Below are 115,343 nucleotides of genomic sequence, written 5' to 3' on the forward strand. Positions count from 1 at the left end.
GCTGCTGGTCACCGAGCTGGAGCAGGCCCACGCCGCCCGGGCCGCCGGCACCCCGCAGGACCCCGGCGGGCTGCGCGCCCGCGCCGAACAGCGGCTGCGCGCCTGGTTCGACCACCTCACCGCCCTCGACACCGGCGACGCCCGGGCGGCCGCCCGCGCCGTGTGGGACGCGGAGCTCGCCGGCGCCGAACCGGTCCGGCTGCTCGACGCCCTCCCCGCCCCGCGGACCCGCCCGGACGGCGGGGACCGGCCGCACGCCCAGCGCGCACTGACCCTCGACGCCGGCGCGACCGCCGCCCTCGACCGCGCCGCCCGCGCCCGCGGCGTCACCCCGTCGACGGTGCTGCACACCGCCTGGGCCCTCACCGTCGGCGCGCTCACCGGCAGCCGGGACGTGCTCGTCGGCAGCACCGTGTCCGGCCGCGACGCCGCCGTCGACGGCATCGGCGAGGCCGTCGGGCTGTTCGTCAACACCGTCCCGGTGCGGATGCGCTGGGCACCCGGAGAGCCGCCGGCCGCGCCGCTGCGCCGGATGCAGGACGGCCGCACCGCCGTCCTCGACCACCCGCAGGTCCGGCTCGCGGAGCTGCAGCGCGGCCGCGGGGAGCTGTTCGACTCCATCGTGGTGATCGAGAACTACGCCGCGGAGCAGACCGCGAACGGCCTGGTCACCGGGGTGGAGGTGCGCGACGCGGTGCACTACCCGCTCGCGCTGGTCGTGCGGCCGGGCCGGGAGACCTCCGTCGTGCTCAAGCACGACACCGCCCGCGTCGACGACGCCACCGCGGGCCTGCTGCTCGAGATGTTCGAGCGCACCCTGACCGCGCTGGTCACCGGCCCGCAGCGCACGATCGCCGCGCTGCCGCTGCGCACCCGTCCCGAGCAGGGTGTGCACGGCCCCGAGCGGGCCGCCGACCCGCGGACCCTGGCCCGCCGGGTCGCCGACGGGCTGGCCGCCGACCCCGGCCGCACCGCCGTCGTCGCACCGGACGGGACGCTCACCGCCGCCGAGCTGGACCGCCGCTCGGCCGCGCTGGCCGGGGCGCTGCGCGAGCGCGGTGCCGGACCGGGCAGCGTCGTCGGGATCGCCGTGCCGCGCTCGACCGAGCTGATGGTCGCGCTGCTCGGCGTCGTCCGCGCCGGGGCGGCGTACCTGCCGCTGGACCCGGAGCATCCGGCGGAGCGGATCGCGTTCACCGCCGCCGACGCGGGCGTCGACACCGTGCTGGTGCCCGCGGGCACCGACCCGCTGCCCGACCTGCCCGGGGTGCGCCGCCTCGCCGTCGCCGAGCTCGCCGACGGCCCGGTGCCCGCCGCGCTGCCCGACCCGGACCCCGACGACGCCGCCTACCTGATCTACACCTCCGGCTCGACCGGGCGGCCCAAGGGCGTCGTGGTCAGCCACCGCGCCATCGGCAACCGGCTCGACTGGATGCAGGACGCGTACCCGCTCACCGCCGACGACCGGGTGCTGCAGAAGACCCCCGCCGGGTTCGACGTGTCGGTGTGGGAGTTCTTCTGGGCCCCCTCGACCGGCGCGACCGTGGTGCTCGCCGCCCCCGGCGGGCACCGCGACCCCGAGTACCTGGCGCGGCTGGTCTGCGACGAGCGGATCACCACGCTGCACTTCGTGCCCTCGATGCTGGAGGGCTTCCTCGCCGCCGAGCAGGTCGTCGCCGACCCGCGGTGGGCGGCCACGCTGCGGCGGGTGTTCTGCTCCGGCGAGGCGCTGTCCGCGGCCGCGGCCCGGCGCTGGCACGCGCTGACCGGGGTGGCGCTGCACAACCTCTACGGGCCCACCGAGGCCGCCGTCGACGTCACCGCGCACACCGTCGCCGCCGACCCGGGCGCCGTCGTCCCGATCGGCGTGCCGGTCGCGAACACCCGCACCCACGTCCTGGACGCCTGCCTGCGCCCGGTCCCCGACGGGGTCCCCGGCGAGCTGTACCTCGGCGGCGTGCAGCTGGCGCGGGGCTACCACGCCCGCCCCGGGCTGACCGCGGACCGCTTCGTCGCCGACCCGCTCGGCGCGCCGGGGGAGCGGCTCTACCGCACCGGCGACGTCGTGCGCCGCGTCGACGGCGAGCTGGTCTACCTCGGCCGCTCCGACGGCCAGGTGAAGATCCGTGGGCAGCGCATCGAGCCGGGTGAGGTCGAGGCGGTGCTCGCGGCGACCGACGGGGTCGGCCGCGCGGCGGTCGTCGTCCGCCGGGACGGGCCGTCCCCGTCGCTGGTCGGCTACGTCGTGCCCGCCGCCGGCGCCGCTCCCGACGGCGACGGGCTGTGCGCCGCGCTGGCCCGGGTGCTGCCCGAGGCCATGGTGCCCGCCGCGGTCGTCGTGCTGGAGGAGATGCCGCTGACCCCCAACGGCAAGCTCGACCAGGCCGCGCTGCCCGCCCCGGACGTCGCCGCGGGCGGGTCGGACCGCGAGCCCGCCACCGAGGTCGAGCGCGTGCTGTGCGCGGCGTTCGCCGAGGTCCTGGGCCGCGACCGGGTCGGCCCCGACGACGACTTCCTCGCCCTCGGCGGGGACTCCATCACCTCCATCGCGGTGTCCTCGCGGGCGCGACGGGCCGGGCTGGACGTCGGGCCCGGCGACGTGCTGGCCGGGCGCACCCCGGCCGCCGTCGCCGGTCGGGCCGGGACGGCCGCCGAGCCGGTACCGCCGCTGCCCGACCCCGACCCGGCCGTCCTCGCCCGGGTGCGGGAGATCGCCGGCGACGACGTCGAACGGGTCTGGCCGCTGTCCCCGCTGCAGGAGGGCCTCTACTTCCACGCCACCCTCGACGGCACCGCGGGCACCGTCACCGCCGCCGGTGACGCCTACACCGTGCAGGAGACCGTCGAGCTCGACCACGAGATCGACCTCGACCGGCTGCGCGACGCGGTGACCGCGATGCTGCGCCGCCACCCCACGCTGCGTGCCGGGTTCACCGCCGACGGCCTCGACGGGCCGGTGCAGTTCGTCGCCGCCGACCCGGCCCCGCCGGTCCGTCTGGTGCACACCGGCTCGCAGGCGGAACGGGACCGGCTCACCGCCGCCGACCGGACCGCGCCGTTCGACCTGAGCGCCCCGCCGCTGTTCCGGATCACCGTGCTGCGCGGCGACGGCCGCGACCGGCTGCTGATCCACCGCCACCTGCTGATCTGGGACGGCTGGTCGGCCTGGCTGTTCCTGGAGGGGCTGTTCGACACCTACGCCGGGTCGCCGCCCCCGCCACCCGGCGGCGGCTACGACGACCTGCTGGCCTGGATCGCCGCCCGCGACCCGGAGCCCGGCCGGGCCGCCTGGCGGGACGCACTCGCCGGGCTCGACGAGCCCACCCTCACCGCGCCGGCCCCCGCCGCGGGCCCGCGGGAGGTCGCCGAGACCCACCTCGACCTCGACGCGGACACCTCGGCGCGGCTGCGGGAGCTGGCCCGCGCCACCGCGGTCACCCCCAACACCGTGCTCTCCACGGTCTGGGCGCTGGCCCTGGCCGCCGGCACCGGCCGCGACGACGTCGTGTTCGGCACCTCGGTCGCCGGGCGGCCCGCGACCGTGCCCGACGTGGAGAACGTGATCGGGCTGTTCCTCAACACCGTGCCCGCCCGGGTCGCGTTGCGCCCCGGCGAGACCGGCGCGCAGCTGCTCGCCCGGGTGCAGGCCGAGCGGCTCGCGCTGCTGGGGCACGAGACCGTCGGGCTGGGGGAGATCCAGCAGGTCTCCGGGCACCGGACGCTGTTCGACACGCTGTTCGTCTACCGCCCCGAGGGCGGTGAGCAGCGGGTCGCCGACCTCGGCGCCCGGCACGGCATCACCGACCTGACCAGCACCGACACCACGCACTACGCCCTGACCCTCGCGGTCACCCCCGGCGAGCGGTTCCGGCTGACCCTGTCGCACACCGTCGGGGAGCGGTCCGCGGCCCGCTGGGTCGAGCGGGTGCGCCGCGTCCTGCACGGTCTGCTCGACGCCCCCGACTCCCCGGTCGCGCGGATCGACCCGCTCGGCGACGACGAGCGCACCGAGGTCGAGGCGCACCGCACCGGGCGCCGGGTCGACACCGGCACCGCGACGGTCGCCGACCTGCTCGCCGACCGGGCCGCGCTCGCCCGCGGCGACCTCGCCGTCGTCGCCGGGGACGTGCGGCTCACCTACGCCGAGCTGGACGCGGCGGTGAACCGCACCGCGCGGCTGCTGCGCGCCCGCGGCGCCGGGCCCGAGACCGTCGTCGCGCTGGGGCTGCCGCGCTCCGCCGAGACCGTCGTCGCGCTGTTCGCGGTGCTGCGCGCGGGCGCGGCGTACCTGCCGCTGGAGCTGGACCACCCGGCCGCGCGGCTGGTCGAGACCCTGCGCGACGCCCGCCCGGTCGCGGTGCTCACCACGACCGCGGTCGCCCCGGCCCTGGCCGACGCCGGTGTGCCCACGGTCGCGCTGGACGACCCGGCCATCGCGGCCGAGCGCGCCGCACTGGACCCCGGCCCGATCCCCGACGCCGAGCTGGGCAGCTTCGCCCGCGAGAACCCGGCACGGCTCGACCTGCCCGCCTACGTCATCTACACCTCCGGCTCCACCGGGCGGCCCAAGGGCGTCGTCACCCCGTACCGGGGGCTGACGAACATGCAGCTCAACCACCGCCGCGAGATCTTCGACCCGGTGGTCGCCGAGGTCCGCGCCCGCCGCGGGCCCGACGCCCGGCTGCGGGTCGCGCACACCGTGTCCTTCGCGTTCGACATGAGCTGGGAGGAGCTGCTCTGGCTGGTCGAGGGGCACGAGGTGCACGTGGCCGATGAGGAGCTGCGCCGCGACGCGCACCGGCTGGTGTCCTACTGCGACACCCACGAGGTCGACGTCGTCAACGTGACCCCGACCTACGCCGCGGCGCTGCTGGAGACCGGGCTGCTCGCCCGGCGCCCGATGCCGCTGGTGCTGCTCGGCGGCGAGGCCGTGTCCGACGCCGTCTGGTCGACCCTGCGCGATGCCGACGGCGTGCTCGGCTACAACCTCTACGGCCCCACCGAGTACACGATCAACACCCTCGGCACCGGGACCGCGGACTCGGCCACCCCGGCGGTCGGGAAGCCGATCAGCAACACCGTCGCGCACGTCCTGGACCCGTGGCTGCGCCCGGTGCCCGACGGCGTCGCCGGTGAGCTGTACATCGCCGGCGACGGCCTGGCCCGCGGCTACCTCGACCGGTTCGCGCTGACCGCCGAGCGGTTCGTCGCCGACCCGTGGAGCCCGGGCGGGCGGATGTACCGCACCGGTGACCTGGTCCGGCGCCGCCCCGGCACCGGCGGGCTGCTCGACTTCCTGGGCCGCACCGACGACCAGGTGAAGATCCGCGGGCACCGCGTCGAGCCCGGAGAGGTCACCGCCCGCCTCGACCGGCACCCGCTGGTGTCGCGCTCGGCGGTCGTCCCGGTCCCCGCCCCGGACGGCGGGTCGCTCCGGCTGGTCGGCTACGTCGTCCCCGCCGCCCCCGACGAGGCCGACCGCGCGGCCACCGCCGCCGGCGCCGTCGACGAGTGGCGCGCGATCTACTCCGAGGAGTACTCCCGGATCCCGGTCGCGGTGTCCACCGAGGACTACGCCGGCTGGGACTCCTCCTACACCGGCGATCCCATCCCGTTCGCGCAGATGTCGCAGTGGCGGGCCGCGACCGTCGACCTGATCCGGGCACTGAGTCCGCAGCGGGTGCTGGAGATCGGGGTGGGCACCGGGCTGCTGCTCGGCCCGCTCGCCCCCGAGGTCACCGAGTACCGCGGCACCGACCTCGCCGAGCCGGTGATCACCGCGCTGCGCACCGCGCTCGCCGACGACCCGGCCCGCTACGGCCACGTCGAGCTCGACACCCGGCCCGCCGACGACCTGTCCGGGCTGCCGCGGGGCCACTTCGACACCGTCGTGATCAACTCGGTGGTGCAGTACTTCCCCGACGCCGGCTACCTGGAGCGGGTCCTCACCGGCGCCGCGGAGCTGCTCGCCCCCGGTGGCCGGATCGTCGTCGGGGACGTGCGCCGCCCGGACACGCTGCACGCGTTCCACACCGCGATCGCCCGGACCCGGCTCGGCGACGGGGCCGACCCCGCCGCGGTCGACGCCGCGGCGGAGCGGTCGCTGGCCCTGGAGAAGGAGCTGCTGCTCGCCCCGGCGTTCTTCGACCGGGTCGCGGCCGGTCTCGGCGCGGAGGTCGCGGTGCGCGCCAAGCGCGGCGACGCCCACAACGAGCTGACCCGCCACCGCTACGACGTCGAGCTGCACCTGCCCGGCGCCGACGTGCGCCGCGCCGACCCGGCCCGCACCCTGCGCTGGGGCACCGACCTGTCCTCGCTCGACGACCTCGACCGGCTGCTCGCCGACGCCGGGACCACCGGCCTGCGCCTCACCGGCGTCCCGGACGTGCGGCTCGCGACCGAGCAGGGCCGCCCGGCCGACGGTCCGGAGCCCGACGCGCTGCGCGCCCTCGCCGCCCGGCACGGCCGCGACGCCGAGCCGACCTGGTCCCCGGACGGGCCCGGCGTGCTCGACGTCGTGCTCGTGGGGGCCGATCCGGCGGGCCGTCCGCTGGTCGGGCTGCACCGCGCCGGGGACCCGGCGGCGCCCGAGGCGACCGACCCGGCCGCGGCCCGGTTCGCCGCCGAGCTGGTCCCGGTGCTGCGCGAGGACCTGCGGGCAGCCCTGCCCGACCACCTCGTGCCGTCGGCGTTCGTGCTGCTCGACGAGCTGCCGCTGACCGCCAACGGCAAGCTCGACACCCGCGCGCTGCCCGTCCCCGACGCCCGCGCCGCCGCGGCGCCGTCGCGGGCCCCGGAGACCGCGACCGAGCAGGCCCTCTGCACGGTGTTCGCCGAGGTCCTCGGCCTCGACGAGGTCGGCGTGGACGACGACTTCTTCGACCTCGGCGGGCACTCGCTGCTCGCCACCCGGATCGTCGCCCGGCTGCGCACCGCGCTCGGGGCCGAGGTGTCGATCCGCGACCTGTTCACCGAGCCGACACCGGCCCGGCTCGCCGCCCACCTCGACGCCGGTGACGCGGCCGGCGCCGAGCGCGGTCCTGCCCGCCCCGTGCTGGCGCCGCGGCCCCGCCCGGAGCCGCTGCCCGCGTCGTCGGCGCAGCACCGGCTCTGGGTCCTCGACCGGCTCGACGCCGACGCGGGCCGCGACAGCGCCTACCACTTCCCGATCACCTTCCGGCTGGCCGGAGCCCTGGACGCCGACGCACTGGAGCAGGCGCTGCACGACGTCGTCGCCCGCCACGAGTCGCTGCGCACCCTGCTCGTCGACGGGGGCGACGGCGTCCCGGTCCAGGTGGTCGTCGACGCCGCGGCGGCCCGGGTGCCGTTCGTGCGCCGCACCGTCGACGCCGCCGCCACCCCGGCGGAGGTGGCGGCGGAGATCCGGCGCCCGTTCGACCTGGGATCGGACGTGCCGGTCCGGGCGCTGCTGCTCACCGAGTCCGACACCGGCGAGCACGTACTGGTCCTCGTGCTCCACCACGTCACCACCGACGAGTGGTCCGACCGGCCGTTCCTGGCCGACCTCGCGACCGCCTACGCGGCCCGGTCCGCGGGCCGCGCGCCCCGCCTCACCCCGCTGCCGGTGCAGTACGCCGACCACACCCTGTGGCTGCGGGAGCTGCTCGGCGACCCGGCCGACCCGTCGTCGGTCGCGGGCCGCCAGCTCGGGTTCTGGACCCGCACCCTGGCCGGGCTGCCCGAGCGCCTGGACCTGCCGACCGACCGGCCCGAGCCGGCGTCGCCGACGATGGCGGGCGACGCGGTCGACGTGCCGATCGACCCCGCGCTCGGCGCCGAGCTGCGCCGCACGGCGCGCGCCGCCGGTGCGAGCACCTTCATGCTCGCCCGGGCCGCGGTCGCGGTCCTGCTGCACCGCCTCGGCGCCGGCGACGACATCCCGCTGGGCGCCCCCGTCGCCGGCCGCGCCGACCAGGCACTGGAGGACGTCGTCGGGTTCTTCGTCAACACCCTGGTGCTGCGCACCGACCTGTCCGGCGACCCCGGATTCACCGAGGTCCTGGACCGGGTCCGGGCTGCCGACCTGGAGGCGTTCGCGCACGCCGACGTGCCCTTCGAGTCGGTGGTGCGCGCGGTCAACCCGGACCGCAGCGCCGACACCACCCCGCTGTTCCAGGTGATGGTGGTGCACCGCGCCGGTGGCACCGCCCGCGAGTCGGGCCTGGTCCTGCCCGGTGTCACCGTCGGCGAGCAGCCGCAGCCGCCCGCCCGCGCCCAGTTCGACCTGGTCGTCGAATTCCGCGACGGCGGGCCGGAGGAACCGCTGGGGGTGCGGCTGCTGTACCGCACCGAGCTGTTCGACGCCGCGACCGTGCACGCGCTGGGGGAGCGGCTGACCACGGTGCTGCGCGCCGTCGTGGCCGACCCGCGGCGCCCGGTCCGCCGGATCGACGTCGCCGCGGCCGGGGAGGCCGCCCGGGCCCGCCGCGCCCTCGACGGCGGCCCGGTCCCGGCCGCCCGCACGATGTGGGAGATGGTCGCCGGCTCCGTCGCCGACCGGCCCACCGCGGTCGCCGTCGCCGACGAGCACCGCGAGCTCGACTACGCCGGGCTCGACGTCGAGACCGCCGCTCTGGCCCGCGAGCTGCGCGCCCGCGGCGTCGGCCCGGAGACCGTCGTCGGGGTCGCGGTGCCGCGGTCGGTCGAGATGGTCGTCGCGGTGCTGGCGGTGCTGCGCGCCGGTGGCGCGTTCCTGCCGCTGGACCTCAACCTGCCCGCCGAGCGGCTGGAGTACCTGCTCACCGACTCCGGCACCCGGCTGGTCGTGACGACCGGCGACGCCGCGGCCCTGCTGCCCGCCGTCGACGGCGTCACCCACCTCGTCCCGGCGCCTCCGGAGCCGGGCCCGACCCCGGCGGACCCGCCCACCGACCCGGCGGGCGCCGCCTACGTCATCTACACCTCCGGCTCGACCGGACGCCCGAAGGGCGCGGTCCTGCCGCACGCCGGCATCGGCGAGCTGCTGGAGCTGGCCCGCGACCGGATGCGGCTCACCGAGGACTCCCGGGTCCTGCAGTTCTCCGCGCCCGGCTTCGACGTGCTCGTGTTCGAGCTGTGCATGGCGCTGTGCTCCGGGGCCCGGCTCGTCGTCGCCCCGGAGCGGCTGCGCGGCCGCGACGCCGACCCGTCCGAGCTGACCGGGTTCTTCGCCGAGCAGCGGCTCACGCACCTGATCCTGCCGCCGTCGCTGATCACCGCGCTGCCGCCGGAGGCGTCGCTCCCGGCCGGGTCGACGGTGCTCGCCGGGACCGAGGCCGTCCCGCCGGACCTGATCGACCGCTGGGGCGCGCACCTGGACCTGCACGTCGCCTACGGGCTCACCGAGGCCACCGTGAACTCCACGCTGTGGCGCTCGCGGCCGGGCACCGCGTTCCGGTCACCGATCGGGCGCCCCGACCCGGGCGTGCGTACCTACGTCCTCGACGACGCCCTCACCCCCGTCCCGCCCGGCGTCCCCGGCGAGCTGTACGTGGCCGGGGCCGGGCTGGCCCGCGGCTACCTGGGGCGCACCGCCCTCACCGCGGACCGCTTCGTGGCCTGCCCGTTCGGGGAGCCGGGCACCCGGATGTACCGCACCGGCGACCGCGTCCGGCTGCGCTTCGACGACGGCGCCGAGCACCCCGACCGCGAGCCGGTCCTGGAGTTCCTCGGCCGTTCCGACGACCAGGTCACGATCCGCGGCTACCGGATCGAGCCCGGCGAGATCGAGGCCGTCCTGGCCGCGCACCCGGACGTCGCGCAGGCCGCGGTCGTCGTACGTCGGCGGGGCCCGGTCACCCGGCTCGACGCCTACGTCGTCCCGGCGGGCGGCGGCACCGCGGTGCCCGCCGGCCTCGCCGAGCACCTGCGCGGGCGGCTGCCCGAGCACATGGTCCCGGCGCACCTCGTCGCGCTCGACGGGCCGCTGCCGCGCACCCCGAACGGGAAGGTCGACAAGCGGGCGCTGCCCGAGCCCGCCCCCGCGACCGGCAGCGGCCGGGAGCCCGCCGAAGGTCCGGAACGGGTGCTGGCCGGGCTGGTCGCCGAGCTGGTGGCCGTCGACCGGGTCGGCGCCGACGACGACTTCTTCGCCCTCGGCGGGGACTCGATCATCGCGATCCGGCTGGTGTCCGCGGCCCGCGCGGCCGGGCTGGCGCTCACCCCGCGCCAGGTGTTCCGGCAGCGCACGGTCGCCGGGCTGGCCACCGTCGCCGAGCCGGTCGCGCACGACCACACCCACGACGACGGCGTCGGGCCGGTCGGGTCCACCCCGATCCTGGACTGGCTCACCGAGGTCGACCCGCACGCGCCCGGCTACAACCAGTCGGTGCTGGTGCGCACGCCGGCCGGGCTGACCGGGCCGGTGCTGCGCCGCGCCCTGGGCGCGCTGCTCGCCACGCACGGCATGCTCCGCGCCCGGCGCACCGCCGACGGCCTGGAGATCCCGGCCGCGGTGCCCGGCCCGGTGCTGCGGGAGGTGCCGGTCAGCGCGGCGAACACCGCCGACCAGGTGCGCGAGCAGCTGGGGGAGGAGGCACTCGCCGCGCGCGACCGGCTCGACCCCGGCTCCGGCACGATGCTGTCGGCGGTCTGGTTCGACGCCGGACCGGACGCCCCCGGCCGCCTGTTGCTGGTGGTGGCCCACGTCGCCGTGGACTGGGTGTCGTGGCGGATCCTGCTCGACGATCTCGCCGGTGCCGTCGCCGCCCAGGACGCGGGGCGCGAGCCGTCGCCGCCGCCGGTCCCGGTGTCCTACCGCGCCTGGGCGTCGATGCTCGCCGCCGAGGCCGCCCGCCCGCAGCGGGTCGCCGAGACCGGCCGGTGGCGGTCGGTCCTGGCCGGACCGCGGGTGGCACTGCCGCTGGCGACGCCCTTCGACCCGGACCGCGACCGGCACGGCACCAACCGGGTGCACCCGGTGGAGCTGCCCGCGGACCTGTCGGCCGCCGTCCTCGCCGCCGGTGCGGACCGGGCACTGGCCGCCGGGCTCGGGATCGCCGTCGCCGGCCTCGCGCGCCACCACGGCGCCCCCGCCGAGGGGGTCGTGCCGCTCGCGATGGAGGGACACGGCCGGGAGGAGGAGGCCGTCGCGGCGCGACCGGACCTGTCCCGCACCGTCGGCTGGTTCACCGCGATCCGGCCGGTCGCGGTCGACCCGCGCGGACCCGCCGGGCAGGTGCGCGACCGGCTGGTCGCCGACCTCGACGGCGAGCCCGACCACGGCATCGGATTCGGCCTGCTGCGCCACCTGAACCCCGACACCGCCGCGGAGCTCGCGCCGCTTCCGCTGCCCGAGATCGAGTTCAACTACCTGGGCCGGTTCGACCGGCGCGCCCCGCGCGACTGGGGCTTCGCCGACGAGGACGACGTCCTCGACGTCGCCGTCGAGCCGGACATGCGTCAGCGGTTCCCGCTGACCGTGATCGCCCGCACCGTCGACGGCGTGGACGGACCCCGGGTGCACGCCGACCTGATCCACCCGGTGGCGGTGTTCGACGACGCCGTCGTCGCCGACCTCGGCCGGCGGTGGGGTGCGGCGCTGCGCGAGGTGACCGGGCAGGGCTGAGCACGACGGAGGGGGCCGGTCGCGGTGCGACCGGCCCCCTCTCGTGTGCGCGGGGTGCGCCCCGGGGTCAGCCCCGGGTGGCGGGGAGCGCCTCGAGCTCCGGCACCAGCTTGTCGATCGCGTACGGCAGGCTGAGCACGCTGCCGTAGCTCAGCGCGGCGGGCAGCGGCTCGGTGCGGTCGGAGCTGAGCATCCACAGCACCCGGCCCTGCTGGACGGCGTCGAGCCTGCTGAACTCCGGACGCGCCTGGATCTCGGCCTTCGCGGCCTCGGTCGGGGCGAGCACGAGCAGCTTGTCGACGTCGAACTCGCCGGCCTGCTCCGGGCTCAGCTGCGCCTCGCTCGTCCCGGCCGCGGCCCGGGTGATCGCCTCGGGGGCGCGGAAGCCGAGCTGGGCGAGCAGGTCGGCCTTGATGTCGCCACCGGCGAACGCGAAGTAGTTCGGGGTGTCGTAGGAGACCGCGACGGCGGTCTGCTGCGCCCAGTCGGGGTGCGCGGCCTTGGCGTCGGCGATCTTCTTCTCGGTCGCGGCGATCAGTTCGTCGCCCTGCTGCTCACGGCCGACGGCCCTGGTGATCTCCCGGGTCATGACCTGCCAGGACGCGGTGTAGTCCTCGAAGCCCTTCGGCTGCGCGACCGTCGGCGCGATCCGGGAGACCTGGTCGTACTGCTCCTGGGTCATGCCCGAGTACGACGCGATGATCAGGTCCGGCTGGAGCGCCGCGATCTTCTCCAGCTGGTACTCCTCGCGGACGCCGACGACCTCGGGGGTCTGCCCGGCGAAGCCCTGCTCCTGCCACAGCCACGTGTTACCGGCCGGGGGCTGGGTGAACCAGTCGACGATGCCGACCGGCGCGATCCCGACGGCGAGCAGCGCGTCCGGGTCGGTGTAGCCCAGGGTCACGACCCGCTCGGGCTCGGCGGTGATCTCGGTGGAGCCGTACTTGTGCTCGACGGTCACCGGGAAGGTGCCGGACGCGGCCGGGGCCGCGGGGGCCTCGGCGCCGCCGCCCGACGGCGCCGACGAGCACCCGGCGAGGACGAGGACACCGAGCAGGGCGACGAGCAGTGGACGGAACCGTCCCCTGGACGGTGAGGCGTGAGGCATGACGTTCCTGTTCTCTCGACCCGGGACGACGGGGCCGTCGTTGCCCGGTGATCCGATGTGGCAGTTGAGGCTTACCTAAGTCCCAGGCCAGGTCAAGAGATCCTTACCTCAGTCGCCGGTACGCCGGACGGACTCACCGCGCAGACCCGTCCAGGCCTGCCACAGCTGGGCGAAGCGGCCGCCGGAGGCGACCAGCTCGGCGTGCGTGCCGGTCTCCGCGGTCCGCCCGCCCTCGAGCACCAGCACGAGGTCGGCGTCGGCGACCTGGCTGAGCCGGTGCGCCACGACGACGGCCGTGCGGCCGGCCAGCGCGGCGTCGGCGGCGCGTTCCAGCTCCGCCGCGCCGGCGCTGCCGGCCTCGGCGGTCGCCTCGTCGAGGATCACCACCGGCGGGTCGGCCAGCACCAGCCGGGCCAGCGCGAGCTGCTGGGACTGCACCACGGTCAGCGCGTGCCCGGTGTCCCCGACGACGGTCTCCAGCCCGTCGGGCAGCCGGTCCACCCAGGGCGCCGCGCCGACCGTGGCCAGGGCGGCGCGCAGGTCGTCGTCGGTGGCGTCCGGGCGGGCCAGGCGCAGGTCCTCGGCGAGCGGCCCGGCGAACACGTGCACCTCCTGGGTCACCAGGACCACCGGCGGCCGCCCGCCGCGCTGGTCGATGCGTTCCAGCGGCACGCCGCCGATCTCGACCGATCCGGCGTCCGGGGTGTGCATCCCGGCGACGAGCTTGGCCAGCGTGGACTTGCCCGCCCCGCTGGTCCCGACCAGCGCGACCCGGGCGCCGGGCGCCAGGTCGAGGTCCACCCCGGACAGTGCCGGGTGGCCGTCGACGTAGGAGTGGGTCAGGCCGCGCACCCGCACCCGCGCGTCGGCGGGCACCGCCGGGTCCGCGGGCGGGGCGGGCGGGTCGATCTCGGCGACGCCGACGATGCGCCGCAACCCGGCGACCGCGGACTGGGCGGCGTCGAGCTGGAACAGCATGATGTTGATCGGCGTGAACAGGTTGATGAAGTACAGCGCCGCCGCGCTCGCCGTACCGATCGTCGTGCTGCCGCTGCCGACCAGCACGAACCCGGCGACCAGCACGCCGCTCAGACCGAGGACCTCACCGGCGTTGAGCCGGCCGAAGAAGCGGGTCTGCAGCACCACGAGCCGCTGCCCGATCCCGGCGACGGCCTCGGCGCGGGCACGGACCCGGTCCAGGTGGTCGTCGGTGAGGCGGAACGCGCGCACCGTGCTCACCCCGGCCGCGGTGTCGAGCAGTTGCTGCTGCTGGGCCCCGCCCGCGATGCGCTCGTCGTCGTAGAGCGGGCCGGAGTGACGCAGGAACCAGCGGGCGGTGACCACCTGGATCGGCACCGCCAGCAGCGCGCCGAGCAGGAACCGCCAGTCCAGCGCGGCGAGCGCGACCAGGGTCAGGCCGATGATCAGTGCGGCCCTGGCGAACTCGGGCAGCGCCTCGCGCACCGCCTCGCCGACGACCTTGACGTCGTCGGTGACGCGCGCGGTGAGGTCACCGGACCCGGCCTGCTCCAGGGTGTCCAGCGGCAGGTCCAGCGCGCGGGCGACGAAGCGCTCCCGCAGCCGGGCCAGCATCGTCTCCCCGACCCGGGCGATCAGCGCGATCCCGGCGAAGGCGAGCACACCCTGGACGACCGCGACCCCGGCCAGCGCGGCGACCGGCGCGGTCAGCGCCGACGGCGCCGCCCCGCGGGCGGCGAGGTCGACGATCCGGCCCAGCAGCGGTGCCGCCACCAGGCTCACCGCCGACCCGGCGACCAGCGCGACGAGGGCGGCGACGGCCGTCCCGCGGCGCGGCCGGAGCAGCTCGCCGAGGACGGCGCGGGTGCGGCGCCCGTCGGCGACGGGCAGCAGACGGGGTCCGGACGGCTCGGTCCCGGTGGTCATCCGGTCACCACCCTGCGGTAGTCGGTGTCGTCGGTCATCAGCTCGGTGTGCGTCGCGTCCGCGACGACCCGGCCGTCGCGCAGCACCACCACGCGGTCGGTGACCGCGAGCAGCGCCGGGCTGGTGGTGAGGAGCACGGTCGTGCGGCCGGTGCGGTGCTCGCGCAGCCGGGCCGCGATCTCGGTCTCGGTGACGGCGTCGACGGCGGTCGTGGGGTCGTGCAGCACCAGGACCGGGGGATCGGCGGCCAGCGCCCTGGCCAGTGCGACCCGCTGGCGCTGCCCGCCCGACAGTGAGCTGCCGCGCGAGGTCACCGGGGTGTCCGCGCCCTGCGGGAGGGCCTCGACGGCCTGGTCGGCGCGGGCCGCGGCCATCGCCGCGACCGTCGCGGACCCCGCGGCGCCGTCGCGGGTCGCGGCGGTGACGTTGTCCAGGACGGTGCCGGTGAACAGGTGCGCGTCGTGCGCCGCGACCAGCAGCGTGGACCGGGTGGCGGCCGGGGCGAGGTCGTCGACGCCGGTGCCGCCGAGCAGGATCCGCCCTTCCTCGGGTGCGATGTCGCGGGCCAGGCAGCGGGCGAGTGCGGTCGCCGCGGACGGGTCGCGGGCGACCACGCCGAGCAGCTGACCGGCGGGCACCTGCAGGTCGAGGCCGTCGAGCGGGCCGTGCCGCAGCCCGGTGACCGCCAGCGCGGCGGCGGGGTCGGTGGGGTCGGCGGTGGGGCCGGCATCGCGGCCGTCGTGGCCGGGGCCGACGGCGGGCGGCGCGGAGAGGATCTCGGCGATCCGCCCGGCCGAGGCCCGCGCCTGGGCGAAGCGCGCCCCGGCGATGCCGAGGGTCTGCAGCGGCCCGACGAGGAACTGGGCGAGCCCGACCGCGGAGACCAGGTTGCCGACGGTGATGGACCCGTCGAGGGCGAGCAGGCCGCCCACGAGCGCGATGACCGCGAGGAACAGGCCGTTCGCGAGCTGGACGGTGCCGAGGAAACCGGCCTCGGCGCGGGTCGCCCGCAGCGTGGCGCCCAGCGCGGTGCGGCTGCTGGCCGCGTACTGCTCGGCCGCGGCGGGCCCGGCGCCCAGTCCCTTGAGGACGCGGATCCCGGACACCAGGTCGGCTGCGGTGCCCGCCGCGCGTGCGGCCCGCTCCTGCTCGGCGCCGCTGCGCCGCTCCAGCGGCCGGCCGACCCGGCCGATCAGCCACAGCAGCGGCGGGGTGCCGAGCAGGATGAGCAGGCCCAGGGGGAGCGAGATCCGCAGCAGCGCGACGGCGGCGACGACGAGCGCCGCCGCCGCGGCCGCCGCCGTCGGGATCCAGAAGTTCATCACCGCGACCCGCTTGGCGTCGGCGACGGCGATCGAGGTGACCGAGCCGGGCAGCCTGCCGGTCTCGGCGCCGCCCCGGTGGTCCAGCAGCCGCGCCGCCACACGGGTGCGGAGCCCGGCGTCGGCACGCAGGTCGGCGTGCAGGGCCTGCCGCGCGCCGAACCGGTAGCTGTAGGACAGCATCGCGAAGTCCGCGGCCAGTACCAGCAGCCAGATCACCAGGCTGCCGACGTCGCCGGTCGCGACCGCGCGGTCGATCACCACGCCCACCAGGACCGGTACCAGCGCCTCACCCACCTGGTGCCCGCAGAGCAGGACGGTGGCCGCGGCGACCCGGCCGCGGAACGACCTGATCGTGCTGCGGACCACCTCGCGTGCGGTGACCCGTGCGTCACCGGTGCCCCTGTGCTCGGTCATGAAGAGAGGCTAACCTCACCAGCGCGTGGCGATCATGAGGGCGGGGTGTGTCTCGCCGCTCCCCGGTCGGCGCACCGGTCGCCGCCCGTCATCGGGTCCCGTCCCAGGAGGAGGTCGACACCTCGTGCGTGTCGTGTTGTTCGGATACCAGAAGTGGGGAGCCCGGCTGCTCGCCGACCTGCTGGACTCGCGGCACGAGGTGGTGCTCGTCGTCAGCCACCCGGAGGAGGGCGAGCCGTCCCCGGTGATCTTCCAGGAGTCGCTCGGTGACCTGGCCCGTGAGCACGGGATCCCGGTGCTCTACCGGGAGAAGGCCGTGGACGCCGAGCTGGTCACCGCGATCATCGGGTCCGGTGCCGAGATCGGGGTGGCCTGCAACTGGCGCACCTGGATCTCCCCGCAGGTGTTCTCCGCCCCGCCCCGCGGGACGGTCAACACCCACGACTCGCTGCTCCCGCGCTACGCCGGGTTCTCCCCGCTGAACTGGGCGCTGATCAACGGCGAGAGCCAGGTGGGCGTGACCGCGCACTGGATGGACGCCGAGCTCGACCGCGGCCCGATCATCTGCCAGCGCACGGTGCCGGTCACCCCGACCGACACCACCGAGGACCTGTTCGAGCGCACCGTGCTCCTGTTCGGACCGCTCGCGCTCGAGGCGTTCGACCGGGTCGAGCACGGTCCGCACGAGTGGCTCACCCAGGACCCGGCGCACGCGTCGTTCTTCCACAAGCGGGCCGACGAGGACAACCGCATCCCCTGGGACCGTCCGGCGGCCGACCTGGTCAACCTGGTGCGCGCGCAGACCGGGCCGTACCCGAACGCCTGGTGCCTGCACGACGGGGCGCGGCTGCGGGTGCTGGAGGCGACCGTGTCGCGGGAGCGCTGCGGCGGGACCAACGGGCGGATCTTCGCCCGCGAGGGGAGCGGGGTGGTCGTCGTCGCCGGGCCGGACGCCTGGCGTGGCGGCCAGTACGGCCTGGTCCTGCAGCGGGTCAAGGACGCCGACGGGGTCGAGCACGTCGCCGGCGACCACTTCCGCCGCATGGGGGGTTACCTGACCTAATGACTCCCGACGCCCGCCGGGAACGGATCCTGCGACACGCCCTCCTCGACATCGGCGCCGATCCGGCGCCGGGTCCGCTGGTCCTGCCGTTGCCCGCGGTGGGGATGGACGTCGTCGCCGAGGTCGAGCACGCCTCGCCGGTCGGCCTGCACCGGTTCTCCCGGATCGCCCTGGCCACGACCGACGGTGCCGTCGACCCCCACCCGGGTCCCGACGAGCTGGCCGCCGCGCTGCGTACCGAGCTCGCCGCCCGCGGCGGCCCCGGACCGCTGCCGCCGGGTCCGGTCCCGGCGGCCGCCGACGGTCCCGCCCCGGAACAGGGGCCGGCCGGCGGCCCGCCGGAGCCCGTCGGTGGCACCGACCCGGTGGCGGTCGCGCTGGCCCTGCTGCACCACGAGGCGGGTCGCGTCTCCGACGCCGACCTGACCGACCGGGTACTGGTGTCGGGCCTGCTGCCGCTGGTCGGGGCAACCGGCCCGGCGGCTCGGCCGGAGTGCTCGGAGCTCACCGCGCTGGCCGAGCGGCTCGCCGCGGCCCGTGACGCCGAGCGCCCCGGCCGGGTGCGGCGGCTGCTGCATCATTGGCTGACCGCGGCGCACCTGTGGCGTCGCCCGGTCCTGCACCCGGCCCGGTGGCACCGCACGCCGAACCCGCTGCTGCGGGCGGGTGCGCCGGCGGTGACCGACCCGCCGGTGCCCGGCCGCGCGGGGGAGTACCTGCTGCGTCCGGCCCGTCCGCACGGCGCCGACCTGCGCACCGTCGGGGACTGGATGCGCAGGCCCGAGGTGGTGCGCTTCTTCGGTCAGCCCTGGCCCGACGAGCGCTGGGCTCGTGAGCTGGACGGCCACGGCGCCGGGTCGGGTACCGCCGCCGTGCTCGTGGAGCCCGCCGGCGACCCGGCCGCCGGACCGATCGCGTACCTGGAGATCTACCGCCCGGTGCGGCACGCGCTGGCCCGCGCGTTCCCGGTCGGCCCGGGCGACGTCGGCGTGCACGTCTGCGTCGGTGCCGCGCACCGGCGTGGCACCGGTGGCGCGCTGCTCGCCGCGTTCGCCGACGCGCTGACCGCCGCGGGGTGCCCGCGGGTGCTCGCCGAGCCCGACGCCCGCAACACCGCCGCGCGGGGGGCGTTCGGCCGGGCCGGGTTCGACGAGGCCGAGCGGATCGCGCTGCCGCACAAGGACGCCGTCGTCATGGTGCGCACGGCGGCCTGAGCCTCAGCCGAGCGGCCCGCCGTCCCCGGAGGGGCGCCGGTCGGCGGGGAGCAGCGCGTGCAGGGCGTGGTAGCCGACGAGCACCACGATCGTGCCCAGCGCGATCCCGGACAGCTCGAACCCGCCCACCGACAGGCTCGCCCCGCCGATGCCGATGATCAGCCCGGCGGACAGCGGCACCAGGTTCGCGGCGTGGGCCAGGTCGACCCCGTTGCGGATCCAGATGGCCGCCCCGAGCAGCCCGACCATGCCGTAGAGGACCACGGTGAGCCCGCCGAGCACCCCGCCCGGCACCGCGACGATCAGCGCCCCGAACTTCGGGCAGAACCCCAGCAGCACCGCGACGGCCGCGGCCACCCAGTACGCGGCGGTGGAGTAGACCCGGGTCGCGGCCATCACGCCGATGTTCTCCGCGTAGGTCGTGGTGGGGGAGCCGCCGACCAGGCCGGCCAGCATGGTGCCCGCGCCGTCCGCGGCCAGCGCCCGGCCCAGGTACGGGTCGAGGCGCTCGCCGGTCATCCCCTCGACGGCCTTGACGTGCCCGGCGTTCTCCGCGACCAGCGCGATCACCGAGGGCAGCACGAGGAGCGCGAAGGCGAACGAGAACGTCGGCCAGTGCCAGCCGGCGATCTCCATGCCGTCCGGTCCGGTCTGGGTGGCGGGCGGCAGCCCCACCCAGTCCGCGGACCCGACCCCGGACAGGTCGACCCGCATCCGGGTGCCGACGTCCCCGCTCGCGTCGGGCGCGGTGATCGGACCGGTCGTGGCGTCGAGCAGCAGCGAGAAGGCGAACCCGGCGACCAGGCCGATCAGCACCCCGATCCGGCCCCAGAAACCCGGCAGCAGTACCGCGGCGGCGATCACCACGACCATCGTCACCAGCGCGGCCCACTGGTCCTGTGGCCAGTAGACGGTCGAGGCGACCCCGGCGAGGTTGAACCCGATCAGCATGACGACGGCGCCGGTCACCGCGGGTGGCAGCAGCCGGGACACGACGCGGGCGCCGACCAGGTGGACGACCACGCCGACCAGCAGCAGGACCACCCCGGCGACGACGATCGCGCCGGTCACGGCCGCGGAGTCCCCGCCCTGGGCGCGGATCGCCGCGACCCCGCCGACGAACGACGCCGAGGACCCCAGGTAGCTGGGGATCCGGCCGTGGGTCATCAGCAGGAACAGCGCGGTCGCGACGCCGGACATCAGGATCGCGATGTTCGGGTTCAGTCCCATGAGGACCGGGAAGACGAACGTCGCGCCGAACATCGCGATCACGTGCTGGCCGCCGAGGCCGACGGTGCGCGGCCAGGACAGCCGCTCCTGCGGGCCCACGACCTCGCCGGGCGGCGGGGCCTTGCCGCCGTGCACCACGGTCCAGCCGCGCCGTCGTTCCCGCGTCGAAATCACCGAGCCCCCTCACCGTGGCCCGCCGCCCTGACGGGGCCGCGATCACAGTCGTCGGCGCGGCGGGGCGGGACAAGGGGTTGCGCGCACCGGTGACGTGACGTTCACGGCACCGGTGCGCGGGCGCCGGCTCAGCTGCCGGGGGCCCGGCCCTGCAGCGCCGCGTCGAGCTGCGGCGCGACGGTGTCGATGGCGTAGGGCAGCGACAGCGGGCTGGAGTAGCCCAGCGCGGCGGCGAACTCGGTCTCGAACGGCCCGAGGTAGGCGACCCGGCCCTGCTGGACCGCCGGGATCGCGCGGAACACCGGGTCGGCCTCGGACTCGGCGCGCGAACGGCCCAGCACCACGAGCACGTCGCTGTCGAGGTCGCCCTGGCGCTCCAGCGAGAGGGTCTGCGAGTCCGGCCGGACGGTGAAGCCGAGGCCGGCGAAGATCTGGGCGCGCAGGTCGTCGGTGCCCATGTCGTAGGGGACGCCCTCGATGAAGAAGTCCATCTTCAGGTTCGTGCCCGCGAAGTCGGGGTGGGCCGCCTTGGCCTCGTCGAACTCGGCGCGGGTCGCGGCGATGACCTGCTCGGCCTGCTCGGTGCGCCCGGTGGCCTGCCCGGTGATGCGGGTCTGCTCCTCCCAGCCCGCGGCGTTCGTGCCGTCGGGGGTGCCCTGGGCGACGGTCGGCGCGATCTGCGACAGCGCGGTGTAGGTCGCCTGGTCCATGAAGGAGTAGACGCCGAGGATCAGGTCGGGCCGTAGTGCGGCGACCTGCTCGACCGGGATCTGGGACCCGGTCAGCAGCTGCGGCTGCGTCCCGCCGAGTGCCTCCTGCGCCCAGGGGCGCTTCGCGTAGTCGTAGTCGCCGATGTTCTCGCGGACCCCGACCGGCTTCACGCCGAGGGCGAGGGCGAAGTCGGCGTCGTTGAAGCCGACGGTCACGACCCGCTGCGGCGCGGCGGGGATCGTCGTCTGCCCGAAGGCGTGGGTGAGGGTGACCGGGAACGCCCCGGTGGGGGCGTCGTCGGCGGGGGCGGGCTGTGCCGCGTCGCCGGAGCCCCCGGAGGAGCAGCCGGCGAGTGCCAGCAACAGGACCACGCACGCGGCGAGCGCGCGGAGCAGGGGTCGGGGCATGGGGGCGGTCCTTTCGACGGGACCCGTGCGGGCGGGGTGCACCGGGCGCCGGGGGATCAGGTCAGTACACCCTTCCGGGTGGACAGGCGAACCTTACCCACGGCGATCACGATCGGGCAGACAGGACATCCCACACGACCTCGAGGTGCTCGCGGCCCGTGGTGACCCCGCCGAACGCCACCCGCACCACCGGGTGCCCGTCGACCTCGGTGCCGGTGAGCAGCACCCGTCCGTCGGCGTTGGCGCGCTCCAGCAGCGCGGTGGTCGCGGCGTCGCCGGAGCGCGAGCGGAGGCAGACCAGGGACAGCACCGGCGCGCACGCCAGCTCCAGGTCGTCGTGCCCGCGGACCCGCTCGGCCAGCTCGGCGGCGAGGTCCACGTGGCCGCGCAGGTGCGACCGCAGCCCGGACAGCCCCTGGCCGTGGAGCACCGCCCACAGCTTCAGTGCCCGGAACCGGCGCCCGAGCGGGACCTGCCAGTCCCGGAAGTCCACGACGGCGCCGGTGTCGGAGTGCGCGTCGCGCAGGTAGGCCGGGGTGATCGACAGCGCGGCCGGCAGCGCGCGGGCGTCGCGCACCCAGAGCAGCGAGGCGTCGAACGCGGTGAGCAGCCACTTGTGGGCGTCGGTGCAGAAGGAGTCGACGCCGGGCCCGGGGCCCGGGTTCACGCCGTCGAGCACCCAGCGGTGCTCCGGGCAGAGCGCGGCGACGCCCGCCCACGCGGCGTCGACATGCACCCAGGCCCGGTACGGTCGCGCCGCCGTGACCAGCGCCGCGACCGGGTCGCTCGACCCGGTCGAGGTCGTCCCGACCGTCGCGCACACCAGGACCGGGACCAGCCCTGCGGCGACGTCCGCGGCCAGGGTGTCGGCCAGCGCGGCCGGGTCCATCGCCCGGGAGCCCGGGGTGCACGGGACGGTCCGCAGCCCGTCCGCGCCGAGCCCGGCCACCCGCACCGCCTTGGCCAGCGACGAGTGCGTCTCGGCCGTGACGTAGACGCGTTCCCGGCCGGTCACCCCGCGCACGCGCCAGCCGGAGTCCGGGTCCGGGGCGGCCCGGTGCAGCGCGGCGGTCAGCGCGACCAGCGCCGCCGAGGACGCCGAGTCCTGGATCGAGCCGCCCCCGCCGCCGTCGTGGGTGAACGTCTCGTCCAGCCCGAGCGCCCGGGCCACCTGGTCGGTGACCGCCTGCTCCACCTCGGTGCACGCGGGCGAGGTCGACCAGAGCATCCCCTGCGCCCCGGCCCCGCCGGAGAGCAGCTCACCCAGCAGCGAGGTCAGCGACGCGTTCGCCGGGAAGAACGCGTGGAACCCGGGGTGCTGCCAGCGGGTGTCGGCGTCACCGGTGACGGCCTCGACCAGCGACGGGAACGCCGCGAGCGGCTCGGGGTCCTCGTTCGCCTCGCGGGGGAAGCGGGCCCGCACGGTGCCGGGCTCGACGACGTCGCGGACCGGGTGACGTTCGATCCCGGCGCGGGCGTCGGCGACGGCGTCGACGAACAGGTGGCCGAGGGCTCGGAACTCGTCCGGGGTGAGGTCGGGCACGTGCGCGGACGCTACCCGGCCACGGGCGTGTGCTCGTGGATCCCGTGGTCGTGCAGGTCGTCGAGGTCCCAGGTGGGCAGCGGGTCGTCCAGGTCGCGCCAGGAGCCGGGCCCGGCGAGCAGCTCGTCGTCGGTGAGCAGGGCCGGGTCGAGGCGCGCGGTGACGGCGTCGCGGGTCAGGCCGAGCCCGATGAACACGATCTCCTGCCCGCGCGGCCCGTCGAACGACGACCACGGCGCCGCCGGATCCAGGGCCATGTTCGGGCCGGCCTGCGACCACAGGCCGGCGACGTCGGGCCGGGTCGCCAGCCAGCAGAAGCCCTTGCTGCGCAGCAGTCCGGGCCACTCGGCGAGCGCGTCGAGCAGTCGGGCGGGGTGGAAGGGGCGTCCGGCCCGCCAGGTCACGCTCGCGATCCCGTACTCCTCGGTCTCGGGGGTGTGGCTGCCGTTGAGTTCCTGCGCCCAGCCGGGTGTCGCGGACGCCGCCGCCGGGTCGTAGCGGTGGGTGTCGAGCAGCTCGGCGACCGGCACGCCGCCACGCACCGCGCGGACCCGGCGTGCGCCCGGGTTCATCCGCGACAGCAGCGCCTCGATCCGGCCCAGCGCGTGCGGCGCGACGAGGTCGGTCTTGTTGAGCACCAGCAGGTCCGCGAACTCGACCTGGTCGGCGAGCAGGTCCGACAGGGTCCGCTCGTCGCCCTCGGCGGCCTGCAGCTCGCGGTCGGCGAGCGAGTCCTCGCTGGTCAGGAGCGTCTCGAAGGTCGAGGCGTCGACGAGGGTGACCATCGTGTCCAGCCGCGCGACGTCGGAGAGCGCGGTGCCGTCGTCGAAGGTCCACTCGAACGTCGCCGCGACCGGCATCGGCTCGGAGATCCCGGTCGACTCGACGACGACGTGGTCGTAGCGCCCCTCCGCGGCGAGCTCGCCGACCGTGGTCAGCAGGTCCTCGCGCAGCGTGCAGCAGATGCAGCCGTTGGTGAGTTCGACCAGCTTCTCCTGGCTGCGGTGCAGGTCGACCAGCGCGCCGTCGATGTTGACCTCGCTCATGTCGTTGACGACGACGGCGATCCGCCTGCCGTCGCCGTTCGCGAGCAGGTGCTCCAGCAGCGTCGTCTTCCCCGCGCCGAGGAAGCCGGACAGGATCGTGACGGGAACGCGACGGTCGGCCATACATTCACGATAACCATTGTCGATAGTGGCGGTGAAGGCTGCCCCCGTGCGCACCTCCCGTCCGGTCTGGTGGCGGCTGCTCCCCGCAGCCGCGTAGACGCACGTCACCGTCATCCCGGGCTGCCCGAGCAGCCCGGCGGCAACCGGTGTGTCTCGTGCAGCTCCCCGTTCCCAGGAGCTGATCATGGATTCCTCGCCGCCACCGTCGCCCGGATGCCCGCGCTGCGTGCCGCCGTCGCCGCCGACCCGTCGTCGCACCGGGTGCTGACCGGGGAGCGGCCGACCGGCCCTCTGCACCTCGGGCACCTGGTGGGCACGATCTCCGAACGCGTCCGGCTGCAACGGTCCGGAGTGGACGTGCTGGTGATCCTCGCCGACTACCAGGTGATCACCGACCGTGACGTCGCCGACCGGCTGTCGGACCACGTCCGCGGCGCGGGGCTCGACCAGCTCGCCGCCGGGCTCGACCCGGACCGCACGACGGTGTTCGCCCACTCCGCGGTGCCCGCACTGAACCAGCTCATGCTGCCGTTCCTGTCGCTGGTCACCGAGGCCGAGCTGCACCGCAACCCGACGGTGAAGGCCGAGCACGCCGCGTCCGGGCGGGCGTTGTCGGGGCTGCTGCTGACCTACCCGGTGCACCAGGCCGCGGACATCCTGTCCTGCCGCGCCGACCCCGTGCCGGTGGGCAAGGACCAGCTCCCGCACATCGAGCTCACCCGGGTGCTGGCCCGGCGCTTCGCCGAGCGCTGCGGCCCGGTGTCCACCCCGCCCGAGCCGATGCTGACCGACACCCCGGAGCTGCCCGGGCTCGACGGGCACACGATGTCCACGTCCCGCGGCAACGCCGTCCCGCTCGGCGCGACCGCGGACGAGACCGCGGCGCTCGTGCGCCGCGCCCGCACCGACCCCGAGCGGCGCATCACCGTCGACCCGGACGGCAGGCCCGGGGTGTACGGGCTGCTCACGACCGCGGTCCTGTGCCTGGGCCGCGACCCGCACGAGCTGGCCGCGACCCTGGACGGGGCCGCCGCGCTGAAACGGCTCACCACCGACGCGGTCAACGATCACCTCGCCGGACACCGCGCGCGGCGCGCCGAGCTGGCCCCCAACCCCTCTCGTCGACGACGTGCTGGCCCGCGGCAACGCCCGCGCGAACGACCTGGCCGACGAGACACTCGACGAGGTCCGCGCGGCCATGGGGTTGCGCTACGTGCGGGTCAGGACGCGGTGCGCCGGGTGACCGTCTCCCGGATCCGCGGCAGCAGGTGCTCGCCCGCGGCCAGCAGATCCGGGAGGCGGGCGGGCTCGGCGAGCAGTGCCCGGAACGCGTCGGCGACGGTGACGCCGTGCCCGGGCCGGTGCTCGACGGCCACGGCGTCGCCGGCGCGGATCTCGCCGGGGGACAGGACCCGCAGGTAGGCACCGGGGCGGGCGGCCGCGGTGAAGCGCTTCACCCAGCCCGTCCGCTCCAGGTGCGCGGCGAAGGTCCGGCACGGGATGCGCGGCGCGGTCACCTGCAGCAGCACTCCGCCGACCTGCCAGCGCTCGCCCAGCTCCGCGCCGCACACGTCGACGCCGCGGGTGGTGAGGTTCTCCCCGAACATCCCCGCCCGCAGCGGGCCCAGCTCGGGGGCGAAGAACTCCAGGTCCTCCCGGGCGTAGGCGTAGACGGCCTGGTCCGGGCCGCCGTGGTGGTCGGCGTCGCAGATCGTGTCGCCGGCCAGCCCGCTCGCCGCGGGCGCCGGGACATCCACCCGGACCGGACCGGGTACCGGCCGCTTGTCGATGCCCGAGGTCCCCGCCTTGGCGAGGATCGGACGGGACACCCCGGTGTTCACGGACTCCACGACGGACACCCCCGCGACGCTAGGCGTCCCACCGCCGTCGACGCGAGCGGGTTCGTCTCACACGGACCCGTGGAGGCGGCGCAGCTCGGTCTTGAGCACCTTGCCCGACGGGTTGCGCGGTAACGCCTCCACCAGCGCGAGCCGGCTCGGCTGCTTGTAGCGGGCCAGCCGGTCGGCGCACCACGCGGTGAGCGTGTCCAGGTCCGGCGGGGCGGCGGGGTCGGCGGGCACGACCACGGCGAGCGGGGTCTCGCCCCAGCGCGGGTCCGGCACCCCGACGACCGCGACGTCGGCGACGCCCGGGTGCGCGGCCAGCACCTCCTCGACCTCGGCGCTGTACACGTTCTCCCCACCGGAGATGATCATGTCCTTGGCGCGGTCGACGACGTAGTAGAAGCCGTCCGGGTCCTCGCGCACCAGGTCACCGGAGTGGAACCAGCCGCCGCGGAACGCCTCGGCCGTCGCCTCCGGGCGGCCCCAGTACTCCCGCATCACGGTCGGACCGCGGTAGACGATCTCGCCGACCTCGCCGCGCGGCACGTCGTTCATGTCCGCGTCGACGACCCGCACCTCGACGCCGACCATCGGCGTCCCCACGGAACCGATCTTGCGCACCGAGTCCTCGCCCCGCAGCGCGCAGGTGACCGGGCTGCACTCGGTCTGCCCGAACGCGGTGACCACCATGGCCTGCGGGAACGTGTCGATCATGGTGCGGATCAGCGTCGTCGACGCGGGGGCGGCCCCCCAGGTGATCCGGCGCAGCGCCGACAGGTCCCGCTGCGCGATGCCGGGCACGGCGCAGATCGCCTGCCACTGCGCCGGGACGAAGAAGCACGACGACACGCGCTCCCGCTCCAGGGTGTCGACCGTCGCGACCGGGTCGAAGCCGCCCGACGGCGGGATGATCACCCGGCCGCCCGCGATCAGGGTCGGGAGCATCCCGGACAGCCCGGCGATGTGGAACAGCGGCGCCCCGGACAGCGACACCCGGTCGTCGCCCGCGGTGCCCAGGTGCGTGATCGACAGGAACGCGTGCAGCATCAGGTTGCGGTGGGTCAGCACCGCGCCCTTCGGGCGGCCGGTCGTCCCCGAGGTGTACATGATGTAGGCGGGCTCGTCGTCGGCGACGTCGTCGCCCCAGTCGCCGGGGTCGGTCCCGGCGAGCAGCGCGCCGAACCCCTCGCCGAGGGTGAGCACCGTCCGCACCGACGGTGCCTGCTCCCGCGCGGTCCCCACGGTCGCGGCGAACCCGTCGTCGCAGAGCACGGCGGTGGGGGTGCAGTCGGTGAGCTGGAAGGCGACCTCGCCCGCGGTCAGCCGGAAGTTCAGCGGCACGCAGATCGCGCCGCGGCGCAGCACCGCCAGGTAGCTCTCGACGAGCTCGACGGAGTTGAGCCCGAGCACCGCGACCCGGTCCCCCCGGTCGACCCCCCGGTCGGCGAGCACGGTCGCCAGCCGGGACACCCGGTCGTCGAGCTGCGCCCAGGTCCGCGACGTCCGCGGGTCGGCCAGCGCCGGCCCGTCCGGTGTGGTCCGTGCGTGCCGCGCGACGATGTCCGCCGCGGTCATCCCGTGTCCCGTGATCGTGCCCACCGGTGGCCTCCCGAGCCTCGACTGCCCTGCCACTGTGGTCCCGCTCACCCCGGTGGGGCAAGATCACGGCCCGCCGTGCAGGGTGACGCCGGTGAGCACGACCCCCGACGGCAGCGGTCCCGACGGAGCCGACCCCGACGGAGCCGACCCCGACGGAGCCGACCCCGGCGGTGCCGTCCCCGACGGCACCCGGCGGCTCCGGCTGCTGCAGCTGGCGTCGCTGACCAGCACCGTCGACCGGTTCGCGATCGCGCCGCTGCTGGTCCCGATCGCCGCGTCGTTCTCGGCGCCGCTGGCCGCGGCTGCCGGCGCGGCCGGGGGCTACTTCCTCGCCTACGGCCTCATGCAGGTCGTGTGGGGGGTGCTGTCCGACCGGATCGGCCGGGTCCGGGTGATGCGCCTGGCCCTGGTCGGCGCGGTGCTGGGCGGGGTCGCCTCGGTGCTGGCCCCGACCCTCGCAGTGCTGGTCGTCGCCCGGGTCGTCACCGGCGCGTGCACGGCGGCGCTGATCCCGGCGGCGCTGGTGTACGTCGGTGACACCTGGCCCGCCGCGGTCCGGCAGCGGCCCCTGTCGGACCTGCTCGCCGCGACCGCGCTCGGCACCGCCGTCGCCACGGCCGGGGCGGGCCTGCTGGCCGACCTGGCCGGGTGGCGCGTCGTCCTCGGTGCGACGGCGGCCGGCTGCGCGGTGCTGTTCGTCGCGCTGCGGGCGCTGCCCGAACCCGACGGTGCCCGCACCACCTCGCGCGGGATCGTCGACGCGGTGCTCCGCCCGCTGGCCGCGGTCGCCGGGAACGGCTGGGCGCGGCTGGTCCTGGCGCTCGCCTTCGTCGAGGGCGCCGTCGTGCTCGGGGTGCTGACCTACCTGGCCCCGTCGCTGCAGGCCGGGGGCAGCTCCGCCGCGCTGGCCGGGCTCGCCGCCGGGGGCTACGGCGTCGGTGCGGTGCTGTTCTCCCGGGTCGTGCGACGCCTGGTCGGGCGCCTGCGCCCGGCCGCGCTGGCCGCCGTCGGCGGCGGGTTCCTCGTGATCGCCTGGGTGTTCCCGCTGGTCGTCGTGCACCCGGTGACGGTCGCCGTGGCCGGGCTCTGCCTGGGTGGGGCGTGGGCGTTCCTGCACTCGACCCTGCAGACCTGGGCGACCGAGGTCGTCCCGCAGGCCCGCGCGACCGCCGTCGCGCTGTTCGCGACGCTGCTGTTCCTGGGCAGCTCGGCCGGGACCGCGCTGGGAGCCCCGCTCGCCGACGCCGGGCGCTTCGCCCCGCTGTTCGCCGCCGCCCTGGTGGCCTCGGTGCCGCTGGCGCTGGTCGCCGCGTGGACCCGGGCCCGCTACGCCCGCCGGGCCGCCTGACCCGCGCCGTGTGTTCCCAGGGTCACTCTCGTGGCTTAGAGCGCCACGAAAGTGACCCTGGGAGCACGGTGGGGCGTCACACGTAGCGGTCGCGCAGCTCCCGCTTGACCAGCTTGCCGGTGGGGGTGCGCGGCAGGAAGTCGGTGAAGTCCACCGACGACGGCGCCTTGTAGTGCGCGATCCGCTCCCGCACGAAGTCGATCAGCTCGCGCTCCAGCTCCGGGCCGGCGTCGACGCCCTCCGGGGGCTGGACGACGGCCTTGACCTTCTCGCCCATCTCGTCGTCGGGCACCCCGATGACGGCGACGTCGAGCACCTTGGGATGCAGCGCGAGGGCGTCCTCGACCTCCTGCGGGTAGATGTTCACCCCGCCCGAGATGATCATGAAGGCCTTGCGGTCGGTGAGGAAGAGGTAGCCGTCCTCGTCGAGGTAGCCCAGGTCCCCGGTGGTGGTCCAGTTCTCGTGCTCGGGGTGGGTCGCGGCGAGGGTCTTGCCCGGGTCGTTGTGGTACTCGAACGGCCGGACGTCGCGCTCGAAGTAGACCGTCCCGATCTCGCCCGCGGCGAGGACGGCGCCGGTGTCGTCGGCGATCCGGATGGTGCCGAGCCCGGCGCGCCCGACCGAGCCGGGACGCTCGCTCCACTGCGCCGAGTCGATGAAGGTGATGCCGTTGGACTCGGTCGCGGCGTAGTACTCGTGCAGGACCGGACCCCACCAGTCGATCATCGCCTGCTTGACGTCCACCGGGCACGGCGCGGCCGCGTGGATCGCGACCCGCATCGAGGACACGTCGTAGGAGGCGCGGACGGACTCCGGCAGCTTGAGCATCCGCACGAACATCGTCGGCACCCACTGCGAGTGGGTGACCGAGTACCGCTGGATCAGCGCCAGGGCCTTCTCGGGGTCGAAGCGCTCCATCACCACGACGGTGCCGCCGAGCGCCTGCACCGTGGCGGTGAACCGCAGCGGCGCGGCGTGGTAGAGCGGGGCCGGGTTCAGGTAGACGGTGTCGGTGTCGAAGCCGTACATCGACCCGAACAGGGCCTGGTAGGTGTCGCCCGGCTCGTCGACCTGCCGGTCGGGCAGCGTCGGCTTGATGCCCTTGGGGCGACCGGTGGTGCCCGACGAGTAGAGCATGTCCGCCCCGCGCGGCTGGTCGGCCGGCGGCTCGGCCGGCACCCCGGCGAGGGTCTCGTCGTAGTCGGCGTAGCGCGACGCACCGGGGATCTCACCGCCGAAGGCCAGCCGTACCGGGGTGTCGACGTGGTCCTCGATCGCCGCGGCCAGACCGGCGACACCGGCCGAGACGACGAGCGCCTTCGCGCCGCAGTCCCGCACGATGTAGGCCGCCTCGGGCGCGGAGAGGTGGTGGTTCACCGCGGTGATGTAGAGCCCCGACCGCTGGGCGGCCCAGTAGACCTCGTAGACCCGCGCGGTGTTCTCCGCGACGAGCGCGACGACGTCGCCCCGCTGCAGACCGGCCGCCCGCAGGTGGTTCGCGAGCCGGGCGGACCCCTCCTCCAGCTCACGGAAGGTCAGGGTCGCGCCCGAGCCCCCCATGATCACGGCCGGCTTGTCGGGAGTCGTGGCGGCGTGCGTGCCTGGGTACATCGGGGCCTCTCCGTCGGGGCGCGCCGCGGATCGCCCGGCGCACGTCTCTCGTCGGCCCGATCCTGCCATCCGGGGCGACCCCGGCGGCGGCAGCGGTCAGGAGTGCGCGTTCTGATAGGCCTCGAGAACCGAGGACGGGATACGCCCGCGCTCGGAGATCTTCATGCCCTGGGCCACCGCCCATTCCCGCACGGCGCGGTTCGCGGCGCGTTCCGAGGAGCTGGAACCGTTCGACGACGAGGCGCCGGAAGCGGGACCGCGCCGACCGGACCCGCGACGGGCGGCCGCGACGTAGGGTGCCAACGATTCCCGCAGCTTCTCGGCATTCCCGGCGGACAGGTCGATCTCGTAGGCGCGGCCGTCGACGGAGAACTCCACCTGCTCGTCGGCCTCGGTGCCGTCGAGGTCGTCGACCAGTGTGATGGTCGTCTGCTGCGCCACGTCGTCATTCCTTCCACGGGGAATCACCGGATCGGCCGGAGACGGGAATCGCCCGGTCGGAGCCGGAACCGATTCTTCGGGCAGAACGATAAAGGATGCCGAACCGACCTGTCGAACCCCTGCCCGGAAATAGTCCGGCGCCGTCGTTTCGGGTCGGGGGATACGGCGTCCGGGCGACGGGAATGGGCGAAAAGGGTCAGCGGTGAACGTGACGTGAATCAGCGCGCGGTCGGCCACCACGGTTCGGTGGGAACCGCGGCGCGAGCGTCGTCGACGGTCGTGACGCCGGTCAGGTCGATCCGCTCGCCCGGACGCGGCAGGGCCAGGACCACGTCCTGGTCGGCGGCGGCCTTGCGGGCCCGCTCAGCGGGCTCGTCCCACGGGTGGAAGCCCAGGTTGAACGTCGCCCAGTGGATCGGCAGCAGCACCCGGCCGCCCAGCTCGCGGTGCGCGGCGACGGCCTGCTCCGGGTCGGCGTGGATGTCGGGCCACAGGTCGGCGTAGGCGCCGATCGGCAGCACCGTCAGGTCGAACGGGCCGTGCGCGGCCCCGGTGCGCGCGTGCGCCCGGGTGGCGCCGGTGTCCCCGCCCAGGTACGCGGTGTGCCGCGGCCCCGCGACCTTCCAGGCGGCCCACAGCGTCGTGTTGCGGCGCAGCCCGCGCCCGGAGAAGTGCCGGGTCTCCAGGCAGGTCAGCTCCAGCCCGGCGACGGTCACCACGCCCTCCCAGTCGCGCTCGACGACCCGGTGCCCGGGCACGCCCCAGGCCCGCAGGTGCGCGCCCACCCCGAGCGGGCCGACGAACACCGCGGAGGTGTCGCGGGCCAGCGCGGTGACCGTCGGACGGTCGAGGTGGTCGTAGTGGTCGTGGCTGATCACGACGACGTCCGGGGACCCCAGCGCGGACAGCGGTCCGACCGGCGGGTGCAGGCGGCGCGGCCCGAAGCGCGGCACGGGGGAGGCGTACTCCGACCAGACCGGGTCGGCCAGGACCCGTCGGCCGTCGATCTCCAGCAGCACCCCGGCGTGACCCAGCCAGGTCACCGCCAGCCCGGCGGGCTCGTCGGGGGTCCGCAGCGGCGCGAGCGGCACCGTGGCCGGCGCGACGCCCTCGGACCGGCGGCCCACCAGCATGTTCAGGATCATCCTGGCGGAGGCCTTGGCCCGCGGCAGACCCGGCTCGGTGTTGGCGAACACGCCGTCGACGGCGTTCGGCGACCCGGAGGCGATCCGGTGGAGGTCGCCCACGCGGGCCCCCATGTTGCGGCGCACGTGCACGCCGAGCGCGGCGAGGGCCCCGGTCAGGGCGATCGGGACGGACAGGACGGCCGCGGTCGGCACGCGCTTGCTGCGGGACACGATCACCACAGTACGAACGCCCGGGCCCGCTCCCCACCTACAGTCGCGATCGTGACGGACGGCATGACGGGGACACGGGTGACCACCGAGCGGCACGGGCACGTGCTCGTGATCCGGATGACGCGCCCGGACAAACGCAACGCCGTCGACGCCGCGATGACGGCGGGGCTCGACGAGGCGCTCAACACCCTCGACGACGACCCGGACCTGTGGTGCGGCGTGCTCGCCGGGGACGCGACGGCGTTCAGCGCGGGCACCGACCTGGCGGCGGGCTCCGGCGGGCCGACGCCGCGCGGCGGCAACTACGGCGTCGTCCGGCGCGACCGGCGGCGCCCGCTGATCGCCGCCGTCGAGGGCGTCGCCTACGGCGGTGGGTTCGAGATCGTGCTGGCCTGCGACATGGTCGTCGCGTCGACGACGGCGCGGTTCGGGCTGCCCGAGGTCGCCCGCGGCCTGGTCGCGAACTGCGGGGCGCTGTTCCGGGCGCCGCGGCCGCTGCCGCTCAACATCGCCAAGCAGCTGCTGGTCACCGGGCGACCGCTGGACGCCGAGCGCGCGTACACCCTGGGACTGGTCTCCGAGCTCGTCGAGCCGGGCGGGGCGGAGGCGGCGGCGCTGGCGCTCGCGGCCGCGGTGTGCGAGAACTCGCCGCTGGCGGTGTCGGTGTCGCTGCGCGCGCTGGAACGTGTGGTGTCCGAGCCGGACGAGCGCGGCTGGAACGCCACCGAGATCGCCTCGGCGGCGATCGACCGGTCCGCGGACAGGACCGAGGGGATCGCGGCCTTCCTAGAGAAGCGCCCGCCGCGCTGGACGGGGCGCTGACCCGCGCCCGGTATGTCTCGCCGCACGCGACTAGGCTCGTCGGCATGCCTGCCCGGACGCGACGTGAGGACCTGGTCGCGCTGCTGCAGGACTACGCGGGCGAGGCCGAGCTGCTCGGCCAGGAGTTCGCCGGGCGGCACCGGCTGCACCCCACCGACCTGCACGCACTGCTCGCGGTGATGCGCGCGGACTCCGCGGGCGAACCGCTGACCCCGGGCGTCCTCGGTGCCCGGCTCGGGCTGTCCACGGGTGCGACGACCGCGCTCGTCGACCGTCTGGAGCGCGCGGGCCACGTGCGCCGCAGCCGCGAGTCCACCGACCGGCGGCGGGTGACCCTGCGCCAGGCCGAGAACGCCGCCGAGGTCGGCGGGGCGTTCTTCGGCCCGCTCGGCGCCCGGATGGACGCCGTGCTCGCCGGCTTCGACGACGACGAGCTCGCCGCCGCGGCCCGCTTCCTCACCGCGATGAACGCGCTGGTCGCGGACTACCGCGCCGACCTCGCCGCCGGGCCGGCGCAGAAGTCCACGCCGGCCTGAGGATCAGGCGTTCGCCGCCGCGGTGTCCAGGTACTCCGCGAACTTCCGGCGCGCGGCCTCGGTGCGGGTCGGGACGTGCTCGGTGGGGACCTCCACCGGGGTGTAGCCGCGCAGGATGCGCCGCGCGACGGACTCCTTGTGCACCTCGTCGGGGCCGTCGTAGATGCGCGCGGCGCGGGCCGCCCGGTACATCTGCTCCAGCGGCAGGTCCCCGGAGAAGCCCAGCGAGCCGTGCACCTGGATCGCGCGGTCGATCACGTCGTGCAGCACCCTCGCGCCCCAGTACTTGATCATCCCGATCTCGATCCGGGCGTTCGAGGCGCCGACCTGGTCCATCGTCCACGCCGCATGCAGGGTCAGCAGCCGCGCCGCGGCCATGTCCGCAGCGGACTGCGCGATCATGTCCTGCACCATCTGCTTGTCGGCGAGCCGCGTGCCGCTCGCCGTCCGCGACACCGCGCGCTCGCACAGCATGTCGAACGCCCGCCGGGACTGGCCGAGCCAGCGCATCGCGTGGTGGATGCGCCCCGGGCCGAGCCGCTGCTGGGCGAGCTTGAAGCCGTCGCCGGGGTTGCCGACCAGGTTCGTCGCCGGAACCCGGACGTCGCGGTAGAACACCTCGGCGTGGCCGCCGTAGATCTCGCCGCCGACGTCGGGGTGGTCCATCACCGGGATGTCGCGCGCCACGTCGACCCCCGGGGTGTCGGTCGGGACGACGATCATCGAGGCCCGCTGGTACGGGGGCGCGTCCGGGTCGGTCACCACCATCGCGATCAGGAAGTCCGAGCCGGTGGCGTTCGAGGAGAACCACTTGTGGCCGTTGATGACGTAGTCGTCGCCGTCGCGCACGGCCCGGGTGGACAGCATCGTCGGGTCCGCACCGGCGCCGGGCTCGGTCATCGAGAAGCAGGACCGCAGCTCACCGCGCAGCAGCGGGTGCATCCAGCGTTCCTTCTGCTCCGGCGACCCGCCGATCGCCAGCAGCTCGGCGTTGCCCGAGTCGGGGGCCTGGTTGCCGAACACCCCCGGCGCGTAGCGGCACTGGCCGAGGATCTCGTGCATCAGCCCGAGGGAGACCTGGCCGAACCCGCCGCCACCGAGCTCGGGGGGCAGGTGCGCGGCCCACAGGCCCTGCTCCTTGACCTGCTCCTTGAGCGGGGCGGTGATCCGGGCGAAGGTCTCCCGGTCCAGGTCGAGGGTCTCGAGCGGGATGATCTCGTCGCGGACGAAGCCGCGCATCCACTTCAGCTTCTCCTCGAACTCCGGATCGGTGCTGAAGTCCCACGCCATCGCGTCCGCCTCCCGACGAGCCTCGTTGCCACTGCGAACGTAACCCAGCCCGCCACGACGTGGACAGGGCCGCCGCCGAGCCGGTGGTCGACGGGGCCGACAGCCGACGGTGCCCCCGGGCGGACGGTGGCCCTCGGGCGGGCGGGGCGATTGCGTGCCCGGGCGCTGCCGGGGAGGCTCGGGGGATGACCGACGAGGCTCCCGTCCCCGTCCACCCGGCGGGTGTCCCGGCCGACCTGGTGGACCTGTCCTACGAGCCGCTGACCCCCACGGCGTTCCTCGACCGGGCCGCGGCGGCGCACGGCGACCGGGTCGCGGTCGTCGACGGCGACCTGCGGTTCACCTACACCGAGTTCCGGGACCGCTGCCGGCGGCTGGCGGGCTCGCTCGCCGCGCTGCACGACGGGCGCCCGGTCGCGGTCCTCGTGCCGAACACCCACGTCGGGCTGGAGGCGGCGCACGCGGTCCCGTGGTCGGGGACGGCGCTGGTCGCGGTCAACACCCGGCTGTCGGCGGGCGAGGTCGCCTACATCCTGGAGCACTCCCACGCCTCGGTGCTGGTGGCCGACCCGGTGTTCGACGACCTCGTCGCCGAGGTCGTCGCCCGCCTCGACACCCCGCCGCACACGGTGCGGGTCGGCCCGGACTACGAGCGCCTCGTCGAGGAGGGGGAGCCCACCGCGGTGCGGCCCGCCGACGAGCGCGGCCTGCTGTCGATCAACTACACGTCCGGGACCACCGGGAACCCGAAGGGCGTGATGTACCACCACCGGGGCGCCTACCTGCAGGCGCTGGCGATGGTCGGCCACACCGGGCTGACCGCGTCGTCGGTGCACCTGTGGACGCTGCCGATGTTCCACTGCAACGGCTGGTGTTTCCCCTGGGCGGTCACCGCGGCCGCCGCCACCCACGTCTGCCTGCCGAAGGTGGAGCCGACCCGGATCTGGGAGCTCGTGCGCGAACAGGGCGTCACCCACCTCAACGGCGCCCCCACCGTGCTGTCGATGATCGCCTACGCGCCGGAGGCCGGGCCGGTGGGGACCCCGGTGGCCGTCGCGACCGGGGGAGCACCGCCGAGCCCGGCGATCCTGCGCCGGATGGCCGAGCTCGGGTTCGAGGTGACCCACCTCTACGGGCTCACCGAGACCTTCGGCCCGGCGATGATCTGCGACTGGCGTCCGGAGTGGAACGACCTCGACGCCGACGCCCGGGCCCGGATGAAGGCCCGCCAGGGCGTCGGGAACATGATCGCCTGCGCCGTCCGGGTGATCGACGACGACGGCGCCGACGTCCCCGCCGACGGGGAGACGACCGGCCAGATCGCGTTGCGCGGCAACAACGTGATGCTCGGCTACCTCGACGACGAGCAGGCCACCCGCGACGCCGCGCCGGACGGCTGGTTCCGGACCGGCGACATCGGCGTCATGCACCCCGACGGCTACGTCGAGCTCCGTGACCGCTCGAAGGACGTGATCATCTCCGGTGGGGAGAACATCGCCAGCGTCGAGGTGGAACAGGCCATCGCCGACCACCCGGCCGTGCTGGAGGTCGCGGTGATCGCCGTCCCCGACGAGCGGTGGGGCGAGGTCCCGGCCGCGTGGGTGACCCTGCGCGAGGGCGAGAGCGCCACCGAGGACGAGATCGTCGAGCACGTGCGCGGGCGGCTGGCGCGGTTCAAGGCGCCGAAGCGGGTCACCTTCGCCGAGCTGCCGAAGACCTCCACCGGGAAGATCCAGAAGTTCGTGCTGCGCGACGAGGCGTGGGCCGGGCAGGAGCGCCGGATCCGGTAGGGGCCGGGGCAGCGCGGTCAGGACAGTGCGCTCAGCGAGCGCCACTCGTCCCAGGGGATCGTCCAGTCGTAGAGGTCGCCGTCGCGGGCGGTCAGCGGCTGCGAGCTGCCGGTCACCTCGACCGGGTCGCCGAACACGGCGCCCGCGAAGAACTCCTTCGCGTCACGGGTGGAGAGGTTGATGCAGCCGTGACTGACGTTGCGGTTGCCCTGCGCCCACGACGACGCGGGGTTGGCGTGGATGAACTCGCCGTTGTTGGAGATCCGGACCGCCCAGAACTGGGGTTCGTCGACGTAGCCGTAGTCGGGGTTGCTCATCAGCACCTTCTCCGACCTGGCCATGACCACGTGGATGCCGGAGCGGGTCACCCGGCGCGGGTCGGACTCCAGGCCGTAGGAGGCGTCGTAGCGGGCGACCTCCGTGCCGTCGCGGACGACGACGATCGCGTGGCTGCGGGTGTCGGCCTTCACGATCTGGCTGCGTCCCACGGTGAAGGCCCGGTCCAGGTCCTCCGTCATGAAGGTGCCGTCGCCCAGGTCGAGCCCGCGCAGCGCGCCCCGCACGTGGACCTGCGTGTGCGCGGGCCAGTAGGCCTTCGGCCGGTAGTGCACCCGCGAGCCCTCGGCGGTGTCGGGCAGCCACGCCCAGGCGCCCTCGACCTTCCGCGACGCGGTGACGCTCAGCGCCCGCTCGACGGTGGCCTTCGCGGCGTCGGGGAGCTTCTCGCCGAAGGTGAGCACGACCGGCGCGCCGATGCCGACCTCGCCGCCGTCGCGGATGTTCATGGTGGCGTCGACGGTGTCGTCGGGGTCGACGGTGGTGAACGGGGCCGGGGGCACCGGGCGCCGGTCCTGCGGGCCCAGCACCCAGCTGCCCGACCAGTGGTAGGTGGTGGCGAGGTCCAGCGGCTCGGTGGCGGTCCAGCTGCGGCCGTCGGGGGACAGGGTGCCCGCGACGGTGACCGGCCCGTCGTCGCCGTCGGCGGTGAGTGCGACGCCGTCGAGGGTCCCGGTGCTGACCTCGGTGCGGACCGGGCTGCGCGGGGCGACCGGGGCACCGCCGGCCGGGACGCTGGTGAGGACCTCGGGGACGGGGGGTGCGGGCGGCACGGCCGGGGCCGGACGGAGGCGGTCGACGGCACCGGCGAGGTTGCGGGCCAGCGAGTCGACGCCGCCGCCGACGGTGTCACCGATCCGGCCGCCCGCCATCGCGGCGGTCCCGCCCGCGAGCAGGACCACCAGTGCGACCAGCGAGGTCGCGAGCACCGCCCAGGTGCGACGGTGCACCGAGCGTCGCCGCCGGCGTGGGGTGTGGCGCCCGCGCGAGTGCTCCCAGGACCTCGACATGCCGAGGATCATGGCCCGCGTGTCACCCACACGGGCGGTGCGACACCCCGACGACATGTGATCGTTGCCCGGGCGCGTCCGCGGCGACGGCGTGACAGGGTTCCGCCATGAGCTACGACGTCGCCGCCGTCCGCAGCCGTTTCCCCGCCCTGCGCGCCGGGATCGCCCACTTCGACGGGCCCGGCGGCTCCCAGGTCCCCGACGCCGTCGCCGGGGCGGTGGCCGCCGCCATGACCTCCCCGCTGGCCAACCGCGGGACGGTCACCAGCGGTGAGCGCGCCGCCGACGCGATCGTGCTCGGCGCCCGCGCCGCGACGGCCGACCTGCTCGGCGCGGACCCGCGCGGGATCGTGTTCGGGCGCAGCATGACCGCGCTGACCTTCGACCTCGCCCGGACACTGGCCGCGACCTGGTCGCCGGGCGACGAGATCGTCGTGACCCGCCTCGACCACGACGCGAACATCCGCCCCTGGGTGACCGCCGCGCAGGCGGCCGGGGTGACGGTCCGGTGGCTCGACTTCGACCCCGCCACCACCGAGCTCGACGACGTGACGCCGCTGCTGTCCGACCGCACCCGGCTCGTCGCGGTGACCGGGGCGTCGAACCTGGTCGGGACCCGCCCCGACCTGCCCGCGATCGCCGCAGCCGTGCACGCCGCCGGGGCGCTGTTCATGGTCGACGGCGTGCACCTGACCGCGCATGCTCCGATCGACCTCGCCGCGACCGGCGCCGACTTCTACGCCTGCTCGCCCTACAAGTTCCTCGGCCCGCACTGCGGGGTGCTCGCCGCCGACCCGGCGCTGCTGGAGACCCTGCGCCCGGCGAAGCTGGCGCCGTCGAGCGACGCGGTGCCCGAGCGCTTCGAGCTCGGCACCCTGCCCTACGAGCTGCTCGCCGGGACCACCGCCGCCGTCGAGTTCCTCGCCGCGCTGGACCCGTCGGCGACCGGGGACCGCCGGGCGCGGCTGCAGGCGTCGATGGCCGCGGTGGAGGAGCACGAGCGGCCGCTGCGCGAGCGCATCGAGACCCACCTCGCCGCCCTGCCCGGGGTCACGGTGCGCTCCCGGGCGGCCCGGCGGACCCCGACCCTGCTGGTGACCTTCGACGACCGCGACGCCGCCGACGCCTACCGGCACCTGGCGGAGCGACGGATCGCGGCGCCCGCCTCGTCGTTCTACGCGCTCGAGTGCTCGCGGCGGCTCGGCCTGGGGGACACCGGATCCCTGCGGATCGGGCTGGCCTGCTACACCGACGACGCCGACGTCGACCGCCTCCTGGACGGGCTCTCCGACTTCGTCGGGGCCTGATCCACATATGTGAGACTGTTCAGGTGGCGCGTTCTCGGTGGGTCCTCGCGGCCCTGCTCGCACTGTCCCTCGTCGCCGGGTGCTCGGCACCCGCCGCGGCACCGCGGGCCCCCGGTGGGACCGGCGCGGCGGCACAGGACTGCGTGCCCGGCGCCGCATCCGCCCCGGACGACACGGTCGCCTTCAGCCACGCCACCAACGTCACGATCACCGGCGGCGACGGCTACCGGGTCCTGACCGTCCGCACGCCCTTCCCGGGTGGGCAGCCGCAGTCGGTCGTGCTCGTCGGCTGCGGACAGGGCGACCCGGCGCTGCCCGCGGCGCTCGCCGGGGCCCCGGTGGTGCACACCCCGGTGAGCGGGATCTTCGCCGGTTCGACCACCCAGCTACCGATGATCACCGAGCTGGGTGGGCTCGACCGGATCACCGGCGTCGGCGGGGCCGCGCTGGTCACCGACCCGGCCGTGCGCGGTCGCGTCGAGTCCGGTGCCGCCGTCGATTTCGCGCCGAACGCCACGATCGACGCCGAGGCCGTCGTCGCCGCCGCGCCACCGGTCGTGCTGTCGGCGGGGACCGACGACCCGGCCTTCCCGGCGCTGGCCGCCGCCGGGATCCCGGTGGTCGGCTGGGCGGACTACCTGGAGACCGGTCCGCTCGGCCAGGCCGAGTGGATCAAGGTCGTCGGCGCGCTGACCGGGCAGGACGCCCGCGCCGCGGAGGTCTTCGACGGCATCGCGGGCCGCTACACCGACCTCGCCGGTCGCGTGCGCGGTCTGCCGCCGACCCCGATCGTCGCCGGGCAGCCCTACCAGGGCACCTGGAACGTCCCGGCCGCCGAGTCGACCGCGGGCATCCTGTTCCGCGACGCCGGCGCCACCTGGCTGGGCGCCGGGATGCCCGGCACCGGCACCCAGGCGCAGTCGCTGGAGCGGGTGCTGGCCGACGACGGCGACGCCCGCATCTGGCTCGCCGACGGCCCGTTCGCCTCGACGGCCGACGTCGCGACGCTCGACCCGCGGCTGTCCTCGCTCACCGCGGCCCGCCCCGGCGGGCAGCTGTGGACCCGCGACCGGGCCACCACCGCCGACGGCGGCAACGCCCTCTACGAGCGCGGCGCGCTCCACCAGGACGAGATCCTCGCCGACCTCGTCGCGATCCTGCACCCGCAGGCTCTGCCCGGGCACGCGTTCACCTACTACCGGCAGGTGCCCGCCGGATGAGGCAGGCCGCACCGGCGTCGCCCGCTCCGGCGCCCCGGGCCCCGGACCGGGCCGGACAGCGCTCGGGACGCCGGGCGCCGCTGGTCCTGGCGCTGCTCGCCGCCGGTGTCGTCGTGCTTTTCGCCCTCGCCGTCTCGACCGGGTCGGTGGTGATCGGGCTCGATCGGACGCTGTCGGCGCTGCTCGGCATCGGCGCCCCCGACGCCCGGCTCGACCTGCTCGTCACCGACCTGCGGGTGCCGCGGGCGGTGACCGCGACGGCCGTCGGCGTCGGGCTGGGCACCGCGGGGCTGCTCACCCAGACCCTGTTCCGCAACCCGTTGGCCGAGCCCTACGTGCTCGGGGTCAGCGCCGGGGCCGGGCTGGGCGTCGCGCTGGTGACCACGCTCGGCGCGGCCGCGGGGACCGCCGCGTTCGCCACCGGCGGGCTCGGCGCCGCGCCGGTCGTCGGGGGGCGGCTCACGACCGTCGCGGCCGCGGCGGTCGGTGCCGCCGCCGTGCTCGCGCTGGTGCTGGCACTGTCGCGGTTCGCCCGGTCGGTCACCGCGCTGCTCGTGATCGGCGTGATGCTGGGGTCGGCGGTCACCTCGGTGGTCAGCCTGCTGCTGGTCTGGACCGACCCGCGCACCGCGCAGCAGTACCTGATGTGGGGCCTCGGCTCGGTGTCCGGCGTCGGTCGCGGCGAGCTGCCGGTCCTCGGCGGGATCGTCGCGGCCGGGCTGCTGGCGGTGGTCGTGCTGGCCAAGCCGCTCGACGGGCTGTTGCTCGGCGACGACTACGCCCGCACCGCCGGCGTCGACGTCGCCCGGGTACGGCTGGCCGTGCTGGGTGTCGCCGCCGTGCTCGCCGGGGCGGTCACCGCGTTCTGCGGGCCGATCGGGTTCCTCGGCATCGCCGTGCCGCACCTGGCCCGGATGGCGGTCGGCACCGCGCGGCACCGGGTGCTCGTCCCGGCCACCGCCCTGACCGGGGCGCTGGTCGGGCTGGCCTGCGCGGTCGTCGCGAACCCGCCGGGGCTGGGCACGGTGATCCCGCTGAACGTGGTGACCTCGCTGGTCGGGGCGCCGGTCGTGATCGCGGTGCTCCTGCGCTCCCGACGCCTGGGCGCGGCCTGGTGAGCGCCGGGCTGGCGCTGTCCGGGCTCGACGTCGGGTACGCCGAGGGCGGGGCGCTGCGCCGCGGCCGGGTGCGCCCGGTGCTGTCCGGGGTGGACGCCGTCGCCGCACGGGGCGAGCTGACCGTGCTGCTCGGGGCGAACGGCGCGGGCAAGTCCACCCTGCTGCGGACCCTCGCCGGGCTGCTGCCCGCGCTGGGCGGCACGGTCACCCTCGACGGCACCGACCTGCTCGGGCTGCGCGCACCGGAGCGGTCCCGCCGGGTCGGGGTGGTGCTGACCGACCGGCCGGACCCGGGGCAGCTGACCGGCCGCGACGTCGTCGAGCTGGGGCGGCTGCCGCACACCGGCGCCACCGGCGTGCTCACCGCCGGCGACGAGGCCGCCGTCGACGCCGCGATCGACGCGGTCCGCGCCGGCCCGCTGGCCGGACGCCCGCTGGCCCGGATGTCCGACGGCGAGCGGCAGCGGATGATGGTCGCCCGCGCACTGGCCCAGCAGCCCTCGCTGCTGCTGCTCGACGAGCCGAGCGCGTTCCTCGACGTCTCCTCCCGGGTCGCGCTGCTCGGGACGCTGCGCCGGCTGGCGGGGGAGCAGGACCTCGCGGTGCTGTTGTCCACCCACGACCTGGAGCCGGCACTGCGTCTGGCGGACCGGGCCTGGCTGCTCGACGGCGCGGGCGCGCTGCACACGGGGACGCCCGGTGAGCTGGCAGCCTCCGGGGCGGTGGGGGCGGCGTTCGACACCGACGAGCTGGCCTTCGACGCGCCCACCGGCACCTTCCGCCTCCGCACCCCAGGGTGACCGCGTCCGCGCCCCCCCCCCGCACCCGGCCGCGCCGCCGGCGCCACCGCTCCCGGCCGCCCGGGAGGTACCCGGTCCGACGGCGGGCGGCCGCCGCCCCACCGGACCCGCGCCGCACGGGGTCCGACCGCACCGCACACCTCCGGACATGGGCGGCGGGACCGGAACCTGTGCGACGCCGCGCGTGTGCCGCGGGTGCGGGGCCGGAGCGCGGGATGAGTCGGAGCTGCGGAACGGACGCCGGACAGTGGTGCGGATCACTCGGATGGGGTCGTGACCGGCGGATGCGGGCCGGTCGTGCACGACCGGCCGCGCCGACGGCGCGGCGCCCGGTCCCGGTACCGCAGCCCGGCCGGGGTGTCCGTGGCGTCGTCGGGCACGACGCGACCCGGAGTCGCTAGGTTCGCGCCGGACGCGCCGCCCGTCCGGGTGCGCGCATCGGAACACGAGGAGATGCGATGACGCACGCCGCGAGCGCGGCCGAGCTCGAGTCGCTGCTGCTGACCCGGTCGCTCGACGACCCGGAGCTCGCCGCGGCCACCGAGCGGACCCCCGACATCCGGGTCCTGCCCGACGTGTCCGTGGTCAAGGTCGGCGGGCAGAGCTTCATGGACCGCGGCCGCGAGGCGGTGTTCCCGCTGGTCGAGGAGCTGTTGGAGGCCCGGTCCGCGCACCGGCTGCTGATCGGCACCGGCGGCGGCACCCGTGCCCGGCACGCGTACTCCCTGGCCGCCGGGCTCGGCCTGCCCACCGGTGTGCTCAGCTCGGTCGGCAGCGCCGTCGCCGGGCAGAACGCCACGATGCTCGGCTACCTGATGGCCCGGCACGGGGTGCCGGTCGTCGCCGGGGGCGGGTTCGACGCGCTGCCGCTGTCGCTGTCCGAGGTCCGCGCTGCGATCTTCGCCGGCATGCCGCCGTACGCCATGTGGCAGCCGCTGCCCGACGAGGGCGTCATCCCGCCCTACCGCACCGACGCCGGCTGCTACCTGGTCGCCGAGACCTACGGCTGCAAGAACATGATCTTCGTCAAGGACGAGGACGGTCTCTACACCGCGAACCCGAAGAACGACCCGTCGGCGACCCTGATCCCCGAGATCACCGTCAACGAGCTCGTCGAGCGGGACCTGCCCGACCTGATCGTCGAGCGCCCGGTGCTGGAGCTCATGCGGCACGCGACGCACGTCCGCTCGATCCAGATCGTCAACGGTCTCAAGCCCGGCAACCTCACCCGCGCGCTCGCCGGCGAGCACGTGGGCACGATCATCACCGCGGGAGACGCCCGATGAGCACCACCCACCCCAAGGACGTCGAGTCCCCGCTGGCCCGCCAGACCCTGCTCGACCGCGAGCAGGTCCGCCCCGTCGACCAGCAGCAGCCGGTCATCCGGATGCTGCCCCGCCTGCGCGTGGTCGTGCTCGGCGGCCGCTCGATCGTCGACCGCGGCCGCGACGTGCTGCTGCCGCTCGTCGAGGAGCTGCGCGCCGCGATCTCCGGCGACCCGCTGCTGATCGCCACCGGTGCCGGGGTCCGTGCCCGGCACGCGCTCGGCGTCGGCCTCGACCTGGGCCTGCCGACCGGTGCGCTCGCCGAGATCGCCGGCCGTGAGGCCGAGCAGAACGGGCACCTGGTCGCCGCGCTGCTCGCCGAGCAGGGCGTCGCCTACCTCGGGCACGACACCGTCGCCCACCAGCTGCCGGTGCACCTGGCCGCGTCGAACGCCGCCGTCACCAACGGCTATCCGCCCTACGGCGTGCACGAGCTGCCGACGGCCGCCGGGAAGATCCCGGCCCACCGCACCGACACCGGCGCGCTGCTGCTGGCCGACGCGTGGGGCGCGGCCTCGCTGACCTACGTCCGCGACGTCGGCGGCGTGCTCGACGGGGACACCGTGCTGCGCGAGGCGTCCGCGGCCGACCTGCTCGCCGACGCCGCCCGGACCCTGCCGATCGACCGGGAGGCGCTGCGCACGCTGCAGCGCGCCCGGCACGTCCGGTCGGTGCAGATCGTCGACGGGACCGTCGCCGGGAACCTGACGAAGGCCCTGGCCGGGGAGCACATCGGGACCGTCGTCTCGGCCTGACCTCCGAGGACGGGATCCGTCCGGGTCCGGTGCCACGGTCGTGTCGTGGCGCCGAACCCGTTCCCCGTCCCGCAGGCGGAGATCGACCGCCTGCACGCCCGACTCGACGACACCGCCGGCCCGACGTACCGTCCGGCGCCGGGTGGTCCTCCGGCGTCCCGCCCGACCATCTGCGCGCGCTCGCCGACCACTGGCGGCACCACGTCGACTGATGGGCGGTGGAGGAGCGGCCGGCCGCGGACTCCGTCGTCGTCGACACCCCCGACCACGCCGGGGTGCACGCGCTAGTCCGCCGCTCGACGCGGTCCGACGCCGTACCGCTGCTGCCGGTGCACGGCTGGCCGTCCACCCCGGCGGACTTCCTCGACCTCCTGGGCCCCGCTCACCGAGCCGCTCCTCGACGACCTCCGGGCGTTCGCCCACTCCCTCGGACCCGAGTCCGGCGATCGATCAGTACTTCAGGGCGGTCGCGTGACGGGGGGGACAGCGCTGAGGTACTGATCGAGGTCGGCGCGGCCGGGAGCCGGCGAGCGCAGCCCGGGCGGCGCCGGGGCGGGGTCGGGCAGCCGGGCCTCAGCCCACCGGGACCGGCGGGACCGGCGGAGCGGCACCGGGCTCCGTGCGTCGCCGCCGTCGCCGACCCGCGACGAGTGCGGCGCCCGTCAGCAGCACCAGCCCGGCGACGGCCGCCACGAACGGCACCGAGGCCGGGTCCCCGCCGTAGGCGCCGATCGTCACGAACGCCACCGCCGAGGGCGCCACCCCGAGCACCGACCCGGCCAGATAGTCGCGCAGCCGGATCGCGGTCAGCCCGCAGGCGTAGCTGAGCACCGGGAACGGGATCACCGGCAGCAGCCTGCCCCCGGCGACGGCCCACAGCCCGCCCCGGCGCAGCCGCGCGTCGAGACGGCGGATGCGGGCGCCGCCGATCCCGGCGACGACCTCGCGGCCCAGCGTCCGCGACAGCACGAAGCCGATCAGCGAGCCCACGGCGACGGCGGTCATCGTCGTCGCCAGGCCGACGGGCAGGCCGAACAGGACCCCGGCGGCGATGCCCATCACGGTCGCGGGCGCCGGGACCAGGGTGAACCCGACGAACAGCAGGGTGAACAGGACCGGTGCCGCCCAGCCCGCGGCCGCCGTCGTCGCACGGACGCTCTCGACCGTCGGCCAGCCGGTGACCAGCAGTACCGCGGAGCCCGCGGCCACCAGCGTCACCAGCAGCACGGGCCGCCACCATCGGGCCACCGTCGACCACCTCCACCCGGGTCTACGAGTGCGGGTACCCGCGGGGTTCGGGTGAGCACCGGCACGGACCGGTGAACGGCGACCGGTGTGCGGCGGACGACGGTGTCCGGTGTGACACAGTCTCGGCCTGATGAGACGTCCGGCGCGCACCCGCACCCTGCTGGGGTGGATCGCCGTCGCGTTCGTCGGGGCGTGGATCGTCGGGACCGTCACGCTGATCGCGGCGGCGGGGGAGCGCGGTGCCGACGACCGGGCCGCGCTCTACGAGCGGGGCGAGGCCGCGCTGCGGACCCCCGACGGTGGCGGTGCCCGGCTGCACGAGCTGCTGCTCGACGCCCCGGACCGCGGTTTCGTCGACGACTACGTCGAACGCCTCCAGGCGGCCGGGTCGCCCGCCGTGCTGCCCACCGGGCCGGACCGGGTCGAGGTGCGCTCGGGACCGGTGCTGGTGACGCTGTCGGTCACCGAGGAGGCGGGCCGCTGGTACTTCAGCCTCCTGCCGCCCGGGGAGCGGGAACCGGGCTGACCACCGGGCGCCACCACGGCGTCCGCGACCGGGGCGTCGGCCCGGGGCCGGCCGCGACGACGACACCGGGGAACCCGGTCAGCAACCGCGGCACCGCGCGGCGCAGCCGTCGCACGGCGGCGGCGCCGTCGACGTCGTCGAGGCGCGCCTGCAGGAACAGCCCGCCCCCGTGGCGCGCGGTCCGCACCCGGGACAGCTCGGGCAGCGTCCGCGCCAGCACGCGCAGCTCCTCGGCGGTGAGGGGACAGCCACCGACGACCACCGTCGCGGTGAAGGGGCGCGTCCCGTCGTGCTCCGAGTTCATGGAGTCCCCTACGAGCGGAGCCCCCGTCCGGATGCGGTCCCGGCCGGGAGATACCCACTTCTCATGACGCCGGGACCTGGGGTTACTCCGTCCGCAGCAGCTCCGTGACGTCCGTCCGGAACTGCATCGCCCGATAGGGCCAGTTGGTCGTGGTGTTCCACTGGCTGACGACCAGGTGCAGGTCGTCGAGCGTCGAGCCGGGGACGACGTAGCCGCCGTAGAGCTGTGCGACGCGGCCGGTGGCGTGGTCCTCGTCGTCCCAGCCGCAGCCGGTGAGCACCGTGGTCCGCGGGGCGCGGTGCAGGTCGGCGTTCGGGCGGTCGAGCAGCAGTGTGTCGATCCGGTAGTTCCCGGCGTCGAAGACGGTGAGCAGCAGGTGCTCGCGACCGTCCGGGCCGGGCACCCGGCGCAGGTTGAGCTCGCCGAACGCGCCGGGGAGGGTCAGCGTCGGCGGGTTGCCCCAGTCCCAGCGCTCCCCGGCGAAGCCCCACGGCTCCCACGCGTCGCGGTCGGTGATCCGGTCGGCGGGCACCCGGTGCAGCAGCAGGCCGTCGCGGCGCTGGAAGCCGGTGGTGTAGGCGTAGACGTAGCCGTCGCCGCCGTCGCACCAGGTCAGCTGCTGGAACAGGCCGTCGTGGTGGTCGCCGGGCCAGTCGCAGCCGGTCCGCTCCCAGGTGACGCCGTTGTCGCGGGAGGCGACGATCTCGCTCCACAGCACGTTGCCGAGGCCCTTGTTGGCCATGACGTGCAGGTACATCGTGTCGCCGACGGTGATGACGTCGGCCGGCAGGATCGTGGTGACGCGCCGGTGCAGCCGGAACCAGTTCGTCGCCGGCTTGCTGACCAGGCGGCAGGCGTAGTCGGCCGCGTCGCCGCCGGAGCCGGTCCAGCGCAGGCCGCCGCGGACGTCGTCGGGGTCGGCGAACAGCACGACCGGGGAGCGCCAGCCGGGCCCGCCGACACCGGCCCGGTCGAACGTGTCGCCGAAGACGGCGACCAGACGCCCGTCCGGGGCGGTGGCGAGGATGCCGAGGTCGGTGCCGCCGATTCCGAACCGGTCGGTGTACCCGGGCCCGGTCAGGTCGGCGATCTTGGTCGTGACGGCCATGGCGCGACCCTACGGGCGGTACCGCGCGATCGCGTCGCGGGTCGCGGGCAGTGCGAACACCTCCGCGAAGGTGTCGACGCTCGCCTCCACCGAGCCGGTGATGCCCTGCTCGCGCCAGGTCTCGAGCAGCTGCTTCTGGGCCGACAGGACCTCGCGGGTCGGGGCGAGCAGCGTCGCGACGAGGTCGTCGACGGCGGCGTCGAGCCCGGCGGGGGAGTCGACGAGCCGGTTCACCAGCGGCGCCGTCCCGGGCTCGTCGACCCGGTGCACGCTGCCGGTCAGGACCATCTCCTGGGCGAGCGCGGCACCGACGTAGCGGGGCAGCAGCGCCGCGTCGACCACCGACGGGATCCCGAGGCGCACCTCGGGCAGCCCCACCCGCACCCCGGCGTGGGCGACGCGCAGGTCGCAGGCCAGCGCGAGCTCGAACGCCGCACCGAGGCAGGCGCCGTTCAGCCGGGCGATCGTCGGCACCGGTGCGGTGCGCACCGCGCGCAGGCAGGTCGCGAGCCGGGTGATGATCGCGCGACCGTCGCCGGGGGCGGCGTCGCGGAACACGTCGAGGTGCATCCCGGCGCCGAACGCGCGGTCCCCGGCCCCGGTGACCACGACGACCCGCACCCGGTCCGGGAGGTCGGTGACGGCCGCGGTGATCGCGTCGACGTCGCCCGTGTGCAGTGCGTTGGCGGCCTCGGGACGGTCCAGGGTGACCGTCCGGACCGCGCCGTCGTCGTGCACCCGCGGAGTCCCCATCAGTGCACCGTCCACGGCGGCGGGACGGTGCGTGGGGGGCGTCGCCGCAGCACCAGGACCAGCACCGGCAGCACGATCGCGCCGACGCCGGCCGCGACCGGCGTCAGGATCGCCAGGATCAGCGGGGCGATCCCGGCCGCGGCGACGACCAGCGCGACCCCGATCCCGCGTGCCCCCGGCGCGGCCGACAGCGTGACGGTGCCCGGCTCGTCGACGGGACCGCCGGTGGTCGCGGGGACGGCGACGTCCGCGGGCAGCCCGGCCCAGCGCACCCAGGACAGCAGCGCCAGGAGCGCCGGCACCGCGACCGCCGCTCCGCCGATCCACCGCCATCCCCGGACCACGACGATCATCGGACCACAGCGGCGGCCGCGACGACAGGTCCTACCGGGCGGCCGCCGCGGCCACCGCGTCGGCGAACACCTGCGGCGCCTCGACCGGGACGAAGTGCCCGACGCCGTCGACGGGGGTGACGGTCACGTCGGTGAAGAACTCCCCGACCCGGTCGGACCAGTCGCGCGGGAACAGCGGGTCGTGCTCGGGCCACAGGAACGTCGTCGGGACGGTGACACGGTCGGCCGGGTCGGGCGCGGTCTCGGCGAGCGAGCGGGCCACCGCGCCGCCGCCGGAGCGGTACCAGTTGATCGACGCGACGAACGCGCCCGGCGCCCCGTACGCGACGGCGAGGTGGTCGAGGCGCCCGTCGTCGGGGGTGAACCCCGGGCCGGACCAGTGCGACCAGAAGTGGCGCAGGTACGCGCGGGCGGCACGGGCGTCGCCGTCGACGAGCTCGCGGGCCAGGTCGAGCTGGTGGAAGGACTGGTACCAGAACTCGCGCACCGGCTGCTCCGCGAGGATCCGCCGCCCGACCCCCGGCGCGGGCGGGGTGACCACGAGCGCGCGCAGCAGGTCGGGCCGGTCCTTCGCGACCTGCTGGCCGACGCGGCTGCCGACGTCGTAGCCGGCGACGACCACATCGGACAGGTCCAGCTCGCCCAGCAGCGCGGTCAGCGAGCGCGCCTGCGCGGCCGCCGAGTACTGCTCGGCCGGGTCGCGGTCGTGCGAGTCGGACCCGCCGAACCCGCGCAGGTCCGGGACGACGACGTCGTGCGCGGGGGCCAGCCGCTCGGCGACGGCGGTCATGTCCGTCCGGTCGCCCGGCCAGCCGTGCAGCAGCAGGACCGGCGGCGCGCCGGGCTCGCCGTGGCGGTCGTAGGCCAGTCGGAAGCCGTCGGTCGTGGCGGACAGTGGCATCGCGGGGATCCTCCGGGATCGTGGGACGGGCGGCTCGGTGTACCGAGAAATGATGATGGGGCGCCCGGGTCGCGACGGCGATACTCGCGCGTGTGAGTGAGCGCCGGAACCCCGACGTCGAGGTCGACTGGGACGACCCGGAGACCCCCACCCCGGGCTGGATGGGGTTCCTGCTGGCGCTATGGCTGCTGCTCGCGCTCGCGTGCGGGTGGTCCGCCGTCGACGACCTGCGCCTGGCCAGCGGCGCGGTCGGCGCGCCCGGGGTCCTGGAGGTCACGGACTGCACCGACCTGGGGGAGGGTCGCTACGACTGCAACGGCCTGTTCCGGCCGGACGCCGGCGGTGACCCGATCGCCGTCGACGCCTCGCCGGACTCGTCGGCCGGGGAGGTCGTCGCGGCGCAGCTGACCACTGCCGGTGACCGTGCGGTGCCCACCGGGACGACCGGGGTGCTCGCCGCACTGACCCTGCCGTTCCTCGGCGTCGCCCTGCTCGGCTACCTGCCCTGGACGACGGCGGTGGTGCTCGGCACCCGGCGCGGCCGCCGCGGGCTCGCCGTCCTCGGGCACGTGGTGACGCTCGTCTTCGGGACCGCGACGACTGTCGGCCTGGTCCTCTCCTGACCCGTCCGGTCGAATTGTCGGGCCGTAACGGTTACCGTTCGCCGACCGCTCGGCCGACACGTCAGGGGGAACCGTGTCCCAGGCACCCACCACCGGAACGACGGAACGTCACCGTCTCCCGGTCCGGACGCTCGTCGCGGCGTCCATCGGCAACGCGGTCGAGTGGTACGACTGGACGATCTACGCGACGTTCTCGATCTACTTCGCGACGCAGATCTTCCCGCCCGAGAACGCGGCGCTTGCCCTCATCTCGACGCTCGCAACCTATGCGCTCGCCTTCTTCTTCCGGCCGCTGGGCGGTCTGCTGCTGGGCCGGTTCGCCGACCTCAAGGGCCGCCGCACCGCGATGCTGGTGACCATCCTGCTGATGGCGGGCGGGTCGTTCGTCATCGGCCTGCTGCCGACGTTCGCGATGATCGGCTGGTTCGCCCCGGTCCTGCTGCTGCTCGCGCGCATCGCGCAGGGCATGTCGCTGGGCGGCGAGGTCTCCAACGCCTCGGCCTACCTCGCCGAGATCGCCCCGCGCGAGCGGCGCGGGCGCTACTCGTCGTTCTTCTACATCTCCACCGGCACCGCGGTGCTGTTCGCCTCCCTCACCGGCTTCGTGCTGGCCGCGACGCTGACCGAGGACCAGCTGGCCTCCTGGGGCTGGCGGATCCCGTTCCTGCTCGGCGGGGTGCTCGGGATCATCGGGCTCTGGATGCGGCGCCAGATGAGCGAGAGCGAGCAGTTCGAGGAGAACAAGGAGTCCGCGGCCCGGATCCGCAACCCGCTGATGCTGACCCTGCGTGAGCACCCGAAGGCGGTCGCGCAGCTCGTCGGCTTCACGATCCTGCACACGCTCTGCTACTACACCTTCTTCTCCGCGCTGACCCCGTACGCGACGAAGTCCCGCGGGGCCGACGCGTCCGAGGTCTTCCTCGCGCTGTCCATCGCGACAGCGATCTTCGTACTGCTGCAGTACCCGATGGGGGCCGCCGCCGACCGGTACGGCCGCAAGCCGCAGATGCTGGTCTGGTCCGCGGCCACCGCGGTGCTCGTCGTACCGCTGTCGTTCCTGATCGGGCCCGGCTTCTGGAACATGTTCGTCGTGTTCGTCGTCGGGTTGTCCCTCTACACGGCGATGACCTCGGTCGCGCCGGCGATCATGAGCGAGCTGTTCCCGACGAAGGTCCGGGCCCTGGGCATCGGTGCCTGGTACAACCTGACCGTTGCGGTGTTCGGCGGGACCGCGCCGCTGGTCATCGCCTCGCTGCAGGAGGCGGACCTGGCGATCCTGTTCTTCGTCTACGTCGCCGTCGGGGCCGTGATCTCCTTCGTCGCGGTGCTGACCCTGCCGGAGACGAAGGGCTCCGCGCTGCGCTGACCGGGTACGCTCCATCGAAACGACGCCGTTTCGATGGAGAGCTCGCGATGACCAGCACCGCACCGGCCGACACGCTGCGCCACCTCGCGCACGGCGCCACGCTCGAGGAGGGCCTCGGGTTCTTCGACGCGCTGCCCGCCGTCGGGGTCGCGGAGATGCTGGGCGACTGGTCGGGCGGCGAGATCCCCACCGGCAACCCGATGGACGGGCTGCTGGGGCGTTTCGGCTGGCACGGCAAGCGGTTCGACGGCGTCGACGACGTCCACCCGCTCGTCATGGACCACCCCCGCGGCGGCCTGTTCTCGCTCAACCCCGCCCTGGTCCCGCTGCCCGCGCTGCTGCGCCACCCGGCCGCGCTGCGCAACCCGACCCTGGCGCGGATCGCCCGCACCGCGGGCCCCGCGCTCGCCACCCGGGCCCCGAAGGCGCGGCTGCGCACCACCGAGTACCGCGGGGTCGCCAGCGCCACCATGTGCTACGACGACCTGCCGATCCACGACGTCTTCCGGCGCGTCGACGACGCCACCGTCCTCGGTGCCATGGACATGCGCGGCCTGACCCATCCGTTCCTGTTCTTCCTGCGTCGCGAGTGACCAGCCGCTTCCCGGACGAGCGCCGCCGGGAGGTGCTCGCCGCGACCCGTGACCTCGTCGCGGAACGCGGCTACTCCTCGACCACGGTCGAGGCCGTCGCCGCGGCGACCCGCACCAGCAAGGCCACGCTCTACCGGCAGTGGGGCGACAAGGCCGCACTCGTGGTGGAGGCCGTCTCGGCGGGCAGCCCGCTCGCGATCGACCGGATCAACACCGGGTCGCTGGCCGGGGACCTCGCCGCGGTCGTCGACCAGCTGGCCGCGCGGGCCGCGGTCGACGTGCCGATCGTGCTGGGGCTGGCCGGGGCCGGGCAGTGCGACCCCGCCCTGCCTGCCGCGTTGTCCTCACGGCTGCTGCCGCAGGTCGAGGCGCTGCGCGCGGTGGTGGCGCGGGCCGTCGCCCGCGGGGAGCTGCCGGCCGACCCGCCCGCCGCCCGGCACCTGCCCTACCTGCTGGCGGGCGCGGTGGTGGCGCCGACGCTGCTCGACGGGCCGGCCGCCGTCGCCGACGCCGGGTACCTGCGGTCGGTCTGCGACGACGTGCTGCTGCCGGCCCTCGGGGCCCGCGCGTGAGCTCCGGGCGCTCCTAGGCGGGCCCGTCGACGACCTGCACGACACCGTCGGCGGTGCCGGTGACGAACAGGCGTCCGGTGTCCGGGTCGACCGCGACCGTGTTCGGCTGGCGCACGGTGGGGATCCGGGCGACCTCCCGCGGCGTCGGGTCGGTCATGTCGTAGCCGACGAGCAGGTTCGCCCCGGTCGCGGTGACCCACACGCGGTCCCGGACCGGGTCGTAGGCGATCCCGTAGGGCTCGCCGGGCAGGTCCACCCGTCCGACCTCGGCCGGGGTGCCCGCCGGGTCGAAGACGATCAGGTGCCCGCCCCGGGTGTCGGTCGCGACCATGCGGCCGTGCCGGTCGGCGACCAGGTGGGTCGGGCCGTCGCCGGCCGGGAGCTCGCGGATGCCGTCGCCGGTGGCGGCGTCGTAGACGGTGAGGGTGTTCTCGCGGACGTCGATCAGTCCGACCCGGTCGCCGACGGGGGCGAGCCCGGCGGGCTGGGTGACGTCGGTCAGCTGGCGCACCACCCGGTCCCCGCGGACCACGGACACGCTGCCACCCGCCTCGTTGGCGACGAACACGGTCCCGGCCGCCGTCCCGGTCGCGTCGTGCGCCATCGGGCCGGTCATCACCTCCGACGACACCCGGCCACCGGGCAGCGAGACGCGCAGCAGGCCGTTCGCGCTCTCGCTCGGGACCAGCACCGGCCCGCCCGGCCCGGCGAGCTGCAGGTGGCGCAGCACGCCCGGCAGCGGCACCCGCCCGACGACGGCGGCGGTGTCGGCGTCGAGCAGCACGAGCCGGTCGGGCTGTCGCACCCCGACCGCGACGCGGCGCGTCGGCCCGTCGGCGACGATGCCCTCGGGGACCGCGCCGACCGCGACGCTCCGCCCGGGCGGGGTGGCGGTCACCGGTGGCGCGACGCCCGGCTCGGCGGGCGGCGGCAGCGGCTCGGCGAACCGGGCGGGGGTGCCCGCCCGCCCGGGTGCGGCCGGGCCGTCGGCCGGCGCGGCGCAGCCCACCGTGAACAGGGCCAGGGCCAGGACGGCCGCCCGCTGCATGCGTTTCCCTGTCGCCATGGGTTCAGCATCGTGCCTCGGCCGGACGCCCGCGCGGCGGCCGAGGAGCGCACCTGCCAGTTGCGCTGCAAAACGATAGATGGCTATCGTTTCGGTGTCCCGATCATGACGACGAGGGAGTTCCGCCGTGACGACGACCGAGGCCCCGCAGTTGCCCTTCGACCGTCCGAACGTCATCGACGTCGCGCCGCTGTACGCGGTACTCCGCCGCGAGGGGCCGATCGTGCCGGTGCGCACCCCCGTCGGTGACCCGGCGTGGCTGGTCACCCGGCACGCCGAGGCGCGCTCCCTGTTCGCCGACCCGCGGCTCGGCCGCTCGCACCCCGCGCCCGAGCAGGCGGCCCGGGTGTCCGAGGCGGCGGTCCTGGCCGGCCCCACCGGCACCGTGGAGACCGAGAAGGCCGAGCACGACCGGATGCGCAGGCTGCTGGTCCCCGCGTTCTCGGCCAAGCGGATGCGGCGCCTCGGCGACCACGTCGGCGAGCTCGTCGACGGCTGCCTCGACGACCTCGTCGCCGCGAAGGAGACGTCCCCCGACGGCGTCGCGGACCTGCACGCCCACCTCGCGTTCCCGCTCCCGGTGCTGGTCATCTGCGAGCTGCTCGGCGTGCCCTTCGCCGACCGCGGCTACTTCAGCGGGCTGTCCGAGCGGGTCGCGACCATCCGCTCCGGCGGCGACGCCGAGACCGCGATGACCGAGTTCCGCGGCTACATGGGACGGCTCGCGGCGGCGAAGCGGGAGACCCCGGGGGAGGACGTCGTCACCGACCTCGTACGGGCCCGGGCCGACGACCCCGGCTTCGGGGAGGCCGAGCTGACCCGGCTCGCCGCCGGGCTGCTGTTCGCCGGGCACGAGACCACCGTCGGGCGCATCGACCTCGGTGTGCTCCTGCTGCTCACCGACACCGCCCGCCGGGACACCTTCGTCGCCGACGTCGACGGCAGGCTGCACGGCACCGTCGAGGAGGTCCTGCGCATGTCGGCCCCCGGCGGGCTCGGGCTGCTGCGCTACGCGCACGCCGACATCGAGGTCGGGAGCGTCACGATCCGCCGCGGTGACGCGGTGATGATCTCGACGGCGTCGGCGAACCGGGACACCGAGGTGTTCGACGACGCCGACGCCTTCGACCCGACCCGCCGGCCCAACCCGCACGTGTCCTTCGGCGACGGCGGCCACTTCTGCATCGGTGCGAGCCTGGCCCGCACCGAGCTCGCGACGGTGTTCGCGCGGCTGTTCCGGCGGCTGCCCGGGCTGCGGCTCGCCGTCGCCCCGGAGGACCTGGACGTGCGCGCCGAGCAGGTCACCGGGGGAGTGCGGGCGCTGCCGGTCACCTGGTGAGCCGGTGCCGCGGCGTCCCATGACCTCGCGCGGCGACCCGCGCACGGGGTGCCGCGGACCGGACGGGGGCGCCGCGGGCCGGGCTCACAGCCCGTCGGCCAGGATCCCGTCCATCGCCCGCTCCACGATCGCCGCGATCGTCCACGACGGGTTCGTGCTCCCCGTCGTCCCCGGCACCAGTGCCCCGTCGACGACGTGCAGTCCCGGGTGCCCGGCCACGCGTCCCCGGTCGTCGGTGACCCGGCCCAGTACCGCGCCGCCCAGCGGGTGCCAGGTGACCGGGTCCGCTGCCCCCAGGTCGAGGACCCCGGAGGGTGCGTCCGCGGCGCGCGCGACCAGGCCGGAGAGCCCTGCGGGCAGCCGGGAGGCGACGTCGGAGACGACCCGTCCGAGGCCGGCGCCGACCGGGGCGTCCGGGGCGATCAACCGCTGGGTGAGGTCGCGGACGGTGCGCTGGGCGTCGGCGTCGCCGTCGGGCGGCCAGTGCAGCACGGCCTCGCCGGTGGCGCCGTCGAAGCGGAACTCGCCCACCGGGTCGCAGGCCCCGAAACCCGGCAGCGACATCGCGCGGACGTCGAACGGCAGCGGCGCGGGACCGAAGGTGAGCGTGACGGCCTCTGCGCGGTCGTCGGTGGGCGGGCGGATGCCGGCCGCCATCGGCCCGGCCTGCGGCCCGCCCGCCGGTTCGGGGACGCCGACGCGCAGCTGGATGCGGTCGCCGTTGTTGCCCCAGAACCGGCCGGCGTCGGCGGTGAGGTCGGGCAGCGTCCCGGTCTCGCGGGCCCGTACGAGCAGCCGCGACGTGCCGGTCGACCCGGCGGCGAGGAACAGCGCCCCGGTGGTGAGCGCGATCCGTTCCCGCACGACGCCGTCGGTGTCGATCCGCTCGACGTCGAGCCGGTAGCGTCCGCCGCCGACCGCGTGCAGGTCGACCACCCGGTGCAGCGGGGCGACGGTGACCAGTCCGGAGGCCTCGGCGTCGCGCAGGTAGTTCTTGTCCGCCGACAGCCGCGCCCCGGAGTTGACGCCGGTGAAGTACTCGCCGACCGACATCGACGGCGTCGCCCGCCCGGCGAACTCGGCGCGCACGACGTCCCAGTCGGTCGCGTTGGGCAGCAGCTGCGCGGTCAGCCCGGCACGGCGGGCCTGCTCCAGGAACAGCCGGGTCCCGACGTGCGCGGGGTGGGCCAGGACGTCGTCGGGGATCGGCGAGACCCCGACCCGGGCGGCGGCGCGCGGGTAGTGCACGGCGGCGAGCTCGTCGTGGTCGATGCCGGGGACCGCCGCGGAGAACACCGCCGCGTCCGGCCGGATCCACACCCCGGCGTACACCAGCGTCGACCCGCCGACGCCCGCCCCGCAGAGCACGCTCATCCCGCGCCCGGACACCTTCTCGAACAGGCCGGTGTAGGGCCGGTAGAGGGTCGGCGGCTGGCCGGGGAACACCGGCGTGGGAGTCAGCCACGACGAGCGGCGGTCCGGGCGCAGGAACGGCGGGAACGTGTCGGTGGCCGGTGTGGTCCAGCGGCGGCCGCGTTCGAGGACCAGGGTGCGCACGCCCGCCTCGGCGAGCCGGGCCGCGGCGATCGACCCGCCGAGCCCGCTCCCGACGACGACGGCCGGTGCGGACATCGCGGTGACCTCGCGGCGCAGCAGGGCCGGCGCGGCGGTCGCGGTCCCGGCGGCACCCAGCGCGGCGGCACCGAGCGCGGTCCCGGTCAGGAACCCCCGGCGGCTGGTCACCCGCATCCGGCTCAGCCCCCGATCCGGATGTCGGCGACGATCTCGCGGATCAGGCCGTCGTCGTAACGGAAGGTCTCGTGCACCCGCGCGGTCGTGAGGTCGACCGGACCCGCCCCGACGGACAGGGTGAACTCCGCGACGACGACGCCGTCCCCGCGCACGCGGTAGGTCTCGTCGGAGACGGCGCGGATGATCCGGTACTGGGGGCCGAACCGCAGGTCGGCGCGCAGCTGGTCGCCGGAGAACCCGGTCGGCAGCCCCGCCTCGACCCGGGTCGCGTGTGGGTGGAACGGCACCGCCGACGGGTCGTGGTCGGCGAGTGCGGCGACGTAGGCGCGGGCACCGTCGACCCGGCAGGCGTCGTCACAGGTCGAGGCGGACGCGACACCCGCCCCCGCTCCGGCGACGATCACTCCGACGAGCACGGACAGCAGCAGACTGCGCGACCGCATGGGAACCTCCGGGACCTGGGGGAGCGGACGGGGGACGACGTGACGGGAGCGACGCCCGGGGGCAGGCGCCGGGAGACACGGGACGACGGCGTGGCGCGCACGCGGGCGGCCCTGTTGGCCGCGGCAGCCGACGTGTTCGCCGAGCGGGGCTACGACGGCGCCTCGGTGGACGAGATCGCCCGCGCCGCCGGGGTGTCGGTGGGGTCGATCTACAGCCGCTTCGGCAGCAAGCAGGACCTGTTCCGGGCGCTGATGACCGGCCACCTGGAGGGCGACCTGCACCGGGTGCGGTCCGGTATGGACGCGGGCCCCGAACAGGCGCTGGCCGAGCTGGAGACGGTGCTGCTGGAGACCGCCCGCTCGCGCCCGGCGACCCTGCTCGACGCCGAGACCTGGGCGGTGGCGATGCGCACTCCGGCGATGCGCGCGGCCGTGGCCGACCACCACCGCAGGGTCCGGGACGAGGCCGCAGCCATGGTGGCGCGCGGCCGCGCGGCCGCCGGGGTGGACCTCGGCGTGCCGGACGACGAGGTGGCGACCGCGATGATCGCGCTGTTCCACGGCCTCGTCCGGGAGTACCGCCTCGGTGTGCCCGGCGAGGCGCCGCCCGACCTGTACAGCCGCATGGTGCACGCGCTCGCGACCGGGCTCGCCGCGCTGGCCGCGGACGGCGGGCCGCCCGGCGAGCCATGATCCACAGCGAGCCACGGGCGGCAGTCTGGCACGGGTGAGCGGACGCTCACCCACCGGGTTCTCCATCGGATGTCGGACACCCGTCGACGGTCACGGGGCCGCCGTCCGGACGGGCGCGGACGCGACCCCCCACCCGGCGGTGGCGCCCGCGACACCGTTCGCCACGATGGGGCGGTGACAGGCACGGCACCCCCGGACATCCAGCAGCACCGCTCGATCAACCAGCGCATCGCCGACGAGCTCGGCGCCCGGCCGGACCAGGTCGGGGCCGCGGTGGCCCTGCTGGACGAGGGCTCGACGGTCCCCTTCGTCGCCCGGTACCGCAAGGAGGCGACCGGCGGCCTCGACGACGCCCAGCTCCGCACCCTGGAGGAGCGGCTGCGCTACCTGCGGGAGCTGGAGGAGCGGCGCACCGTCGTCCTCGACTCCATCCGGTCGCAGGGCAAGCTCGACGAGTCCCTCGAGGCCACCATCCTCGCCGCCGAGTCCAAGGCCCGGCTCGAGGACATCTACCTGCCCTACAAGCCCAAGCGCCGCACCAAGGCGATGATCGCCCGAGAGCAGGGCCTGGAACCGCTGGCCGACGCGCTGCTCGCCGACCCGACGCTCGACCCGCACTCGTCGGCGGCCGCCTACGTGACCGACGAGGTCGCCGACGCCGGCGCCGCGCTGGAGGGTGCCCGTTCGATCCTGGTCGAGCGGATCGGGGAGAACGCCGACCTCGTCGGCGGCCTGCGCGAGCGCATGTGGGCGCACGGGCGGCTGGTCACCACGGTCCGCGAGGGCAAGGAGAACGACCAGGCCGCGGCCAAGTTCTCGGACTACTTCGACTTCGCCGAGAAGTTCACGACGTTGCCCTCGCACCGGATCCTCGCGGTCTTCCGCGGTGAGTCCGAGGAGGCGCTCGACGTCACCCTCGACGCCGGTGTCGCCGACGACGAGCCGAACCCCTACGAGGCCCTGATCGCCGCCGAGTACGGCGTCGCCGACCGCGGCCGCGCCGGCGACGCCTGGTTGCTCGGCGTCGTCCGGTGGGCGTGGCGGACCCGCCTGCTCACCGCGCTCGGCATCGACATCCGGGTCCGGCTGCGCACCGCCGCCGAGGAGGGCGCCATCGGCGTGTTCGCCGCGAACCTGCGCGACCTGCTGCTCGCCGCCCCCGCGGGCACCCGCGCGACCCTGGGCCTCGACCCGGGCCTGCGCACCGGGGTCAAGGTCGCCGTCGTCGACGCGACCGGCAAGGTCGTCGACACCGCGGTGATCTACCCGCACGAGCCCCGCAAGGACCGCGCCGGGTCGCTGAAGACCCTGGCGGCGCTGTGCACGAAGCACTCCGTCGAGCTGATCGCGATCGGCAACGGCACCGCCTCGCGGGAGACCGACGCGCTGGCCGGTGAGCTCATCGCGGCGAACCCGGGCCTGAAGCTGACCAAGGTGATGGTGTCCGAGGCCGGCGCGTCGGTGTACTCGGCGTCGGCCTACGCCTCGGCCGAGCTGCCCGACATGGACGTCTCGCTGCGCGGCGCGGTCTCCATCGCGCGGCGCCTGCAGGACCCGCTCGCCGAGCTGGTCAAGATCGACCCGAAGTCGATCGGGGTCGGGCAGTACCAGCACGACCTGCCGGAGTCGTCGCTGTCGCGCTCGCTCGACGCGGTCGTCGAGGACTGTGTGAACGCCGTCGGTGTCGACGTGAACTCGGCGTCCGCGCCGCTGCTGCGTCGGGTCTCGGGCATCTCCGAGTCCCTCGCCGGCGCGATCGTCGCCCACCGCGACGAGAACGGCCCGTTCCGGAACCGGACCGCGCTGACCGGCGTCGCGCGGCTGGGGCCCAAGGCGTTCGAGCAGTGCGCGGGCTTCCTGCGCATCCGCGGTGGGGACGAGCCGCTCGACGTCACCGGGGTGCACCCCGAGTCCTATCCGGTCGTCCGGCGGATGGTGGAGCGCACCACGCTCGACGTGTCCGCCCTGATGGGCAACGCCGCACGGCTGCACCAGATCAAGCCCAAGGACTACGTCGGGGACGGCGTCGGGCTCCCGACCGTCACCGACATCCTGGCCGAACTGGAGAAGCCCGGCCGGGACCCGCGGCCGGCGTTCCGGACCGCGACCTTCGCCGAGGGCGTCCACAAGATCTCCGACCTGCGGCCGGGGATGCTGCTGGAGGGCGTCGTCACCAACGTGGCCGCCTTCGGCGCGTTCGTCGACGTCGGGGTGCACCAGGACGGCCTCGTGCACGTGAGCGCGATGAGCAAGGACTTCGTGTCCGACCCGCGCGACGTCGCCAAGTCCGGTGACGTGGTCAAGGTGAAGGTCCTGGAGGTCGACGAGGCCCGCAAGCGGATCTCGCTGACCCTGCGTCTGGACGACGAGCCCGGCGCCGGCGAGCGCGGCGGCCGGTCCCGCGGGCCCGGCCAGGGCCAGGGCGGAGGCCAGGGCGGCCAGGGCGGCCGGGGCCGCGACGGCGGCGAGCGCGACGGGCGCGGTCCGGGCGGCGGACGCGGCCAGGGCGGCGGCGACCGCGGCCGGGGTGGTCGCGACGGTGGCCGTGGCGACCGCGGCCGCGGCGGTCAGGGTGGTGGCCGCGGCGGCTCCGGCGGCCAGGGCGGTCGCGGCGGCTCCGGCGGCGGCCGGCAGGACCGCGGCCCCGCCAACGACGCGATGGCCGAGGCGTTGCGCAAGGCGGGCTTCGGCAAGTCCTGAGCCGACGACCGGGCCCCGCACACCCCGGGTGCGCGGGCCCGGTCGCGGTCAGTGCGGGAGGACCGGCTCCAGCAGCCGCTCGGCGAGCCGGCGCAGGTCGTCGTCGCCGACGCCCCACTCGCGCAGCCGGCCCGCCGGGCCGGTGGGGTGCGCGTCGAGGTCGTCGAGCACGGCCTCCAGGGCGGCGGCGTCCACCCCGAGCAGTGCCTCGTCGTCGGGCTCGGGCTGGCCCCAGGCGCGCAGCCGGTCCCACAGCGTCGGCAGGACCTCGTTGGTGCGCAGGTAGTCCGCGACGACCGTCGCGCGCGGCACGTCCAGCACGGCCAGCAGCACCCCGACCACGATCCCGGTCCGGTCCTTGCCCGCGGCGCAGTGCACCAGCACCGGGGCGGGCGCGTCGGCGACGGTCCGCACGATCCCCGCGAGCTCGGCGCCGGCCTCGGCCGCCAGCAGCCGGTAGGCCCACCCGAGCCCGTCCTCACCGGCGGCGGCCGTCGCGACCCGCTCCGGGGTCAGCGACGCGCCGAGCGGGACCGGACGGACGTCGGCGACGTCGGCGAGCGGGTGCGGCTCGCGTGTCTCCGCCGCCGAGCGCAGGTCGACGACGGTCCGCGGCGGCCACGGCGATCCCTCGGGCAGGTCGAGGGCCCGGGCGTCGCGCGGGTCGCCCGGGCGGGGCGCGTCGGACCGGTAGAGCACCCCGTGCCGTACGCGGTAGCCGTCCGTCGTGCGCAGACCACCGAGATCACGCAGGTTCGCCGGGCGTCGGGTCGCGGCGCTGGAGAGGAATGCCGTCACCCGACCAGGGTCGGTGATCTCCCCGCGGCCGCGCCGAGGGTCGTGATCAGGGGCATCGGTGGTGTCGGTCACGCGGGACCCGACGGACGGACCGCACCGGGACATGGCACACTGGTTGATCGACGGCCGTCGGCGACGACGCACGGCCGCGAGCCCCGGAGGTCTGGGTTCACCGGCACATCATCTGGATCGAGATGCCGCACGCGGGCCTGGCGGGCTGGGAGAGCGGGCGAGAGCCGCCCGACGACACAGCGCACCCCCCTGCGCACGCCATTTTGAGGACCGAGTGAGCATTCTGCTGGACCAGCACCCCGACCTGAACGACTCCGGAGACGAGATCACCACTTCCGCCGCCATGACGGACACCGACGCCGACGCGACCGACACCGTGACCGCCGACGCCGCCCCCGACACCTCCGCCACGCCGGAGGTCACCCCCTCCCGTGAGGCCGTCGAGTTCGAGCCCGCCGCGGTCACGGCCGACGAGCCCGGCGACGACACCCCCGCCGGCCCGACCTTCGCCGACCTGGGCCTCGCGCCCCGGCTGCTCGAGACCCTGGACAAGCTGGGCTACGCCGCGCCGAGCCCGATCCAGGCCGCCGCGATCAGCCCGCTGATCGCCGGTCGTGACCTGCTGGGACAGGCCGCCACCGGGACCGGCAAGACCGCCGCGTTCGCGCTGCCGATGCTGCAGCGCCTGGCCGACGGCCGTACCGCCCGCTCCCGCGGCGCCAAGCCGTTCGGCCTGGTGCTCGCCCCGACCCGTGAGCTGGCCATGCAGGTCGGCGACGCGGTCGCCAAGTACGGCGCCGCCCTCGGTGCCTCGGTCGCCTGCGTCTACGGCGGCGCGCCCATCGGCCCGCAGCTGGGCCAGCTCCGCCGTGGCGTCGACATCGTCGTCGCCACCCCCGGCCGCGCGATCGACCTGGTCAACCGGGGCGCGCTCGCCCTGGACGCGATCGAGGTCGCCGTCCTCGACGAGGCCGACGAGATGCTCGACATGGGCTTCGTCGAGGACATCGAGACGATCCTGGGCGCCACGCCGCGGGGCCGTCAGACCGTGCTGTTCTCGGCGACCATGCCGGGCCGCATCCAGAGCCTGGCGCGGACCCACCTGAGCGACCCGGCCGACATCCGGATCAAGAAGGAGGCCACGCCCGAGGGCGAGGCCCCGCGGGTCCGCCAGACCGCGTACCACGTGCCCCGCAGCCACGTCACCGTCGCGCTGGGCCGGGTGCTCGAGATGGAGCAGCCGACCGCGGCGATCGTGTTCTGCCGCACCCGCGCCGACGTCGACGCCGTCACCGAGACCCTCACCGCGCGCGGCCTGCGCGCCGAGGCGCTGCACGGTGGCATGGATCAGGAGCACCGCACCCGGGTCGTCGAGCGCCTGCGCGCCGGCCGCACCGAGCTGCTGGTCGCCACCGACGTCGCGGCCCGTGGTCTGGACATCGACTCGCTGACCCACGTGGTCAACCACGACGTGCCGTCGTCGCCGGAGTCCTACGTGCACCGCATCGGCCGGGTCGGCCGGGCGGGACGCGAGGGCGTCGCGATCACCCTGGTCACTCCGGGGTCGGTGCGTCACCTGCGCAACATCGAGCGCCTCATCGGGGCCTCGGTGCCCAGCGCGCCGGTGCCCTCGCCGGAGGACCTGCGCACCGTGCGGCTCGCCCGCACCGCGCTGGCCCTGCGCGAGCAGGCCGGTCAGGACGCCGACACCCCGCCGCAGGACGGTGTCGAGCAGCTCGTCGTCGAGCTGGCCCGCGACCACGACCTCGCCTCGATCGCCGCTGCGGCGATCCGGATCGCCCGTGCCGACAACTCGGTGCCGGACGACGAGATCGAGATCCCGCAGGTCCGCTCGCGCGGTGGCCGTGACAGTGGCCCCGGCGACCGTGGCCCGCGCCGCGACCGCGACGGCCGTCCGGGCGGTGCCCGCGGCCAGGGCGCCCGTCCCCCGAAGGCCGGGGCGACCCGCCTGTTCGTCTCGGCGGGTCGTGCCTCCGGTGTGCGCCCGCAGGACATCGTGGGCGCGCTGGCGAACGAGTCCCGGCTGTCCGGCCGCGACATCGGCGCCATCCAGATCCACGAGCGCCACTCGCTGGTCGAGGTGCCCGAGCACGCCGCGGACGACGTGCTGCGCTCGCTGCGCGGTGCGACGACGCTGAAGGGCCGCAAGGCCAACGTGCGTCGGGATCGGGACAACGCCGGCGCCCACTAGGCCGGGATGCACGAGAGGGGCCCCGCGCGATCCGCGCGGGGCCCCTCTCGTCGTCCGGGGGTGGGTCAGCGCACCTCGACCCGGTCGCCCTGGCGCAGCTTCCCGAAGAACACCGTGGCGTCCTGGTTGCGCATCTTGACGCATCCCGCGGACCCGGAGTCGCGGTCGCCCTGGTGGAAGGCGACACCACCCGGGGCGAAGAACACCGACCACGGCATCGGGGCGCCGTCGAACTCGGCGGAGTAGTGCTCGCGGTCCTTGTCGTAGACGGCGAAGTCACCGGTGGGGGTCTCCGTGCCGTGGCCCCCGGTGGCGACGTCGACGGGACCGTAGGTGATCGAGCCGCCGTTCATCAGCCACGCCTGCTGGGACCCGAGGTCCACGCAGGCCCTCGCCGACGCCGAGCACGGGGTGCCGGCGACCCCCGGGTCGGCATCGGCCGCGAGGGCGGTGCCCGCGGCACCCAGCCCGACGACCAGCCCGGCGGTCACGACGGCCAGGGCGCGTCGGCGGCGCACCCGGCGAGTGCTACGGGGAGTGGGCTCGTTCGTGTGCGCCATGAGTGTTGCTCGGGTCCTCTCGGGTGAACGATGGTGCTGCCGGACGGTTCAACGATCACCCCTGGCGACGGATACGCCCGGACGGGTCATCGGTTACGACGGGAAACAGGCCTGCCCCGGCGATCTGCGGGAGGATCGGCCCCGTCCCGACATCGGAGCCCGGCCGAGGAGCGCGTATGACCACCACCCCGTCCCGCAAGCCCCGCAGTCATCAGGTCACCGACGGCATCGGCGCCACCGCCGCGCGCAGCATGCTGCGCGCGGTCGGCATGCGTGACGACGACTTCGCCAAGCCCCAGATCGGCATCGCCTCGTCCTGGAACGAGATCACCCCGTGCAACCTGTCGTTGCAACGGCTCGCGACGGCGGCGAAGGAGGGCGTGCACACCGCGGGCGGCTACCCGCTGGAGTTCGGGACGATCTCGGTGTCCGACGCCATCTCGATGGGGCACCGGGGCATGCACTACTCCCTGGTCAGCCGCGAGATCATCGCCGACTCGGTGGAGACGGTCGTGGAGGCCGAGCGGCTCGACGGGACGGTGCTCCTGGCCGGCTGCGACAAGTCGCTGCCCGGGATGCTGATGGCCGCGGCCCGGCTCGACCTCGCCGGGGTGTTCGTCTACGCCGGGTCGATCATGCCGGGCCGGGTCGGCGACCGGGAGGTCAACATCGGCGACGCGTTCGAGGGCATCGGGGCCTGCGCGCGCGGGCTGATCACCCCCGACGAGCTGGACACCCTGGAACGGGCGATGTGCCCGGGGGAGGGCGCCTGCGGCGGCTTCTACACCGCCAACACGATGGCGGCGGCGGCCGAGGCGCTCGGGATGGCGCTGCCCGGGTCGGCCAGCCCGCCCGCGGTGGACCGGCGTCGCGACGGCGTGGCGCGTGCCTCCGGTGAGGCCGCGGTCGGCATGATCGCCCGTGGCCTGACGGCCCGGTCGGTGCTGACCCGGAAGGCCTTCGAGAACGCGATCGCTGTCGTGATGGCCTTCGGTGGGTCCACCAACGCGGTGCTGCACCTGCTCGCCATCGCCCGTGAGGCCGAGGTGTCGCTGACCCTCGACGACTTCAACACCGTCGGCGACCGGATCCCGCACCTGGCCGACGTCAAGCCGTTCGGGCGGCACCTCATGTACGCCGTCGACCAGGTCGGGGGCGTACCGGTGGTGATGAGGGCGCTGCTCGACGCGGGCCTGATCCACGGCGACGCCCGCACCGTCACCGGCCGCACGGTCGCGGAGAACCTCGCCGAGCTCGACCCGCCGGGCCTCGACGGCTCGGTCATCCACGACCTCGCCGACCCGATCCACCCCACCGGCGGCCTCACGATCCTGCGCGGCTCGCTCGCGCCCGACGGCGCCGTCGTCAAGTCCGCCGGGTTCGACGCCGCCACCTTCACCGGCACCGCCCGCGTCTTCGACGGCGAGCAGGGCGCGCTCGACGCCGTCGACGCCGGTGAGATCGGCCCCGGCACGATCGTCCTGATCCGCTACGAGGGCCCGCGCGGCGGGCCCGGGATGCGGGAGATGCTCGCCGTCACCGGGCGGATCAAGGGCGCGGGCCTCGGCAAGGACGTCCTGCTGGTCACCGACGGCCGCTTCTCCGGTGCGACGACCGGGCTGTGCGTCGGGCACGTCGCACCCGAGGCCGCCGACGGCGGACCGATCGCGCTCGTCCGCGACGGCGACACGATCACCCTGGACATGAAGGCCCGCACGATCGACATCGGCGTCGAGCCCGCCGAGCTGGAGCGGAGGCGCGCGGAGTGGACGTGCCCGGAGCCGACGAACCGGCGCGGGGTGCTGGGCAAGTACGCGAAGCTCGTGTCGTCCGCGGCCGACGGGGCTGTCTGCGGCTGACCCGCGTGGCCGGTGCGCCCGACGGACGGGCGTGCCGGCCGCGACGCACCCGACACCGCCCCGACACGGAGTCGCAACATCGGTCCCGCAGGCTGGTGGTGATGAGCACCGATCCCGGGACGACCGACGGCCTCTACCGGGTGCGGGTGCGGCTGCCCGACGAACCCGGTGCCCTGGCCGGGCTGACGGCGGCGCTGGCGCAGGTGCGCTGCAACATCCTCGCCCTGTCGGTGCACGGTCAGGACGCGCACTCGGTCGTCGACGAGCTGCTGGTGTCCGGGCCGTGCAGCGTCGGCGAGCTGTCGGTGGCGGTCTGCGGGGCGGCCCCCGGCGGTGGGGTCCTGGTCATGACCGCCGACCCGCACGACCTGGTCGACCCGCCCACCCGCGCACTGGACATCGTCGCCGCCGGCCGGAGTCCCGCCGACGGGGTCGCCGCGCTGCTCGGCGCGTCGGGTGTCCGGACGCCGGGCCCGGACGAGCCGGGTGCGCGCGACGAGCACGACCTGGAGCTGACCGCGCCCGACGGCACCCGGCTGGTCGCCCGGCGGGCGGCGCCGTTCACCGTCACCGAGGTGGCCCGGGCCCAGGCGTTCCTGCGCGCGGTCGCGACGCGCCCGGAGTCCGACCCGCGCGGCTGGGCCGGGGCGTAGCGCACTCGGCGCACCGCAGGCGCCGGTCGGCGTAGCACGGAGGTCACGGCGCCGCCACCGCTGGCATCCTTCCGGCAGGACGATCGAGAACGGGCAGTACCCACACGGCCTCCGGCGGGCGTCCTCACCATCGCGAAACCGCCGCGACCCGTGGCGGCAACGATGGACGGTGATCGTTGCGTCATGGAGGCCGGTATGGGTGAGCTGTCGTCCCCGCGGGATCGGGACCGGGTGGGTGTGGTCGTGCCGTACGACTTCGCCCTCGACCGTGAGATGTGGCGGTGGGTCCCCGAGCCGGTCACCCTGAACGTGACCCGCACGCCGTTCGTCGCGACCCCTGCCGACGCCGCGCAGGCCCGGCTGATCTCCGACCCGGCCATGGTCCGGCAGGCCGCCCGCGACGTGCTGACACCGGGCCCCGCCGTGGTCGCGTACTCGTGCACCTCGGGCAGCTTCGTCGGTGGCGTGGCGGGGGAGGCCGCGCTGCGCGACGCGGTGCTGGCCGCGGGCGCGCCGGCGGCGGTCACGACGGCGGGGTCGCTGGTCGCGGCGTGCGCCGAGCTGGGGGTCACCCGGCTCGCCGTCGCCACCCCCTACGTCGACGACCTCACCGGGCTGCTCGCCGACTTCCTCGCCGGGTCCGGGGTCGACACCGTCGCCCGGCACGGCCTGGGCCTGCTCGGCCACATCTGGACGACGACCCCGGAGCAGGTCGCCGCGGCCGTGCGCGCCGCGGACCACCCCGACGCGCAGGCGGTCTTCGTGTCCTGCACCAACCTGCCCACCTACGACGCGATCGCCGTGCTGGAGCGCGAGCTCGGCAAGCCGGTGCTCACCGCGAACCAGGTGACGATGTGGGCTGCGCTGCGGGCGGCCGGGCACTCCGCCGTCGGCCCCGGGCAGACCCTCGTCGACGGCCCGTCCGTCCCGCCGGTGCTGCGGGTGGTGGACACCGCTGCCCCCGGCAGGACGGAACCCGGCCCGGCGGACCTCGACCCGGCGGTCCTCGACCCGGCGGTCCTCGCCACCGCGGCCGAGCCGGGACCGGCGCCGCTGCTCAAGGTCCGCGTCGGGCTGCCCGACGAGTCCGGTGCGCTGGCCCGGCTGACCGCGGCCGTCGCCGAGGTCGGCGGCAACATCCTGTCGCTGTCGGTGCACGGCCGCGACGCGGGCACCGTCGTCGACGAGATGCTCGTCGGCGGCGGGGTGACCGCGGACCGGCTGTCGCGGGTGATCCGGCGACGGCTGCGCGGGTCCGGCCCGGACACCGTGCAGGTCACCCCGGCCGACCCGCACGAGCTGGTCGACGGACCCACCCGGGCGCTCGACCTTGTGGCCGCCGCCCGCGGCCGCGACGGGCTGTTCGACGGCCTCGCCGCGCTCCTGCACGCCGACGAGGTCGGCACCGGCCCGGTCGCGGCCGGGACGCACGTCCTGGAGCTCACCGCCCCGGCAGGCCCGCCGGTGCTGGCCGCCCGGAACTGGGCGCCGTTCACCGTCACCGAGCGGGCCCGCGGCGAGGCGTTCCTGCGCGCGGGCGCGGCGACCCCGCCACCCCGGTCGACGGTGCTGCTGCCCGGCGGGGCCGAGCTCGCCGCGGAACCCGCGTCGGGGGAGGAGACCGCCGAGCTCGACGTGCTGCTGCGGACCTGCCTGGCCGGGGCACCGGCCGTGGACTGGACGGCCGCCGACCTCGTGGGGCTGCTGGCGCCCGTCGCCGGACCGGCACTGCTGCTGCGCACTGCCGCCGGCGACCTGGTCGGGGTAGCCGCCCTGCTCGGCACCGACACCGGCGTGCCCGAGCCCGTCGTGGTGCTCCACCCGTGTCTGCGCGGGACGGGCGTCGGCCGGTGGCTGCGCGGTCGGCTGGGCTCCGGGGTCGCCGCCTAACCTGCGGGGGTGCCCGACCACGCCCCGCATGACCAGGCCCCGCACGACCACGGCCCGCACGACCCCGCCCTGGCCGACCGCAGCGGACCCCGCGCCGACCCCGGTGAGCCGGGCCCCGGCGGGCTCCCCGACGACTGGGAGGCCTGGCGCGGCCGGGTCGACCTCGACGACTACGACCGCAGGTGGGCGGCGATGGCCGCGGCCGGGGAGAACCCGCACGGCGAGGCCGACCTGGTCTGCGCGCTGCGCGGGGACGGCCCCGTCCTCGACGGCGGCTGCGGCACCGGCCGCGTCGCGATCGAGCTGGACCGGCGCGGCGTCGCGGTCGTCGGCGTCGACCCGGACCCGGACATGATCGCCGCGGCGCGGGCCAAGGCGCCTGCGCTGCGCTGGGTCACCACGGGCCTGGAGACCCTGGACCTGCCCGAGCGGTTCGGGCTGGTCGTGCTGGCGGGCAACGTGATCCCCTACGCCGAGGACCGCGCGGGGGTGGTCGCGGGCTGTGCCCGGCACCTGCGTCCGGGCGGCCTGCTGCTGGCGGGGTTCGCCGCGCAGCCGGGCTGGCCCACCCCCGACGACCACGACGCCTGGTGCGCCTCCGCCGGGCTCGACCCGGTCGCGCGGTGGTCCACCTGGGACCGTGCGCCCTGGTCCGGCGGCGACTACGTGGTCGCCCTGCACCGCCGCGCCTGACCCGGGCGGCTCAGGGCCGGTCGGGCACCCGGCAGAGGACCTCGCCGTGCGGGATGACGATCCACCCGTCGGGGTGCGCCGCCCACTCCCGCCACGCCGCGGAGATCCCGTCCAGCTCGGACTCCCCGGCCAGCCCGCGCTCGACGGCCATCCGGCCGACGCCGGTGTGTATGCGGTCGGCCCACATCCCGCCCCAGGCGGCGCGGGCCTCCGGGGTCGCGTGGCACCAGACCGACGCCGACGGCGTCACCTCGGAGAATCCGGCCGCGTGCGCCCAGCCGAGCAGCCGTCGTCCGGCGTCGGGCTCGGCGTCGTTGCCGCGGGCGACGGCCCGGTACAGCTCCAGCCAGCGGTCCAGCCGCGGATCGTGCGGCCACCAGTGGAACCCGGCGTAGTCGGCGTCGCGGGCGGCGACCAGGCCGCCCGGCCGGGCGACCCGGCCCATCTCACGCAGCACCGCGACCGGGTCGGACACGTGCTGGAGCACCTGGTGGGCGTGCACGACGTCCCAGGTGCCGTCCGGGTCGGACAGGGCGTAGCCGTCGTCGACGGCGAACTCCACCTTCAGGCCGCGGGCGGCGGCACCGGCGCGGGCCTGCTCCAGCGGTCCGGGCACCACCTCGACGCCGCGGACCCGGCCGGGCGCGACCCGCTCGGCCAGGTCCGCGGTGATGCTGCCGGGGCCGCAGCCGACGTCGAGCAGGCTGGTGCCGGGCGTGAGCCGGTCCAGCAGGTAGGCGCACGAGTCCTCCGCGGTGCGGGCCGCGTGCGACCGGACGACGACGCCCGGATGGCCGTGGGTGTAGGTGTCGCGGGGCACGGGGTCAGCCTGGCACGGCGCTCAGCCGGGCACCCGGCGGATCCGGATCGGGCCCTTCGCCGTCGACGGGTCCACGACCCGGCCGGACTGCACGATCTCGACCCGCCCGGCGTCGACGAGCCGGCGCGCGGCCATCCGCGCCGGCTCCATGAGGTCGCGCCAGCCGTCGGGGTCGACGGCGCGGGCCGCCTCGGACGGGCAGATCGTCGCCCCGCCCCGACGCCGGTCGAGGAGCCGGGTGATCGTCGACTCCAGCTCGGTGTCGACCGGGCGGACCGTGCGCCTGCGGCAGCCCTGGGAGCAGTAGCGCACCTGCTCCCAGTCGTCGGCCCACTTCTTCCGCCACTCGATCCGCCGCCCGCAGACCACGCAGCTCTTCTCCTCCACGACCGCCATGGTCGTCCCGCACGCGGCGCTCCGCTCACCGAGAATTGTCAGGTGCCTTACTTTCAGGGCGTGGCGCGGGTGGGGAAGCGGGTACGGCAGTGGCTGGTCGTCGTGCACGTCGCGGTGTCGGTGGGGTGGATGGGCGCGGGCGCGGCGAACGTCGTGCTCGCCGCGTCGCGCTGGGTGCGGACCCGGCCACGGCGGCCGCCGGGTACCGGGTCGTCGACGTCGTCGACCGGTGGCTGGTCATCCCGCTGGCGTTCGCGGCGCTGGTCAGCGGGGTGGTCGTCGCGCTCGTGAGCCCGTGGGGCCTGACCCGGTACTGGTGGGTGCCGGCAAGCTGCCGCACTCCGTGGGCACCGGCGCGGCGCCGCGCCGGACGGGCCGCTGCGGCCCGGACCCCCGCCTGAGCAGCGCGCTCCCGGGCCGCGGCACCGCCGGGCCGGGGGTCAGCTGCGGGCGAGCACGGCCGCGTCGAGCGCCTCGCGCATGGCGGCCTCCGGACCGGGACGCCCGGTCATGAGCTCGACCTGCGCGACCGCCTGCTGCAGCAGCATCTCCAGGCCGGACACGATCCGCGCCCCGGCCGCCGCCGCGCCGCCCGCGACCACGGTCGGCCACGGCGCGTAGACGGCGTCGAGCAGCACGGTCCCCGGCCGCCAGCGCGCACCGGCCAGTGCGTCGGCAGCCCCCGCCGGGAGGGTGGAGACGACCGCGTCGGCGCCCTCGAGCAGCCGCGCCGCGGCGGGCGGGTCGGTGAGCACCGCGTGCACCGTCACCTCGGTGCCGAGCCGCTCGGCCGTTTCGCGCAGCGCAGAGGTCCGCCCCGCGTCGCGGACCAGGACGTCGACGGCGTCGACCTCCATGTCGTGCAGCGCGGCGACGGCGGCCTGCGCGGTCCCGCCCGCCCCGAGCACCACGGCGCGCCCGCCCCCCGCGCCCGCGGCGCGCAGCGAGCGCGCGATGCCGGTGACGTCGGTGTTGTGCGCGGTCGCACCGGTGCCCTCGAACACCAGGGTGTTGCCGGCGCCGATCGCGGCCGCCCCCGGCGCGACGTGGTCGGCGACGTCGAGCAGCACCCGCTTGAGCGGCATCGTCAGCGACAGCCCCGCCCACTCCGGGCCGAGCCCGGCGACGAACCCGGCCAGGCCCGCCTCGTCGACCTCGTGTCGGTCGTAGTGCCAGCCGGTCAGCCCGAGCGCGGTGTAGGCGGCGTTGTGCAGCGCGGGCGAGAGCGAGTGGGCGATCGGGGAACCGAGGACGGCGGCGCGGCGGACGGGGGACGTGCTCATCCGAGCAGTATCCCGTGGCGGCTCAGACCGCCCGCGACGGCTCCCGCTGCGCGGCCCGCACGGTGCGCCGGGCCCGCGCCCAGCTCCACCAGCCGTGCACGACCAGCCCGGCGAACACGACGTAGACCGCGGCGGAGAACCACAGCCCCGAGGCCAGCTGCAGCGGCACGCCGACGGCGTCGACCAGCAGCCAGATCACCCAGAACTCGATGAACCGCAGGCCCTGGGCGAGGAACGCGACCGCGGTGCCGACGAAGATCGCGGCGTCCGGCCAGGGCGCCCAGCTGGCGTCGAGCGCCTCGAGGACCAGTGCCATCACGACGGTGCCGCCGACGAGCAGCCCGACCAGCCCGAGCCGCTGCGCGGTGCTCGCCTGGCGCACCGCGAGGCCGTAGACCGGGTCGCGCCTGCGCAGCCACGCGACGAGCCCGAACACCGAGATGGCCAGCACGATGACCTGCCGGAACGCCAGCCCGCCCAGGTGCGCCGAGGCGTAGACGGTGAACAGCAGCACGCAGGCCGCCATCTGCACCGGCCAGGTCGCGAGGCTGCGCCGGCGCGCCAGGAACACCACGGCGATGGCGCCGATCTGCCCGACGAGCTCGGCCCACGACACGAACTGCCCGAACGCGGTCAGCCCGTGGTGCAGCAGGAGGTCCACGACGGTCCCCTTCCCGGACGCGGCGGGCGCGTCCCGTGTCAGCAGACAACGACGGGGCCGGCCCCGCCCATCCCCACCCGGTCCGGTGTGAGCGGACCCACACCGGCCTCGGACCGGGTGGACGCCGAGCCGGTCGCGGCGCACCCGGGTGACCGCACGGCCGTCGACCGGCACCAGGACGGCGTCGTGCGGGTCGACTCCGCACCGCACCGGCTTCCGCGTCCGACCCCGTGGCGACGACGGTCCGCCACCGGGTGGGAGGCTGCACCGTGTGGGTGGTTCGGAGCGCACGGTCCTGGTCCTGGGTGGTCGCAGCGAGATCGGGCTGGAGGTCGCCGAACGGCTCGCCGCCGGGGACACCGACACGGTCGTGCTGGCCGCGCGCCGCCCCGGGGCGCTGACCGCGGAGGCCGCCCGGGTCCGGGCCGCGGGCGCCGCGGTGGACACCGTCGCCTTCGACGCCGACGACCTCGCCGGCCACCGCCCGCTGCTCGACGACGTGACGGCGCGCCACGGCCGGATCGACGTCGCCGTCGTCGCGTTCGGGATCCTCGGCGACCAGGCCCGCGCCGAGACCGACGCCGCGCACGCCGCCGCGATCGTGCACACCGACTACCTCGCCCAGGTGCACCTGCTCACCGAGCTGGCCCAGGTGCTGCGCGCGCAGGGGAGCGGGACGCTGGTCGTCTACTCCTCGGTGGCCGGCGTGCGGGTGCGGCGCGCCAACTACGTCTACGGCAGTGCCAAGGCCGGGCTCGACGGGTTCGCCTCCGGCCTGGCCGACGCGCTGCACGGGACCGGGGTGCGGCTGGTGCTGATCCGCCCGGGGTTCGTCGTCGGCCGGATGACCGAGGGGATGAGCCCGGCGCCGCTGTCGTCGACGCCCGCGCAGGTCGCCGACGCGACGGTGCGTGCTGTCCGGCGCGGGCGGGGCAACGCCGACGTCTGGGTGCCCGGCACCCTGCGGCTGCTGTTCCTCGGGCTGCGGCTGCTGCCTCGTGCCGTCTGGCGTCGGATGCCCCGTTAGCGACACGGTCTACAGGCGAATGGTGTCCCGCGATCTGCGTGTGGCACTTCCCCTGGAGTGACCGGGCTCATATCGTCGCGTGCGCATCCTGTTGGACGACGACGTCTGAGGTGAACCACCGTGGGACACACCCGTGGAGCAATCGTCCGGAGCGCTCCGGGCAAGTACGAGGTCGTCGACCTCGAACTCGACGAGCCGCGCCCCGGCGAGATCGAGGTCAAGATGGTCGCGTCGGGGCTGTGCCACTCCGACGACCACATCGCCACCGGGGACATCCCGGTCGGCACCTACCCGTTCGCCGGCGGCCACGAGGGCTCCGGCATCGTCACCCGCGCCGGGGCCAACAAGAAGGGCCTCAAGGAGGGCGACCACGTCGTCTTCTCGTTCCTGCCCTCCTGCGGGCACTGCCGCTGGTGCGCCAGCGGCATGCAGAACCTCTGCGACCTCGGCGCGGGCCTGCTCGCCGGCACCCGCTGGGAGGAGCCCACCACCCGCCTGCGGCTCGCCGACGACGGCACCCCGGTCGGCCAGATGTGCGGCATCTCGACCTTCTGCGAGACCACCCTGGTCTCCGAGGACTCCTGCGTGAAGGTCCCCGACGACATCCCGCTCGAGGTCGCCTGCCTCGTCGGCTGCGGCGTCGGCACCGGCTGGGGCTCCGCGGTCAACGCCGGCGGCGTGCAACCGGGCCACACCACGATCGTCATGGGCATCGGCGGCATCGGGATCAACGCGGTCCAGGGTGCCTCGCACGCGGGCGCGGCGAACATCATCGCCGTCGACCCGGTCGCGCTGAAGCGCGAGAAGGCCCAGGAGCTCGGCGCCACGCACGCGGTGGAGACGATGGAGGAGGCCACCGAGATCGCGAAGCAGTTCACCAACGGTCAGGGCGCCGACCAGACCATCGTGACCGTCGGCGTCGTGAAGCCCGACCACGTCGGGCAGGCGATGGCCTCGATCCGCAAGGCGGGCACCGTCGTCGTCACCGCGCTCGGTGACATCAACTCCACCGAGCCGCTGCCGGTGTCGCTGGCCGACGTCACCCTGTTCCAGAAGCGCATCCAGGGCGCGATGTTCGGCATGTCCAACCCGAACTGGGACATCCTGCGCCAGCTGGAGCTCTACCGCGCCGGCGCGCTGAAGCTCGACGAGCTGGTCACCACCACCTACACGCTGGACCAGGTCGCGACGGCCTACGAGGACATGCACGCGGGCAAGAACATCCGGGGCATCATCCGCTACTGAGCACTGGCAGGCTCCGGGGCATGGTCTACGTACTCGACGGACACAACGACCTGCCCTGGGCGCTGCGCGAGCTCTCCGGCGGCGACCCGGCGCGCGAGCCGGACGTCGCCGCCGGGGACCCGCGACTGCACACCGACCTCCCGCGGCTGCGGGCCGGGGGGGTCGGCGCCCAGTTCTGGTCGGTCTACGTACCCGGCGAGCTGGGCCACGACGAGGCGGTCACCGCGGTGCTCGACCAGGTGGACCGGGTGCGACGGCTGCTCGCCGCCCACCCGGACGCCCTGGCGTTCGCCGACACCGCCGACGACGTCGACGCCGTCGTCGGCTCCGGGCGGGTCGCCTCCCTGATGGGGGCGGAGGGCGGGCACTGCATCGCCGACTCCCTCGCCGTGCTGCGGGTCCTGCGCGGGCTCGGGGTCCGCTACCTGACCCTGACCCACAACCTGAACAACAACTGGGCCGACTCGGCCACCGACACGCCCCGCCACGACGGGCTGTCGGAGTTCGGCCGAGGGGTCGTCGCCGAGATGAACCGGATCGGCATGATCGTCGACCTCTCGCACGTCGCACCGGCGACGATGCACCACGCCCTCGCCGTCACCACCCGGCCGGTGCTGTTTACCCACTCCGGCGCCCGCGCCGTCACCGACCACCCGCGCAACGTCCCCGCCGACGTGCTGGAGGCCCTGCCCGGCAACGGCGGCGTGGTCATGGCGACGTTCGTGCCGCGCTTCGTCTCCGCCGCCGTGACCGAGTGGGACCAGCGGCTGGGGGTGGCGATGGCTGCCGTCCGCGCCGACCACCGCGACCTCGCCGCCCGCAACCGGTTCGTCGAGACCTGGGACGGGCCCGTGCAGCCGCGCGCCACCCTCGCCGACGTCGTGGCGCACGTCGAGCACCTGCGCGAGGCCGCGGGCATCGACCACGTCGGCATCGGCGGGGACTACGACGGCACCACCGACCTGCCCGACGAGCTCTCCGACGTCTCCACCTACCCGCGGCTGCTCGACGCGCTCGCCGACCGAGGCTGGAGTGCGGAGGACCTGGCGAAGCTGGCCCACCGCAACGCGCTGCGGGTGCTGCGCGACGCCGACGCCTGAGCGCCCCGGCGCGAGGTCACGGCGTCCCGGTGGGGCGTGGGCCGGCCAGCGCCGTCGCCGCCGCCGCCGCGATCCGCAGCGAGCCGACCGCCGTCGGGTGGAACGGGTCGGGGGTGGCGAGCCCCATGATGTCCGGCGGCATCCGGTCCCGGTCCGGGTCGCACAGCGGCGCCAGGGCCGGCGCGGCGGTGCCGAACCCGAAGCGGGCGGCGCCGTCGGCCAGCACGTCGTTGAGCCGGCGGTTCCGCTCGGCGAGCAGGTCGAGCTTGGCCTGGTCCAGACCCGGGGTGCCGGCCGGGCCGCGCATGTCCGCGCAGGTCGGGTCGAACCGGGCCGGGAACGGGTCGTAGGACAGGGTGACCACCACCCGGGGGCGCCCCGGCAGCGTGTCGAGGTCGGTGAACAGGGCGCCTACGTCGCGGGCGAACCCGGCGAGGCGGGACTCGAACTCGCCGTCGGAGAGCCGGTCGTCGCAGGTGGCGAGGCCGTAGCAGTACAGCAGGAAGTCCGACCAGGCCAGGTCGTTCGGGCCGACGGCGACGACCACCCACTGCAGGTTCCGGACCTGCTTGAGCCGCCCGACCTGCGGGTCGACGGTGACGCCCTCGCGCAGCTGCGGCCCGCGCAGCCCGGTCGCGACGCCCGCTCCGGCGCAGGCCAGGTTCAGGACGTCCTCGCCGCGCAGCCGGGCCAGCTCGGCGGCGGTGGAGTCGGTGCTGCGCCCGCAGGCGCGGTCCTCGGAGGTGACGGTGCCGTCGTCCTGCCGCAGCGGCGGGCCGCCGATCCGGGCCGCGCGGGAGTCCCCGATCACCGCGCCCGCGACCCCGGTGACCGCGGGCCCGACCGGCGACGGGGTGACCGTCGCCGCCCCGACCAGGTCGGTCAGCGAGGTGACCCTCCCCAGACCGGTGAGGGTGCCGTGCAGCGCGGCGACCCCGGCGCCCGCCCACAGCAGCACCGACGCGGTCACCGCGACGACGGTCATCCGCCCGATCGGCCCCGCCAGGTCGTCCCAGTGCACCGGCCGGTACCGGCCGGTGCGGGTCCGGCGCAGCGCCAGCAGCAGCCGTGCGGTCGCCATCAGCCCGCTGCCCAGCAGCGCGACCAGCACGATGCCCGCGGCGCCCCACAGGTACCAGGTCACGAACCCCTCACCGAGGTCGCGGACCGCGTCGCCCGCGCCGTCGACGGTGTGCGGGCCCAGCACCGGGCCGTTGTCGGCGGGCCGCTTCAACGGCCCGATCGACAGCCGCGGACGGATCGGGCCCCACACCTGCACGGTCGTGAGGTCGAACTCGGCGTTGCCGAGCTGGGCGATCTGCGCGGGCCCCGACAGCGTCAGGGGCGGCACCCGGGCGCCCACGCCGACGTCCTGGCCGAACACCTCGACGTGGTTCTCCGGCGTCAGCAGGATCACCAGCGGGACGCCGACGACGGCGATCAGCCCGAGCAGCGCCAGTGTGGGCAGCGACCGGGCCTCGCGCAGCAGCGCGCGGGGCCACGACCGGGAGGTGGGACGGGCGGCCACCGTCAGTGTGCGGGGCGGGACACGAGGTGGAGGGGCACGGCCCCATGGTGGCCCGGGGGACGGGCCGGAGTCACGGACGTCGTGGGGTGGCGTCGGACTCCCCGGCGGAGGCTCCCGGTGGGTGGCACCCCGGCGCGCGGCCGCGCTGTGTCAGGCTCCCGGGCTCCCCGGCGTCTGGATCCCCCGCAGCCGCGGGGCGAGCCGCGCCGCCGTGACGGCGTCGGCACCCTCCCGTTCGACGTCGTCCGCGAGGGCGTCCGCGTGCCCGGCCAGCCCGTCGAGGTCCAGCCCGGCCGGGACGGTGATGCCGAGCACGCGCCACAGCCGGACGCCCTCCGCGCCGCGGCGCAGCAGCGCGACGGCGCCGCGGGCGTTGCCGCGCTGGGCGTGGGTCAGCCCGACCGCGAGCTGCGCCAGCGCCCGCCACAGGTCGCGGGTGTCGTCGCCCGCGTCCTTCCAGGCACCCTCGAGGATCTCGTGGGCGTTGAAGGGCAGGCCCGAGTCGAGCAGGCGCTGCGCCTCGGTGACGGCGTCGGCGGGGGAGAGCGCCAGGTCCTCGGGCACCCGCCCGACGCCGGGCGCGCCGTGCGGGAGCGGACGCCCGGCGGCGTCGCGGGGGCGGGCGTTGCGGGCACGGCCCCGGTCGTCGCGGTCGCGGGAACGGGTCATGGCTGCGAGGGTGCCAGCTCTCCGGTTAGCGTGCGTCATGATCACCGAACTGTTCGACGTCCGCGGCAGGGTGGCCGTGGTCACCGGCGGCACCAGCGGCATCGGCCGCATGATCGCGGGCGGTCTCGCCGAGGCCGGGGCGCGGGTCTACGTCTCCAGCCGCAAGGCCGACGCCTGCGCCGACACCGCCGCGGAGATCGGCGGCACCGGCATCGCCGCGGACCTGTCGTCGGAGGACGAGTGCGTCCGGCTGGCCGCGGAGGTCGGGGAGCGGGAGGAGCGGGTGCACCTGCTCGTCAACAACGCGGGCGCGACCTGGGGTGCGCCGCTGGAGGAGTTCCCGGCGCACGCCTGGGACAAGGTGCTCGACCTCAACCTGAAGGCGCCGTTCTTCCTGACCCGGGCGTTCCTGCCGCTGCTGGAGGCCGCCGCGTCGGCCGAGGACCCGGCCCGGGTGATCAACATCGGCAGCATCGACGGGCTGCGCGTCCCCGAGCTGCCGAACTACAGCTACTCGGCCAGCAAGGCCGGGGTGCACCAGCTGACCCGGGTGCTGGCCCGCGACCTCGCCGGCCGCGGGATCACCGTGAACGCGATCGCGCCGGGGCCGTTCCCGTCGCGGATGATGCGCGCCACACTGGAGGCGGCGGGCGACGAGATCGCCGACTCCACCCCGCTCGGACGCCTGGGGAAGCCGTCGGACGTCGTCGGGGCGACGCTGTTCCTGGCCGGGGCCGCCGGGTCCTACGTGACCGGCGCGGTGCTGCCGGTCGACGGGGGGATCTGGACGACGCGCTGACCCGGCGCAGCACCCCGCCGCTCAGCCGGACTGGAGCGGCCCGAGCTCGGTGGTGAACCGGTCGAGGAACCCCGGCCAGTCCGCCACCGGCCCGGTCGGGCGCACCACGAACTTGGTGAGGCCTCCGTCGGCGTGCCGGCGGACCAGCTCGGCGACGCCGCCCCAGCCGTCGCCGACGATGTCGCGCCAGTCCGCATCCGGGCGTTGGGCCCCGGCCAGCGCGCGGGCGGGGCCGGGGTCCGCGCCGGGCGGGGCGACCCACAGGTTGGTGCCGTAGTGGTCGTCGTCGATCGTGCGGCCGGCGTCGCGGGCGGCGGTCTCGATGATCCCGCGGGCCCGGGCGGTCTCGGCGGGGGTGAGGAAGCTGGCGAGCCAGCCGTCGGCGAGCCGCCCGGCGCGCCGGAGCCCGGCGTCGGCGCGTCCGCCCAGCCACAGGTCGAGCGGGGCGGCCGGGCGGGGGAGGACGGCGGCGTCGTCGAGGGTGAAGAACTCGCCGTGGTGGGTCACGGAGTCCTCGGTGAGCAGCCGTCGCAGCACGACCAGCGACTCCTCGAACACTGCGCCGCGCCGGCCCGGGACGGGGTGCAGCTGCCGGTCGCAGGGCTGGGCGGCCTGCAGCCCGAACACCGGCAGGATCCGCCGGGGCGCGAGCACCGCCAGCGACGCGAGCTCCGAGGCGAGCAGCATCGGGTTGCGCCCGGGCAGCACCGTGACGCCGGTGCCGACCTTCAGGGTGCGGGTGCGCGCCGCGGTCCAGGTGCTGCCCACCATCGGGTCGACCACCGACTTCGACGCGATGTCGGCCAGCCACAGCGAGTCGACCGCGGAGGCGTCGAGGGCGTGGATCAGCTCGTCGAACTCGTCGGCGAAGGTGGGTAGGTGGCGGGCCCCGACGAGGCCGAGACCGATGCGGACCGTGCCGTGCGGGGAGTCGACCACTCACACACCGTAGGTGATCGGTCACTCGTCCGGGAACGTTCAGTCCGACTCGAGCGGCCCCAGCTCGGCGACGAACTCGTCGAGGAACCGGGCCCAGTCCCGCGCCGGAGCGGCGGGGCGCACCACGAACTTGGTCAGCCCGCCCTCGACGTGGCGGCGGATCTGCTCGGCGGCGCCGTCCCAGCCGCGGGCGACCAGCTGCTCGGGGTCGGCGTCGGGCCGCTGCTGGGCGGCCCGGTGCAGCGCGTGGTCGGCGGCGGCGCCGGACCCGTCGCCGGGCAGCACGACGGTGACGTTGGTGCCGTAGTGGTCGTCGTCGATCGCCCGGCCGGCGTCGCGGGCGGCAGCCTCGATGACGGTGCGGGCACGGGCGGACTCGTCGGGCGTGAGGAAGCTGCCCAGCCAGCCGTCGGCGAGCCGGCCGACCCGGCGCAGCCCGACCTCCGCGCGACCGCCCAGCCACAGGTCGAGCGGGCGGGCCGGGCGCGGCGCGACGGTCGCGTCGTCGAGGGTGAAGAACTCGCCGTGGTGGGTCACCGACTCCTCGGACAGCAGCCGTCGCAGCACTACGAGGGACTCCTCGAACACCGCGGCCCGGGTACCGGGGACGGGGAACAGCTGGCGCTCCGACGGCGTCGCCGCGCGGATGCCGAACGCGGGCAGGATCCGGTTCGGCGCCAGCACCGCCAGTGACGCGAGCTCGGCCGCGAGCAGCATCGGGTTGCGGCCGGGCAGGATCGTGACACCGGTGCCGACCTTCAGCGTCCGGGTCCGGGCGGCCGCCCAGGTGGTGCCGACCAGCGCGTCGACGCCGGGGGCGGAGACGAGGTCGGGCAACCACAGCGAGTCGATGCGCGCGCGTTCGAGGGCGTCGACGAACTCGTCGAACTCCGAGCCGGGGTCGGTGGCACGAAGCCCCACCGAGCCGACGCCGATGCGGACCTTGCCGTGCGGGGACGTCACCACGTCGGTCGACGCTACCCCGCGTCGGGGCTCCGGCGCGGGTCGCGGCCGCTGTTGCCGAGCGCCCGGTGGAACGGCGGCGCATCGGCCGGGACCGGGACCACCGGCCCGAACAGACCCTCCCGGGACGCCTCCTGACCGGGCGCTGACATCGCGGTGGTGAACTCCAGGACGGCGGCGACGGCGTCGTCGTCGGGGGAGAACGGGCGGCCGGTGGCCACGGCGAGGTCCCAGCCGTGCAGGACCAGCTCGTCGAGGGCGATGACCCCGGCGACGTCGGCGGGCAGGTCCAGACCGCCCGCCGCGGTGAAGCCCTCCCAGGCGGCCGGCTCGCGCCACGCCTGCGCCAGCGCGGTGAGCCGGGCCGGGATCGCGGTGCGCCAGTCCGCGACGAGGTGCGCGGCGTCGGCGCTCGGCGCGGTACCCGCGGCCTCGGGGGACTTCTGCGCCGCGACCCGGAACGCCCACGCCAGACCGTGCACGTGGTCCAGCAGGGCGGCGACGGTCATGCCGTCGCAGGGGGTCGGGTCGTCGAGCTGGTCGTCGCGGACACCCGTGACGACGTCGGCGACGGCGCGGGCGGTCGGGGCGAGATCGAGCACGGTGGCCACCTCGGGTCGGGTCGGTGCCCCACGGTCGCGGGGCCCTGCCTGCTCCGACCGGCCGCGGCGCGCCGACTCATCGCCCCGTATGTCTTTCGACACCTGGTAGAAGGTGGTGCGGCGGATACGGCAGAGTGGACTCCGACGTCCCGTCCGCCTGGAGGAAGCACCCGTCATGAACGACCCGTCCCTCGTCGCCAAGGCCTTCCGGGTCGTGGCGGTCGCCGAGGCGCTGTCCTGGACCGGCCTGCTGATCGGCATGTTCTTCAAGTGGATCCTGGCCACCACCGAGGTGGGGGTGCAGGTGATGGGCCCGATCCACGGGGCGCTGTTCGTCGCCTACGTGCTGGTCACACTGTGGACCGCGCGGATGTTCCGCTGGGACCTGCGCACCACCGTGATCGGCCTGCTCGCGAGCATCCCGCCGCTGACGACGATCTGGTTCGAGCGCCACGCCGGGGTCACCGGCCGCCTCGACCCGGCCCGCGGCCGGCCCATCGCCGGCTGAGTCCTCCCGGATTCCCGTGCCGCTCTTGACGGCTGAGGTAAGCCTAGGCTAACTTCAGCGCGTCGCTTCGTGGTGGGAGCGGCGCGTCAGTTCGGGAAACACGGCCCGGCCGCATCGACCACAGCGGCCGGGCCGTCCCGCGTTCCGGGCGGGTGTCGTGCCCGGCTCGGCGGAACGCGCCGGGGGGTCGGCCGCGACTCTCGATCGCCTCCCGGCTCTCCGGGGGAACCCGCTCCTGCCCACGGCTTGACAGTGTAGGTAAGCCTTGGCTAAGTTTCACGTGTCGCTTCGTGGTGGGAGCGGCGCGTCAGTTCGGGACGAGGGCCCGGTCGCTCGACCACGGCGACCGGGCCCTCATACGTTCCCGGTTCCTCACGCGTCCGGGTGGGCCAGCGCCCGGTACACCGGCCGCAACGCGTCGGTCAGCCGCCCGCCGCCCGCCCGCAGCGACGGCTCGGGCACCTGGTCCAGCACCGCGCCCGGCTCGGTGTCCGGCGGCCGCGGGGGAGCGGACCCCGCCGCGCCGTCCCAGAAGCGGTCCAGCAGGTCCGCCAGCGGGGCCGGCCCAGCCGGTGCGGACGGGTCGTCGCCGCTGTCACGCTCGGCCCGCAACCGCTCCAGCAGCGCGTCCCGGTCGCGTCCGCGCAGTGTGAGCAGGGTGAACGGGTCGGTGTCGCAGCGCTCGGCGAGCACGTAGAACACCGCGGCCAGGTGCTTGCACGGCACCGTGTGGTCGGGGCACGAGCAGTCCTGCGACAGGTCGGCGCCCGCGGCCGGGAACAACGACAGCTCCAGGCCGTCGAGCAGCTCCTCGATCTCCGGGGGCACGGTCCCCGACAGCAGGGCCGCGGTGTACCAGGCGTCGGCGGCCAGGGCCTGCTCCACGCGCCGCCACTGCGTCTTGTCCCAGACCCGCAGCCCGATCCGGACCCGGTACGGCTGCGGCCGGGTGCCCTGCACCAGCGCGACCACGGCGCCCGCGTCGACGTCGAGGGACACGATCTGCCCCGACCGGGCGTAGCTGCGGCCACGCGAGAGCCGCCCGCCGACGCCGAGCTGCTCCAGCACCGCCAGGAACCGCGCCGACCACCAGGTCCGGGCGACCGCGCCCGCCGCCGCGTGGATCCGGATACCGCCCTCGACGCGGCGCGGCGGCCCACCGGTGAAGTCCTCCTGCGCCCAGAACGGCCGGTCACTCATCGGCGTCCCCCGTCTCCTCGTCGAGGTCGGCCACCGCGTCCGAGCCGAGCGCGAACACCGCACGCAGCTCGGAGGTCGACAGCGACGTCAGCCAGTCCTCCCCGCCGGTCACCACCATGTCCGACAGCGACCGCTTCGCCGTGACCAGATCCTCGATCCGCTCCTCGACCGTCCCCGGGCACACGAACCGGCGCACCTGCACCGCGCGCCGCTGCCCGATCCGGAACGCCCGGTCGGTGGCCTGGTCCTCCACCGCCGGGTTCCACCACCGGTCCAGGTGGATCACGTGGTTCGCCGCGGTGAGCGTGAGCCCGGTGCCGCCCGCGCGCAGCGAGAGCAGGAACAGCGACGGTCCCTCCCCGGACTGGAACCGGGCGACCATTTCGTCGCGCCGCTTCTTCGGGGTGCCGCCGTGCAGGTAGAGCACCTCGGTGTCGAACCGCGCCGACAGGTGCGGACGCAGCATCGCAGCGAACTCCGTGTACTGGGTGAACAGCAGCGCCCGGTCCCCGGCGGCGAGCACCGGCTCCAGGATCTCCTCCAGCCGGGCGACCTTGCCCGAGCGGTGCCGCCCGCCGCTGCGGTGGATCGGGGACCCGTCGTGCAACAGCTGCGCGGGGTGGTTGCAGACCTGCTTGAGCTTGCTCATCGCGGCCAGCACGTTGCCGTGGCGCTCGATGCCGTCGCTGCCCTCGATCTTCTCCATCATGTCGTCGACGACGGTCCGGTACAGCGACGCCTGCTCCCGGGTGAGCCGGTGGTCGGCCACGATCTCGATCTTCTCGGGAAGATCGTCGATCACCGTGGGGTCGGTCTTGACCCGCCGCAGCAGGTAGGGCCGGGTGATCCGGCGCAGGGTGCGGGCCGTCCCGGCGTCGCGGTGGCGCTCGATCGGCACCGCGAACCGCTGCCGGAACACCTCCGGCACCCCGAGGACGCCGGGGTTGAGGAAGTCCATCACCGACCACAGCTCCGCCAGCCGGTTCTCCATCGGGGTGCCGGTCAGCGCGACCCGGTGGCCGGCGTCGAACGACCGCATCGTGCGCGACGCCGCCGCGTGCGCGTTCTTGATCATCTGGGCCTCGTCGAGGACGAGGCGGTGGAACCGCCACGCCCGCAGGTCCTCGGCGTCGCGGGTCGCGGTCGCGTACGTGGTGACGACGAGGTCGGCCTCGCCCAGCCGGGCGTGCAGGGCCTCGCCGCGCGGGCGGGCGGCCCCGTGGTGGGCGTGCACCCGCAGGCCGGGTGCGAACGTCGCGGCCTCCCGCTGCCAGGTGCCGACCATCGACATCGGGCACACGATCAGGGTCGGGGCGCCGGTCGGCCCGCCGGACCGGTCGTGGGCCTCCAGGGCCAGCAGCTGGACGGTCTTGCCCAGCCCCATGTCGTCGGCCAGGCACGCCCCCAGGCCCAGCGACGACAGGAACGCTAGCCACGCCACCCCGCGCTCCTGGTAGGGGCGCAGCGTCGCGGTGAACCCCGGCGGCGCCGGCACCGGCGTCAGCGTCCGCTCGGCGGTGCCCTCGAGCAGCGCCCCGAGGTGCCCGCGGGCGGACACGTCGGTCACCGGGAGCGGGGCGCCCGCGTCGCCACGGGCCGCGGCCAGCACCTCGCCGACGGTGGGTGGCCGGTCCCGGTGGCGGCGCAGGAAGTCCAGTCCCTGGGCCAGCGCCTGGGCGTCGACGGCGACCCAGCGCCCGCGCAGCCGGACCAGCGGCGCCTTCGCCGCCACCAGCGCGGCGATCTCGGACTCGCCCAGCTCCTCGTCGCCGACGGCGAGCGACCAGCGGAACTCCGCCAGCTCGTCACGGCCCAGCCCGCCGCGGGTGATCACCCCCGGCGCCGGGGCCGACGACGCCGACAGCCGCAGCCCCAGCGGGCGGCGCCCGTCCCACCCGCGCGGAAGCGCCACCCCGAACCCGGCCGACAGCAGCGCGGGCGCGTCCCGGGTGAGGAACCGGTGGGCTCCGGTGACGTCGAGCTCGAGCCCGGTCGGGCGGGCCCGGCGCAGTGCGGGCACCAGCCCGGGCAGCACCTGCGCGGCCCGCCCCAGCTCGGCCAGCAGCACGTCCTGCGCGCCGGACACCAGCGCGTCGGCCTCCCCGGCCCACACGCCGGCCGCGTCGAACACCAGGCTCGGGTCCTCGGTGGAGCGCAGCGCGAACTGGAGCTCCCACCGGGTGCCGTCGCCGGTCTGGTCGTCGAGGTCCGGGCCGGGGTCGGCCGGGTCGTGCAGTGTGGAGACCTCGGCGAGCCGGAACAGCGCGGTGGCGGCGCCGGGCTGCTCGCGGCCGACGTCGTCCCACACGGCCAGTGCCTCGCGCAGCACCCGCAGCCCGGCGCCGACCGCGGGCAGGTCCGCCGACGGACCGGTCAAGGCGTGCAGCAGCGCCGCCGGGGCGTCCGTGCGGGCGGGCAGCGGGACGGGCATCGCGGCGCTGCGCCCCAGCCGCTCGCGGACGGCGGCGTCGGTGAACCGGGCGAGCGCGGCGTCGACCAGGGTGTCCGGGTCCTGCCCGGCGACGTCGCCGGGGCGGCGCTGCTCGGCCCGCGCGACCGGGGGCAGCCGCCGGACGAGGTCGGCGCGGGCGACCGCGTCGAGACCCTGGACGACCGGGCGCCAGCGCGCCGCGGGGCGGCCGGACTCGGTGAGCAGGACCGGCAGCACCCGGCCGCGGGCCGCGAGTTCCTCGGCGAGCCGGGCGAGGTCGGCGAGGTGGGCGAACCCGGCGCCGTAGCGGACCTCGTCGGAGGGGTCGGTCAGCTCGGAGGGGTCGACGACGACCGCGGGCACCGTCCACGGCGCCAGCGTCGGCGTGCCCCGGCTCCGGGTGCGTGGCCGGGACCGGACCAGGCCGGGGGAGTCCTGCGGGCCCGACGGGTGCGAGGGCAGCAGCACCGTCACCGACGCCGGCTTGCCCGGATGGATCGCGGCCAGCTCGTCCGACGGCACCGCGAACGGGTGCGGCCGCGCCGTGCGCAGCGACCGGCGGTCGGTGCGGGGGGTGCGCTCGCCGTCCTCCGCCCACAGCAGGACGCCCCGGGTGGGGGAGTGCAGGGCGTGGACGACGAACACACCCCCACGCTAGAGGCGACCCCCGACAGCGACCGCGTGCAGGAGCCCGGCCGCGGCCGCGCACGCCTCGTCGGTGATCACGTGCTCGTCGCCGTCGTCGATCCGCAGGTCGACCCGCGCGCCGCCGGCGACCAGCAGCGATGCGGTGTCGGAGACCCGGTGCGCGGGCACCCACGGGTCGCGCGAGATCGACCGCAGCACCGCCGGGGTCGGGGCCAGCGCCCCGGCCGGCGGCGCCGGGACCGGGTCCGGACCGACGAACCCGCCGGTGAACAGCACCAGCCCCGCGCACGGGCGCGGGTCGCGCACCAGCAGGTGGTGCGCGGCCAGGCAGGCGCCCTGGGAGAACCCCCACAGCACCACCCGGTCCCGGCCGACACCGGCGTCGGCGAGCCGGGCCAGCTCGTCGTCGACGATGCCCAGGGCGCGCAGCAGCGCGTCGCGGTTCTCGTCGAACGGCTCCAGGAACGGCTTCGGGTACCAGCTGCCGTCCGGCGCCGGCGGGGCGACGAACCGGGCGGGCACGTCCCCGAACCGGGCCGCGGTGGCCCGCATGTCGTCGGGGTCGCGGCCCCGCCCGTGCAGGGCGAGCACGACCAGCGGCGCGTCCGGATCCCCCCAGGTGGCCATCAGCCCTCGATCGGTTCCAGCTTGGCGAAGATCTCCTCGCGCCGGTGCTCGAACTGCTCGGGCAGCTGGAACCGGGTGCCGAGCTCCTGCGGGGACTCGTCGCAGGTCCAGCCGCCCTCGTCGTGGGTGACGGCCAGCTCGAACAGTGCCCCGCTCGGCGTCCGGACGTAGACGCTCTTGAAGTACTTGCGGTCCTTGAGCTCGGAGATGTCGGTGTAGCCGGCGCCCTCGATGTCGAACTTCACCGCGTCCTGGTTCGCCAGGTCCGACACGTTCCACGCGAAGTGGTGGTAGGTGCCCGCGCCGTAGCGCCAGGTGCCCTGGTCGTCGTGCCGGTTGACGGTGATCTCCAGGTGGTTGCCGACCTTCGCGTCGCCGATCCGCAGGCCGAACACGTCGCCGTCCTCGGCGGGGTCGCCCTGGGCGAAGAACGAGGTGTCGGCGAACTCGACCATCCGGTCCGGGGTGGTCATGTGCACGCCGACGCCGTGGATGCCGTGGATCGCGTGCTCGGCCGACACGCCGTTGCCCTCGTAGCCGCGGCGCGGGTCACCGGCGTTCGCGACGAACTGGTACTCGATGCCCGACGGGTGGGCGAACGCGAGCCGCCGCTGGTCGAACCGCTCGACGTCGCTGACCTCGACGTCGTGGGCGCGCAGCCGCTGCGCCCAGAAGTCCAGCGAGCCCTCCGGCACCGACAGCAGGACCTCGCGGGCCTGGTTGGTGCCGCGGGTGCCGAACTGGCCCGCCTGCGCCCACGGGAACGTGGTGACCACGCTGGACGGGTCGCCGTCGGCGTTGGAGTAGTAGAGGTGGTAGATCGGCAGGGAGCCGTCGAACAGGACGGTGCGCTTGATGAAGCGCATGCCGAGGATCTTCGTGTGGAAGTCGACGTCCTCCTGGGCGCCGGCGACGGACAGGGTCACATGATGGGAGCCTTCGACATGAGCCACGTGCGCAGACGCTAGGAACGCGGCGGCCGCGGCACATCGCCGACGGGCGCAGACCGCTGTCGTCCGCGTGCACGCCCGCACCGGCCCGGTGGGCGGCTGCTGCGTGACTAGGCTGGGTGCGGCCACCAGCACGACCAGGAGCCGCCGATGACGACCGTCGCCGACCGTCCCACCGACTCCGGACCCGGTTCCGGACCCGACGGCTCCGGACCCGTCGGCGTCTCCTTCACCACCGTCACCGGCGACCTGCCCGCCCCCGGTGGCGACCGCCTGGTCCTGGTCGTGGCGCTCGCGGGCAGCGCGCTGCTCGGCGACGGTCAGCCGCTGGTTCCCGGGCGATGGGCGCTGCTGGACCCGGCCCGCCCGGGCACCCCCACCGCGGACGCCGCGTTCCGCGCGCTGTGCGTGTCGTTCCCCCGCGACCGCGTCGAGCCCCGCGGCGAGCCGCTCACCGGGGTGGCGGGCACCGCGTTCGACGCGGGCCCCGGCCTGGCCGGCTACGTGTGCGACACCCTGCGCCATCTCGACGCGCACCGGCTCGCGATGGGCCCGCACGCCGCCGTCGCGGTGCGCCACGCCGTGGACCTGGTCGGGGTGCTGCTGCGGAGCACGGCCGGTGCCGAGCCCGCCTCGCACTGCGACCTGCTGGACCGGATCAAGGCCTACGTCGAGGCGCACCTCGGCGACCCGGACCTCGCCCCCGCCGGGATCGCCGCCGCGCACTTCGTGTCCGCGCGCCACCTGCACAACCTGTTCGCCGGGACCGGGACGAGCGCCGCGGCCTGGATCCGTGCGCGGCGGGTCGAGATGTGCCGGCGCGACCTGGCCGACGCAAGCCTGGCCGACGTGCCCGCCGCGGCCATCGGGTCGCGGTGGGGGTTCCGCGGGCCCTCGCACTTCGGGCAGGTGTTCAAACGCGCGACGGGCCTGACCCCGGCGGCCTACCGGGAGGCCAGCAGCTCGTCGAGCCGCTCGTAGCCCTCGTTCACCCCGACGTCCATCCCCGAGGCGAGCATCGCGTCGCGGGCGGCGAACGAGTCGTACAGCGACTGCGCGACCAACCGGGTCCGCCCGCCGGGCAGCGGGGTCAGGGTCATCGTCTCCAGGCAGACGCTGTCGCGGAAGCCCTCGAAGGCGACGGTCTGCACGATCCGCTCCGGGGCGCGGACCTCGTGGAACGAGCCGAAGAAGCGGTACTCGCCGCCGTCGTCGGCGTGGGTGTAGCGGTAGCCGCCGCCGGTCTCGGCGTCCCAGCGGTGCACCGTCATCGTCAGCCCGCGCGGCCCCAGCCAGCGCACGACCTCGTCCTCGTCGACATGGGCGTCGAAGACCCGCTCCGGGGGTGCGTCGAACTCCCGGGTGATGCGGATCGCGGGCAGGTCGTCCACGGTCTCGATGGCGGTGCCGCGGGTGCCGCGGGTGCCGGTGGTGCTCATGCCGTCTCCTCGTGCTCGGTGGGTGCGGACTCGTCGGCGAGCAGGTCGTCGAGGCGCGCGTAGCGCTCCTCCACCTGCCGCCGGTACCGCTCGATCCAGGCCGTCATCAGGTCGAAGACCTCCGCCTCGAGGTGCACCGGACGACGCTGGGCCTGCCGGCTGCGCCGGACCAGCCCCGCGTCCTCCAGTACCCGGATGTGCTTGGAGACGGCCTGCACGGAGACGTCGTAGGGCTCGGCCAGCTCGTTCACGGTCGCGTCGGCCGTCGCCAGCCGGGCCACCATGTCGCGCCGGATCGGGTCCGCCAGTGCGGCGAAGACCCGGTTCAGCCGGTCCTCCACGTCTCCTCCTCGTTCAACCTCGCGGTTGAATACACCGTAGCGCGGGGAGGGCTCGTGTTCAACCCGTCAGTTGAACGAGCCGGGGAGGGAGCCGTGCGGCACGTAGTCCGACGGCACCACGCCGAGACGGCCGCGCTGGTAGTCCTCGAACGCCCGCTGCACCTCCTCGCGGGTGTTCATCACGAACGGGCCCGCCCACGCGACGGGCTCGCGGATCGGCTGCCCGCCGAGCACCACGACGTCCAGCGCCGGGTGACGGGACTCCTGCCCCGTGCCGCCCTCGACCGTGATCAGGTCCCCGGGCCCGAACACGGCGAGCTGGCCGGTGCGGACCGGGCGTCGGTCCGCACCGACGGTGCCGGACCCGCTCAGTACGTAGACAAGCGCGTTGTAGGGCCGCGGCCAGGGCAGCCGCAGCTGTGCGCCGGGGGAGACGGTGGCGTGCACCATCGCCATCGGGGTGTGGGTCGAGCCCGGTCCGGACGCGCCCGCCACGTCGCCGGCGATGACCCGCAGCAGCGCGCCGCCGTCGAGCGTGGTGACCAGCGCGGACTCGCCGCCCCGCAGGTCCTGGTACTTCGGCGGCAGCCACTTGTCCGCGCGCGGCAGGTTCACCCACAGCTGCAGTCCGTGGAACAGCCCGCCGCTGCGCACCAGCGACTCCGGTGGGCGTTCGATGTGCAGCAGGCCCGAGCCCGCGGTCATCCACTGGGTGTCGCCGTCGGTGATGGTCCCGCCGCCGCCGTGGCTGTCACCGTGCTCGAAGGTCCCGTCGATGATGTAGGTGACGGTCTCGAAGCCGCGGTGCGGGTGCCACGAGGTGCCCTTCGGCTCGCCCGGGGCGTACTCGACCTCGCCCATCTGGTCCATGTGCAGGAACGGGTCGAGGTCGCGCAGGTCCACCCCCTGGAAGGCGCGGCGGACCGGGAAGCCCTCGCCCTCGTACCCGCGCGGAGCGGTGGTGACGCTGCGGACGCCCCGGTCCAGGTCGGTCGGGCCGGGGACGGGCACACGGGGCAGGGCGCTGACGTCGGCGACGGAGACGGCGGGCATCGGGACCTCCACGGTCGGTGGTTGTTGCACGATCAACGACCGCGCTGGCGCCCGGATTCCCGGGGGGCCAGACTGATCGCCATGACGGAGCTGTCGACGGTGCTGTCGGACATGTCCTTCCTCGAGGGCCCACGCTGGCACGACGGGAGGATCTGGGTCAGCGACTTCTACACCCACCGGGTGCTCTCGGCCCGTGCCGACGGGTCGGACCTGCGCACCGAGGCCGAGGTGCCCCAGCAGCCCTCCGGCCTGGGCTGGCTGCCCGACGGCAGGCTGCTGATCGTGTCCATGCGCGACCGGCGGATCCTGCGCCGCGAGACCGACGGCACCCTCGCCACCCACGCCGACCTGTCCGGCCACGCCGAGCACGTCCTGAACGACATGGTCGTCGACGGCGGCGGCGGCCTCTGGGTGGGCAGCTTCGGCTTCGACCTGATGAACGGTGCCCCGCGGGCCGCCGCGCCGCTGCTGCGCGTCGCGCCGGACGGGAGCGTGTCGGTCGCGAGCGAGCCGCTGCACTTCGCGAACGGACCCACGCTGTCCGGCGGGGACCTCGTCGTCGCCGAGACCTTCGGCAACCGGATGTCCGCCTTCGCGGTCGGCGACGACGGCACGCTCGGCCCGCGCCGGGACTGGGCGCTGTTCGGTCCGCCGTCGGCCGCCGAGGACCCGTTCGACGCCATCGCCGAGCTCACCGTCGCCCCGGACGGCATCTCCGCCCCCGACGCGGAGGGTGCGATCTGGGTCGCCGACGCCATCGGCAACCGGGCGATCCGGGTCCGCCCCGGCGGGATGGTCGACGGCGAGGTCTCCACCGGCCAGGTCGGCACCTACGCCTGCGCACTCGGCGGCGACGACGGCCACACCCTGTTCCTCTGCACCGCCCCCGGGTTCGCCGAGCACGAGCGCCGTGACACCCGCCTGGCGCGGCTGCTCGCCGTCCGGGTGGACGTCCCGGCGGCCTGAGACCTGTGCCCTCCCTCGACGAGACCGCTGCCCGCTCGCTGCTGACCGGCGCGCGGGTGGCGCGGCTCGCGACGATCCGCGCCACCGACGGCACCCCGCGCCTGGTGCCGGTCACCTTCGCGCTCGTCGACGGGCTGGTGGTGTCCGCCGTCGACGACGTCAAGCCCAAGCGGCACCGCCGGCTCGCGCGGCTGCGCGACGTCGAGGCCGACCCACGCGTCGCGTTGCTCGCCGACCACTACGACGACGACTGGTCACAGCTGTGGTGGGTGCGCCTGGACGCCACCGCGACGATCCACGACGACGGCGACCTGCACTCCCGCGCCGTCGCGGCCCTGGCCGCCCGGTACGCCCCCTACGCCGCCCGGCCACCCGAGGGCCCGGTGCTGGCCCTGACCCCCGTCCGCTGGACCGCCTGGACCGCCACCCCCCGCCCGTGAGCACAGGCTCGCGCGCGGAACCGCTCCCCGCGCGCAGTACGTCGCGCGCGCACCGCGGTCCCGCGCGCGGACGCGAGATCATGGGCCGGGCCGGTCAGGGGAGGGTGCGCAGGAACGCCGTCACCGCCGAGAGCGTCTGCTCGGGCAGCTCCAGGTGGGGCTCGTGCCCGCAGGACAGCTCGGTGAGGGTCACCGGTCCCGACGCCCGTTCGGCGACCGCGTGGACGTGCACGGCGCTGCCGTACGGGTCGTCGTCGCCCTGGACGGCGAGAACCGGCGCGGTGATCCCGGGCAGGGTGTCGCGGACGTCCCAGTCGGTGAACTCCTCGGCCAGCCACATGTCGTTCCACCCGCGGAACGCGGCGTCCGGGTCGTCGTGGTGGCGGGCCATCCGGGTGCGGAGGTCGCCGTCGTCGAACGCGGTGCGGGCGGCCCGGATCGCGGTGAGGGCGAACGGCTCGGTCAGCACGTGCGGGGCGAGCACGACCACCCCGGTGACCGGCATCGCCGCGGCCGCGAGCAGCGCGATCGTGGCGCCGTCGGAGTGTCCGACGAGGACCGGGTGCTCCAGGTCGAGCGCGGCGCACAGGGCCGGGACGGTCGTCGTCGCCTCGGTCGCCATGAACGCCGTGGTCCGCGGGGTGCGGGGGCGGTCGGAGCGGCCGTGCCCGAGCCGGGAGTACGCGACGGCCCGGCGCCCGGACGCGGCCGCGACCCGCTCGGGGAACCCACGCCACAGACCGACCGACCCGAGCCCCTCGTGCAGGAACAGCAGCGGCGCACGGTCGTCGCCGGGGTCACCGGTGTCGGAGTACTCGTGGCGCAGGCCGTCCAGTTCGAGCAGAGACGTCGCAGGCACATCACGATCGTAGTGCTCGCTGTTGCGCCGTCCGGAACGGTCGTGAAGGCTCGTTCGCGTGATTCCCGACCTCCGGCTGACGTCGCGTCTGGACGTCGACCTGTGCCGGATGTGGTCGTCCGCCTGTCGTTGACGCCTGCCCGCGTGTCCTGAAGCCGACCGGGACGCGGAGAGCCGACGACCCCCGAGAGGACGTGCCCCCGTGGCCGATCCGCCCGTTGCCGTACCCCGGACCAGGACGGTCCGCCTGGTCACCGCCCTGCTCGCGGTGCTGCTGGCCGCATCCGGCTGCGCGGCCGCCGGTGCCGACGGCCCGACCGTCCGGCTCGCCCAGTTCCCGTGGAGCGCGGCGAAGCTGACCAACGCGATCCTCGGTGAGGTCGTCGCGGCCCACCCGGAGCTCGGCGTCGGCCGGCTCAAGACCATCCAGGTCGGACCCGCGACCGCCTGGGCCGGCGCCCAGCGCGGCGACGTCGACGCCCTCACCGAGGTCGCGATGCCCAACCAGTCCGAGCTGGCCGCGAAGGCGGCGGAACGGATCGAGCTGGTCCACCCGACCTACGAAGGCGCCGAGCAGGGCTGGTATGTCCCCAGCTACGCGGTCGAGCCGGGACAGCCGCTCGCCGGGCTGACCAGCGTCACCCAGCTGAACGACTACGCCGACGCCCTCGGCAACCGGCTCGTCGACTCCGACCCCAGCTTCCTCACCACCGAGTACAACGCGAAGCGCCTCGCCGGGTACCGGCTGGACCTGGAGCAGGTGACCTCCAGCGAGGCCGCGCAGATCGCCGAGCTGCGCCGCGCCTACGAGCGCCGCCAGCCGATCCTGGTCTACCTGTACCGGCCGCACTACATCTTCGAGGAGCTCGCGCTGACCAAGCTGACCGAGCCGACCCCGGCCCGCGACGACTGCTACACCACCGGCGACGGCGCCTGCGCCATGCCGGCGTACTCGGCCTGGACGGCGGCGAGCCCCGAGCTGGCCCGCACCAGCCCCGGCTTCGCGGCGATGCTGCGCCGCTTCGAGCTGCCGCTGCCCGATGTCGAGCAGATGCTCCAGCGGGTCGACGTGGACAACCAGGACGTGGAGGTGGTGGCCCGCGAGTACGTGGCCGCGCACCCGGACCGCGTCCGCCAGTGGGTGGGAGCCGGAGCATGATCGAGGTACGGAACCTGACGAAGGTCTTCGGCGACGGCAAGGCCGCCGACGAGGCCGTGCGGCTGGCAGGCGAGGGACTCGGCCGGCCGGAGATCCAGCGCCGCACCGGGGCCACCCTGGCCGTGCACGACGTGTCCTTCGACATCGGCGACGGCGAGCTGTTCGTGATCATGGGCCTGTCCGGCTCCGGCAAGTCGACGCTGGTCCGGCTGCTGAACCGGCTCATCGAGCCGACCTCGGGCAGCATCGCCGTCGACGGCCGCGAGCTCGGCTCGCTCGGCGCCGCCGACCTGCGCACGCTGCGCAACGAGCGGATCGCGATGGTGTTCCAGCACTTCGCGCTGCTGCCGCACCGCACCGTGCGGCAGAACGCCGAGTACGGGCTGCAGATCCGCGGCGTCGACGCCGGCACCCGTCGCGAGAAGGCCGAGTGGGCGCTCGAGCAGGTCGGCCTCGGCGACCGTGCCGACGCGCTGCCCGGCCAGCTCTCGGGCGGCATGCAGCAGCGCGTCGGGCTGGCGCGGGCGCTGGCCAGCGACACCGATGTGCTGCTGATGGACGAGCCCTACTCCGCGCTCGACCCGCTGATCCGCCGCGACATGCAGCAGCTGCTCGTCCGTCTGCAGCGGGACCTCAAGAAGACCATCGTGTTCATCACCCACGACCTCAACGAGGCCATGCTGCTCGGTGACCGCATCCTGCTGCTCAAGGACGGCCGGCTCGTCCAGGTCGGCACCGGGCCGCAGATCCTGGAGTCCCCGGCCGACGACTACGTCGCCGAGTTCGTCTCCGACGTCGACCGCAGCCGGGTGCTCACCGCCGCCGACGTGATCCGCGAGGCCCGCATCACCGTCACCCTCGACGAGCGCCCCGCCGACGTGCTCGTGCGGCTGGGCAGGGCCGAGGCGACCGGCGCCTACGTCGTCGACGACGGCCACCGCATCCTCGGTGTCGTCCGCGACGACTGGCTCGGCCACGCCGCGGGGCGGGGCGCCACCGGCATCGACCGGTCCGCCCTGGTCGAGGAGTACCGCACCACCGAACCGGGCCGGCCCCTGATCGACCTGCTGCACCAGGTCGGGCGCAACCCGGTCCCGCTCGCGGTGGTCGACGACGGCCGCCTCACCGGCGTCGTCCCGCGCGGTGCCGTGCTCGCCGCCCTGTCGACCCACGACGAGGCCACCGCCGACGGGAGGAACGCCTGATGCCCAGGTTCGAGTTCGGGAGCTACGTCGAGGCGTTCATCCTCTGGCTGCTGCAGAACGCCGGGGTCGTGTTCGACGCCGTCGGGGTCGCGATCACCGCGGTCGTCGAGGCGGTGACCTCGATCTTCACCGCCCCGGTGTGGTGGGTCTGGCTGCTGCTGCTCGTGGCGCTCGCGCTGCTCGTGCGCGGGGTCGGGTTCGCGGTGTTCACCCTGGTCGGCTTCCTCGTCGTGTCCTCGTTCGACCTGTGGACCGAGACGATGGAGACCTTCGGCCTGGTGCTCGTCGCGGCGCTGATCGCGGTGGCGATCGGTGTGCCGCTGGGCATCTGGGCCGCCCGCAGCCGCGCGGCGAGCCGGACGCTGCGCCCGGTCCTCGACCTGGCACAGACGGTCCCGGCGTTCGTCTACCTGATCCCGGTGGTGCTGCTGTTCGGCATCGGTGTGGTGCCGGGCGTCGTCGCGACGATCGTGTTCTCGATCGCGCCCGCGGTCCGGCTCACCGAGCTGGGCATCCGGGGCGTGGACGGCGAGGTCGTCGAGGCCGCGCACGCCTTCGGGGCCCACCCCCGCCAGATCCTGCGCGAGGTGCAGCTGCCGATGGCGCTGCCGTCGATCATGGCCGGCGTCAACCAGGTGATCATGCTGGCGCTGTCCATGGTGGTCGTCGCGGGCCTCGCCGGTGCCGACGGGCTGGGCACGACGGTGGTCAGCGCGGTCACCCAGCTCGACATCGCGACCGGTGTCGAGGGCGGGCTCGCCGTCGTCATCGTGGCGATCTTCCTCGACCGGTTCACTTCGGCACTGGCCGAGCGCCCCGAGGGGAGCCTGCTCGCGAAGCTGCGCGCCCGTCGCCCGCAGAAGGCCGCGGCGCGGGCCGCGGAGCGCACGTCCCCGGCTCCGGCCGGTTCGGCGGTCACCGGCGCGAACGCCTGAGCGACGTCCGCCCGGCATCGGCGCCGGTCGGCCCTGTGAGGTGCCGTGCGAGCGTCCGGCGTCCGCACCGCATCCCCGCGGTCCGGCCGGCTCCGCGGTGTACCCGGACGCCCGACCGGACGTCGCCTCGGCTCGACCGGCGCCGGAAGATCACCGGTTGTGGAGCGATCCGTTCACGACGCGGGCCTCATCCTCCACAACCGGTGATCATGGTCGGGTGGTCCGAGGCGGCCGGCCGTGCACGTGACGAAGATCTGCCGGCTCTGCTCGGCCATCGCGTCGCCGGCGCCGTCGCGGACGAGCGCCGTGACCCGAGCCAGGCCGACGCCGACCACGCCCGGCTGCTGACCTCGCTGCTCCGGTCCGTCCGCGGGTCGGGCGCCGCGCCCTGGGTCAGCTGTCGAGCCGGCCGGCCGGCCGGGCCGGGGCCACGCACCGCCACGCGTCGGTCACGATCTCGGTGATCTCGTCGCGGTCGGCGGCGTCGGGGCCGGTGCCGTCGAGCACCACCCCGAGCCAGCCGCGGTGCCCGACGTAGGCGGGCCGGAAGAAGCGGGCCGGGTCCTCGGCGACCAGCTCGGCCTGCACACCCGGCGCCGCGGCGCACCAGAACGCCAGGTGCGGGTGGCCGTGGTGGTGCCCGGCGTAGGAGACGAACATCCTCCGCACGAACCACGACGGCGACCCGTGGCTCTGCTTCTCGGTCACCTCGGGCAGGGACAGGCAGATCTCCCGCAGCCACGGCAGCGGGTCGGCGGGGTCCGGGTGGCGTGCGGTCACGGGCGCCCCGCGGACGGCCGGTAGGTCCCCACGCTCCACGTGTTGCCCTCCGGGTCGGCGACGGCGCACTCGCGCGAACCGTAGTCCTGGTCGACCGGCGCCATGGTGATCTCCGCCCCCGCGGCGGCCGCGCGGGCGTGCACCGCGTCCGGGTCGTCGCAGGTCAGGTAGACCACGGTCCGACCGGTGTCGAAGCGGTCGCCCCCGGCGCGGCGCGGTCCGATCAGCACGACGCCGGTGTCGGCGCCGTCGTCCCAGGCGAGCTCGGCGTGGGCGACCCCGCCGTCGTCGCCGGTGTGGACGGCGACCTCCCGGAAGCCGAGCGCCGTGGTGAGGAATGCGATGGCGGCGCGGGGGTCGTCGTAGCGGAGGGTCGGGTGGATGCTCATGACGAACCATCCTGACCGGGGCGCGGCGGTGCGTCGTGAAGGAATGGGAACTGTTCGGCGCGGAATGCGGCGGGTGAAATCCCCGCGAGCGCCCGGAACTCGCGGGAGAGGTGGGGCTGGTCGGCGTAGCCGCACTCGGCGGCGACGAGCGCGAGCGGGTCCCGCCCGCCCCCGACCAGCTCCGCGGCGCGCGCGAAGCGCAGCACCCGGCGGACGGTGCCGGGGGCGAGACCGACCTGGGTCCGGAACCGGGACTGCAGGTGGCGGCGGCTCCAGCCGGTCTCGGCGGCCAGCTCCGCGACGCCGACCCGGCCCGCGGTCGCGCTGAGCCGGTCCCAGGCGTAGCGCACCTCGGGTGCGGGGAGGCGTGCCCGGTCGTCCAGGAGCCGGTCCGCGAGCAGTCCGCTGACCAGGTCGAATCGGCCGTCCCAGGTGGGCTCGGCGGCCAGGCGGGCGGGCAGCGCGGCGAGCACGGGGTCGTCGAGCTCGTCGAGGCGGGGCACCGTGCCGCCGGGCAGCGCCCGCCCGCCGAGGAGGGTGTAGGTCGCCGCCGGGGTCAGGTCCACCTGCACCCCGGCCTGCGGGCCGGTGAACTCGGTCAGCACCCAGGTGTCGCTCAGGCCGCCGACGAACGCGGCCGCCGGCCCGGTCCCGACGGCCGGCCCGGACAGCGTCAGCGGGTGCAGCCCCAGGATCAGCGCGGTCCCGGCGGACGGCGGCTGACGACGACGCAGGGGAGCGGCGGCGTGCTCGCGGTAGCCGAGGTAGCGCAGCACGTGCGCTCGCAGTGCGGCGGGCGGCCGCCCCGGCACGTACTCGGCGGACATGGACGATGTTGTACCCCCACTCCTCACCCGGCGGCCAGCGCGACCGCCAGGCCGAGCATCACCGTGGCGACGACGCCGTCGAGCACCCGCCACGCCGTCGGCCGGGCGAACAGCCCCGCGAGCCGCGCCGCGCCGAAGCCGAGCCCGGAGAACCAGGTCAGGCTGGCCACGACCACCCCGGCGCCGAACGCCCACCGGCCGTCGTCGCCGTGCGCGGCGGCCAGCGACCCGAGCACCAGCAGGTCCAGCATCATGTGCGGGTTCAGGAAGGTCAGTGCGGCGGCGCTCCCCAGGACGGGCACGAGCGGGCGCGCCGCGCCGCGGACGTCGGTGTCGAGACCGGCGGGACGCAGGGCGCGCCGCAGCGCCAGCAGGCCGTAGCCGGTCAGCCACGCGACGCCGCCCCAGCGCACCACCTCGACCAGGCCCGGCACCCGGTCGACGACCAGCCCGACGCCCGCGACCGCCGCGGTCACCAGCACCAGGTCGGCCAGCACGCAGAACACCACCACCGCCGGGACGTGCTCACGTCGCAGCCCCTGCCGCAGCACGAACGCGTTCTGTGCCCCGATCGCCGCGATCAGCGACAGTCCCGTCCCGAATCCCGCCAGCACACTCACGTCACCGACGCTAGGCCGACCGCGCCAGGAATACGTCAGCAACTGAAAGAACGTCATGAACTGTAGAATCGCTTCATGTACGACCGGGAGCGGCTCGCCACCCTGAGCGCCGTGGTGGAGGAGGGTGGGTTCGACGCCGCCGCCGCGCGGCTGTCCATCACGCCGTCCGCGGTGTCCCAGCGGATCAAGGCCCTGGAACGGCAGGCGCGCCGGATCCTGGTGCGCCGCACGCGCCCCTGCGTCGCCACCGAGGAGGGCGCCGCGCTGCTGCGGCTCGCCCGCCAGATCGCCGTGCTCGAGGGGGAGGTCGAGGCCGGTTTCGGCAGCGCCGACACCGCGGGCACGCACCTGCCGATCGCGGTGAACGCGGACTCGGTGACCCACTGGTTCCTGTCCGCGGTGGTCCCGCTGGCCGCCCGGTACGGGGTCCGGCTGGACCTGCACGTCGACGACGAGCAGCACACCGCGGCCCTGCTCCGGGAGGGCTCGGTGGTCGGGGCGGTCACGACGTCGTCCGCGCCGGTGCAGGGCTGCACGGTCCGGCCGCTGGGCGCGACCCGCTACCGGCCCGTCGCCGCCCGGCCGGTGTACGACCGGTGGTTCGCCGGGCGGGACCCGGCCGAGGCGTTCCCGCTCGCCCCGCGGGTCGACTTCGGGCCGAAGGACCGGTTGCAGACGCGGTTCGTCCGCGGGCTCACCCACCGGCCGTGCACCGGCCCGGCGCACCGGGTGCCCGCCGCCGACGGCTACCACGACGCGATCCGTGCGGGTCTGGGCTGGGGGATGTTCACCGACGGCCCGGCCCGGGAGGCCGCGGCCGCCGGGCGGCTCGTGCTGCTCGACGCCGAGCGGCATCTCGACGTCCCGCTGTACTGGCAGCACTGGAAGCTCCGCACCACGGTGCTCGACGCACTCACCGAGTCGGTCTGCGCCGCGGCGGCGACGATCCTGGTGCCGCCGGCCCGCTGACCGGGAGGTCTCAGATCCCGGACCGCCAGGGGCGTCCGAGCCGGATGTCGCAGGTGATGACCCCGCGGTCGACGCCGGTGAGGTCCGCGATCAGGTCGCGCACCGCGTCCTCGGCCACCCGGGGGTCGTCGACGGTGGTCGACGCCTCGATGCCCGGCACGTAGAGGGTGAGCCTGCGGTCCGCCCGCCAGGCCACCACCTCGAAGTGATGGTCACCGGTCACCCGTCCACGGTAGCCCGGCCGCGGCGCGAACGGGGCGGATCAGCCGACGGTCGGGTCGGCGGCGCGGCCCGCGTCCGCGCCCGGCTGCGTGTCGTCCTGCTGGGCGGGCACCGGGTCGCCGGTCGTCTCCGGGACACCGGTCGGCTCGACCGGTGCCGGAGGATCGGTGGGGGCCACCGGGTCCGCGGTCGGCTCCGGCGTGGGCTCGGCCGACGGCGTGCTCGTCGGCGTCGGCGGGGCGGTCGGCTCGTTGGGCGCCAGGGTGGAGGGCGACTCACCGATCGGCCTGAACGCGGGGAACTCGGCCGTGCCGGTGGCGCGCACGGTGTCGGACATGAACGCCTTCCACACCGATCCGGGCAGGTCGGCGCCGTTGATCGGGCGGCCCGCGGAGTCCTGGATCGGGTCGTTGCGGTCGGTCCCGACCCACACGGCCGTCGCGATCCCGGGGGTGAAGCCGGCGAACCAGGCGTCGTTGTTCTGGCCCTCGAAGCGGGACTGGACGGTGCCGGTCTTGCCGGCGGCCTCCTGCCCGTCGGGCAGCTGCAGCCCGTCGTTGTCGACGACGTTCATCATCGCCTCGGCGACGTTGCGCGCCACCTGCTCGGGGAAGCGCTGCTCGCCCTCGCCCGGCTGGTACTCGTAGAGCACCCGCCCGTCGGAGTCGACGACCTTGGACACCATGTGCGGGGCGTGCCAGACACCTCCCGCGGCGATGGTGGCGTAGGCCGACGCCAGCTGGACCGGCGTGACCTCCTTGTTGCCCAGCGGGAGCCGCGCGTCGGGGTTCTCCAGTGGCGCGGTGATGCCGGCGAGGCGGGCGGCGTCGGCGACCTTCTGCGGCCCGACCTGTGCGGCGAGCTTGGTGAAGACGACGTTGTTGGAGATCGTCATCGCCTGCTTGAGGTCGCAGCGCGGGCAGTTGGCGCCCTCGGCGTTGCGCAGCCCCGGCCGCTCGGACCCGTCGAAGGTGGTGCCCAGGCCGATCGGCGGGTCGTTCAGGAGCCCGGCGAGCACGGCGAACGGTTTGAACGTCGACCCGGGCTGCTTCATGACTTGGGCGTAGTCCAGGCCGGTGCCGTTCGGCCCGCCGTAGTAGCCGACGATGCCGCCGGTGCGCGGGTCGATCGCGACCGCGCCGGTGCGCAGCAGCTCCGGCTCGCCGCGCAGCTTCTGCTCGACCGAGTCGGTGAGCTGCTGCTGGCGCTGCGGGTCGATCGTCGTCGTCACCTGGAGGCCGCCCTGGGCGAACGCCTGCTCGGAGATGCCCAGCGAGCCCAGCTCGGAGCGGACCGCGTTGAGGATGTGGCCGCGGGCGTCGGTCAGCGACGACGAGCGCGAGGTGTTCTCCGGCGCGATGGTCTGCGGGAACACGGCGGCCTGCCGGTCGGCCTGGGAGATCCAGCCCTGGGCGGCCATGCCGTCGAGGACGAAGTTCCAGCGCTGCTTCGCCCGGTCCGGGGAGTTCGCCGGGTCCCAGTTGGACGGCGACTGGATGATCCCGGCGAGCAGTGCGCCCTCGCTGGGGGTCAGCTGGGCCGCGGGCTTGCCGTAGTAGGCGAGGCTGGCGGACTCGATGCCGTAGGCGCCGCGGCCGAAGTAGATGGCGTTGAGGTAGTCGTTGAGGATCTCGTCCTTGGACTTCTGCCCGGAGACCTTCAGCGAGACGATCAGTTCCTTGTACTTCCGCCAGTACGTCGCGTCGTTACCCACCAGGGTGTTCTTGACGTACTGCTGGGTGATCGTCGACCCGCCGCCGACGCCGCCGGTCAGCTGGTTGACCATCGCCCGCAGGATGCCGGTGAAGTCGAAGCCCGGGTTCGAGTAGAACGACCGGTCCTCGGCCGCCAGCACGGCCTCGCGCACGGGCACCGGGATGGCGTCCATCCCGACCTTGATCCGGTTGCCCTGCTCGGGCACGAGGCGGGCGAGCTGGCCGCCGTCGGCGTAGGAGACGGTGGCGATCTGGTTCTGCACCGCGTCGTCGGTGCTGGGGATCGGGAACAGCAGCCAGCCGAGCCCGAGCAGCAGCAGCGGCAGCAGCACGATCGACGCGGCCGTCCCGACCAGCGAGTACACGACCTGCCGGCGACGCCGGGTCCGGCGCTCCTCGGGGGTGAGGGCTGCCTTCTGGTCGGCGTCGAGGATGCCGAGGCGGCGGCGCACGACGCCCACGCCGGGCCCGACGAGTGCGATGACCCGGTCGAACGGTCCGTCGGGCTCGGCGCGGCGCCGGCGGCGCGGGCCGGGGGCCGCGGCGTCGACGAACTCGGCGTCCGCCCCGTTGCCGGGGGCGGTGACCCGGGCGGTGGGCGCACCGCCGTCGCTGCGCGGGGCGGTGGCGGGCACGAGCCCGGTCGGGGCCTCGGCGGCGGGGGCGAGCGCGGTCGCGGCGTCGCCGGGTCCGGGACGGCGGCGGCGACCGCCGGTGCGCGCGGGCAGGGCGTCGGTCGTGGATTCCGCGCCCTCGTCCGGCTCGGGACGACGACGGCGGCCGGTGCGGGTGGTCGCGGCGGTGCCGTGCGGGACCGCCGGGCCCGGGAACGGTGCCGAGGGCGCGGCGACGGCCGTGGTGGCCGCAGCGGTGACCCCGGTGGTGGCCGCCGTGGTGGCGGCGGAGGCCGGGCCGGGCCGGGCGGTACCGGTCGGGGGCATGGCGGGCCGGGGGACCGGCGGCAGCGACGGGTGCTGCGCGGGGCGGGGCGCGGCGCCCTGCGGACCGGCGCCGGGGGCGCTCGGCGCCGCCGGGGCGGGGCGGGGCCGGGCGTGCGGCCCGGTGTTCCGGTGCCCTGGGGCAGGCGCGGCGCCGTGGGCGTCGCCGGTGCCGGATCGTGGTGCCCCGGCCCCCGGGCGGTCGACCGGCCCGGCCGGCGCCGGCGCGGTGGGCTGCCCGGCCGGGAACGACGGTGCGGGGCCCGGGCGGCCGGGTCCGCCGGCGCCGGGGCGCCGCTGCGGGCCGGTGGTGTGCCGGGGCGCGGGCGCGGGGGGCGGGCCCGCGGGCGTTGCACCGGTGGTGCCGGGCCGCAGTGTGCTGCCGGGCTCGCGGGGCACGGTGCCGCCGCGCACGCGCAGCCCGACCTTCGTGGTGCCCCCGGAGCCGTTGACGCCGGAGCCGGAGCCGCTGCCGCCCGAGCCGCTGCCCGCGGAGCCGGGGGTGCCGGAGCCGCTGCCCACGGAGCCGCTGCCCACGGAGCCGTTGCCCGAGCCGTTCGCAGAGGTGTCGTTCACGGGAGCGCCGTTCGCGGAAGCGCTGTGCGGGGGAGCGCTGTGCGGGGGAGCGCTGTGCGCGGGGGCGCCGTCCGCCGGGGCCCCGGTAACGGGGGCGGCGGTCGCGCGAGCGGCCTCGCCGGCCCGCCGGGAGCGCCGACGGCCGGTGCCGCCGTCCTCCCCGGTGCCGCGGGCCCCGTCCGGGCCGGAACGTCCGGTCGACCCGGTCGACCGGACGACGTCGGCGAAGGAACGGGCCTCCGGCTCGGCGGACCGCGCGCGCCGTCCACCGGCGGGGGCGCCGTGCCGTGCCGAAGCGCCGGAGTCGGCGCGGGCGACCTGGTCGCTGCCGTGCCGGCCGGTCGGGCGCTCCTCGGTGTCGACCGCACGACCGGAACCGGTCGATCCGTGGGAATCGGACCCGGGGGAGCGGCGCGACCGCGGCGGTGGGGGCGGGCCTGCGGGCAACCGGCTCTCCCTTCTGGTCGACGGCCGGCGGAACCGGACGGTGGCGTGGTCTCACCCGGTCAACGAGTTCGCTGTGTCAACGAGGGACCGGAGGGCGGCGTTGTGCCCACCTGATCGACGTCACTCGAATGTCGGCACGTCAGCGGGGTGATGGCGCGCTCCGTGACCGGATCGCCCGATCATGGTGCGGCATGCGGACCATCGTGCCCGCGGCCGAAGGGACGCACAGGCGACACGATCACTGCGTCGAGCAACGGCCGGTTGCGTGCGACGACGCGCGGGCGGCCCAGCGCCGGACGGCCGGACGGCCGCATCCGGCGGGACGACCGGCCGTCGTCGATCGACGGGCGGCGGCAACCCCGACGCCGACCTGCGGCAACGGGTCAGGAGAGCAGCGGGCCCATGCGGTCGCGCAGCGCGACCGCGGCCGACAGCGGCCGCACGAGCACGGTGAGCTCGCGGATCCGGCCCTCCTCGTCGGTGCGCAGGATGTCGACGCCCTGCACCTCGCGCTCCCCGACGGTCGCGGCGAACTCGAGGACGTGCCCGTCGTCGCCGGAGTACCCGGCGACGTAGTGGAACCCGCCGAAGACGGTGAACACCGCGCCCAGGATCGGGCGCAACGCCTCCCGGCCCCGGTAGGGGCGGTGCACGCCGGGCGAGCGGAACTCGACGTCGTCGCGGCAGAGGGCGACGGCCGCGTCGAGGTCTCCGGCCTCGATCGCGGCCCGGAAGCGGGCGGCGGCGTCGTTCACGCCGGCGATCATGCCCCACCCGCCCCGGGTCAGGCGGCCGCGGCCGCCGGGCGCAGGCCGACGGCGCCGGCCAGCAGCTCGTAGGAGCGCAGCCGGTCCTCGCCGCGGAAGGTCGAGGTCGTCACCATCAGCTCGTCCACCCCGGTCCGGGCCACGAGCTCCTCGACGCCGGCGCGCACGGTCTCCGGCGAGCCGATGACCTGGTCGGCGTGGCGCTGCTCGACGAACGCCCGGGCCGGGTCGGTCCAGTCGAAGGCCGCGACCTCCTCGGGGCCGGGCAGCGGGCGCGGATCGCCGAGGCGCAGGTGCAGGAACTGCAGCGCCGAGGGCAGCGCCAGCTCGTGGGCGCGCTCGTCGGTGTCGGCGCAGGTCACGGCGGCGGCGATCATCGAGTACGGCTGCGCCAGCAGCGCCGAGGGCCGGAAGTGCTCGCGGTAGAGCTCCAGCGCGGGCAGCGTGTTCGCGGCCGAGAAGTGGTGGGCGAAGGCGAACGGCAGCCCGAGCATCCCGGCGACCTTCGCCGAGTAGCCCGACGAGCCGAGCAGCCACATGGTCGGAGCGTTCCCCACGGCCGGTACGGCGAGCACGCCGGCGTCGCCACGGAAGTAGGCCGCGAGCTCCACGAGCTGGTCGGGGAAGTCGTCGGGGGCGTGCAGCCGGTCGGTCCCGGTCCCGCGCAGCGCGGCGGCGGTCTGCGGGTCGGTGCCCGGGGCGCGCCCGATGCCGAGGTCGATCCGGCCGGGGTGCAGTGCCTCGAGGGTGCCGAACTGCTCCGCGACGACGAGCGGGCGGTGGTTGGGCAGCATCACCCCACCCGAGCCGACGGTGATCCGTTCGGTCGCCCCGGCCAGGTGCGCGATCAGCACCGGCGGCGACGAGCTGGCGATCCCGGGCATGCCGTGGTGCTCGGCGACCCAGTAGCGGGTGAAGCCCAGCTCCTCGGCCCGTCGTACCAGGCGGGTGCTGTGCGCCAGCGCGTCGGTGGCCGACGAGCCGTCGGCCACGGGGACCAGGTCGAGCACGGAGAGAGGGACCACGACGGCTGCAACACCCGCACCCGCCGGGCGTCTTCCCGGCGGTCGAAACCGGTTCGCGGCCCCCGACTAGCATCGGAGGTCCATCTGTTCGCACCACCTCTGGAGGCACCCCCGTGTCCGCACCGTCCGCCCCGCCCGCGTCCGCCCCGATCCGGGTGCCGGCCGGGACGACCGCCGGCGCGCGCGTCCGGGAGGGCGGGCTGCCGACCAGCGGTCCCGAGGCGATCGTCGTCGTGCGCGACGCCGAGGGTGCCCTGCGCGACCTGGCCTGGGCCCCCGAGGCCGACGCCGAGGTCGTCCCGGTCCCGGCGAACACCGAGGAGGGGCGCAGCGTCATCCGGCACTCGGCGGCGCACGTGCTCGCCCAGGCCGTCCAGCAGCTGTTCCCGAAGGCCAAGCTGGGCATCGGCCCGCCGGTCACCGACGGCTTCTACTACGACTTCGACGTCGACACCCCCTTCACCCCCGAGGATCTGAAGAAGATCGAGTCGGCGATGAAGAAGATCGTGAAGGCGGGGCAGCGCTTCGAGCGCCGTCGCTACGCCTCGCAGGACGAGGCCCGCGCCGAGCTGGCCGACCAGCCGTACAAGCTGGAGCTGATCGACCTGAAGTCGACGGACGACTCCGTCGACAGCGGGGAGGTCATGGAGGTCGACTCCTCCGGCGAGCTCACCGTCTACGACAACGTGCACGCCCACACCGGCGCCGTCGTCTGGTCGGACCTGTGCCGTGGCCCGCACCTGCCGACCACCAAGTTCATCCCGGCGTTCTCGCTGACCCGCTCGGCCGCCGCGTACTGGCGGGGCGACCAGCGCAACGCCCAGCTCCAGCGGATCTACGGCACCGCGTGGGAGTCGCAGGAGGCGCACGACGCCTACCTGGAGCGCATCGCCGAGGCCGAGCGGCGCGACCACCGCCGCCTGGGCAGCGAGCTGGACCTGTTCAGCTTCCCCGACGAGATCGGGTCGGGCCTGCCGGTCTTCCACCCCAAGGGCGGCGTCGTCCGCAAGGAGCTGGAGGACCTGTCCCGCGAGCGGCACGCCGCGGCCGGGTACGAGTTCGTCTACACCCCGCACGCCACCAAGGGCGCGCTGTTCGAGAAGTCCGGGCACCTGGAGTGGTACGCCGAGGGCATGTACCCGCCCATGCAGCTCGACGCGGAGTACACCGCCGACGGCGAGCTGAAGCGGCCGGCCGTCGACTACTACCTCAAGCCGATGAACTGCCCGATGCACAACCTGATCTTCGCCTCGCGCGGACGGTCCTACCGCGAGCTGCCGCTGCGGCTGTTCGAGTTCGGCACCGTCTACCGCTACGAGAAGTCCGGTGTGGTGCACGGGCTGACCCGGGCCCGCGGGTTCAGCCAGGACGACGCGCACATCTACTGCACCCGTGAGCAGATGCAGGGTGAGATCCGCAGCCTGCTGCAGTTCGTGCTGGACCTGCTGCGCGACTACGGCCTCGACGACTTCTACCTGGAGCTGTCGACCCGCAACCCGGAGAAGTCGATCGGCTCCGACGAGTCGTGGGCCGAGGCCACCCAGGCGCTGCGCGACGCCGCCGAGAGCTTCGGGCTGACCCTGCACGACGACCCGGGCGGCGCCGCGTTCTACGCGCCCAAGATCTCGGTGCAGGCCCGCGACGCGATCGGCCGCTACTGGCAGATGTCGACCATCCAGGTCGACCTGATGCTGCCGGACCGCTTCGAGCTGGAGTACACCTCCTCGGACGGCTCCCGGCAGCGACCGGTCATGATCCACCGCGCGCTGTTCGGCTCGATCGAGCGCTTCTTCGGCGTGCTCACCGAGCACTACGCCGGTGCCTTCCCGGCGTGGCTCGCCCCCGTCCAGGTGGTGGGGATCCCGGTCACCGAGGCCCAGGACGACTACGTCCGCGGCATCGCCGCCCGGCTGCGCGCCGCGGGCATCCGGATCGACGTCGACTCCGGCGACGACCGGATGCAGAAGAAGATCCGCACCCACACGCTGCAGAAGGTGCCGTTCCTGATGCTCGTGGGCGGTCGCGACGTCGAGGCCGGCGCGGTGAGCTTCCGTTTCCGCGACGGCTCGCAGACGAACGCGGTGCCGGTCGAGCAGGCGGTCACCTCGATCATCGAGTGGGTGCGGTCGCGCACGAACACCTCGCCGACCGCGGAGAGCTTCGGGGTCGACGCCTAGGATCGGCTCATGGAGCAGGAGTGGGTCCCGCAGGAGGGGACCGGGACGCCCGACGGCTTCGCCCGGCTGTGGACCCCGCACCGGCTCGCCTACATCCAGGGCGCCGGTGACACCGGCTGCCCGTTCTGCCGGATCGCCCGGGGGGACACCCTGGGCGACTCGACGGACCCGGACGCGGACAACCTCGTCGTCGCCCGCGGGGACGAGGTGTTCGCGCTGCTCAACCTGCACCCGTACAACCCGGGGCACCTGATGGTGCTGCCCTACCGGCACGTCGCGGACCTGGAGGACCTCACCGACTCCGAGGCGGGCGAGCTGATGGCGTTCACCCGCCAGGCCGTCGTGACCATGAAGCGGATCGCGGCGCCGCACGCGTTCAACGTGGGGCTCAACCTGGGCCACGTCGCGGGCGGCTCGCTGGCCGAGCACCTGCACCAGCACGTCGTCCCGCGCTGGGGCGGGGACGCGAACTTCATCGCCGTCGTCGGGCAGACGAAGGTGATCCCGCAGCTGCTCGCCGAGACCCGCGACCAGCTGGCACAGGCGTGGGAACCGCCACGTCGCTGACTCCGGCCGCGCCGACGGCGGGCGGACCCGGTATCGGACTACGCTGGCAGCGTCCCCCACCGCCGCCGTCCTGCACGGGAGCACGCAGCCGCCGATGCTGAACCTGTTCGCCCGCGCGCACGTCAACCGGCTCACCGACCCCGTCGGGCGGGCCCTGATCGACCGTGGTGTCAGCCCGGACACCGTGACCGTGCTCGGCACCGTCGGGGCCGTGACCTGCTCGTTGGCGTTCCTGCCGACCGGCCTGCTGGCCCTCGGCGCGGTGCTGGTCACCCTCTTCGTGCTGACCGACCTGATCGACGGCGCGATGGCCCGCGCCCGCGGGCACGGCACCCCGTTCGGGGCGGTGCTCGACTCCACCTGCGACCGGATCGTCGACGGCGCCCTGTTCGCCGGGCTCGCCTGGTGGGCGCTGAACGGCGGGGCCGAGCCCCTGGCCGGTGCCGCCGCGCTGGTGGCCCTGGTCGGTGGCCAGATCGTGTCGTACGTCAAGGCCCGCGCCGAGTCCGTCGGGCTCACCGCCGAGGGCGGCCTCGTCGAACGCGCCGAACGGCTCATCCTCGGCCTGGTCGGGGCGTTCCTGTCCGGCATCGGGGTGCCGTGGGCGCTGACCGTCACCCTCGTCGTGCTGGCGATCGGGACGGCGGTGACCCTCGGCCAGCGGATCCTGGCGGTGCGGCACAGCTCCCGCGAGGCACCGCGTGCCTGACCTGCGGACGCGCACCACCGACGCGTTGAGCGCCGCCGGGTACGCGGCGGGCTGGCGGGTCGCGGGGCGGCTCCCGGCCGGCGTCGCCGGACGGGTGTTCGACGCAGGCGCCGCGCTCGCGGTCCGCCGCGACGGCCCCGGGGTGCGACGGCTGCGGCACAACCTGCGCCGGGCCCGTCCCGACGCGACCCCCGCCGAGCTCGACGCACTGGTCGCCGCCGGGATGCGCAGCTACGCCCGCTACTGGCGCGAGGCGTTCGCACTGCCCGGCCTCGACCCCGCCGCGGTGCACGCCGCGATGCACCCGCACGCCCACGGCGTCGCCGGCGCGCTGGCGGCCACCCGGTCCGGGCGCGGGGTCGTGTTCGCCCTCCCGCACGCCGGCAACTGGGACCTCGCCGGGCTCTACCTGCTGCGCGAGCTCGACCGGCTCGGGCTCGAACCGGCGCTGACCACCGTCGTGCAGCGGCTGCGTCCCGAGCCGCTGTTCCGCCGGTTCCTCGCCTACCGGCGCGCGCTCGGGTTCGAGGTCGTGACCGCCGACGACCCTCGCGCCGCGCACCGAGCGCTGACCGGGCGGCTGCGCCGCGGCGGGGTCGTCTGCCTGGTCGCCGACCGCGACCTGACCGGCACCGGGACCGGCGTGACGTTCCTCGGAGGGCCCGCCCGGCTGCCGTCCGGCCCGGCGCGGCTCGCCCGGCTGACCGGCGCCGCGCTGCACCCGGCCTACCCCTACTTCACCGACGACGCCTGGGGCGTCGAGGTCGGCGTGCCGGTCCCGCCCGGTCCCGGCGCCGTCCAGCACCTCGCCGACGCGTTCGGCGACATGATCGCCCGCCGTCCGTGGGACTGGCACATGCTCCAGCCGGTCGGCACGGGATGAGGATCGGGATCGTCTGCCCGTACTCCCTCGACGTCGCCGGGGGAGTGCAGCGTCACGTCCTGGACCTGGCAGCCGCGCTGCGCACGCTCGGGCACACGGTCGAGGTCCTGGCCCCGACGACCGGCACCGCGCCCGAGTTCGTCACCCCGGCCGGGCGGGCCGTCGGCGTCCCCTACAACGGCTCCGTCGCCCGCGTCGCGTTCGGCCCGCTGACCCGCCACCGCACCCGGCGCTGGCTCGCCGCGCACAACTTCGACGTGCTGCACGTCCACGAGCCCACGACCCCGTCGGTGTCGGCGCTCGCGCTGCTCGACGCCCGCGGACCGGTCGTCGCGACCTTCCACACCTCCACCGAGCGGTCCCGGGCCCTCGCCGCGTTCGGACCCGTGGCGCGCCCCCTGCTGGAGCGGGTCACGGCGCGGATCGCGGTGTCGGCGACCGCCCGCCGGGTCCAGGTCGAGCACCTGGGCGGGGACGCCACCGAGATCCCCAACGGTGTCGACCTCGCCCGGTTCGCCCACGGGCCGGCACTGGACCTGCCGCCCGCCGTGCGGGTCGGCTACGTCGGCCGCTTCGATGAGCCGCGCAAGGGCATGCCGGTGCTGCTGGCCGCGCTGCGCCGGGTCGTCGCCGACCGCCCGGACGTGCGGTTGCTCGTCGTCGGCCGCGGCGACGGCGACCGGCTGCGGCGCGCCGCGGGACCGGGCCTGGCGGGCCGGATCGACCTGCTCGGGCCGGTCGACGAGGCGACCAAGGCCGCCGCGCTGCGCTCGGTCGCGGTGTTCTGCGCACCGCACCGCGGCGGGGAGAGCTTCGGGATGGTGCTGACCGAGGCCATGGCCGCGGGCGCCCCGGTGCTGGCCGCTGACCTCGAGTCCTTCCGTGCCGTGCTCGACGACGGCCGCGCCGGTGCACTGTTCCCACCCGGCGACGACGCCGCCCTGGCCGCCGCGCTCACCCGCCTGCTCGACGACGGGACCGCCCGCGCCCGGTTCGCCGCCGCCGGGCGGGACCGGGCGCAGCGCTACGACTGGCCGGTCGTGGCCTCCGACGTGCTGCGTGTGTACCGGGCCGCGATCGCCGGCGCGCCACGGCCGCTCGTGCGCGGGGGCGCGCGGTGAGCGCGGCCGTCGTCGCCGGGGGAGTGGTCCTCGCGACGCTGCTGGTGGCGGCTCTCACCCTGTGGTGCGTGACACGGGTCCGGCGCCTGCACCGCCTGCACGTGCGGGTCGACGCCGCCCGGGCCGGGCTCGCCGCGGCGCTGGACTCCCGGGCCCGGGTCGCGCTCGCCGTCGCCGACGCCCTCGGTCCCGCCGCACCGCCGGACCTGCGACAGGCCGCCGTCGCCGCGCGGGCACTGCCCGCTCCGGCCCCGGACGGCCGGGACCCGGCCGGGAGCCGCGCCGCCCGCGAGGCCGCGGAGAACGCCCTGACCAGGCAGCTCGCCGTCGTCGGGCGGGGGCCGGGCCGGCCGGGGCCCTGTGACGACCTCGCCGATGTCGAGGCACTGGTCGTGCTGGCCCGCCGGGTGCACAACGACGCCGTCCGCGACACCCGTGCCCTGCGGTCCCGGCGGCTGGTACGGATGCTGCGGCTGCACGGCACCGCACCGGAGCCGGTGTACTTCGAGATCGCCGATCCGGAACCGCCGCGTTCACCTGCGCGACCTCACGTAGAATCGCCACGCAGTCCGACCGTCATGTGAGGAGCTCCGATCACCCGTGTCCGCAGCTGAGAACACCCCCGACACCGCCGGTCCGCAGCACGGCACCGCGCGGGTGAAGCGCGGGATGGCCGAGATGCTGAAGGGCGGCGTGATCATGGACGTCGTCACCCCGGATCAGGCCAAGATCGCCGAGGACGCCGGGGCCGTCGCCGTCATGGCCCTGGAGCGCGTCCCGGCCGACATCCGTGCCAACGGCGGCGTGGCCCGCATGTCGGACCCGGACATGATCACCGGCATCGTCGAGGCCGTGTCCATCCCGGTCATGGCGAAGGCCCGCATCGGCCACTTCGTCGAGGCCCGGGTCCTGCAGTCCCTCGGCGTCGACTACATCGACGAGTCCGAGGTGCTGACTCCGGCCGACGAGGCCCACCACATCGACAAGTGGAGCTTCACCGCCCCGTTCGTCTGCGGTGCCACCAACCTCGGTGAGGCCCTGCGCCGCATCTCCGAGGGCGCGGCGATGATCCGCTCGAAGGGTGAGGCCGGCACCGGCAACGTCGTCGAGGCCACCCGGCACATGCGCTCGATCCGCGCCGAGATCGGCCGGCTCGCCTCGCTCGACGCCGCCGAGCTCTACATCGCGGCCAAGGAGCTGCGCGCCCCGGTCGAGCTGGTCGCGGAGGTCGCCCGCACCGGGAAGCTGCCGGTCGTGCTGTTCACCGCCGGTGGCATCGCGACCCCGGCCGACGCCGCGATGATGATGCAGCTCGGCGCCGAGGGCGTGTTCGTCGGCTCCGGCATCTTCAAGTCCGGCGACCCGGCGCAGCGCGCGTCGGCGATCGTGAAGGCCACGACCTTCCACGACGACCCCGAGATGATCGCCAAGGTCTCCCGCGGTCTCGGCGAGGCCATGGTCGGCATCAACATCGCCGACATCCCCGAGGAGCAGCGCTACGCCGCTCGCGGCTGGTAAGCACCCCCGCTCCGCCCCGAGAGCCCCGTCCGGCATCCCGCCGGACGGGGCTCTCGTCGTTCCCGGCCCCGCTGCCGCACAGGTTCCGTACGCGCCGCACGGGTCCGGACCCGTGCGGCGCGTACGGAACCCGTGCGGCGGGGGACGGGGCCGGGTACGGGCCACGGTCCGGTGACCCGATCGGTCCCTCGGACGCGTGAGGTGTCCGTTCCGGCCACGTTCTGCGGTCGCTCGGTGGAGGGGTTGCCTACTCGATGTGGTGACACAGGTGCTCGTGGTGACTCTGTGGCATCTAGCGTTCCGTGGGGATCAGGAGACCACTGTTGCGGAGGAGCCTGATGGGACGCTCTGTGAGAGTCGTGGCGATCGCCGCCGCGATGTTGATCAGCTTTCCGGCTGCGGCGTTCGCGGACACGGGGGACGGCCGACCGGGTGCGACGACGACCGCGGACTGCCCCACGACGGGTACCGCCCCGGGTGGGGGAGCCGGTTCGGGTGATCCGGCCACCGGTGGTGACAGACGCACCGGGTCGGGGAAGCCCGGCGCCTCCGCCGCCCCCGGGGCGGCCGGGCCCGAGGGGGACGGGCCGGGGGGCGATGACGGCGGCTCGGGCGGCGACGACTCCGGCTCCGGCGGCCACGGGGGATCGTCGGGATCGGGCGGCTCGGGGAACGACGCCGGGTCCGGTTCGGGTGACGACGGTGGCTCCGGCTCCGCCCAGGGCTCGGGTTCCGGTGGGGACTCCGGCGACACGACATCGGGCGCGGGCGACTCCGGCACCGGCGACAAGAAGCAGGACTCCGCCGATGACCGGCAGCCGGGCGGAGACCAGGGTTCCGGCGACGACCACGGCTCGGGCGGAGACCAGGGTTCCGGCGACGACACGACCCCCGACACGGGCTCGGGCAGTGACACGACTTCGGGCGACGACACGACTTCGGGCGACGACACGACTTCGGGCGACGACACGACTTCGGGCGACGACACGACTTCGGGCGAGGACGGCGCTCCGAGCGGCGACCGCGGTCCGGCCGGCGACCAGGGCGGTCCGGCCGGCGACCGGGGCGGCTCGGCCGGCGACCAGGCCGGCGCCCCGGGATCACCCGCTGACACGACCTCGGCGAACGCGACCCCGGGCACCGCGTCCGGTGGCGCCGCGACCACCCCGGCCGACGAACCGGCCCCCGGTGCGACCCCCGCCCCCGTGGACTGCACAGCCCCGGCAGCCCCGGCGGCCCCGGAGGCCCCGGAGGCCCCGGAGGCCCCGGAGGCCCCGGCGGCCCCGGCGGCCCCGGCGGCCCCGGCGGCCCCGGCGGCCCCGGCCTACCCGGGCGCGGCGACCACCGCCGCCGTCGCGCACGGCTGGGGTGAGCCCACCAAGGTCGACGACTTCGACGGCGACGCCCTCTCGGGCTGGAGCCCCTACGACGGACCAGGCCACGCCGGCAAGGGGGCTCGTTCCCCGTCGGCGATCTCGGTGAAGGACGGCCTGCTGACCATCGACGGCGACGCCGACGGCACCACCGGCGGCATGGCCTGGTCCGACGGCAGCCAGAAGTACGGCCGCTGGGAGGGCCGGGTGCGGGCGCCCGCGTCGGACCCGTCGTACAACGCGTTGCTGCTGCTCTGGCCGACCGCCGAGAACTTCCCGGTCGGCGGTGAGATCGACTTCATGGAGATGACCGACCACACCCGGCAGAAGACCAACCTGTTCCTGCACTACGGCGAGGACAACTCCCAGGTCCAGGGTTCGGTCGACATCGACGCGACCCAGTGGCACAACTGGGCGGTCGAGTGGACGCCGAAGGGTGTGACCGCCTTCGTCGACGGCAAGCAGTGGTGGCACACCGACGACACGTCGGTCCTGCCGCCCGGGCCGATGCACCTGACGATCCAGCTCGACTGGTTCCCCAAGGGCGGCGGCGCCGTGAAGCCCTCGGAGATGCAGGTCGACTGGGTCCGCCAGTACGCCCTGCCCGAGTCCGAGAAGGGCGGGGACGACTCCGGCGACGCGGGGGGCAACGACGAGGGGCTCCTCGACGGACTGCTGCACCGCATCACCGAGGGCGGGCCGGACCGGGAGCCCGGCTCGGCGACCCGCGGGGCGAGCGGTACCTGATCAGCGGTACTCCATGACCATCACCGCGGTCGCACCCGGGGTGAGCGCGCGGTAGGAGTGCGGGCGGTCGGCGGGGAACGTCAGATGGTCCCCCGGGTCCAGCTCGATCTCCTCGCCCTCCGGCCCGATCACCCACCGGCCCGCCGACACCACCACGTGCTCGACGGTGCCGGGGGAGTGCGCGTCGGCGGCCCGGGGCGGCCCCGGCTCGCAGGTGGCCAGGTGCAGGTCGCGGCGCGCCCCCGGCGGGCACGGGGACAGCAGTGCTCCGGTGTAGGCGGCCTCCTCCGACCGGATCGCGGGACGGTCGGCGAACCGCACCACCCGCACCGGCAACGACGGCGGCTCCACCAGCGCGCTGAACGGGACCCCGGCGACGACCGCGATCGCCCAGAGCGTCTCCACACTCGGGTTGCCGGTCCCCGCCTCCAGCTGCGACAACGTCGACTTCGCGATGCCCGCCCGGCGGGCGAGCTCGGCCGAGGAGATGCCGAGGCGCTCCCGTTCCCGGCGGATGGCCGCCGCGATCGTCGCGAGCGGTGGCTCAGGCGTTCGATTCATCGGTCTCCTCGTTCGACTTGACGAACACAGCCGCTGTTGTTCACTGTATCGGGCATGCGTTCGATACAGCGAACGACCCGCGGGGACGTCCGCGACGCCGTCACCATCTCGGTGGCCGTCGCCGTCGTCGGGGTCTCCTTCGGCGCGCTCGCACCGGCCGCCGGGTTGTCCCCGGCCATGACGATGGCGATGTCGCTGCTCGTGTTCGCGGGCGGCGCCCAGCTGCTCGTCACCGGAGTGCTGGCCGCCGGGGGCGGTGTGT

At 75.4% G+C, this 115,343-nt stretch carries 98 protein-coding genes and 2 pseudogenes (2 of these 100 cut by a window edge); 49 read left to right on the forward strand and 51 right to left on the reverse strand.

The features are described from left to right. Positions 1-11,566 (forward strand): annotated as a pseudogene (locus tag DMP15_RS13905) (amino acid adenylation domain-containing protein); its annotated part reaches 3,473 nt to the left of the window's first position; the annotation flags it as partial. Positions 11,567-11,633: 67 nt separating this feature from the next. Here DMP15_RS13905 and DMP15_RS13910 read toward each other — a convergent pair. The 3 genes from DMP15_RS13910 to DMP15_RS13920 form a co-directional block, all read right to left on the reverse strand. After that, positions 11,634-12,674: an iron-siderophore ABC transporter substrate-binding protein gene (locus DMP15_RS13910; RefSeq protein ID WP_337825987.1), complete on the reverse strand. Its 1,041-nt coding sequence runs from the start codon at positions 12,672-12,674 to the stop codon at positions 11,634-11,636. Positions 12,675-12,782: 108 nt separating this feature from the next. After that, positions 12,783-14,579 (reverse strand): ABC transporter ATP-binding protein, encoded by a 1,797-nt coding sequence (locus DMP15_RS13915; RefSeq protein WP_337825988.1) that lies wholly within the window; start codon positions 14,577-14,579, stop codon positions 12,783-12,785. Continuing rightward, positions 14,576-16,318: an ABC transporter transmembrane domain-containing protein gene (locus DMP15_RS13920; protein WP_073574559.1), complete on the reverse strand. Its 1,743-nt coding sequence runs from the start codon at positions 16,316-16,318 to the stop codon at positions 14,576-14,578. The genes DMP15_RS13915 and DMP15_RS13920 overlap by 4 nt, the downstream gene beginning before the upstream one ends. 124 nt (positions 16,319-16,442) lie before the next feature. Between DMP15_RS13920 and DMP15_RS13925 the strand changes: the two genes are divergently transcribed. Both DMP15_RS13925 and DMP15_RS13930 read left to right on the forward strand, forming a co-directional pair. Further along, positions 16,443-17,381 (forward strand): methionyl-tRNA formyltransferase, encoded by a 939-nt coding sequence (locus DMP15_RS13925; RefSeq protein ID WP_337825989.1) that lies wholly within the window; start codon positions 16,443-16,445, stop codon positions 17,379-17,381. Next, positions 17,381-18,595, forward strand: coding sequence for a GNAT family N-acetyltransferase (locus tag DMP15_RS13930; protein WP_337825990.1), 1,215 nt, complete (start codon positions 17,381-17,383; stop codon positions 18,593-18,595). Before DMP15_RS13925 ends, DMP15_RS13930 begins: the two co-directional genes overlap by 1 nt. A 3-nt stretch (positions 18,596-18,598) precedes the next feature. Here the strand turns inward: DMP15_RS13930 and DMP15_RS13935 are convergent, their stop codons facing one another. The 4 genes from DMP15_RS13935 to DMP15_RS13950 all read right to left on the reverse strand — a co-directional run bounded on the left by DMP15_RS13935 (position 18,599) and on the right by DMP15_RS13950 (position 23,829). Further along, a complete protein-coding gene (locus DMP15_RS13935) occupies positions 18,599-19,999 on the reverse strand; it encodes a uracil-xanthine permease family protein (protein ID WP_443217630.1) in 1,401 nt (466 codons plus the stop codon). Between the two features lie 128 nt (positions 20,000-20,127). Then, a complete protein-coding gene (locus tag DMP15_RS13940) occupies positions 20,128-21,117 on the reverse strand; it encodes an iron-siderophore ABC transporter substrate-binding protein (protein ID WP_073574562.1) in 990 nt (329 codons plus the stop codon). 106 nt (positions 21,118-21,223) lie between these two features. Continuing rightward, a complete protein-coding gene (locus DMP15_RS13945; protein WP_073574563.1) occupies positions 21,224-22,660 on the reverse strand; it encodes a pyridoxal phosphate-dependent decarboxylase family protein in 1,437 nt (478 codons plus the stop codon). An 11-nt stretch (positions 22,661-22,671) separates the two neighbouring features. Then, positions 22,672-23,829: a GTP-binding protein gene (locus DMP15_RS13950; protein WP_073574564.1), complete on the reverse strand. Its 1,158-nt coding sequence runs from the start codon at positions 23,827-23,829 to the stop codon at positions 22,672-22,674. A gap of 213 nt (positions 23,830-24,042) precedes the next feature. Here DMP15_RS13950 and DMP15_RS13955 point away from each other — a divergent pair. Then, a pseudogene (locus DMP15_RS13955) lies at positions 24,043-24,783 on the forward strand (tryptophan--tRNA ligase); the annotation flags it as partial. 266 nt (positions 24,784-25,049) lie between these two features. Here DMP15_RS13955 and DMP15_RS13960 read toward each other — a convergent pair. Then, positions 25,050-25,688, reverse strand: a complete 639-nt coding sequence (locus DMP15_RS13960) for an MOSC domain-containing protein (RefSeq protein WP_217266860.1) — start codon at positions 25,686-25,688, stop codon at positions 25,050-25,052. A 48-nt stretch (positions 25,689-25,736) separates the two neighbouring features. Then, positions 25,737-27,248: a long-chain-fatty-acid--CoA ligase gene (locus tag DMP15_RS13965; protein WP_443217697.1), complete on the reverse strand. Its 1,512-nt coding sequence runs from the start codon at positions 27,246-27,248 to the stop codon at positions 25,737-25,739. A gap of 115 nt (positions 27,249-27,363) precedes the next feature. On the opposite strand from DMP15_RS13965, the gene DMP15_RS13970 reads away from it, so the two are divergent. Beyond that, entirely contained in the window at positions 27,364-28,620 is a 1,257-nt protein-coding gene (locus tag DMP15_RS13970) for an MFS transporter (RefSeq protein WP_304580054.1), read from the forward strand. Between the two features lie 76 nt (positions 28,621-28,696). Here DMP15_RS13970 and DMP15_RS13975 read toward each other — a convergent pair whose 3' ends face one another. The 3 genes from DMP15_RS13975 to DMP15_RS13985 form a co-directional block, all read right to left on the reverse strand. After that, entirely contained in the window at positions 28,697-30,232 is a 1,536-nt protein-coding gene (locus tag DMP15_RS13975; protein WP_337825992.1) for an acyl-CoA synthetase, read from the reverse strand. Between the two features lie 96 nt (positions 30,233-30,328). Beyond that, a complete protein-coding gene (locus DMP15_RS13980; RefSeq protein ID WP_179763148.1) occupies positions 30,329-30,673 on the reverse strand; it encodes a histone-like nucleoid-structuring protein Lsr2 in 345 nt (114 codons plus the stop codon). Positions 30,674-30,891: 218 nt separating this feature from the next. Continuing rightward, the gene (locus DMP15_RS13985) at positions 30,892-32,031 is read right to left on the reverse strand and encodes an MBL fold metallo-hydrolase (RefSeq protein WP_337825993.1); all 1,140 of its coding nucleotides are present in this window, start codon (positions 32,029-32,031) and stop codon (positions 30,892-30,894) included. A gap of 51 nt (positions 32,032-32,082) precedes the next feature. Between DMP15_RS13985 and DMP15_RS13990 the strand changes: the two genes are divergently transcribed. Both DMP15_RS13990 and DMP15_RS13995 read left to right on the forward strand, forming a co-directional pair. After that, positions 32,083-32,853, forward strand: coding sequence for an enoyl-CoA hydratase-related protein (locus DMP15_RS13990; RefSeq protein WP_337825994.1), 771 nt, complete (start codon positions 32,083-32,085; stop codon positions 32,851-32,853). A gap of 44 nt (positions 32,854-32,897) precedes the next feature. Beyond that, positions 32,898-33,389 (forward strand): MarR family winged helix-turn-helix transcriptional regulator, encoded by a 492-nt coding sequence (locus tag DMP15_RS13995; RefSeq protein ID WP_062395807.1) that lies wholly within the window; start codon positions 32,898-32,900, stop codon positions 33,387-33,389. Between the two features lie 3 nt (positions 33,390-33,392). Here DMP15_RS13995 and DMP15_RS14000 read toward each other — a convergent pair whose 3' ends face one another. Beyond that, positions 33,393-34,679 (reverse strand): acyl-CoA dehydrogenase family protein, encoded by a 1,287-nt coding sequence (locus tag DMP15_RS14000; RefSeq protein ID WP_073574570.1) that lies wholly within the window; start codon positions 34,677-34,679, stop codon positions 33,393-33,395. A 185-nt stretch (positions 34,680-34,864) separates the two neighbouring features. Between DMP15_RS14000 and DMP15_RS14005 the strand changes: the two genes are divergently transcribed. Continuing rightward, positions 34,865-36,469, forward strand: a complete 1,605-nt coding sequence (locus DMP15_RS14005) for an AMP-binding protein (RefSeq protein WP_167379047.1) — start codon at positions 34,865-34,867, stop codon at positions 36,467-36,469. 17 nt (positions 36,470-36,486) lie between these two features. Here DMP15_RS14005 and DMP15_RS14010 read toward each other — a convergent pair whose 3' ends face one another. After that, positions 36,487-37,815, reverse strand: coding sequence for a L,D-transpeptidase (locus DMP15_RS14010; protein WP_139282721.1), 1,329 nt, complete (start codon positions 37,813-37,815; stop codon positions 36,487-36,489). Between the two features lie 107 nt (positions 37,816-37,922). Here DMP15_RS14010 and DMP15_RS14015 point away from each other — a divergent pair, with 107 nt between their 5' ends. The 6 genes from DMP15_RS14015 (at position 37,923) to DMP15_RS14040 (ending at position 44,340) form a co-directional block, all read left to right on the forward strand. Further along, on the forward strand, positions 37,923-39,122 hold the full coding sequence (locus DMP15_RS14015) for a cysteine desulfurase-like protein (RefSeq protein WP_073574571.1): 1,200 nt from the start codon (positions 37,923-37,925) through the stop codon (positions 39,120-39,122). Between the two features lie 23 nt (positions 39,123-39,145). Further along, positions 39,146-40,342, forward strand: coding sequence for an ABC transporter substrate-binding protein (locus tag DMP15_RS14020; protein WP_073574572.1), 1,197 nt, complete (start codon positions 39,146-39,148; stop codon positions 40,340-40,342). Further along, positions 40,339-41,460: a FecCD family ABC transporter permease gene (locus DMP15_RS14025; protein WP_179762554.1), complete on the forward strand. Its 1,122-nt coding sequence runs from the start codon at positions 40,339-40,341 to the stop codon at positions 41,458-41,460. Before DMP15_RS14020 ends, DMP15_RS14025 begins: the two co-directional genes overlap by 4 nt. Further along, complete coding sequence (locus tag DMP15_RS14030; protein WP_073574573.1) at positions 41,457-42,260, forward strand: ABC transporter ATP-binding protein; 804 nt, start codon at positions 41,457-41,459, stop codon at positions 42,258-42,260. The genes DMP15_RS14025 and DMP15_RS14030 overlap by 4 nt, the downstream gene beginning before the upstream one ends. A gap of 458 nt (positions 42,261-42,718) precedes the next feature. Further along, the gene (locus tag DMP15_RS14035; protein WP_337825995.1) at positions 42,719-43,546 is read left to right on the forward strand and encodes an amino acid kinase family protein; all 828 of its coding nucleotides are present in this window, start codon (positions 42,719-42,721) and stop codon (positions 43,544-43,546) included. Continuing rightward, positions 43,543-44,340, forward strand: a complete 798-nt coding sequence (locus DMP15_RS14040) for an amino acid kinase family protein (RefSeq protein WP_073574575.1) — start codon at positions 43,543-43,545, stop codon at positions 44,338-44,340. Before DMP15_RS14035 ends, DMP15_RS14040 begins: the two co-directional genes overlap by 4 nt. Before the next feature lie 573 nt (positions 44,341-44,913). Here DMP15_RS14040 and DMP15_RS14045 read toward each other — a convergent pair. Continuing rightward, on the reverse strand, positions 44,914-45,588 hold the full coding sequence (locus tag DMP15_RS14045) for a TVP38/TMEM64 family protein (protein ID WP_337825996.1): 675 nt from the start codon (positions 45,586-45,588) through the stop codon (positions 44,914-44,916). 130 nt (positions 45,589-45,718) lie between these two features. On the opposite strand from DMP15_RS14045, the gene DMP15_RS14050 reads away from it, so the two are divergent. Continuing rightward, positions 45,719-46,114, forward strand: coding sequence for a hypothetical protein (locus DMP15_RS14050; protein WP_073574577.1), 396 nt, complete (start codon positions 45,719-45,721; stop codon positions 46,112-46,114). On the opposite strand, the gene DMP15_RS14055 is transcribed toward DMP15_RS14050, so the two are convergent. The 5 genes from DMP15_RS14055 to DMP15_RS14075 all read right to left on the reverse strand — a co-directional run bounded on the left by DMP15_RS14055 (position 46,077) and on the right by DMP15_RS14075 (position 49,533). Further along, positions 46,077-46,418: a hypothetical protein gene (locus DMP15_RS14055; RefSeq protein ID WP_337825997.1), complete on the reverse strand. Its 342-nt coding sequence runs from the start codon at positions 46,416-46,418 to the stop codon at positions 46,077-46,079. The genes DMP15_RS14050 and DMP15_RS14055 overlap by 38 nt on opposite strands. Positions 46,419-46,500: 82 nt before the next feature. Continuing rightward, entirely contained in the window at positions 46,501-47,526 is a 1,026-nt protein-coding gene (locus tag DMP15_RS14060; protein ID WP_179762559.1) for a DUF4185 domain-containing protein, read from the reverse strand. Positions 47,527-47,535: 9 nt separating this feature from the next. Next, positions 47,536-48,279, reverse strand: a complete 744-nt coding sequence (locus DMP15_RS14065) for an enoyl-CoA hydratase/isomerase family protein (RefSeq protein ID WP_337825998.1) — start codon at positions 48,277-48,279, stop codon at positions 47,536-47,538. Next, positions 48,279-48,632 carry a hypothetical protein gene (locus DMP15_RS14070; protein ID WP_337825999.1) on the reverse strand — a complete coding sequence of 118 codons (354 nt, stop codon included), beginning with the start codon at positions 48,630-48,632 and terminating at the stop codon, positions 48,279-48,281. Before DMP15_RS14070 ends, DMP15_RS14065 begins: the two co-directional genes overlap by 1 nt. 31 nt (positions 48,633-48,663) lie before the next feature. Further along, the gene (locus DMP15_RS14075) at positions 48,664-49,533 is read right to left on the reverse strand and encodes an alpha/beta fold hydrolase (RefSeq protein ID WP_337826000.1); all 870 of its coding nucleotides are present in this window, start codon (positions 49,531-49,533) and stop codon (positions 48,664-48,666) included. A 92-nt stretch (positions 49,534-49,625) separates the two neighbouring features. On the opposite strand from DMP15_RS14075, the gene DMP15_RS14080 reads away from it, so the two are divergent. The 4 genes from DMP15_RS14080 to DMP15_RS14095 all read left to right on the forward strand — a co-directional run bounded on the left by DMP15_RS14080 (position 49,626) and on the right by DMP15_RS14095 (position 52,687). Next, a complete protein-coding gene (locus DMP15_RS14080) occupies positions 49,626-50,156 on the forward strand; it encodes a hypothetical protein (RefSeq protein WP_100877526.1) in 531 nt (176 codons plus the stop codon). A 73-nt stretch (positions 50,157-50,229) separates the two neighbouring features. Further along, positions 50,230-51,522 carry an MFS transporter gene (locus tag DMP15_RS14085; protein ID WP_100877527.1) on the forward strand — a complete coding sequence of 431 codons (1,293 nt, stop codon included), beginning with the start codon at positions 50,230-50,232 and terminating at the stop codon, positions 51,520-51,522. A gap of 47 nt (positions 51,523-51,569) precedes the next feature. Next, positions 51,570-52,115: a DUF4334 domain-containing protein gene (locus DMP15_RS14090; protein WP_337826001.1), complete on the forward strand. Its 546-nt coding sequence runs from the start codon at positions 51,570-51,572 to the stop codon at positions 52,113-52,115. Further along, positions 52,112-52,687: a TetR/AcrR family transcriptional regulator gene (locus DMP15_RS14095; protein WP_337826002.1), complete on the forward strand. Its 576-nt coding sequence runs from the start codon at positions 52,112-52,114 to the stop codon at positions 52,685-52,687. Before DMP15_RS14090 ends, DMP15_RS14095 begins: the two co-directional genes overlap by 4 nt. 13 nt (positions 52,688-52,700) lie before the next feature. Here DMP15_RS14095 and DMP15_RS14100 read toward each other — a convergent pair whose 3' ends face one another. Further along, positions 52,701-53,753, reverse strand: coding sequence for a YncE family protein (locus DMP15_RS14100; RefSeq protein WP_337826003.1), 1,053 nt, complete (start codon positions 53,751-53,753; stop codon positions 52,701-52,703). Positions 53,754-53,880: 127 nt separating this feature from the next. Here DMP15_RS14100 and DMP15_RS14105 point away from each other — a divergent pair, with 127 nt between their 5' ends. Beyond that, positions 53,881-55,092, forward strand: a complete 1,212-nt coding sequence (locus tag DMP15_RS14105) for a cytochrome P450 (protein WP_337826004.1) — start codon at positions 53,881-53,883, stop codon at positions 55,090-55,092. An 84-nt stretch (positions 55,093-55,176) separates the two neighbouring features. Here the strand turns inward: DMP15_RS14105 and DMP15_RS14110 are convergent, their stop codons facing one another. After that, complete coding sequence (locus DMP15_RS14110) at positions 55,177-56,835, reverse strand: GMC oxidoreductase (RefSeq protein WP_337826005.1); 1,659 nt, start codon at positions 56,833-56,835, stop codon at positions 55,177-55,179. A gap of 11 nt (positions 56,836-56,846) precedes the next feature. After that, positions 56,847-57,287: a hypothetical protein gene (locus DMP15_RS14115; RefSeq protein ID WP_337826006.1), complete on the reverse strand. Its 441-nt coding sequence runs from the start codon at positions 57,285-57,287 to the stop codon at positions 56,847-56,849. Positions 57,288-57,377: 90 nt separating this feature from the next. On the opposite strand from DMP15_RS14115, the gene DMP15_RS14120 reads away from it, so the two are divergent. Next, positions 57,378-57,980: a TetR/AcrR family transcriptional regulator gene (locus DMP15_RS14120; RefSeq protein WP_208622900.1), complete on the forward strand. Its 603-nt coding sequence runs from the start codon at positions 57,378-57,380 to the stop codon at positions 57,978-57,980. 174 nt (positions 57,981-58,154) lie between these two features. After that, positions 58,155-60,680 (forward strand): Tex family protein, encoded by a 2,526-nt coding sequence (locus tag DMP15_RS14125; RefSeq protein WP_337826007.1) that lies wholly within the window; start codon positions 58,155-58,157, stop codon positions 60,678-60,680. Positions 60,681-60,728: 48 nt separating this feature from the next. On the opposite strand, the gene DMP15_RS14130 is transcribed toward DMP15_RS14125, so the two are convergent. Beyond that, entirely contained in the window at positions 60,729-61,478 is a 750-nt protein-coding gene (locus DMP15_RS14130; protein WP_073574593.1) for a tyrosine-protein phosphatase, read from the reverse strand. A 355-nt stretch (positions 61,479-61,833) separates the two neighbouring features. Between DMP15_RS14130 and DMP15_RS14135 the strand changes: the two genes are divergently transcribed. Further along, the gene (locus DMP15_RS14135; protein ID WP_443217698.1) at positions 61,834-63,702 is read left to right on the forward strand and encodes a DEAD/DEAH box helicase; all 1,869 of its coding nucleotides are present in this window, start codon (positions 61,834-61,836) and stop codon (positions 63,700-63,702) included. Positions 63,703-63,767: 65 nt separating this feature from the next. Here DMP15_RS14135 and DMP15_RS14140 read toward each other — a convergent pair whose 3' ends face one another. Next, a complete protein-coding gene (locus tag DMP15_RS14140; RefSeq protein WP_337826009.1) occupies positions 63,768-64,220 on the reverse strand; it encodes a L,D-transpeptidase in 453 nt (150 codons plus the stop codon). A 218-nt stretch (positions 64,221-64,438) separates the two neighbouring features. On the opposite strand from DMP15_RS14140, the gene ilvD reads away from it, so the two are divergent. From ilvD to DMP15_RS14160, 4 genes are all read left to right on the forward strand, one after another. Beyond that, positions 64,439-66,121: a dihydroxy-acid dehydratase gene (gene ilvD, locus DMP15_RS14145; RefSeq protein WP_073574595.1), complete on the forward strand. Its 1,683-nt coding sequence runs from the start codon at positions 64,439-64,441 to the stop codon at positions 66,119-66,121. A gap of 101 nt (positions 66,122-66,222) precedes the next feature. Beyond that, the gene (locus tag DMP15_RS14150; RefSeq protein ID WP_139282724.1) at positions 66,223-66,774 is read left to right on the forward strand and encodes an ACT domain-containing protein; all 552 of its coding nucleotides are present in this window, start codon (positions 66,223-66,225) and stop codon (positions 66,772-66,774) included. A 195-nt stretch (positions 66,775-66,969) separates the two neighbouring features. Next, complete coding sequence (locus DMP15_RS14155; protein WP_073574597.1) at positions 66,970-68,664, forward strand: hypothetical protein; 1,695 nt, start codon at positions 66,970-66,972, stop codon at positions 68,662-68,664. A 9-nt stretch (positions 68,665-68,673) separates the two neighbouring features. Then, positions 68,674-69,357, forward strand: coding sequence for a class I SAM-dependent methyltransferase (locus tag DMP15_RS14160; protein ID WP_304580056.1), 684 nt, complete (start codon positions 68,674-68,676; stop codon positions 69,355-69,357). A 10-nt stretch (positions 69,358-69,367) separates the two neighbouring features. Here DMP15_RS14160 and DMP15_RS14165 read toward each other — a convergent pair whose 3' ends face one another. Further along, positions 69,368-70,177 carry a methyltransferase domain-containing protein gene (locus DMP15_RS14165; protein ID WP_073574598.1) on the reverse strand — a complete coding sequence of 270 codons (810 nt, stop codon included), beginning with the start codon at positions 70,175-70,177 and terminating at the stop codon, positions 69,368-69,370. Between the two features lie 21 nt (positions 70,178-70,198). After that, positions 70,199-70,564, reverse strand: coding sequence for a DUF3253 domain-containing protein (locus tag DMP15_RS14170; protein ID WP_217266861.1), 366 nt, complete (start codon positions 70,562-70,564; stop codon positions 70,199-70,201). Between the two features lie 134 nt (positions 70,565-70,698). Between DMP15_RS14170 and DMP15_RS14175 the strand changes: the two genes are divergently transcribed. Beyond that, positions 70,699-70,974 (forward strand): hypothetical protein, encoded by a 276-nt coding sequence (locus tag DMP15_RS14175; RefSeq protein WP_073574600.1) that lies wholly within the window; start codon positions 70,699-70,701, stop codon positions 70,972-70,974. A 39-nt stretch (positions 70,975-71,013) separates the two neighbouring features. On the opposite strand, the gene DMP15_RS14180 is transcribed toward DMP15_RS14175, so the two are convergent. Together DMP15_RS14180 and DMP15_RS14185 are read right to left on the reverse strand one after the other, a co-directional pair. Beyond that, positions 71,014-71,856 (reverse strand): shikimate dehydrogenase, encoded by an 843-nt coding sequence (locus DMP15_RS14180; RefSeq protein ID WP_073574601.1) that lies wholly within the window; start codon positions 71,854-71,856, stop codon positions 71,014-71,016. A 22-nt stretch (positions 71,857-71,878) separates the two neighbouring features. Then, positions 71,879-72,517 (reverse strand): nicotinamide mononucleotide transporter family protein, encoded by a 639-nt coding sequence (locus tag DMP15_RS14185; RefSeq protein WP_073575265.1) that lies wholly within the window; start codon positions 72,515-72,517, stop codon positions 71,879-71,881. A 271-nt stretch (positions 72,518-72,788) separates the two neighbouring features. Between DMP15_RS14185 and DMP15_RS14190 the strand changes: the two genes are divergently transcribed. The 3 genes from DMP15_RS14190 to DMP15_RS14200 all read left to right on the forward strand — a co-directional run bounded on the left by DMP15_RS14190 (position 72,789) and on the right by DMP15_RS14200 (position 75,889). Next, on the forward strand, positions 72,789-73,544 hold the full coding sequence (locus tag DMP15_RS14190; RefSeq protein ID WP_073574602.1) for an SDR family NAD(P)-dependent oxidoreductase: 756 nt from the start codon (positions 72,789-72,791) through the stop codon (positions 73,542-73,544). A gap of 120 nt (positions 73,545-73,664) precedes the next feature. Next, positions 73,665-74,789, forward strand: coding sequence for an NDMA-dependent alcohol dehydrogenase (locus tag DMP15_RS14195; RefSeq protein WP_073574603.1), 1,125 nt, complete (start codon positions 73,665-73,667; stop codon positions 74,787-74,789). A 20-nt stretch (positions 74,790-74,809) separates the two neighbouring features. Next, complete coding sequence (locus DMP15_RS14200; RefSeq protein WP_073574604.1) at positions 74,810-75,889, forward strand: dipeptidase; 1,080 nt, start codon at positions 74,810-74,812, stop codon at positions 75,887-75,889. Between the two features lie 16 nt (positions 75,890-75,905). Here DMP15_RS14200 and DMP15_RS14205 read toward each other — a convergent pair whose 3' ends face one another. Together DMP15_RS14205 and DMP15_RS14210 are read right to left on the reverse strand one after the other, a co-directional pair. Continuing rightward, on the reverse strand, positions 75,906-77,417 hold the full coding sequence (locus DMP15_RS14205; protein ID WP_073574605.1) for a GDSL-type esterase/lipase family protein: 1,512 nt from the start codon (positions 77,415-77,417) through the stop codon (positions 75,906-75,908). 150 nt (positions 77,418-77,567) lie between these two features. Next, entirely contained in the window at positions 77,568-78,086 is a 519-nt protein-coding gene (locus tag DMP15_RS14210) for a DUF309 domain-containing protein (protein ID WP_139282725.1), read from the reverse strand. Between the two features lie 37 nt (positions 78,087-78,123). On the opposite strand from DMP15_RS14210, the gene DMP15_RS14215 reads away from it, so the two are divergent. Further along, positions 78,124-78,885 (forward strand): SDR family oxidoreductase, encoded by a 762-nt coding sequence (locus DMP15_RS14215; RefSeq protein ID WP_073574607.1) that lies wholly within the window; start codon positions 78,124-78,126, stop codon positions 78,883-78,885. A gap of 21 nt (positions 78,886-78,906) precedes the next feature. Here DMP15_RS14215 and DMP15_RS14220 read toward each other — a convergent pair whose 3' ends face one another. Genes DMP15_RS14220 through DMP15_RS14230 form a run of 3 tightly spaced genes read right to left on the reverse strand, consistent with a single transcriptional unit; the run spans position 78,907 to position 81,389 of the window. Next, positions 78,907-79,824: a TIGR03854 family LLM class F420-dependent oxidoreductase gene (locus DMP15_RS14220; RefSeq protein ID WP_073574608.1), complete on the reverse strand. Its 918-nt coding sequence runs from the start codon at positions 79,822-79,824 to the stop codon at positions 78,907-78,909. 39 nt (positions 79,825-79,863) lie between these two features. After that, entirely contained in the window at positions 79,864-80,790 is a 927-nt protein-coding gene (locus DMP15_RS14225; RefSeq protein WP_337826010.1) for a TIGR03854 family LLM class F420-dependent oxidoreductase, read from the reverse strand. An 11-nt stretch (positions 80,791-80,801) separates the two neighbouring features. Beyond that, positions 80,802-81,389: a TIGR03086 family metal-binding protein gene (locus tag DMP15_RS14230; protein WP_174565857.1), complete on the reverse strand. Its 588-nt coding sequence runs from the start codon at positions 81,387-81,389 to the stop codon at positions 80,802-80,804. Positions 81,390-81,564: 175 nt separating this feature from the next. Here DMP15_RS14230 and DMP15_RS14235 point away from each other — a divergent pair, with 175 nt between their 5' ends. Then, positions 81,565-81,897 carry a DUF3817 domain-containing protein gene (locus DMP15_RS14235; protein WP_073574610.1) on the forward strand — a complete coding sequence of 111 codons (333 nt, stop codon included), beginning with the start codon at positions 81,565-81,567 and terminating at the stop codon, positions 81,895-81,897. A gap of 372 nt (positions 81,898-82,269) precedes the next feature. Here DMP15_RS14235 and DMP15_RS14240 read toward each other — a convergent pair whose 3' ends face one another. Genes DMP15_RS14240 through DMP15_RS14255 form a run of 4 tightly spaced genes read right to left on the reverse strand, consistent with a single transcriptional unit; the run spans position 82,270 to position 87,756 of the window. Further along, the gene (locus DMP15_RS14240) at positions 82,270-83,097 is read right to left on the reverse strand and encodes an SWIM zinc finger family protein (protein ID WP_073574611.1); all 828 of its coding nucleotides are present in this window, start codon (positions 83,095-83,097) and stop codon (positions 82,270-82,272) included. Then, positions 83,090-86,173 carry a DEAD/DEAH box helicase gene (locus DMP15_RS14245; protein ID WP_337826011.1) on the reverse strand — a complete coding sequence of 1,028 codons (3,084 nt, stop codon included), beginning with the start codon at positions 86,171-86,173 and terminating at the stop codon, positions 83,090-83,092. The genes DMP15_RS14240 and DMP15_RS14245 overlap by 8 nt, the downstream gene beginning before the upstream one ends. Positions 86,174-86,182: 9 nt before the next feature. Continuing rightward, positions 86,183-86,803: an alpha/beta hydrolase gene (locus DMP15_RS14250; protein WP_073574613.1), complete on the reverse strand. Its 621-nt coding sequence runs from the start codon at positions 86,801-86,803 to the stop codon at positions 86,183-86,185. Continuing rightward, positions 86,803-87,756, reverse strand: a complete 954-nt coding sequence (locus tag DMP15_RS14255) for a VOC family protein (RefSeq protein ID WP_073574614.1) — start codon at positions 87,754-87,756, stop codon at positions 86,803-86,805. Before DMP15_RS14255 ends, DMP15_RS14250 begins: the two co-directional genes overlap by 1 nt. Before the next feature lie 147 nt (positions 87,757-87,903). Between DMP15_RS14255 and DMP15_RS14260 the strand changes: the two genes are divergently transcribed. Continuing rightward, complete coding sequence (locus DMP15_RS14260) at positions 87,904-88,734, forward strand: helix-turn-helix domain-containing protein (protein WP_073574615.1); 831 nt, start codon at positions 87,904-87,906, stop codon at positions 88,732-88,734. On the opposite strand, the gene DMP15_RS14265 is transcribed toward DMP15_RS14260, so the two are convergent. The 3 genes from DMP15_RS14265 to DMP15_RS14275 all read right to left on the reverse strand — a co-directional run bounded on the left by DMP15_RS14265 (position 88,698) and on the right by DMP15_RS14275 (position 90,586). Next, positions 88,698-89,192 carry an SRPBCC family protein gene (locus DMP15_RS14265; RefSeq protein ID WP_073574616.1) on the reverse strand — a complete coding sequence of 165 codons (495 nt, stop codon included), beginning with the start codon at positions 89,190-89,192 and terminating at the stop codon, positions 88,698-88,700. The genes DMP15_RS14260 and DMP15_RS14265 overlap by 37 nt on opposite strands. After that, positions 89,189-89,533 (reverse strand): ArsR/SmtB family transcription factor, encoded by a 345-nt coding sequence (locus DMP15_RS14270; RefSeq protein ID WP_062395752.1) that lies wholly within the window; start codon positions 89,531-89,533, stop codon positions 89,189-89,191. Before DMP15_RS14270 ends, DMP15_RS14265 begins: the two co-directional genes overlap by 4 nt. Positions 89,534-89,599: 66 nt before the next feature. Continuing rightward, complete coding sequence (locus DMP15_RS14275) at positions 89,600-90,586, reverse strand: pirin family protein (RefSeq protein WP_337826012.1); 987 nt, start codon at positions 90,584-90,586, stop codon at positions 89,600-89,602. A gap of 81 nt (positions 90,587-90,667) precedes the next feature. Between DMP15_RS14275 and DMP15_RS14280 the strand changes: the two genes are divergently transcribed. Both DMP15_RS14280 and DMP15_RS14285 read left to right on the forward strand, forming a co-directional pair. After that, the gene (locus DMP15_RS14280; RefSeq protein WP_073574617.1) at positions 90,668-91,552 is read left to right on the forward strand and encodes an SMP-30/gluconolactonase/LRE family protein; all 885 of its coding nucleotides are present in this window, start codon (positions 90,668-90,670) and stop codon (positions 91,550-91,552) included. A 5-nt stretch (positions 91,553-91,557) separates the two neighbouring features. After that, the gene (locus DMP15_RS14285; protein WP_073574618.1) at positions 91,558-91,992 is read left to right on the forward strand and encodes a TIGR03668 family PPOX class F420-dependent oxidoreductase; all 435 of its coding nucleotides are present in this window, start codon (positions 91,558-91,560) and stop codon (positions 91,990-91,992) included. A 94-nt stretch (positions 91,993-92,086) separates the two neighbouring features. Here the strand turns inward: DMP15_RS14285 and DMP15_RS14290 are convergent, their stop codons facing one another. Continuing rightward, entirely contained in the window at positions 92,087-92,851 is a 765-nt protein-coding gene (locus DMP15_RS14290) for an alpha/beta fold hydrolase (protein ID WP_073574619.1), read from the reverse strand. A gap of 202 nt (positions 92,852-93,053) precedes the next feature. On the opposite strand from DMP15_RS14290, the gene DMP15_RS14295 reads away from it, so the two are divergent. The 3 genes from DMP15_RS14295 to DMP15_RS14305 are packed head-to-tail and all read left to right on the forward strand — an operon-like array spanning position 93,054 to position 96,150. Beyond that, positions 93,054-94,010, forward strand: coding sequence for a glycine betaine ABC transporter substrate-binding protein (locus DMP15_RS14295; protein WP_073574620.1), 957 nt, complete (start codon positions 93,054-93,056; stop codon positions 94,008-94,010). Beyond that, positions 94,007-95,215 (forward strand): quaternary amine ABC transporter ATP-binding protein, encoded by a 1,209-nt coding sequence (locus tag DMP15_RS14300; RefSeq protein WP_073574621.1) that lies wholly within the window; start codon positions 94,007-94,009, stop codon positions 95,213-95,215. Before DMP15_RS14295 ends, DMP15_RS14300 begins: the two co-directional genes overlap by 4 nt. Then, a complete protein-coding gene (locus DMP15_RS14305) occupies positions 95,215-96,150 on the forward strand; it encodes an ABC transporter permease (RefSeq protein ID WP_337826013.1) in 936 nt (311 codons plus the stop codon). Before DMP15_RS14300 ends, DMP15_RS14305 begins: the two co-directional genes overlap by 1 nt. Before the next feature lie 393 nt (positions 96,151-96,543). On the opposite strand, the gene DMP15_RS14310 is transcribed toward DMP15_RS14305, so the two are convergent. Genes DMP15_RS14310 through DMP15_RS14325 form a run of 4 tightly spaced genes read right to left on the reverse strand, consistent with a single transcriptional unit; the run spans position 96,544 to position 98,766 of the window. After that, the gene (locus DMP15_RS14310; protein WP_073574623.1) at positions 96,544-96,930 is read right to left on the reverse strand and encodes an MmcQ/YjbR family DNA-binding protein; all 387 of its coding nucleotides are present in this window, start codon (positions 96,928-96,930) and stop codon (positions 96,544-96,546) included. Next, the gene (locus DMP15_RS14315) at positions 96,927-97,319 is read right to left on the reverse strand and encodes a VOC family protein (RefSeq protein WP_073574624.1); all 393 of its coding nucleotides are present in this window, start codon (positions 97,317-97,319) and stop codon (positions 96,927-96,929) included. Before DMP15_RS14315 ends, DMP15_RS14310 begins: the two co-directional genes overlap by 4 nt. Beyond that, complete coding sequence (locus tag DMP15_RS14320) at positions 97,316-98,146, reverse strand: helix-turn-helix domain-containing protein (RefSeq protein ID WP_073574625.1); 831 nt, start codon at positions 98,144-98,146, stop codon at positions 97,316-97,318. The genes DMP15_RS14315 and DMP15_RS14320 overlap by 4 nt, the downstream gene beginning before the upstream one ends. A 23-nt stretch (positions 98,147-98,169) precedes the next feature. Beyond that, a complete protein-coding gene (locus tag DMP15_RS14325) occupies positions 98,170-98,766 on the reverse strand; it encodes a LysE family transporter (protein WP_073574626.1) in 597 nt (198 codons plus the stop codon). Positions 98,767-98,841: 75 nt separating this feature from the next. On the opposite strand from DMP15_RS14325, the gene DMP15_RS14330 reads away from it, so the two are divergent. Further along, a complete protein-coding gene (locus tag DMP15_RS14330; protein ID WP_073574627.1) occupies positions 98,842-99,735 on the forward strand; it encodes a LysR family transcriptional regulator ArgP in 894 nt (297 codons plus the stop codon). A 10-nt stretch (positions 99,736-99,745) separates the two neighbouring features. On the opposite strand, the gene DMP15_RS14335 is transcribed toward DMP15_RS14330, so the two are convergent. The 4 genes from DMP15_RS14335 to DMP15_RS14350 form a co-directional block, all read right to left on the reverse strand. Continuing rightward, positions 99,746-99,958: a hypothetical protein gene (locus DMP15_RS14335; RefSeq protein ID WP_073574628.1), complete on the reverse strand. Its 213-nt coding sequence runs from the start codon at positions 99,956-99,958 to the stop codon at positions 99,746-99,748. A 39-nt stretch (positions 99,959-99,997) separates the two neighbouring features. Then, the gene (locus DMP15_RS14340) at positions 99,998-103,186 is read right to left on the reverse strand and encodes a transglycosylase domain-containing protein (protein ID WP_337826014.1); all 3,189 of its coding nucleotides are present in this window, start codon (positions 103,184-103,186) and stop codon (positions 99,998-100,000) included. An 830-nt stretch (positions 103,187-104,016) separates the two neighbouring features. Beyond that, entirely contained in the window at positions 104,017-104,388 is a 372-nt protein-coding gene (locus DMP15_RS14345) for a nuclear transport factor 2 family protein (protein ID WP_337826015.1), read from the reverse strand. 29 nt (positions 104,389-104,417) lie between these two features. After that, positions 104,418-105,425 (reverse strand): LLM class flavin-dependent oxidoreductase, encoded by a 1,008-nt coding sequence (locus DMP15_RS14350; RefSeq protein WP_337826016.1) that lies wholly within the window; start codon positions 105,423-105,425, stop codon positions 104,418-104,420. A 113-nt stretch (positions 105,426-105,538) separates the two neighbouring features. On the opposite strand from DMP15_RS14350, the gene thrS reads away from it, so the two are divergent. From thrS to DMP15_RS14390, 8 genes are all read left to right on the forward strand, one after another. Beyond that, positions 105,539-107,602 carry a threonine--tRNA ligase gene (thrS, locus tag DMP15_RS14355; protein WP_337826017.1) on the forward strand — a complete coding sequence of 688 codons (2,064 nt, stop codon included), beginning with the start codon at positions 105,539-105,541 and terminating at the stop codon, positions 107,600-107,602. A 9-nt stretch (positions 107,603-107,611) separates the two neighbouring features. Beyond that, entirely contained in the window at positions 107,612-108,169 is a 558-nt protein-coding gene (locus DMP15_RS14360; RefSeq protein ID WP_073574632.1) for an HIT family protein, read from the forward strand. 94 nt (positions 108,170-108,263) lie between these two features. After that, positions 108,264-108,878 (forward strand): phosphatidylinositol phosphate synthase, encoded by a 615-nt coding sequence (gene pgsA / locus DMP15_RS14365; RefSeq protein WP_073574633.1) that lies wholly within the window; start codon positions 108,264-108,266, stop codon positions 108,876-108,878. Continuing rightward, positions 108,871-109,761 (forward strand): phosphatidylinositol mannoside acyltransferase, encoded by an 891-nt coding sequence (locus tag DMP15_RS14370; protein WP_304580059.1) that lies wholly within the window; start codon positions 108,871-108,873, stop codon positions 109,759-109,761. Before pgsA ends, DMP15_RS14370 begins: the two co-directional genes overlap by 8 nt. Beyond that, positions 109,758-110,882 carry a glycosyltransferase family 4 protein gene (locus DMP15_RS14375; protein ID WP_337826018.1) on the forward strand — a complete coding sequence of 375 codons (1,125 nt, stop codon included), beginning with the start codon at positions 109,758-109,760 and terminating at the stop codon, positions 110,880-110,882. Before DMP15_RS14370 ends, DMP15_RS14375 begins: the two co-directional genes overlap by 4 nt. Next, a complete protein-coding gene (locus DMP15_RS14380) occupies positions 110,879-111,466 on the forward strand; it encodes an NUDIX hydrolase (RefSeq protein WP_337826019.1) in 588 nt (195 codons plus the stop codon). The genes DMP15_RS14375 and DMP15_RS14380 overlap by 4 nt, the downstream gene beginning before the upstream one ends. Positions 111,467-111,482: 16 nt before the next feature. Continuing rightward, the gene (pdxS, locus tag DMP15_RS14385; RefSeq protein ID WP_073574636.1) at positions 111,483-112,400 is read left to right on the forward strand and encodes a pyridoxal 5'-phosphate synthase lyase subunit PdxS; all 918 of its coding nucleotides are present in this window, start codon (positions 111,483-111,485) and stop codon (positions 112,398-112,400) included. Between the two features lie 1,205 nt (positions 112,401-113,605). Next, on the forward strand, positions 113,606-114,520 hold the full coding sequence (locus DMP15_RS14390) for a glycoside hydrolase family 16 protein (RefSeq protein ID WP_337826020.1): 915 nt from the start codon (positions 113,606-113,608) through the stop codon (positions 114,518-114,520). Here the strand turns inward: DMP15_RS14390 and DMP15_RS14395 are convergent, their stop codons facing one another. Continuing rightward, positions 114,521-115,081, reverse strand: coding sequence for a helix-turn-helix domain-containing protein (locus DMP15_RS14395; protein ID WP_337826021.1), 561 nt, complete (start codon positions 115,079-115,081; stop codon positions 114,521-114,523). 54 nt (positions 115,082-115,135) lie between these two features. Between DMP15_RS14395 and DMP15_RS14400 the strand changes: the two genes are divergently transcribed. Further along, a protein-coding gene (locus DMP15_RS14400; RefSeq protein WP_073574639.1) for an AzlC family ABC transporter permease crosses the window boundary here: on the forward strand, positions 115,136-115,343 show its beginning. The gene runs 470 nt beyond the window's last position; 208 of the gene's 678 nt are visible here — the first part of the coding sequence; it begins with the start codon at positions 115,136-115,138; the stop codon falls past the right edge of the window.

The sequence above is a fragment of the Pseudonocardia sp. UM4_GMWB1 genome (assembly GCF_017312155.1).
Classification (GTDB): Bacteria; Actinomycetota; Actinomycetes; order Mycobacteriales; family Pseudonocardiaceae; genus Pseudonocardia; species Pseudonocardia alni.

Excerpts from the sequence above, each read along its gene's own strand:
- DMP15_RS13910 (WP_337825987.1), bottom strand. The coding sequence starts at position 12,674 with ATGCCTCACGCCTCACCGTCCAGGGGACGGTTCCGTCCACTGCTCGTC.
- DMP15_RS13915 (WP_337825988.1), bottom strand. The coding sequence starts at position 14,579 with ATGACCACCGGGACCGAGCCGTCCGGACCCCGTCTGCTGCCCGTCGCC.
- DMP15_RS13920 (WP_073574559.1), bottom strand. The coding sequence starts at position 16,318 with ATGACCGAGCACAGGGGCACCGGTGACGCACGGGTCACCGCACGCGAG.
- DMP15_RS13930 (WP_337825990.1), top strand. The coding sequence starts at position 17,381 with ATGACTCCCGACGCCCGCCGGGAACGGATCCTGCGACACGCCCTCCTC.
- DMP15_RS13940 (WP_073574562.1), bottom strand. The coding sequence starts at position 21,117 with ATGCCCCGACCCCTGCTCCGCGCGCTCGCCGCGTGCGTGGTCCTGTTG.
- DMP15_RS13950 (WP_073574564.1), bottom strand. The coding sequence starts at position 23,829 with ATGGCCGACCGTCGCGTTCCCGTCACGATCCTGTCCGGCTTCCTCGGC.
- DMP15_RS13965 (WP_443217697.1), bottom strand. The coding sequence starts at position 27,248 with ATGACCGCGGCGGACATCGTCGCGCGGCACGCACGGACCACACCGGAC.
- DMP15_RS13975 (WP_337825992.1), bottom strand. The coding sequence starts at position 30,232 with ATGTACCCAGGCACGCACGCCGCCACGACTCCCGACAAGCCGGCCGTG.
- DMP15_RS13995 (WP_062395807.1), top strand. The coding sequence starts at position 32,898 with ATGCCTGCCCGGACGCGACGTGAGGACCTGGTCGCGCTGCTGCAGGAC.
- DMP15_RS14000 (WP_073574570.1), bottom strand. The coding sequence starts at position 34,679 with ATGGCGTGGGACTTCAGCACCGATCCGGAGTTCGAGGAGAAGCTGAAG.
- DMP15_RS14005 (WP_167379047.1), top strand. The coding sequence starts at position 34,865 with ATGACCGACGAGGCTCCCGTCCCCGTCCACCCGGCGGGTGTCCCGGCC.
- DMP15_RS14010 (WP_139282721.1), bottom strand. The coding sequence starts at position 37,815 with ATGTCGAGGTCCTGGGAGCACTCGCGCGGGCGCCACACCCCACGCCGG.
- DMP15_RS14015 (WP_073574571.1), top strand. The coding sequence starts at position 37,923 with ATGAGCTACGACGTCGCCGCCGTCCGCAGCCGTTTCCCCGCCCTGCGC.
- DMP15_RS14025 (WP_179762554.1), top strand. The coding sequence starts at position 40,339 with ATGAGGCAGGCCGCACCGGCGTCGCCCGCTCCGGCGCCCCGGGCCCCG.
- DMP15_RS14035 (WP_337825995.1), top strand. The coding sequence starts at position 42,719 with ATGACGCACGCCGCGAGCGCGGCCGAGCTCGAGTCGCTGCTGCTGACC.
- DMP15_RS14040 (WP_073574575.1), top strand. The coding sequence starts at position 43,543 with ATGAGCACCACCCACCCCAAGGACGTCGAGTCCCCGCTGGCCCGCCAG.
- DMP15_RS14050 (WP_073574577.1), top strand. The coding sequence starts at position 45,719 with ATGAGACGTCCGGCGCGCACCCGCACCCTGCTGGGGTGGATCGCCGTC.
- DMP15_RS14055 (WP_337825997.1), bottom strand. The coding sequence starts at position 46,418 with ATGAACTCGGAGCACGACGGGACGCGCCCCTTCACCGCGACGGTGGTC.
- DMP15_RS14060 (WP_179762559.1), bottom strand. The coding sequence starts at position 47,526 with ATGGCCGTCACGACCAAGATCGCCGACCTGACCGGGCCCGGGTACACC.
- DMP15_RS14065 (WP_337825998.1), bottom strand. The coding sequence starts at position 48,279 with ATGGGGACTCCGCGGGTGCACGACGACGGCGCGGTCCGGACGGTCACC.
- DMP15_RS14070 (WP_337825999.1), bottom strand. The coding sequence starts at position 48,632 with ATGATCGTCGTGGTCCGGGGATGGCGGTGGATCGGCGGAGCGGCGGTC.
- DMP15_RS14075 (WP_337826000.1), bottom strand. The coding sequence starts at position 49,533 with ATGCCACTGTCCGCCACGACCGACGGCTTCCGACTGGCCTACGACCGC.
- DMP15_RS14090 (WP_337826001.1), top strand. The coding sequence starts at position 51,570 with ATGACCAGCACCGCACCGGCCGACACGCTGCGCCACCTCGCGCACGGC.
- DMP15_RS14100 (WP_337826003.1), bottom strand. The coding sequence starts at position 53,753 with ATGGCGACAGGGAAACGCATGCAGCGGGCGGCCGTCCTGGCCCTGGCC.
- DMP15_RS14115 (WP_337826006.1), bottom strand. The coding sequence starts at position 57,287 with ATGCGGTCGCGCAGTCTGCTGCTGTCCGTGCTCGTCGGAGTGATCGTC.
- DMP15_RS14135 (WP_443217698.1), top strand. The coding sequence starts at position 61,834 with ATGACGGACACCGACGCCGACGCGACCGACACCGTGACCGCCGACGCC.
- ilvD (WP_073574595.1), top strand. The coding sequence starts at position 64,439 with ATGACCACCACCCCGTCCCGCAAGCCCCGCAGTCATCAGGTCACCGAC.
- DMP15_RS14150 (WP_139282724.1), top strand. The coding sequence starts at position 66,223 with ATGAGCACCGATCCCGGGACGACCGACGGCCTCTACCGGGTGCGGGTG.
- DMP15_RS14155 (WP_073574597.1), top strand. The coding sequence starts at position 66,970 with ATGGGTGAGCTGTCGTCCCCGCGGGATCGGGACCGGGTGGGTGTGGTC.
- DMP15_RS14180 (WP_073574601.1), bottom strand. The coding sequence starts at position 71,856 with ATGAGCACGTCCCCCGTCCGCCGCGCCGCCGTCCTCGGTTCCCCGATC.
- DMP15_RS14200 (WP_073574604.1), top strand. The coding sequence starts at position 74,810 with ATGGTCTACGTACTCGACGGACACAACGACCTGCCCTGGGCGCTGCGC.
- DMP15_RS14210 (WP_139282725.1), bottom strand. The coding sequence starts at position 78,086 with ATGACCCGTTCCCGCGACCGCGACGACCGGGGCCGTGCCCGCAACGCC.
- DMP15_RS14215 (WP_073574607.1), top strand. The coding sequence starts at position 78,124 with ATGATCACCGAACTGTTCGACGTCCGCGGCAGGGTGGCCGTGGTCACC.
- DMP15_RS14235 (WP_073574610.1), top strand. The coding sequence starts at position 81,565 with ATGAACGACCCGTCCCTCGTCGCCAAGGCCTTCCGGGTCGTGGCGGTC.
- DMP15_RS14240 (WP_073574611.1), bottom strand. The coding sequence starts at position 83,097 with ATGAGTGACCGGCCGTTCTGGGCGCAGGAGGACTTCACCGGTGGGCCG.
- DMP15_RS14250 (WP_073574613.1), bottom strand. The coding sequence starts at position 86,803 with ATGGCCACCTGGGGGGATCCGGACGCGCCGCTGGTCGTGCTCGCCCTG.
- DMP15_RS14260 (WP_073574615.1), top strand. The coding sequence starts at position 87,904 with ATGACGACCGTCGCCGACCGTCCCACCGACTCCGGACCCGGTTCCGGA.
- DMP15_RS14265 (WP_073574616.1), bottom strand. The coding sequence starts at position 89,192 with ATGAGCACCACCGGCACCCGCGGCACCCGCGGCACCGCCATCGAGACC.
- DMP15_RS14275 (WP_337826012.1), bottom strand. The coding sequence starts at position 90,586 with ATGCCCGCCGTCTCCGTCGCCGACGTCAGCGCCCTGCCCCGTGTGCCC.
- DMP15_RS14280 (WP_073574617.1), top strand. The coding sequence starts at position 90,668 with ATGACGGAGCTGTCGACGGTGCTGTCGGACATGTCCTTCCTCGAGGGC.
- DMP15_RS14300 (WP_073574621.1), top strand. The coding sequence starts at position 94,007 with ATGATCGAGGTACGGAACCTGACGAAGGTCTTCGGCGACGGCAAGGCC.
- DMP15_RS14305 (WP_337826013.1), top strand. The coding sequence starts at position 95,215 with ATGCCCAGGTTCGAGTTCGGGAGCTACGTCGAGGCGTTCATCCTCTGG.
- DMP15_RS14315 (WP_073574624.1), bottom strand. The coding sequence starts at position 97,319 with ATGAGCATCCACCCGACCCTCCGCTACGACGACCCCCGCGCCGCCATC.
- DMP15_RS14320 (WP_073574625.1), bottom strand. The coding sequence starts at position 98,146 with ATGTCCGCCGAGTACGTGCCGGGGCGGCCGCCCGCCGCACTGCGAGCG.
- DMP15_RS14330 (WP_073574627.1), top strand. The coding sequence starts at position 98,842 with ATGTACGACCGGGAGCGGCTCGCCACCCTGAGCGCCGTGGTGGAGGAG.
- DMP15_RS14360 (WP_073574632.1), top strand. The coding sequence starts at position 107,612 with ATGGAGCAGGAGTGGGTCCCGCAGGAGGGGACCGGGACGCCCGACGGC.
- pgsA (WP_073574633.1), top strand. The coding sequence starts at position 108,264 with ATGCTGAACCTGTTCGCCCGCGCGCACGTCAACCGGCTCACCGACCCC.
- DMP15_RS14375 (WP_337826018.1), top strand. The coding sequence starts at position 109,758 with ATGAGGATCGGGATCGTCTGCCCGTACTCCCTCGACGTCGCCGGGGGA.
- DMP15_RS14395 (WP_337826021.1), bottom strand. The coding sequence starts at position 115,081 with ATGAATCGAACGCCTGAGCCACCGCTCGCGACGATCGCGGCGGCCATC.